We start from the raw sequence: 115343 nt of genomic DNA, 5'->3' as shown, positions 1-115343 counted from the left end.
AGCAGGGGCGCGGTCGTGAGGTGCGCGACGGCCTCGGCGGAGCGGACTCGCGTGTCGAGCAGGCGCACGAGCGCGAGGCCGAGGAGGCCCGCGAGGAGGCCGAGCAGCAGGCCGGCGAGCGTGTTGGTGCGGCCGTTCGGGGCGGACTGGAACTCGGGCTCGGGGGCCTCCTGGATCACCCGGACGGAGACGGTCGGCGAGCCCTCGGCGCCCGTCGGCGCGTACGCCTCGGCCGTGTCGCGGAGGCTCGTGGCGACGGCGTTGGCGATGTCGGCAGCCTGCGCGGGCGACGGCTCGGTGACGCTGATCTCCATGATCACGGTGTTCTGCGGCGTCGTGACGGTGACGGCGCGCGCGAGCTCCTGCGGCGTCTGGTCGAGGCCGAGGCCCGAGATCACGGGCTCCAGCACCGCGGGCGACTCGGCGAGCTCGCCGAACGAGAGCATCTGGCTCTGCGTGTAGGTGGCGCCCTGGTTGAGGTCGCTCGCGCTGGATCCGCTGCTCAGCGAGAAGTAGAGGCGCGACTGGGCGGTGTACACGGGCGTCGCGAGCTGGGACAGGCCGAACGCGACCGCGCCGCCCGCGAGCGTGGCGGCGACCACGACGTACCAGAGTCGGCGGAGCAGGGCGGTGAACTCGTGGAGCGTCATCGTGAGGGGGTTCTTCCGGGTAGGAGCGGCGGGGCGGTGGTGCGGGCGGGATCGGGGTGGTCGGCGGCGTCGGCGACGGCCGGTGCGTCGACGGGGTCGGGCGGCGGCTCGGGCAGGGGCGCGCCGTCGCGGCGGAGGATCTGGCTCGTCGCCGCGACTCCCGCCAGGAACCACACGAGCGTCGCGTACTGCGTGATGAGCGCCACCGACGCGAGCGCGGGGATCTGCGCCACGAGCGCGATGGTCGCCGCGGTCGCGTGACCCCGCAGGACCAGCCAGACGCCGATCGCGAGGGCGACGAGCACCGCGCCCGCGACGAGCAGCCCGAAGGTCAGGCCCGTGAGCACGAGCTGGCTGTCGATGGAGCGGAACGGGCCGTAGAAGACGCGGCCGTCGCTGCCACGGTGGGCCTCGGGGGTCGTGCCGAGGATCCCCATGCCGGGCACGAGGCTGTAGAGGTCGCCGCGGTAGTCGGAGCTGGCGCTCGCCTCCGTGCCGGCGTCGTCGAACACGGACTGGACGAAGGGCGCGACCGCGGCCGCGACGACGACGACGCCCGCGGTGACGGTCGCGCGCACGCGGAGCGAGATCGCGTCGCGGAGGAACACGATGGACAGCGCGAGGCCGAGGACGGCCCCGAGCATGCCGACGCGGCTGAAGGTGAGGACCGCGGCGAGCATCATCAGGGCGGTCATGCCGAGGCGCGCAGGCAGCCCGAAGCGGGATGCGAGCGTGAGCGGGATGGCGATGGCGAGCGCCGAGCCGAGCGCGATCGAGTGGCCGTACGCGCCCTCCGCCCGGACGATGCCGCCGCGCCCCTGCAGGGTCGCCCACGTCTCGCGGAGGCCCGCGTTGCCGGGGAGGAGCACGAACGGGTTCCAGCCGGTGACGAACTCGACGATCGCGAGCGCGGCGACGACCGTGAAGACCACGGCGATGATCGCCTGCAACGACGCCATGCCGATCCGGTGCGCCGCCATGCGCCCGAGCAGGTACCCCGGCAGCGCGTAGGTGAGGAACGTCACGAGCGTGGACATGCCGATGCCCGCGCTCCCGCCGACGACGACGCCGGCGAATCCGGCCGCGGTCATCAGCACCACGAGCACGTCGAGCGGTGAGACGCGGAAGGCCGGCACGGGCACGATCGCGAGGATCACGAGGACGGCGACCACCGTCGACGGCGGCAGGTAGTAGCCGCCGAGCGGCACCCCCGACCAGACCGGGACGAAGGAGAGCACGACGAGCCAGAGGGCGACGGCCGTGCGCGGGAGGCGCCGCAGGACGAGCAGCAGGAGGGCGCCGCCCGCGAGCGCGATGCCGAGGAGGAGCAGGGTCTGGAGGCCGGATCCGGCGAGCAGGGCGCTCATCGAGTCCCCTCCCCCGGGAGCGCGCGCGGGCGTGATTGCGCCATGTCTCCCCCTCTCCATTCCCCCGGCCGCGGAACGGCCCTGTCGATCATCTCAGTGCGACGCCCCGACGGGCGGGTCCGCGTGGGACCCGCCCGCCGGGGCGTCGTCATCCGGCTCCTAGCTCATCGGGCCGTGCCGTCCGTGACCACGAGGTCGTCTAGCGTGAACGCGACGGGCCCGGCGGCCGAGCTCGACAGGTACGTCTGGATCCCGAACGTGCCCGCGGTCTGCAGGGCCGCCAGGGTCCCGGTCGTCGTCGACTGCCACGCGGTCGGCTCGGCCTGGCCGACGGGCCAGACCTTCGCGTTCATCGTGGTGGGCGACGTGCCCGTGACCTGCGCGCGGACCCGCAGCTGCTGCCCGGCCGTGTACGTGACGTTCGGGACGACGACCGACTTCAGGTTGGTGCCGTTCTCGGACTGCACGATCATGACCTGGCCGGTCGACCGCACCCAGACCTGCGTCTGGTAGTACGACGTGCCGACCTGGCGCGAGTTGATCCGCACGTACGCGCCGCCGCCCGTGGGCACCTTGTCGAGCGCGAAGGAGACCTGCGCGTCCGATGCGGTGGTGCTCACGGCGTCGAGGCTCGCGGTGCGGGTCTCGCCGGCGGGGCTGGCGACCTGCGCCTTCCCGTCCGCCACCTTGAGGATCGACGCGTTGCCGGTGATGCGCCAGGCGCCGCCGGTCTCCGCCGTTCCCCAGCCGTTCGCGGCGGTGCGGGTGAAGGTGTCCTGCGCGAGGATCCCGGCGGCGGGCGGCGCGACGACCGGCGCCGTCACCGTGACGGTGCCGTCCTTCTTCGCCGACGCCAGGCCCTTGTCGTCCGTGACCGTGAGCGACACCGTGTAGGTGCCCGCGGCGGCGTAGGCGTGGGTCGCGGTGCGACCGGTGCCCGTCGTGCCGTCCCCGAACGCCCAGGCGTAGGAGGCGACGGTGCCGTCTGCGTCGGTCGACGTGGATGCGTCGAACGAGGCCGTCAGGTCCTTGGCGGTCGACGTGAACGCCGCCGTCGGGGCCTGGTTGGCCGGCGTGACGACCGGCGCGGTCACCTGGACCGTGTCGTCCTTCTTCGCCGAGACGAGGCCCTTGTCGTCCGCCACCGTGAGCGACACCGCGTAGGTGCCGGCCGCGGCGTAGGCGTGGGTCGCGGTCTTCCCTGTGCCCGTCGTGCCGTCCCCGAACGCCCAGGCGTACGAGGCGACCGTGCCGTCGGCGTCGGCGGAGGTGGATCCGTCGAACGACGCCGTCAGGCCATTGGCCGTCGACGTGAACGCCGCCGTCGGGGCCTGGTTGGCCGGGACCGGTGCGGGTGCCTGGCCGTCGCGGGCGACGACCAGGTCGTCGATCCGCGTCGTGACGGGAGCCGTCGCCGACCCCGAGAGGTAGGTCTGGATCCCGACGGTGCCGGCGGCCTGCAGCGCGGCGGTCGAGCTGGTGACGCTCGTCTGCCAGGCGGCGGGCTCGGCCTGGCCGGCGACCCACACCTTGGCCTTGACGGTGGTCGGCGAGGTGCCGGTCGTCAGGACGCGGACGCGGAGCTGCTGGCCGGCCTGGTAGGTAGTGCCGGGGAGGACGTACGACCCGATGGTCGTCGCCCCCTCCGACTGCACCAGCTGGATCTGCCCGGTCGCCTTGATCCAGACCTGCGTCTGGTAGAAGGCCGACCCCACCTGCCGGGAGTTGACCCGGGTGTAGGAGCCGCCGCCCGTGGGGACGGAGTCGAGCGAGAAGGTCGCGCTGACGTCCGACGACGTGGTGGACACCGCGTCGAGGGTCATCGTGCGGGTCTCGCCCTTCGGCGAGACGACCTGGCCCGTGCCGTCCTGCACCTTGACGATGGCCGTTCCGCCCGTGACGCGCCAGGCGCCGCCGAGGTCGGCCGTGCCCCAGCCCGTGGCGACCGCGCGGCCGAACGAGTCCTGCGCGAGCACGTTCGACGCGGGCGCCTGGACGGTCACCTGCGAGGTGGTCGTCGTGGCGAGGCCCTTGTCGTCCGTGACCGTGAGCGACACCGCGAACGTGCCGGCCGCGGCGTAGGCGTGGGTCGTGGTGCGGCCCGTGCCGGTGGTCCCGTCGCCGAAGGCCCAGGCGTAGGACGCCACGGTGCCGTCGGGGTCGCTCGACGTGGAGGCGTCGAGCGAGGCGACGAGGTTCGCCACGGTGCTCGTGAACGCGGCGACGGGCGCCTGGTTCACGGGCGGGGCGGTGACCGTGACGCTCGCGGTCGTCCGACCGGTGGCTCCCTTGTCGTCCGTCACCGTCAGCGCGACCGTGTAGGTGCCGGCCTTCGCGTACGGGTGGGCGATGGACGCCCCGGTGCCGGTCGTGCCGTCGCCGAACTCCCACGCCCAGGACGCGATGGTGCCGTCCGGGTCGCTGGATGCGCGTCCGTCGAGGTTCGCGACGAGGTCCGCGGTGGTCGACGCGATGACCGCGGTGGGCTCCCGGTTGACCGGGGGCGCCACCACCGTCACCTGCGTGGACGCGGTGCCCGTGAGGCCCTTGTCGTCCGTGACCGTCAGCGCCACCGTGTAGGTGCCGCCCGCGGCGTAGGCGTGCGTCGGCGTCGGGCCGGTGCCCGTGCTGCCGTCGCCGAAGTCCCACGCGTAGGAGGCGACGGTGCCGTCGGCGTCCGTGGACGCGGATCCGTCGAGCTTCGCCGTGAGGTCGGTCGCGGTGGCCGTCACGACGGCGGTCGGCGCGATGTTGACGGGAGCCGCCTTCACCGTGACGTCCTGCTGCGTGCGGTTCGTCGCGCCGCGGTCGTCCGTCACCGTGAGCGTCACCGGGTAGCTGCCGGCCGCCGCGAACGTGTGCGACTGCTGCGCGCCGGACGCCTGGACGCCGTCGCCGAAGTCCCAGGCGTAGCCCGTGACCGTGCCGTCGCTGTCGGTGGATCCCGTCGCGTCGAACGAGGCCGTCAGGAAGTCCGCGGTCTGCGTGAACGCGGCCTTCGGGGCCTGGTTCGGCACGCGGCCGGTCGTCCCGAGCGAGAAGTGCGTCGCGATGGTGCTGGCCGCGAGCACGGTCGCGTAGACCGCGACCTCGTCCATCCGGCCCTCGAAGGTGCCGCTGGAGGAGCCCCACGTGTTGTCGCCGCCGATGCGCCAGTAGCCGTCGTAGCCCTGCGCCTGCGTCTGGCCGTTCTGGCCGACGAGGTCGCCGTCCACGTACAGCTTCAGGCCGTCGGATCCCTGCGACGCGACCATGTGGTGCCACTGGCCGTCGTTGTAGGCGCGGGGCGAGCTCGCGAGGTTGGTCTGGCCCGTCCACGTGCCGAACTGCAGGCGTCCGTCGTCCTGCATGTAGACGTGGCGGTCGTAGCTGCCGGAGAAGTTGAACGGATCCGCGTTGTCGCCGAAGCCGATCAGCTTGCCGCCGCGCGTGGTGGTCGTCTGGAACCACATCTCGAGCGAGTAGGAGGTCGGGTTCGAGACCCGCTGCTGGCTCACCGCGATGCTGTCGGAGAACGCCGCCGCCTGGCCGACCGGACCCGTGAGGGCGCCGGCCTGGCCGAAGCGCACGTTGCGTCCGACGTTGGCGCCGACGTCGTTCTGCCCGGCGTCCTTGAGCGTCGTCGAGCCGTCGGCGTCGTCGAGGCGCCAGTAGGACGACGGGTCGGCCGCGTACACGGCCTTGCCATAGGCGTCCGAGGGCGCCGGCGGGATGGGCGAGGTGCGGCCGGACGCGACCAGGTGGTCGACGACGTCGGCGCGCGTGAGGGCGGTCGGGTAGATCGACACCTGGGCGATGTCGCCGGCCAGGTAGTAGCTCCTGGGCTGGTTGGGCCAGCCGCCGAGGTTGTCGCCGCCGACGCGCCAGTAGCCCGTGTAGTCCTGGCCCCGGGTCGTGTCCGCGCGCTGGCCGGCGAGCTTGCCGTCGACGAACAGCTTCATGCCCTCCGCGCCCATGGTGGCGACGATCTGGTGCCACTTCCCGTCGTTGAACCCGGGGGCCGAGCTCAGCGTCTGGGTCGCGCCGGTGTAGACGCCGAAGAGGATCCGGCCGTCGTTGTCGAGGTAGACCATGCGGTCGTAGTTGCCCGACGTGCCCGTGTTGCTGCCGCCGAAGCCGACGACCTTGCCGCCCGAGGTCGAGGTCGTCTTGACCCACGACTCCACGCTGAAGGTGTCCGGCGCCTGCACCGCCTGGGGCGTGACCGCGAAGGACCCGTCCTGGCCGGAGAAGGTGGTGGCGGTGGATCCGTCGATGGGGCCCGCTGCGCCGCGCGCGGCGTTGTCGACCCGGAGGTCCTCGAACGCGACGTGGTCGAGGCCGGCGGTGCCGCCGTTCTCGTCGAGCGGGTAGTACGCGGTCGCGCCGTCGTCCTTCACGCTCGTGGCGTAGGCGTCGCTGCCCGACTGGTCGGTGATGGTGACGGGCGAGGCGCCGTTGCGGTCGGTGGAGTTCCCGGCCGCGTCGGTCACGACCACCTTGTAGGTGTGCGAGCTGCCGGGCACGAGGCCCTTGTCGATGAAGCCCATCGACGGCCGGTTCCAGAAGGTCGAGTCCTGCGTGACCTGGTAGACGGGCGTCGCGGTCTTGCCGTCGCGGATCACCTTGTAGGTGAGGCGCGAGCTGTCGCGGTCGAAGGTGGCCTGCCAGGAGACGCGGGCCTCGCCCTTCGTGTAGGAGATCGACTTGGGGACGAGCTGGTCGTTGCCGTTCGGGCCGACCTTGTTGGGGGCGTCCTTGGCCATCGCGTAGCGGACGAGGCCCTGCTGCGCGGTGGTGTTCACGAACGGGAACTCGCCGCCGACGACGATGTAGTCCTCGTTGCCGTTGACGCTCCAGGCCGCCTGGCCCTGGCCGGTGAAGGATCCCGTGACGTACTTCGGGAACCAGTTGAGCAGCGACGGGGAGGGCGTGCCGGCCCAGTTGTGGTAGCCGTAGGGGTCGGCCGCGGCCGTGCCCGTCGCGGTCTTCGAGAACGCGAGGCTGTGCTGGAACGTCCACGGCTCGGTCTGCGGGAAGCCGCCGATGTTGCCGCAGTAGTGCGGGTGGCCCGCGACGTACGCGACCTTGCTCGTCGCGAAGACCGAGTAGGTGTCGCCGTGGCAGTCCTCGACCCAGGTGACGACGCCCGTGTTCGGGTCGGCCGAGAAGGCGCCCTCGAGGTTGCCGCCGGCGCCGAACGTGTAGCCGGATCCGTAGACCCGGTCGTCGGTCGCGTACAGGCTCGTGATGGAGGACTCCGCGCCGGCGTTCTTGACCTGCTGGTTCGCGGCCCACGGGAGCGAGGCGCCCGTGGCGGGATCCACCGCGCCGAGCCCGTAGGTCGGCGTGCCGCTGAGCTGCGTGAAGCGGCCGCCGACGATGAGCTTGGACGCGTCCTTCGTGAGGGTGAGCGCGTCCACGACGGTGTCCGCATCCGCGACGAAGGCCGTGTTCTGGCCGTTCGTCGCGGACACCGCGGCGAGGTACTTCCGAGCGGCGCCGTTGACGCTCTGGAAGGTGCCGCCGAGGTACACGGTGTCGTTCGAGGCGCTCACCGTGCGGGTCTGGCTGCCCATGATGGGGCGGAAGGCCGGGATGATCTTGCCGGTCGCGGTGCTGAACGCCGCGGCGCGGTAGAAGCCCTGGCCGTCGATGTCGGTGAAGTCACCGACCACGTAGATCCGGGATCCGTCGGGCGAGGCGGTGACCGACAGCGCCTGCGCGTTGAGCTTCGGCGCGAAGGACGTGATGAGCGCGCCCGTGCGGATGTCGTACGCGAGCAGGTTGCTGCGGGGCGTGAGGTTCGTGCCGGCCGCGGCGCCCGCGGGGCGCGCGTTCTGGAACTTGCCGGCCACGTAGACCGTGTTGCCGACGACGACCTGCGACCAGGCGACGCCGTCGATCTGGGTCGTGGGCAGCGGGTCGGCGGTGACCGTGACGGGCGTCTTCGGGTCGGTCGGGTCGACCGGCGCGGAGTCCGCCATCGCGGGCTGCGCGACGACGACCGCGGACAGGATGACCGCGGCGGCCGCGGTCATCGCGGCCAGGCGACGCCCCGCGGAGGAGAGGATGCTCATTTCGTCCTTGCTTCGGGTGGGTGGAGCGGGTGAGGGAGGGGGCCGGTGGTCAGCGGTCGCTGGCCGGTCGGGGGCTGCCGACGCGCGTCGTGGCGCTGAGCATCGTGCCCACCGACCGCGCGATGCGCTGCCGGTAGAGCTCGGGTCCGTGCCGGTGCTCGGCGCGGAAGCGGTCGCGGGCGGCCCGGGCGCGGTACGCGTCCCAGTCCGTCGCGATGGACTGGAGGGCGTCGGCGAGGGCGGCCGGATCCGCGGGCGGCACCAGCTGCGCCGACTCGTATCCGCCCGCGGCCTCGCGGAGGCCGGAGGTGTCGCTGACCACCACGGGCCGCGCGGCCAGCAGCGCCTCGACGGCGGTGTTGCCGAACGGCTCGTCCACCCGGGAGGGGACGACGCACGCGTCGGCGGCGGCCACGAACGGGGTGACGTCGGCGTGGAAGCCGTGCAGCGTGACGCGGTCCTCGAGGTCGAGCACGCGGATCGTCGTGCGCAGCTGCTCCTCGTAGGACTCGTAGCCGGGGAAGACGGCACCCACGATGTCGAGTGACGCATCGGCGCCGCGGTCGCGGAGCTCGACGATCGCGTCGACGGCGACGTCCACGCCCTTGCGGTCGGAGAGCCGGCCGACGTAGAGGACCCGGAGGCCCCCGTCGAGCGCGGCGCGCGCGGGCTGGACCGCGGCGGGGCCGGGCACGCCGTTGTAGACCACCCGGGCGCGGCGCGCGACCCGCGGCAGGGCGCGGGCGAGCACGTCGACGCTGTAGCGGCTGTTCGCGACCACGCTCGTGGCGAGCGCGAGCGGCAGGGCGAGCGCGGTGCCGACGGCGCGCGACGCGGATCCCTCCGCCTCGTGCACGTGGGCGAGGACGGGGCGGCCGGCGAGGCGGCCGACGAGGATCCAGAGCGGGATCGTGACGGTGTTGACGTACACGGCGTCCGGGCGCGTGCGGCGCACGAGGCCGAGACCCGCGGACAGGCCGCGGACGGACTGGCCGACGAGGGCCGCGAAGCCGCGCGGGCGCAGCATGCTCTTGCGGAGCACGGGCGTGGGGGCGCGGTGCACGGTCGCGCCGACGCCCGTGAGCGCGGCGACGAGCGGGCCGTCGGTCGGGAGGGTCACGACGGTGCGGGCGCCGGCGGACACGAGGCCCGCGACGCTCTCGAGCAGCACGCGGTCGGATCCATACAGCTCGGCGCTCGGGTGCGCGACGAGGATCGTGCGGCCGCGGAGGTCGGCGCCGTCGCCGTCGGCCTGCGCGAGCGCGTGCTCGACGCCGGCGAAGGCGGTCACGCGGTCACCCGCGCGGATCCTGCGACGGCCGACGCCGCCGGGTTCGCCGCGGCCTCGGCACGGCGCGCGTCGAGCGCGCCCATGTCGCGGAACCACTTCACCGACGCGAGGGCGAGGTGCCCGGCGTTCGCGAGCATCATCAGCGTGTACACCGCGAGGAACACGACCGGGGCGCCGAGCAGCGCGAACACGATGCAGAGGAAGCCGTAGTCGGTGGGGATCACGAGCAGCGAGCGCAGGAGCGTCGAGCGGCCGGCGTCCGGGGCCGTGGCGCCCGAGACCTGGTGCACGCGCTTGAGCTGGTCGTTGAGGATCATCGCGAAGAAGCTCGCGGCGGCAACGATCGCGTAGACGACGGGGACGAGGAGCCACGCGTCGGAGTCCGTGGCGGGCCAGCGGAACAGCGACACGAGCACCGCGAGGTGCAGCGATGAGATCTTGATGCAGTCGACGACGTGGTCGAGCCACTCGCCCGAGAGCGAGCCGCCGCCGCGGAGGCGCGCGACCTGGCCGTCGGCCGAGTCGAACGCGTAGCCCACCGCGAGCAGCAGCCACACGGCGATGCCGAGCCAGGCCGCGGGCTGCACGAGCGCGATCAGGGCGATCCCGGTGAACGTGAAGGCGGCGCTGATCGCGGTCACCTGGTTCGGGGTCAGCCCCTGGCGGTACGCCCACGCGGCGAGCAGGCGGCCCGCCGGACGGTTGACGCGGATGGAGTACGCGGGCGCGCCCCGGGCCGCCTTCTTCTGGGCGGATGCGAGGCGGCGGACGACGTCGGCGTACGACTCGGCGCGCGCTCCGGTCGCGGCGGTGCCGGCGGTCACCGGCTCTCCTCGAGGAGGAAGGAGGTGCGGCCGGCGTCGCTCGCGCGCAGCTCCGGCTCCCAGCGGGTGGCCGAGCGGATCCCGCGGCTCATGCCGTGCGTCGAGTAGCCGCGGGTCATGCGGGCCGCGAGCTCCTCGTAGCCGTCGGCGATGGCGTCCCAGTCGTACGTCTCCTCGGCGCGCTCCTGCAGGCGGCGGCCGATCGCGACGGCCTCGTCGGCCGCGGCCTCCGCGCCCTCGACGAGCGCGGCGACACCGGCGGCGTCCGACCAGAAGCGGCCGTCCTCGCCGAGCACGTCGCGGTTGAAGACGTTGTCGTTCGCGAGCGTCGCGGTCGCGGCGCCCATGGCGCGCAGCAGCGACGGGTTCGTGCCGCCGACCGAGTGGCCGTGGATGTAGGTGAGCGCGTGGGCGTAGAGCTGGTCGAGCTGCTCCTGGTCCCACACCCCGCCGAGGCGCTGGATGCGCGGGTCGGCGGCGGCGACCTGCTCGATGCGGTCGGTGTACGCGGCGGAGTACGGCGCGGATCCCACGACGACGAGCGGCAGGGTCGCGCCCGACGCGGTGTACCCGTCGACGATGACGTCGACGTGGTTCTCCGGCTCGAAGCGCGCGACGACGAGGTGGTACTGGCCGGGCTCGAGGCCGAGCTCGGCGAGGCGGTCGCTCGCGGGGTCGCGCAGGATGTTGGCGCCGTAGGTGAGCAGCTCCGTCGGGATCCCGAACTCGTGGTCGTAGTAGTCGGCGATGCCCTGGGCGTCCGAGATGAGCGCGTCGGCGTTCTTCACGGCCATCTGCTCGGCCACGCGGTAGTACCTCTTGCCCATGCGGCCCCACTTGCCGCGCTTCCACTCGAGGCCGTCGACGTGCACGGCCGTGGCCGTGCCGCGCGAGCGGATGAGGGGGACGAACGGCGCGTTGGCGGCGTTGAAGACGAAGGCCGCGTCCTGGCGCTTGCCGAGGGCCAGGTGGATCGCGGACAGCGCGGTGTGGCTGAGCGTCTCGATCGACTTGGTCTTGAGCGCGGGCAGGTGCACGAGCGTCATGCCGAGGTGGGTGCGGGGGCGCGCGCGGTTCGCGGAGCGGCAGTAGACGGTGACGTCGTGGCCGCGGGCGGCGAGGCGCTGCCCGATCTCCTCGATGGCGGTCTCGAATCCGCCGTAGGCGGCGGGGACCCCCCGGGTGCCGACCATGGCGATGCGGAGACGACGCGGTTCGATGACAGACATTTCAGTAAGCCCCTACGGGTCGGGTGAGCACCCGGAAGGTGCGCCACATGATCATGACGTCGCCGGTCAGGGACCAGTTCTCGACGTAGTACAGGTCGAGCCGGACGCTCTCGTCCCAGCTCAGGTCGCTCCGGCCGTTCACCTGCCACATGCCCGTGAGGCCGGGCTTGATGAACAGACGGCGGTGCACGTGGCTCTCGTAGCCCTGCACCTCGCGGCGCAGCGGCGGGCGCGGGCCCACCAGGCTCATGTCGCCGACGAGGATGTTCCACAGCTGCGGCAGCTCGTCGAGCGAGTAGCGGCGGAGCACGGTCCCCACGCGGGTCACGCGCGGGTCGCTGCGCATCTTGAACAGCGGCCCGGATCCCTCGTTCGCCTCCGCCAGCGCCGCGAGCTCGGCCTCGGCGGTGACCCGCATCGACCGGAACTTCAGCATGTGGAACTCCTGGCCGGACTTCCCCACGCGCTCCTGGCGGAAGATGGCGCCGCCGGGGCTGTCGATGCGGACGACGACGGCGATGAGGAGCATCACGGGCGCGAGCACCACGAGCGCGAGGCCGGCCACGGCGATGTCGAGGGCACGCTTCATCACGTGCTTGCCGCCCTCGAACTGCGGGATCTCCACGTGGATGAGAGGGAGGCCCTCGACCGGGCGGAAGTGGATCCGCGGGCCGGCGACGTCGGTGAGGCGCGACGCGAGCACCAGCTCGATCGACGAGCCCTCGAGCTCCCAGCCGAGCGTGCGGACGGCGTTGCTGCCGGCGCGCGGCTGGCTGGCGACGATGACGGCGTCGGCGGCGGTGCGGGCAGCGGCCGCGGCGACGGATCCGAGGTCGGAGACGACGGGGATCGTGCGCCCGGCGACCTCGAGGCCGTCGAGGTGGTCGTCGATCGCGACGCCCACGACCGCGTAGCCGGAGGCGGGACGCAGCAGGATCTGCGCGGCCACGTCCTCCACGTCGGCCCGGGCGCCCACGACCACCACGCGGGAGAGGTGCGCGCCCTGGTCGCGGCGGCGGATGAGCCACTGGCGCCAGGTCCACCGGCTCACCAGCAGCGCCACGACGCCGAGCGGGAACGCGAGCACGACGTAGCCGCGGGCGATGTCGACCTTGAGGAGCAGGAAGCCCACCGCGAGCGCGCCGAACGTGATGGCCGACGCGTTGACGACCCGCTTGTACTCGGAGACGCCGACGCCCACGATGCGGGCGTCGCGGGTGCGGAAGGCGCCGAGCACGGCGATCCACGCGGCCACCACGATCACCGAGACGATGCCGTAGTCGAGCTGCATCGAGCCGGCGTCGACGGCCGCGTCCCCCGTGCCGAAGCGCGTGAACTGGGCGACGAGGACGGTGGCGACGATGATCGCCCAGTCGCTCGCCATGAGGCGGGTGCGGTAGTCGCGGGCCCAGCGACGGCCCGACGGGACGGCGGGCGCGACGGGTGCCACGCCGGATCCGATGATCGGGCGGTGCGCCGAGCGGCGCTCGGTGCGCAGGCGGGTGCGCTCGCCCCGGGTCGCGGGGCGGTTCCTCGTGGTGCTCATCGCGTGCCGGGCAGCGCGTCGAGCGGTCGCGGGGTGTCGGAGGGGCGGGTGGGCGCGTTCGGGCGCGGACGGCGGGTACTGTCCTGCGCCGATGACGGGTTCATCGGGTGTGTGCCTGCGTTTCGGGTTACAGGTGGGTGATGCGGGGTGCGACGCGGTCCGGGAAGACCTCGTCAGGTCCACGGCTCGGGGAAGGACAGGCTGGGTGGGCCTCGTCCGGGAGCGTCCATCGCGGGTACGACGGGTGAACAGCGGGTGGTGACGGTGGCAATGCTAAACGCACCCTGTGCCCCGTCGCCCCTCCCCCTTCGGGGGACGGATGTCCCCCGGACCCCGTCGGGTGGCCTCCGCGGCCGCGCGCGGCGACGGCGGGACGGACCCCGTCCGCCCCGCCGCCCGCTCCCCCGGGACACGGTCCCCGACCGTGTCCCCCGTCGCCGGTCCCGCGGTCCCCCGACCGCGGTCCGGCCGTCCTCAGCCGGCCGTCGCGCCGATCACGCGGGCGCCGGTGGCCACCCCGCGCAGCGTCGCGACCGCGGCGGGCACCGCGACGGCGACCGTGGCCTGCTGCGCCTGCATCTCGCTCGTGAGCCGCCAGCCGGATCCGAGCACCTTCCGCCCCACGACGTCGAGGCTCGTGCGGTCGTTCCCCGTGGCCGCGGTGAACGCCCCGACCGTGTCGTGGACGGCCGGGTCGCCGGGGCCGCGGGCCCACACGATCGCCCACCGCGGGCTCGAGGCGACGTCGCGCTGGTAGACGTTGCCCGCGGTCGTGATCCCCATCTGCGTGGCGGAGCGCTCGTGCGAGTGGTCCTCCACCGCGAGCAGCGCGTTGCCCGTGCTGCCCTGCATCACGTTGTCCGCGACCTGGATGTCGGTGACGATCCACGTGACCGTCGGGTCCGGCAGCTGCTGCCGCGGATCGTGGCCCGCCTCCCCCAGGTTCGCCGCGCGGCGGGTGCCCTGCGCGATGTCGACGTCGCGCCTGTTGCCGGAGAAGGTGTTGGCCCAGACCTGCGCGTGGCCGGAGTCGTCGATCCAGAGGCCGGCGGCTCCGTTGCCCGCCGCGACGTTGTCGACGAACGCGAGCTGCGCGGAGAGCTCGAACACGACGCCGTTGCCCGTGTTCGCCAGCACGTCGTTCCCCGCCACCGTCGCGTCGTAGATCGACTCGTCGAACCAGAGGCCGTTGCCGGCGCTGCGGAGGAACGCGCTGTCGATCACGTCCACGTCGCGGCTACGGGTGATCTTGAACCCGCCCGAGACGGGGGCCCGGTTGAAGCCCTCGGTGTTGTCGTCCGCGACCAGGAGCTGGGAGGCGCGGAGCCGGTCGGCGTAGTTCGCGTGGATCCCGAGCATGCCGTTGCGCGCCGAGGTCACCGCCCGGAGGGTCACGTCCGTGGACTGGACCGAGAGGCCCGTGGTCGCGTTGTCGGTGATCGCGACGTCCGCGAGGGTCACGTTCCGTCCCGTGACGACGACCGCGCCCATGTCCGGCACCGACGGCGCGTAGCGGCGGACGCCGATGCCGCGCACGGTGCTGCCGTCGCCGCGCACGGCGAGGGCGCTCACGCGGTCGCTGGCGCGCACGGTCTGGCTGCCCGGATCCGAGCCGAGGTAGAGGCGGTCGGCGGCGGTGTCGACGAAGAACGTGCCCGCGGTCACCTGGGCGAGCGACGCGACCTGCCGCTGCGCCGCCTGGCCGATCCAGACCTGGTCGGGGTGCGCGGCCATCGGACGTGCCGGGTCCACGAACGCCCAGCCCTCCCGCGTGCCGTCGGGGGCGCCGCGCGTGTAGGTGGGGCTCGCGTCGAAGGTCACGTCCCAGCCGGAGGCGTACCGGATGGATCCCGATGCGGTCCACGAGGTCAGCGTGCGGCTGCCGTCGAGCCACACCGCCTCGCCCGGGTACGACTGCAGCGTGAGCGCCTTGCCGGCGGGCATCACGACGGTCTCGCGGTAGGTGCCGGCGCGGACGACGATCGTGCGCCCCGACGGCGCCGCGTCGACGGCCTTCTGGATGCTCGCGTACGGCGACGCCTTCGTGCCGGCGCCGGTGTTCGAGCCGGTGGGCGACACGTAGACGCCGTCGGCGGGTGCCGGGTAGGTCGTGGTGCCGACCGCGGCGGAGCCGGATCCCGTCCCGGGCCGCGCGTCGCCGCGGGGCACGGTCTGCTCCGGGTCGGACGAGGTCGGCGCGGGGGCGGTGGGGGTCGGCGTCGGAGTCGGCGTCGGCGTCGGGGTCGGGGTCGGGGTCGGGGTCGGGGTCGGGGTCGGGGTCGGCACCGGCGATGCCGCTGTCGTGAGCGGACGGACCGTCACGTCGTCGAACGCGACGGCCTGCGTGGGCGACGACGAGGAGAGGTACGACCAGACGCGGGTCGCGGATCCGGCGGTCAGGCGGGCGGCGCCGGAGTCGACCGCGGCGGCCTGCCACGCGGGCACCGCGGCGCCCAGCGGCCAGACGCGGGCGTCCACCGCGACCGCGGACGAGCCCGACACACGCGACTGAACGTTGAGCACCTTGCCCGGCGCCAGCCCGCGCGCGACGACGACCTCGGCCACCACGGTCGTCTGGGCGGCGGTGGATCCGTTCACGCGCACGACGGACAGCCGGGCGTCCCCCGCCGGGTCGATGCGGACGCTCGTCTGGTAGTACGACGAGCCGGTCACGCGCTGCTGCAGGCCGGCGTAGACGCCGCCTCCCGCGGACGGGATCCTCGGCAGCATCACCTTCATCGTCGCCTCGGCGTCGGCGGAGACCGCGGCGGGCAGCGTCGCGGAGACGGAGGCACCGGAGCGCGGCAGGTCGACGACGCCCTGCGTGCCGTTGACCCGGAACGCCGACGGCAGGTCGTACGCGTAGGCCGCCGATCCGGGGGCCGTGCCCCAGCCGCCGGTCGCGCTGCGCGTGAACGCGTCGGAGAAGACCGGGGTGCCCGCGACCAGGTCCTGGCCGCCCGCGGCGGACGCGGGACCGGCGGCGACGAGCGCGGCGGGCAGGACGAGCCCGGCGGCGACCGCGAGCGCGATCGCGTGCCGGGGGCGGACGGAGCGGGTCGAGGAGGTGGAGCGGAGGGAGCGGGGCGTGCCGTTCATGGGACGGTCCTTGCGTGGGCGCGGCGGCGGATGGCGGTGGATGCCCGTCCGGGGACGGGCTCGTGGGTGCTCGTCCCAGGTTCCGTCGCGGCCGCCCGCCGGTCGCGGCGCAGGGGCCAGTAGTCGTACTCATCCCGCCGGATGCCGCACTGGTCGCCGCCCTGACGCCGCCTCCCGGCCTACCGGCGCCCCTACCGGCGGCCACCGCGTCGGGCGCGGTGACGCGAGGAGGCGCGCGCGCACGACAGGACGGGCCGACCCCCGAGGGGATCGGCCCGTCCTGTCGTGCGCGCGCGGGATCAGCCCACGTCGGCCCCGAGCTCGCGCGCCCCGGTCAGCCAGCCGATGAGGCCCGCCACGGCGCCGATGAGCGGCACGGCAACCTGGGTCTCGACGCGGCGCACCTCGTCGGTCAGCCGGAAGCCGGAGCCGACGACCGGCCGCCCGTCGACCGCGAGGGCGGTGCGGTCGTTGCCGGTCGCCGCGCTGAACGCCTGCACGGATCCGTACACGGCCGGGTCGCCGGCGCCGCGGGACCAGATCACGGCCCAGCCGGGGCGGTTCCCGGCGTCGCGCTGGTACACGTTGCCGGAGGTCGTGATGCCCATCTGGCCGGCCGAGCGCTGGTGCGAGTGGTCCTCGACGGCCAGCAGGGCGTTCCCGGTGGATCCCTGCATCACGTTGTTCGCGATGTCGATGTCGGTCACCACCCACGTCACGGTGGGGTCCGGCAGCTTCTGGCGCGGGTCGTGGCCGGGCGTGGAGAGGTTCGACGCGCGGCGCGTGCCCTGCGAGATGTCGATGTTCCGGTCGTTCGCGACGAACGTGTTGTTCCAGATGTCCACGTGTCCGGTGTCGTCGATCCAGACGCCCTCCGCGCCGTTGCGGGCCACCACGTTGTCGACGATCGCGATGGTCGCCGAGAGCTCGAAGGCGACGCCCGATCCCGAGTTGTCCATCACGTCGTTCCCCGTGACGTTCGCGTCGTGGACCGACTCGTCGAACCAGAGGCCGTTGCCGGCGTTGCGGAGGATCGCGCTGTCCTCCACGTCCACGTCGCGGCTGCGGGTGATCTTGAACCCGCCGGAGACGGGTGCCCGGTTGAATCGCTCGGTGTTGTTGTCGGCGACGAGCAGCTGCGAGGCGCGCAGCCCGTCGGCGTAGTTCGCGTGCATCCCGAGCATGCCGTTGCGCGCCACGGTGAGCGCGGTCGCCTTCGCGCCGGTCGCCGTGATGGAGATGCCCGTGGTGGCGTTGTCCGTGATCACGAGGTTCTCGACCGTGACGTTCCTGGCCTGCACGACGACCGCGCCGAGGTCGGGCACCGAGGGCGCGTAGCGGCGGATCCCGATGCCGCGCACCGTGCTGCCGTCGCCGCGCACGCTCAGCGCCTGCACGAGGTCGCTCGAGCGCACGGTCTGGCTGCCCGGGTCGGATCCGAGGTGGAGGCGGTCCGCCGCGGTGTCGACGAAGAACGTGCCGGCGGCGAGCTTGTCGCGTGACGCGACCTGCTTCTGCGCGGTCTGCCCGATCCACACCTGGTCGGGGTGCGCGGCCATGGGGTACGCCGGGTCCACGAACCGCCAGCCGACCGCCGTGCCATCGGGCTTGCCGCGCGTGTAGGTGGGGCTGGCGTCGAACGCGACGGTCCAGCCGCTGGCGTAGCGGGTGGATCCGGAGGCCGTCCAAGAGGAGACCTGGCGGCTGCCGTCGAGCCACACCTTCTCGCCCGGGTACGACTGCAGCGTGAGCGCCTTGCCCTGCGGCATCACGACCGACTCGTGGTAGCTGCCCGCGCGGACGACGATGGTGCGCCCGGCGGGGGCGGCGTCGACGGCCCTCTGGATCGTGGCGTACGGCGACGACTTCGAGCCGGATCCGCCGTTCGAGCCGGTCGGCGCGACGAACACCGCGTCGGAGGGCACGCCGTACGCGGTGGATCCGACGGGCGCGGAGCCCGCGCCCGTGCGGGCGTCGCCGAGGGAGACGCCCTGCTCGGCGTCGGACGAGCCGGAGCCGGAGCCGGCACCGGGAGCGGGCGCGGGGGCGGGCGTCGTCGGAGCGGGTGCCGGCGTCGGCGCGGGTGCCGCGACCGGCGCCGTCAGCGGTCGGACCGCCACGTCGTCGAACGCGATCGCCTGCGGCCCGGACGACTTCGAGAGGTACGACCACAGGCGCGTGCCCGTGCCCGAGGCGAGGCGGGAGGCGCTCGTGTCGACGGCGGCGGCCTGCCAGCCGGGGACGGCCTGGCCGTCCACCCACGCGCGGGCGTCGATCGCGACCGCGCCGGATCCGGAGACGCGCGACTGGATGGTCACCACGCGGCCGGGCGTGACGCCACGGGCGACGACGGTGTCGCCGACCACGGTGGACTGCGCCGCGGTGGATCCGGTCACGCGCACGACCGAGAGCCGCGCGTCGCCCGCGCTGTCGACCCGCACGCTCGACTGGTAGTAGGAGGAGCCCGTCACGCGCTGCTGGACTCCCGCGTAGACGCCGTTGCCCTGGGCGGGGACGCGCGGGATCAGCACGCGCACGGTGGTCTCGCTGTCGACGGGGGCCGCCACGGGCAGGGCGGCGGACGCGGCGGTGCCCGCCCGCGTGAGGTCGATGACGCCCTGGGCGCCGTTCGCGCGGAACGCGGAGACGCCGTCGTAGGAGTACGCCCCGGTGCCCGAGGCGGCGCCCCATCCCCCGGTCGCGCTGCGGGCGAAGGAGTCGGAGAAGACGGGGGTGCCCGCGGCGAGGTCCTGCCCGGTCGCGGCGCCCGCGGTCTGCGGGGCGACGAGCGCGGCCGGGACGGCGAGGCCGACGGCGACGGCGAGCGCGATCAGGTGGCGGGCGGGGCGGGGGCGTGATGCGGGTGCGGCGTGCGCCGCGGTCCGGGTGGGGATCGATCGGGTGTGTGGGGTGCGGTGGCGCATGCGGGCGGGTCCTCGCTCGGATCGATCCGTCAGACAGGCTGATGAAAACCCACCAGACGGGTGGGGTTGGTTGAATGTAACCCAGCAACAGCCTGTTGTGTCCCCCGAACGGAGGTCACGGCCGCCGCGACGGGGGCGCGCCCCCGGGATCAGCGGGATGCCCCCCGTTCGGGTATCCCGCTTCCGCGGTCGGCCAGGTCGCCCGTAAGATCGCCGGAGGTACACCCGCTCCCCGTCGCCCCCACCCAGGGCGGCCGACGTACCCGCGTCGTGAGGAGCAGGAGGACCCCGCCCGGCGTACCCGCACCGGGCTGCACCCGATCCCGCATCCGCGCGTACCCGCGCCCGGAACGCGGACGACCCGAGACACGTGTGCCATGACCCGAATCGGCTACGCCGCCGGTGCCTTCGACCTCTTCCACGTCGGACACCTCAACATCCTCAAGCACGCCAAGAGCCGGTGCGACTTCCTCATCGCGGGCGTCGTCTCCGACGAGATGCTCGAGCTCAACAAGGGCATCACGCCCGTGGTGCCGCTCGCCGAGCGCCTCGAGATCGTCAGCCACATCAGCTACGTCGACCAGGCCCGCGCGGAGACGCTGCCGGACAAGGTCGACACCTGGCGCGAGGTCGGCTTCGACGTCTTCTTCAAGGGCGACGACTGGCGCGGCACCCCGAAGGGCGAGCGCCTCGAGGCCGAGTTCGCGGCCGTCGGCGTGGAGGTCGTGTACTTCCCGTACACGATGCACACCTCCAGCACCCGGCTGCGGCGCGCGCTCGACATCCTCAGCGGCGTGGGCGCGCCCGCGGCGGCACCCGCGGCGACGCTGGCCCAGCCCGCCGCGCACAGCTCCCCCGCGCTCGTCGGCCGCTAGGCCGCGCTACGTGGCGGCGCCCGCTGACTATTCCAGCCCCCTCATACCGAACCGCATCGTCATGTCGACGCTTTAAGCATTAAAATACAGCTCGCGTAGCGGCCACAATTCAGACTGAAGTACTGACCTGGAGTCTACTCATTTTCGTGCAAGATATCAGTAATTAGAGATGGTGGTTACGAATGCCTCGAGTCGATCCCCTACAAAATGCGGTCGCCGCATATGCATCCGAACACTGGACGGATTCCGAATGGCGCACGCTTGGGCGCGAGACCGGAACTACAGACATCCTGAACGCGCACTCTCGACTGTATAGGTCGCTGGGGTTTGGTGACGACGACTACCCAGATGCGGCTCTGTCTGTTCTTGGACAGGTACTATCGGAAGCCGTAGACGAGGAGTCAGGAGAAGCTGGACGAATGGAACTCTTCGCCGATTCCATGCCTGACTTGCCGCAGTGGATTGCCTCCAGCGCACCTCCCCGCACAAAGCGACTCTTCAAAGAATATCTAGAGGCACGAGACGCATCAGAAATACCTGCAGCATGGCGAGGCGATGACGCCGACGGGGAACCGGTTGATGCTACGAGCGAAGTACCCGCGTGGGCAAGAAAAACTCCGCCGCTCATCTTTCCCGAGTTTACGGACTCGGAGATCGGATTTGTCTCAGGAGAGATAGAGTCGAATGCCGCTCGATCGCTTTTTATTGTACATGGCCACGACGAAGCAGCGCTAAACTCAATTCGCATTTACGTACATAAGCTGACAGGGATCATGCCTGTATCGCTGGCAGAAGAGGCCGGCCGCGGGCAGACTATCATCGAGAAATTTGAAGCCGTAGGTGATGATGCCTCCTATGTAATCGTCTTACTGACGCCGGATGACGTGGGGCAGACATTAGGCTCGCACCAGGCCGGCATCAAGCCGGATCCTAGGGCGCGTCAAAACGTAGTCTTGGAACTCGGATATTTTATTGGCAAACTGGGTCGCAGGAACGTTGTCGTCGTGGACGCGGATGTGGAACGCCCATCAGACCTTGCTGGGCTGAGCTATGTGCAGTATCCAGGATCCAACTGGAAGGACGCACTCCGAACTGAATTACAGGCCGCGTCCCTTTGACGCATTGAACCGCGGAACTTCGACTGACAAAACATTGCCCGATGTTTTGCCTCACCAAGAGACAAACGTTTCCAAAAATCCGCGCCAGCCAAAGTGGGTAACGCGCCGAACCGATCCTTATCATGTGGGGGTTGCCTGCTAGAAGGCGCGATGGCTTAATCGCACGGGCAGAGCGCCTTCTCTAGCGCTATGCCGCCAGCCGGTCCGCCGCGCGCTCGGTCGCCGCGATGAGCGCGTCGAGGATCCCCGGCTCGTCGAACGCGTGCCCGGCGTCCGGCACCATCGTGAAGCGCGCCTCGGGCAGCGCCCGGTGGAGGTCCCACGCGGTGACGGCCGGGGTGCACATGTCGTAGCGGCCCTGCACGATCTCGGTCGGGATGCCCCGCAGCAGGTGCGCGTCGCGGATCAGCTGCCCGTCCTCCATCCAGCCGCCGTGCATGAAGTAGTGGTTCTCGATGCGCGCGAACGCGAGCGCGTACGTCGGCTCGGCGAACCGCGCGACCACGTCGGGCTTCGGCAGCAGCGTGATGCCCGACGCCTCCCAGGTGGACCACGCGACCGCGGCCGGCCCGTGAACCGCAGGGTCGGGATCCGCGAGGAGCCGCGCGTACGCCGCGATGATCCCGCCGCGCTCCACCCCGGGCACGGGCGCCGTGAACGCCTCCCAGCCGTCGGGGTAGACCATGCCGGCCGGCCCCTCGTAGAACCAGTCGAGCTCGGTCGCGCGGAGGGTGAAGATGCCGCGGAGGATGAGGCCGGTCACGCGGGCCGGGTGCGTCTCGGCGTAGGCGAGCGCGAGGGTCGAGCCCCAGGATCCGCCGAACACCAGCCAGCGCTCCACGCCCAGGTGCTCCCGCAGCCGCTCGAGGTCGGCGACGAGGTGCCACGTGGTGTTGACGGAGAGGTCCGCCTCCGGCGTGGAGACGTGCGGCGTGCTCCGGCCGCAGCCCCGCTGGTCGACGAGCACGATGCGGTACCTGGCCGGGTCGAAGAGGCGGCGGTGGGTCGGGCTCGTGCCGCCGCCGGGACCGCCGTGCAGGAAGACGACGGGGATCCCGTCCGGGTTCCCCGAGACCTCCCAGTGGAGGAGCTGCCCGTCCCCCACGTCGAGCATGCCGGTGTCGTGCGGGTCGATCTCGGGGAAGAGGCTCTGCATGCGACGAGCCTACGGGCGGGCGATGCGGGTCCAGCCGGGCGATGCGGGTCCAGCCGGGCGACGCTGTCCGGGCACCGCCGACCACCCCGTCGATCCGCGGGTCGGGTGGGCGCTGCGGCCCGCTCCGCGTACCCTGCGAGGGAACCCACCGCATCCCCGCCCGGAGACGAGGACCCATTGCCCGCCCTGCCCGTGAGGCGTCCCTCCCCGCGGACCGTCGCCCGCGCCGCGCTGACGCCGCTGGCCCTCGGCGCCGTGGCCGTCGTGGCGCGGCCCACCCTGCGCCTGCACCTCCTCCTCTACATGCGCGAGATGGAGGCCGGCATCTTCCCGCAGCACGACGACGTCTCCACGGCCCCGGGCCCGGATCCCGAGCGAATCCTGTTCATCGGCGACATCGGCGTCGCCGGGTACGGCGTGCTCCTCGCCGGGATGGCCATGCCCGCGCAGATCGCCGCCCGGCGCGCGGCGCAGACGGGCCGTGGCGTGGAGTGGGAGAGCATCGCGGCGTACGACATGACCGCGCGCAAGGCCGCCGTGGCCGTCGCCGGCCGCACCTCGGCGCCCCTGGACCTCGCGGTGGTGGCCCTCGGCATCCCGGACGTGCTCGTCGCCACGTCGGTCGAGGAGTGGGTCGACCGGCTGACCGGCATCGTCGGCAGCATCCGCGCCCAGGCGGGCGACGGGTGCCGCATCGTCGTCACGGGCATCCCGCCCATGGACCGCTTCCAGCCGATCCCGATGGTCGCCCGGAAGCTCCTGCAGGCCCAGGTCTCCCGGCTGAACGGGGCGACGGCGCTCCTCGACGACCCGGAGCGCGGCGTCATCCACGCGCCCTATCCCGACATCTCGGGCACGCGCCTGCACGTCCGCGACCGCTTCTCCTACCGCGTGATGCACGCGCACTGGGCCGAGGCGGTCATGCCGTTCCTCGGCGACCCGCGGCCCGTCGACCGCTGACGGGGACGCGAGCTCCGAGCACGGCCGACGGCGAGCCGGACGAGCGGGGTATGACCGGTTATACTCACGGTCATGAAGACCGCCATCTCCGTCCCGGACGTCGACTTCGAGAGATTCGATCGTGTCGCCAAGCGCTTCGGGATGACCCGCTCCGAGTTCTACCGCGTCGCCGGACAGAAGCTCGCCGATGAGCTGGAGGGAGCCGGCAAGGCGGAGCTGACGCGCCTCGCGGACGCTGCCATCGCCGAGGTCGGACAGCCCACCGCCGGCGGGGACTTCCTTCGCGAGTCGGAGCGCATCGCGCGGACCGGTTCGGAGTGGTGATCGCGCGCGGGGATGTCGTGTGGGTCGACTTCGGGGCTCCGAGAGGGTCGGAGCCGGCGAAGATCCGGCCGTCCCTCGTCATCCAGGACGACTGGCTCAACGAGAGCGGCGTCGCCACGATCGTGCTGATCCCGTTCACCTCGCAGGTGCGACTCCAGGCCTTCCCGGGGAACGTGTTCATCCCTGCGGCCGCGTCCGGGCTGGACAAGGACTCGGTGGCGGTGGTCCCTCAGATCGGGCCGGTCAGTCGCGAGTTCATCGAGCCCCACCCCGTGGGCCACCTCCCCGGCTACCTCATGGCGGAGGTGTCGGCCGCGGTGCGGCTCCTCCTCGCCGTGTGACCACCGCCTGCCGCGCACGGTCGTCGTGAGCGACGCGGAGGCGGCGCTGCACGAGTAGGCGCGCCCCGCGCTACCCCTTCTTCTTCTCGCTCTTCTCCATGCGCGGCGCCGTGCCGTCGGCGATCCGGGCGTCGCGGTAGGCGCGCGCCTCGTCCTGGCGGTCCTTCTCCTCGCCGGATGCGACGGGCGCGCGGACATGGGCCTGCGTGTAGCCGAAGGAGTCGACGAGGTCCTGCGCGTGCGGGCGGAGGCGGGCGACGAGCCGGTCGACGTACGCCGTGACGGCGCGGGCGCGCGCGGAGCTGATGCGGCCGTGGATCAGGTACCAGGCCAGGTCGTCCTCGATGAGGCGGAGGCCGAACAGGTCGCGGGTCCAGGTGAGGATGCGGCGCGTGCCGTCGTCCATCGCCCGGCCGGTCTCCGACGCCGGGTCGAGCGCCTCGGTGAACGCCTCCCACTGCAGCAGCTGCGCGTGCGCGCGGGCCGCCTCGATGAGCGCGTCCTGGTGCCGGTTGAACAGCGCCGCGGCCTCGGCCGGCGGCATCTTCCGGGTGGCGCGGAGCGCGGTCGCGATCTCGCCGACCATGGTCTCGACCCGGCCCGTGAGGAGCGCGCGCTGGGTGTCCGGCTCGCGGAGCTGGCCGACGGAGCGGGCGGTGGATCCGCGGTCAGCGAGCGCCTGCCCGAGCGTCCGGAGGCCGGTCGAGCGGAGCGTGCGATCCGCGGCCTGCTCGACGGCGTAGCGCGCGAGCACCCCGAAGTCGGCCTTCGCGAACCGGCGGTTCACGTCGGTGAGCAGGCGCTTCGCGACGAGCTGCAGGAGCACGGTGTTGTCGCCCTCGAAGGTCGCGTAGACGTCGAGGTCGGCGCGGAGCCCGACGAGCCGGTTCTCCGCGAGGAAGCCCTGGCCGCCGCACGCCTCGCGCGCCTCCTGGATCGTGTCGAGCGCGTGCCACGTGCTGAGGGGCTTGAACGCGGCGGCGAGGGTCTCGAGGTCCTGTCGGTCCTGGTCGGTGTCGGTCTTCCCGGAGAACACCGAGTCGAACTGGCCGAGGAGCTCCTCGTGCGCGAAGGACGCGGCGTAGGTGGTGGCGATCCGCGGGATCAGCCGGCGCTGGTGGCGCTGGTAGTCGAGCAGCACCTCCTCGTCGGTGCCGCCCGCGACGAACTGGCGGCGCTGGTTGCCGTAGGTGATCGCGATCTGCAGCGCGATCTTCGCGGCGCTGGTCGCCGCGCCGTCGAGCGAGACGCGGCCCTGCACGAGCGTGCCGAGCATCGTGAAGAAGCGGCGGCCGGGGCTCGCGATCTCCGACGTGTACGTGCCGTCCTCGGCGACGTCGCCGTAGCGGTTGAGGAGGTTCGCGCGCGGCACGCGCACGTGGTCGAAGTGGAGCCGGCCGTTGTCGATCCCGTTGAGGCCGCCCTTGAGGCCATCGTCCTCGCCGCCGACGCCGGGCAGGAACGCGCCGGTCTCGTCGCGGAGCGGCACGAAGAAGCAGTGCACGCCGTGGTTCACGCCCTGGGTCACGAGCTGCGCGAACACGGTGGCCGCGCGGCCGTCGACCGCGGCGTTGCCGAGGTAGTCCTTCCACGCCGCGCGGAACGGGGTGTGCAGGTCGAACTCGCCCGTCTCCGGGTCGTAGGTCGCGGAGGTGCCGATGCTGGCGACGTCGGATCCGTGGCCGGTCTCGGTCATCGCGAACGCGCCGGGCGTCTCGAGCGTCATGATCCCCGGCAGCAGCTCGCGATGGTGGCGTTCGGTGCCGAGGTGCATCACCGCGGAGCCGAACAGGCCCCACTGCACGCCCGCCTTGATCTGGAGCGACGGATCCGCCGCCACGAGCTCCTCGAAGCCCGCGATGTTGCCGCCGTGGTCCTCGAGCCCGCCGACGGACACGGGGTAGGCGCGGTGCACCCCGCCGTGCTCGACGAGGATCCTCAGCTGCTCGCTCACGCGCGCCCGGTGCTGGTGCATGTCGAGGCCCTCGACGCGGTGCAGCTCGGGGCGGCTGGTCAGCTCGCGCGACGAGCGGCGGACGTCGGCCCAGCGCCCGAGGAGCACGCGGCCGAGGCCCTCGACGTCGATCCGCGGCCCGGCGCCCGGCGCGTCCTGGCGGCCGTCGGTGCGGTCGAGGTCCTGCGCGACCTCGGCGTCGACCTCGCCCGCGACCGGCACGGGCGTCCCCCGGAGCGCACCCGCCGCGGGGCCTCGTCCCCTCGTGCCGCGGGTGGTGCTTCGTGCCGCCGTGTCGACCATGGATCCTCCGCCAGTTCGCCTGCGCCGGCGTCCCCGTCGGCACCGGCCACGCTATGCACGGATCCTCCACCTGCCGAAAAACACGTGCCGGGCCTCCAACGCCCTCCCGCGCGGGGCCCCCGCGGCTTGTGGGAACCCTCAGCCGCGGGCGTCGGCGGGGCCCCGACGGGCGCCCCGCGCTCCCCTAGGCGCGATGCCCGCGGGCGCTGACGCGCTGCGGCACGCCCCACGGGTTCGCGGTGCGCAGCGGCTCCGGCAGCAGCGCGTCGGGCACGCCCTGGAAGGCGACGCCGCGGAGCAGCCGGTCGAGCGATGCCGTGCCGACGCTTGTGCCGCGGTCGAGCGTGGTCGCGGGCCAGGGTCCGCCGTGCTGCTGCGCGTCGGTGACCGAGACGCCCGTGGGCCAGGCGTCGACGAGCACGCGGCCGGCGCGGGCGGCGAGCACGCGGATCAGGTCGGCGGTCGCCGCCCCGCCCGCCTCGGCCTCGTCGGCGCCGAGGTGCACGCTCGCGGTCAGCTCGCCGGTGAAGGTGCGGGCGGCGAGGGCCGCGAGGTCGGTGCCGGCCGGGTACTCGACGAGGAGCGCGAAGGGGCCGAAGACCTCGTGCCGGAGGGCGTCGCCCGCGGCCTCGAAGTCGGCGAGGGAGACGGCGGCGATGGTGGGGGTCACGGATCCGTCGTCGCCGGCGGGCGCGCGGCCCTCCGCGACGAGCCGGACGCCGTCGACCGCGATGGCGGCGGCGCGGCCGCCCGCGTAGCCCTCGGCGATCCTCGCGTTGAGCATCCCGTGCGGCGCGACGGCACCGGCCTCCTCCGCGAGCACGGCGTCGAGGCCGTGGCCGGCGGGGATCAGGACGATGCCGGGCGCGGTGCAGAGCTGCCCGGCGGATCCGGCTGCGCTCGCCACGAGGGCCGCCGCGATGTCCTCGCCGCGCTCGGCGGCGGCGCGCTCGGTGACGACGACCGGGTTGACGCTGCCCAGCTCGCCGAAGAACGGGATCGGGTCGGGGCGGGCGGCCGCGACGTCGGCGAGGAAGCGGCCGGCGCGGAGCGATCCCGTGAACATGGCGGCGCGGATCCGCGGGTCGCGCAGCATGGCGAGCCCCGCCTCCTCGCCCTCGACGAGCTGGAGCGTGCCCTCGGGCAGCCCCGCGGCGACGAGCGCGGCGGACGCGGCCTCGGCGACCAGGCGCGACAGCTCCGGGTGGCCCGGGTGCGCCTTCACGACCACCGGGCAGCCGACCGCGAGCGCCGACGCGGTGTCGCCGCCCGCGACGGAGAACGCGAACGGGAAGTTCGACGCCGCGAAGTTCAGGACCGGGCCGACGGGCACGAGGTAGCGGCGGATGTCGGGGCGCGGGGCGGGTGCCGCGTCGGCGTCCGCGTGGTCGATGCGGGCGTCGAGGTAGCGGCCGTCGCGCACGGCTGCCGCGAGGATCCGCAGCTGCACGGTCGTGCGCGTCAGCTCGCCGGCGAGGCGGCCGGGCGCGAGCGCGGTCTCCCGCTCGGCGACGGGCAGCAGCTCGGGGCGGATCCGCTCGAGCGCGTCGGCGACGGCGTCGAGCGCGCGGGCCCGGGCGGCCGGCGCCAGGGCGGCGAGCGGCGCGGCGGCCGCTGCGGCGCGCGCGGCGACGGCGTCGACGGTCGCGGCGACGGAGGGATCCACGGTCGGGTCGGTGGTCGTGTCGGTCTCGTGCGGGGTCATGTCTCTCCTCGGTGGGGGCTTGCGGCTCAGAACCGGAAGCCGCTCGGGAACGGGTCGCTGGGGTCCAGCAGGTACTGTCCCATGCCGGTGATCCAGGCGCGCCCGGTGATGGCGGGGACGATGGCGGGCCGGCCGGCGACGGTCGTCTCCCGGAGGATCCGGCCGGTGAAGCGGCTGCCGATGAACGACTCGTTGACGAACTCGTCGCCGACCGCCAGCTCGCCGCGCGCCCACAGCTCGGCCATGCGCGCGGACGTGCCGGTGCCGCACGGCGAGCGGTCGAACCAGCCGGGGTGGATCGCCATGGCGTGCCGCGAGAGCCTGGCGTCCGATCCGGGCGCGAGAAACTCGACGTGGTGGCAGTGGTCGACCCCGGAGATCTCCGGGTGCGACGGCGCGTCCTGGTCGTTGATCGCGCCCATGATCGCGAGCCCGGCCTGGAGGATCTCCTGCTGCCGCTCCCGGTCGAACGGCAGCCCCAGCGCGTCGAGCTCGACGACCGCGTAGAAGTTGCCGCCGAACGCGAGGCTGTACGGCACGGTGCCGTACCCCGGCACCTCGATGGAGGCATCGAGCCGCTCCACGTACGACGGCACGTTCTCGATCGTGACGGACGCGGCCCGACCGTCCTCCACGTCGACGCGCGCGATCACGAGGCCCGCCGGGGTGTCGAGCCGGATCGTGGTGACCGGCTCCTGCACCTCGACGAGCCCCGTCTCCACCAGCACGGTCGCGACGCCGATGGTGCCGTGGCCGCACATCGGGAGGCAGCCGGACACCTCGATGTACAGGACGCCCCAGTCGCAGTCGTCGCGCGTGGGCGGCTGCAGGATCGCGCCGCTCATCGCCGCGTGCCCGCGCGGCTCCGTCATGAGCAGGAGCCGTAGGTGGTCGAGGTGCTCGATGAGGTGCAGGCGGCGCTCGTTCATGGTGGAGCCGGGGATCACGCCGAAGCCGCTCGTGACGACGCGGGTCGGCATGCCCTCCGTGTGCGAGTCGACGGCGTGGAAGACGCGGGAGGACCTCATGCCTCGATCATCGCCCGGCGAGGTGGTCGAGCGCGCGGCGCGTGTCGCGCGTGACCTGCTCCGCGATGGCGGCGGGCAGCGGCGCGCGCGGCGGACGCGTGGGGCCGCCCGTGCTCTCGCCGGCCACGTCGATCGACAGCTTGATGGCCTGCACGAACTCGGTGCGTGAGTCCCAGCGGAAGACGGGCACGAGGTGCTTGTACAGCTCCTTCGCCTCCTCGATGCGGCCGCTCGTCGCGAGCCCGTACAGCTCGACGGCCTCGCGCGGGAACGCGTTCGGGTAGCCGGCGAACCAGCCGACGGCGCCCATGATGAGCGACTCGAGCAGCAGGTCGTCGGCGCCCGCGATGACGTCGAGGCCCGTGAGGTCCTGGATCTCCGTCACGCGGCGGATGTCGCCGGAGAACTCCTTGATCGCCACGACGTTCTCGAGCGCGTCGAGGCGCTGGAGGAGCTGCGGCGTGAGGTCGACCTTGGTGTCGAACGGGTTGTTGTAGGCCATGATCGGCAGGCCCACCTCGTCGACGCGCGCGTAGTGCTCGACGACCTCGTCGTCGCTCGCCCGGTAGATGGTGGGCGGGAGGAGCAGCACGCCGTCGGCGCCGTCCTCGGCCGCGATCTCGGCCCACTTCTTGGCCTGGTGCCAGCCGACGCCGTGCACGCCGGCCACGACGATCCCGCGGTCGCCGACGGTCTCGACCGCGACCTGCACGACCTTGCGGCGCTCCTCGTCCGTGAGCGAGGAGTACTCGCCGAGCGATCCGTTCGGGCCGACGCCGCGGCAGCCGTTCGACATGAGCCAGTCGCAGTGTGCGGCGTACGCGTCGTAGTCGACGGCGAGGCCGGCGGGGGCCGACGCGTCCTCGCGGAACGGCAGCGTGGTGGCGACGACGACGCCTCCGAGGTCCAGGGCGGGTGCGGTCAAGGGGTGTCCTTCCGGTCGGTGGTGCGGGGAGGTGCTGGGGTGGTCGGGGGCGCGGGGTCGCGCGGCGGGTCGCTGCCCGCGGGCGGGTCGTCGGCGGGCGGCGGGTCCGCGACGCCGGCGGGCGGCGGGTCCGCGACGCCGGCGGGCGGCGGGTCGTCGACGCCGGGCGCGGCCGCGGCGAGGGACGGGGGTCCGGTGTCGCGGCGCTCGTAGGCGGCGGCGAGCTCGCCGAGGCGCACGGGCGAGGCGATGGGGCGGCGGTCGGATCCGGGGCCGGGCGCGGCGGCGGGAGACGCGGCGGGCGCGGATCCGCACGCCGGAGCCTCCGCCGCGAGCAGCTGCTCGACGGTCCGCCCGCAGACGCGGCCCTGGCAGATGCCGAGGCCGGCGCGCGTCGCGAGCTTCATGGAGCGGAGGTCGGTGGACGACGCGGCGCGGGCGGTCGCGCGGATCCGGCCGACGGGCACCTCCTCGCAGCGGCACGCGAGCGTGTCGTCGCGGAGCCAGCCGGTCCAGCCGGGGCGGATCCCGTGCGCGGCCTCGATGCGGCCGGCCACGTCGTGCGCGACGGCCCGGCGGCGGACCGCGGGGGCGACGGCGGCGTCGGACGGGGATCCGCCCGCGGCGCAGTGCCCCGCGACCTCGCCCTCCGCGAGCGCCTGGTCCACTCCCCCGATGCCGGTGATCTCGCCCGCCGCGAAGACGCCAGCCGGCCCGGCGCCCTGGGAGGCGTCGACCTCGACGAAGCGGTCGGCGCCGATGCGGCAGCCCGCGGCGATCGGCAGCTCGAGCCGGGGCGTGAACCCGTGGCCCACGCACACGGCGTCCACGGCGATCCGCCGCTCGGTGCCGGGGATCGGTGCCCACGAGGCGTCGAGGCGCTGCACGGTGACGGCGTCGACGCGGTCGGTGCCGTGCGCCGCGACCACCGCGCTGCCGGTGGAGTAGCCGATCCGCTCCCGCGCCAGCACGGAGACGTACCCGGCGAGCTCGGCGGCCTTGTGCGGGGCGCGGGCGAGGCCGAGCGGACTGCGCAGCCACCCGCGGGCGAGTCCGGGCACGCGCGCGGCCTCGTGGATCCCGACCACGCGCGCCCCCGCCTGCACGAGCGACACGGCGACGGGCAGGAGGAAGGGCCCGGCGCCCGCGACGATCACGCGGTCGCCGATCGCGACCCGCTCGCCCTTCGCGAGCGCCTGCGCGGCGCCCGCGGTGAAGACGCCCGGCAGGTCCCAGCCGGGGAAGGGCAGCGTGCGGTCGTGCGCGCCGGTCGCGAGCACGAGCGCGTCCGGGCGGAGGGCCAGCGGCTCGCGGCGGGATCCGTCGACCTGGCCGACGAGGACGTGCACGACGGCGGCGGGCGGCGCGGACGAGTCGGCGACGGCGGGCGCGTCCGGTGCCGGCCGCTCGATCGCCCACACCTGCGCGCCCGTCACGATCTCGCAGCCGTCGTCGGCCGCGAGCCGTCCGCGGAGCGCGGTGAACGCGTCCCAGCCGTGGTGCAGGATCCGCTCGCGCGCGGCGGGCCGCGTCGCCGGCAGGTGCCGCCAGTACTGGCCGCCGAGCTCGTCGGACGCGTCGAGCAGCGTGACGCGCGCCCCGCGACCGCGGGCGGCGACCGCGGCCGCGAGCCCTGCCGGTCCCGCGCCGATCACGACGACGTGCCGCCGGTCGTCCGCGCCGCTCACGACGCCTCCCCCGCGCGCGCGTCGGGCACGGTCGCGCCCGGCCCGGTCTCGACCACGTCGCCCTCGACCGCGCGGCGCTGGCAGGCGCGGACGTCCGGCAGCCCGTTCACGGTGACGGTGCAGTCGAAGCACACGCCGATCCCGCAGAAGACGCCGCGGGGCCGGCCGGCGCTCGCGGTCGTGCGCCAGGCGAGCGTGCCGGAGGCGAGCAGCGCGCCCGCGATGGTCTGGCCGCCGACGCCCTCGACGGGATCCCCGTCCATGGTGAAGCGCACCGCCTCGGCGGGTCCCGGGCGGATCGGGTCGCGCGCCGGATCCACGCGCCGCGGCGTCATGCGCGCGCTCCGGCCGCGTCGGTGGGCAGCGCGAGGCCGGGCGCGGCGGCTCCGGGCGCAGCGCCCCCGGGCATCGGCAGCCCGAGCGAGGCGCGCGCGACGGAGAAGGGCCGCACGTCGAGCGGGGTCGCCTCGCCCGTCATCTGCGCCACGATGAGGTCCGCGGTCGCGACCGACAGGCCGATGCCGGCGCCCTCGTGCCCGCTCGCGTGCCAGAGGCCGGGCAGTCGCGGATCCGGCCCGACGACCGGCAGGTGGTCGGGCAGGTACGGGCGGAAGCCGCCGTAGGAGCGCATCGCGTTCGCCTCGACGAGGAAGGGGAAGAGCCGCACGGCCTTCGCGGCGAGCTCCTCGAGCACGGCCACGCGCAGCGACGCGTCGAAGCCCACGCGCTCGCGGCTGGATCCGATGAGCACCGTGCCCGACGGCGTCGACTCCACGACGCCCGAGGTCTGCAGCGCCCCGTCGCCGGATCCGACCGCGCCCACGTAGTCGCCGTCGTAGACCTTGTGCCGGATGCGGTGCGGCATGCGCGTGGTGACGAGCACGACGCCCCGCCGCGGCAGCACGGGCAGCTCGACGCCGAGGGTCCGCGCCACCTCGCCCGACCACGGTCCCGCCGCGATCAGCACGTCGTCCGCGGCGATGTCGCCCGCGCTCGTCCGCACGCCGCGGAGCGCGCCGTCCGCGTCGAGCAGCGGCCCGATGACCTCGACCCCGGTGCGCACGACCGCGCCCGCCCGCCTGGCCGAGGCGGCGAGCGCCTCGGTCGCGATGGCGGGCTGCACCTGCGCGTCCTCGGGGTAGTGCACGGCCGCGGTGATCGCGGGGTTCAGCCACGGCTCGAGCTCGAGCGCCCGACGCCGGTCGACGGGCACGGCGTCGACGCCCGCGGAGCGCTGGGTGGCGGCGAAGGCGAGGAGCGGATCCGCGCCCTCGTCGGTGGTCGTGACGACGAGCCCGCCCTTGGGCTCGTACTCGATGGAGGGCAGCGCGTCGCCCAGCTCGTCCGCGAGCTCGGCGGCCACCTCGGGCCAACGGCGGGCGGCCAGCTGCGCGAGCTCGAGCTCGGCGCCCGGCCCCTTGTCGGACACGAGGATGTTGCCCTCGCCCTGGGCGCTCGTGCCGGACGCGACGGCGGCGCGCTCGACGACCGTGACGCGCATCCCCGCACGGGCGAGCGACCGGGCGCACGCGGCCCCGACGATGCCGCCGCCCACGACGACCACGTGACGCGTCATGGTGTCCCTGCTCTCACGGGTGGATGCGCCTCGGGGAGGCGGGTGGCGTACGGCGGTGACAGTAATATGTCACACATCGCCGCGTAGGGGAAGCGGGGCGGTGCCGAGCGGATCAGGCGTCGTGGTCGACCCGGGACGCGCCTGCATCCGCCGCGGGCTCGTCCTCGCCGCGCCCCGCCCACCAGCCGGTGGCGTGCCGGATGTGCCGCACCATCAGCTCGTGCGCCCCGGATCCGTCGCCGGCGACCAACGCCCGCAGCAGCTCATGGTGCTCGGCCGCCGAGGCGTCGAGGAGGCTGCTCTCCTTCATCGACGCGAGGCCGACGAGGCGCGTGCGCGAGCGGAGGTCGGCGATGGCCGCCGTGAGCACGGGGTTGCCGAGCATGCGCGTGAGGGAGAGGTGCAGCTCCTGGTCGGCCTCGAGGTACGCGCGGAGGTCCCCCTCGCGCGCGCCCTGCTCGATGCGGTCGGCGAGCGCCTCGAGGCCGGGCAGCGCGCCCTCGGGCAGGTGCCCGGCGAGCCGCGCCATGGCCGGCGCCTCGAGGAGCTGCCGCACCTGCACCAGGTGGCCGAGCTCCTCGTCGCTCACGGCGGTGACGCGGAAGCCCTTGTTGCGGACCGTCTCCACGAAGCCGCGCTTCTCGAGCTCGAGCACCGCCTCGCGGACGGGCGTGGCCGAGACGTCGAAGCGCACGGCGAGCGTGGGCACGGTGATGAGCGTGCCGGGTTCCAGCTCGCCCGAGACGATGGCCGCGGACAGGGCCTGGTGCACGTGCTCGCGCAGGCTCTCGCGCGGGGGTGCGGGACGCAGTGCGGAGAGGCTCACGCGGGTCCTCCTCTGTGTCAGGACGGGGACCGCTGCTCCCGCATCCAGGACTCCAGGCCCTGGGCGTCGATCGGCAGCGCGTCCGACAGCACGTCGGACCCCGTCTGCGTCACCACGATATCGTCTTCGATCCGCACCCCGATGCCCCGCAGCTCGGGCGGTACCATCCCGTCGTCCGGCGCGAAGTAGAGGCCGGGCTCCACGGTCAGCACCATGCCCGGCTCGACCGCGCGGTCGTAGCCGGCGACCCCGGCGCCCGAGCAGTCGTGCACGTCGAGCCCGAGGTGGTGCCCGATGCCGCACACCAGCCAGCGCCTGTGGTGCTGCCCGGCGGGCGAGAGCGCCTCGTCGACCGAGACCGGCAGGATCCCCAGGTCGTGCAGCCCCTGGGCGATGACCTCCATGGACGCGTGGTGGAAGTCGACGAGCGGCCGACCGGGCGCGACGGCCTCGAGGCCCGCGCGGTGGCTGCGCTCCACGATGTCGTGCACGAGCCGCTGCTCGGGGGTGAAGGTGCCGTCCACGGGGATCGTGCGGGTGACGTCCGCCGTGTAGAGGCTGCGCGCCTCCACGCCCATGTCGAGCAGCACGAGCTCGCCGTCGCGGAGCGGGCCGTCGCAGCGCACCCAGTGCAGCGTCGTCGCGTGCCCGCCGCCACCCACGATGGTGGCGTAGCCGGGGCCGTTGCCGACCGTCCGCGCGTGCCGGTCGAACGTGCCCTGCAGCCAGCGCTCCCCGCCGTGCGCGCGCGCACGCGGCATCGCGCGCACGACCTCGGCGAAGCCCTCGACGGTGTCGTCGACCGCGCGCCGCAGCTCCTCGATCTCCCACGCGTCCTTGATGACGCGCAGCTCGCCGAGCGCCGCCACGAGCGCAGCGTCGCGCGGGACGTCGGCGAGCGCGGACGGCACGCCGGTGACGGCGCCCGCGCGGCGGACGTCGCGGACGCCGGCGAGGTCGGGCGCCAAGCGGCCTGGGTCGCGCACGGGGATCCGGAGCACCCGGTGCCAGTCGGCGTGCGCGGGCGCGGGGCCGACCCAGAGCTCGCCGTGGTCGGCGTCGGAGTAGAAGCGCGGATCCCCCGGGTGCGCGGGCGCGGGCACGTGCAGCACGGCGTCGTGGCCGCCCGGCACCGCGTGCATCACGAGCACCGCGCCCTCGATCTGCACGCCGGTGAGCCACACGAAGTCGCTGTCGGCGCGGAACGCGTAGCGGCAGTCGTCGTTGCGCGTGGGCGCGTACCCGCTCACCACCGCGAGGGTGACGCCGGGCATCGCGGCGCTCAGGCGGTCGCGGTGCGCGGCCGCGGCCTCGACCGCGCCGGGCACGGTGGTCGGCGTGCGGTCCGGCGTGATCCAGCCGCCGGCCATGAGGTCCTGGAACGCGGGCAGCTCCGCGAGGCGCGGCGGGCGGCGGTCCTCGGGGGTGAAGGGGGCGCGCGGCGCCCCGGGGTCCGTGGCGGGCGCCGTGTCGTGGGTCGTGTCGGTCATCGGGGCAGGCCTCCTCCATCGCGGGCGATCGTGTCCATCAGCCGCCCGAGCACGCCGGGCGCTCCGAGGCCGTCGTGCTCGTGCTCGTTCGTTATCCACGCGCGGGCGTTCCCCACGCGCGCGACCGTGTCCTGCTGCAGGCCCGCGTCCACGTACATGTCGTCGTGGTAGATCGCGGCGGCCAGCGGCACCTCGTTGGCGGCGAGGCGGGCCGGGTCGTAGAGCTCCGGCCAGTCGTCGCGGCGGGCCATCTCCTCCACGGCGCCGCGGAACGGGCGCAGCAGGCGGATCTCCTCGAACATCCAGGGGTACATCATCTCGCCGGTGAGCAGCAGCGGCCGGGCGGTCGGCGCGAACGCCGGGTGCCTGCCGCGCTCCCGCTCGGCGGCCCACGCGGTGGCGGGCCGGGTGCCCGACGCGTAGATGCTCTCCTGCATCGCCGCGAACAGCGGGTTCGCCGCGTACGAGGTGAGGCGCATCACCTCGGCGAGCAGCACGTCGGTCGGCTCGCCGCGGTCGTCGAGCGCCTCGTCGAGGAGCGCGTGGATCCGCTCGCGCCCGGGCGCCATGCCGAGGTCGATGCCGATCGTCTGCAGGCGCTCCACGGTGAGCACGTCGCCGTCGGGCAGCGTCACGTCGCCGACCTGGAGCCGGTCCGCGAGGCGGGACAGGATCCCCACGTCGGCCGGGTAGCGCGCGTGGTAGCCGACGTTCTTCCGGACCGTGCGCGGGTAGGTCCGGCGGTAGACCTCCTCGGCGTCGGGGTCGAGCGACGCGAGGCCGCCCGTCACGTAGCAGGCCGACAGGGCCTCCGGCGCGAGCGACAGGTACGTGAGCGTGAGGAACCCGCCGTAGCTCTGGCCGAGCGTCGACCAGCGGCGCCCGCCCTCGAGGTGCTGCCGCAGCGCCTCGGCGTCCTGCACGATCGCGTCGGCGCGGAACAGCGCGAGGTACCGGGCGGCGGACGCGTGGTCGTCGCCGAACCGCATCATCGTGCGCGCCGTCACGGGCGTGCTCCGCCCGGTGCCGCGCTGGTCGAGGAGCACGACGCGGTGCGTGCGGAGGGCGTGGCCGATCCACCCGCCGTCGTCGAGCACGCGCGGCGACTTCCCGCCCGGGCCGCCCTGGAGGTAGAGGAGCGCGGGCAGGTCGTCGCCGCGGCGGTCGGGCGCGACGAGCTCGCGGGCGAACACCGTGATCGTCGCGGTGGGCTCGCCGGCGCGCGCCGCGGCCCAGTCGAGCGGGACCTCGATCTCGTGGTCGGTGACGTGGACGCCGGGGACGGTCGCGGATCCGACGATCACGCCGCCGACCCGCCCGCCGTCTCGATGGCGGTGGTGTCGAGACCGGCCGCGGCGCGCGCGGCCTGCCGCTTGCGGTCCCACTCGGGGTCGATGCGCGGCACGGCGTCGAGCAGGGCGCGCGTGTACGGGTGCTGCGGGCGCTCGAACACGTCGTCGCGCGTCCCCTCCTCCACGACCCTGCCCGAGCTCATCACGGCGACGCGGTCGGAGAGCTGCCGCACGACGGCGAGGTCGTGCGCGATGAAGACGTAGCTGAGCCCGCGCTCGCGCTGGAGGTCCCGGAGCAGCGCGATGACGCGCGCCTGCACCGTCACGTCGAGCGCGGAGACCGCCTCGTCGCACACGATGAGGCCCGGGCTCACGGCGAGCGCCCGGGCGATCCCGATGCGCTGGCACTGCCCGCCCGAGAACTGCGCGGGGTAGCGCTGCGCGTGATCCGGGTTCAACCCCACGCGGTCGAGCAGGTCGCGCACGAGCTGCCCGTGGCCGCCGGGCGTCGTGATGCCCTGGTACCGCAGCGGCGCGCTGATGATCTGCTCCACCGTGTGCCGCGGGTTGAGCGACGACGCAGGATCCTGGAAGACCACCTGCACCTGCCGCCGGAACTCGCGGAGGGCCGCGCCCTTCGCGTGCGTCATGTCCTCGCCCTTGAGCGCGAACGTGCCGGAGGTCGGGTCGAGGAGGTGCGCGATGATCCGCGCGGTCGTCGACTTGCCGGATCCGGACTCCCCCACGATCGAGAGCGTCTGCCCGGTCGGCACGTCGAGGCTCACGCCGTCGACCGCGAGGAAGCGGCGCACCGGCGGTCGGAGCCCGCGGCCGCCGCGCGTCACGTACTCCTTCGTGAGGTCGCGCGCGGAGAGGAACGGCTCGGGCGTCGCCGCGGCGGGCGCGGTCGAGGTGGATGCGGGCGCGGAGGCGTCGTGGCGGCTCATGATGCGGGTCCCGTCGTCTGGCGGTCGTATGCGGCGTCGATGCGGGGGATCGCCTCGAGCAGGGCGTGCGTGTACGGATCCTCCGGCGCGGTGAACACGCGCTCGGTGGTGCCGCTCTCGACGCGGTGCCCGCCCTGCATGACGAGCACCTCGTCGGCGAGGGAGGACACGACGGCGAGGTCGTGGGTGATGACGAGCATCCCCATCCCCGTCTCCGCGCGGATGGAGCGCATGAGGTCGAGGATCTGCGCCTGCACCGTCACGTCGAGCGCGGTGGTCGGCTCGTCGGCGATGAGCAGCTCGGGCTCGAGGCACAGCGCCATCGCGATCATGATGCGCTGCCGCATGCCGCCCGAGAACTGGTGCGGGTAGTGGTCGACGCGCGTCGCGGCCTCCTTGATCCCCACCCGGTCGAGCGCCGCGACCACGGTCGACCGCACGGACTTCCGGGAGCCGGAGCGATGCGACCGGTAGGCCTCCTCGATCTGCAGCCCCACCGTGTAGTAGGGGTTGAGCGAGGAGAGCGGATCCTGGAACACCATCGCCATGCGGTCGCCGCGCATGGCCCGCAGCTCCTTGTCGCTCCGGCCGACGAGCTCCTCGCCCGCCAGCTTGATGGATCCGGTGACCTTCCCGCCGCGCGGCACGAGGCCCATCACCGCGAGCGAGGTCATCGACTTGCCGGACCCGGACTCGCCCACGATGCCGAGGGTGCTGTCCGGCTCAACCCGGAAGGAGAGGTCCTTCACCACCTCGACCGGCCCCCGCGAGGTGGGGAACGCGATGGTGAGGTGCTCGACCTCGAGGAGCGGGGTCCCGGGGACGGCGCGGGCGGGCTGGTGGTGCGGTGCGGTGGCGGTCACGAGGTGATCCTCACTCGGGGGTCGAGCACGGTGTACAGCACGTCGACGACCACGTTCCCGACTACCACGAAGGCCGCGGCGAGGAGCGTGACGCCCATGATGACGGGCTGGTCGTTCTTGGCGATGGAGTCGGCGGCGAGCTTGCCGACGCCGTTGAGGCCGAAGACGCTCTCGGTGATCACGGCCCCGCCGAGCAGCCCGGCGAAGTCCATGCCGAACAGCGTCACCACGGGCGTGAGCGACGGCCGGAGCGCGTGCCGGCGGATCACGAGCGCCGCGGACAGGCCCTTGGCGCGCGCCGTCCGCAGGTAGTCCTCCTGCAGGGTGTCGATCACGTTGGCCCGCACGATCCGCGCGTAGATGGCCGCGTAGCCGAGCGCGAGCACCAGCCACGGCATGAGATACGAGTCGAACCACGCGACGGGGTCGTCGCCGAACGCCACGGACTGCGGGAACGGCAGCACCTGCAGCTGCACGACGAGCACGTACTGCAGGAGCAGCGCCGCGAACGTGATCGGCACGCTGATCCCGGTGAGCGCCGCCGCCATGGCGGTCCGGTCCCACACGCTGCCCTGCTTGATCGCGCTGACGAGGCCGCCGGCCACGCCGAAGACGACCCAGAGGACCGCCGCGCCGACCGCGATGGTGACGCTCACGGGGAGGCGGGACAGCATCAGGTCGAGCACGGGCTGCTGCGTCTGGAAGCTGAAGCCGAGGCACGGCGCGGAGCACTGGATCGCGGTGGGGCCGTCGCCGTAGGTGCGTCCGGTGAAGATGCCCGTGATGAAGTCGCCGTACTGCGCCCAGAACGGCCGGTCGAGGCCGAGGAGCTGGCGGATGGAGTCGATCTTGTCCGGCGTGCAGGTCTTGCCGCAGATGGTGACGGCGGGGTCCGGCTGGAGCAGGAAGAAGATCATGTAGGTGAACAGGCTGATGAGCGCGAGCACGATCAGCGCGGATCCGGCGCGGCGGACGAGGTAGCCGATCATGCCGCCTCCCCCTGCTCCAGCGCCGTGCGGAGGTGGTCGCCGAAGACCGTGAACGACAGCACCGTGAGGAAGAGGAACGAGCCCGGCACGATGAAGTACGCGGGGTCCACCGTGTACCAGGTCACCGAGTCGGCGATCATCTGGCCCCACGACGGCGTCGGCGGCAGCACGCCCACGCCGAGGAACGACAGGCTCGCCTCGGTGCCGATGTAGCTCGGCACCGCGAGCGTGGCCAGCACGATGACGGTGCCGCGCAGGTTCGGCAGCACCTCCCGGAAGATGACGCCCATGGAGGACGCGCCGGACGCCCGGGCCGCCTCCACGAAGTCGCGCGTGCGGATCGTCATGGTCTGGCCGCGCACGATGCGCGCCGTGTACGGCCAGCCGAAGACGCTGAGCACCAGGACGAGCAGCGCCGGGCGGTTGCCCGCGGGCAGGGCCGACAGGATCGCGATCATGAAGATGAGCGCCGGGAAGGCCATGAGGAAGTCCATGATCCGTGAGACGACCTGGTCGACGATCCCGCCGAAGTAGCCGGCGACCATGCCCGCGAACACGCCGATCGTCGTGGTGACGACCGTGGCGGAGACCGCGATGAGCAGGGACACCCGGGCGCCGTACGCGATCCGGGCGAACAGGTCGCGGCCGTTCTGCGGCTCGACGCCGAACCAGTGCGAGGCGCTGACGCCGCCGAACGGGCCGAGGGGGAGGCCGCCGAGGACGGGATCCACGGCGTCGGGGTCGAAGGTCGTGGGGCCCCAGCCGGTGATCCCGGACAGGAGCGGAGCGAACACCGCGAGGACCAGGACGATCACCACGAACGCGGTGCTGAGGATCACGGACGGCTTCGACCGGAGGGCGGCGACCACGCGCTTGGCCGGCGTGACGGCCGGCGGCCGTCCCGTCGGGTAGGCGGGGGCCGAGTCGGGCGCGGACGCGCCCTGGAGGGTGGCGGTCACCGCCTACTTCCCCGTGTGGAGGCCGATGGTGGCGTAGTCGATCCCGCCTGCGTAGAGGGGGCTGGAGTAGGCGTTCCGCACGTTCTCCCCCACCACGAGCACCGACTGCGCGAACAGGAGCGGCACGGTCGGGGCGAGCTGCTGGATCTGCTCGTCCAGGTCGCCCCACGCGGTCTTCGCGGCGTCGAGGTCGGTCATGGCCGAGACCTCGTCGATCTTCGCGTTCACGGCCGAGTCGTTCAGCTGCGAGATGTCGTTGTTGCCCTTCGGGCTGATCTGGCGGCCGTCGAACAGGGTCGGGAGGACCGTGCTCGCCGACAGCCAGTCAGGGCACCAGCCCGTGACCGCGGCGTCGTGCTGCTGGGAGGTCGTGCCGATGGTCTCGTAGTAGGTCGAGGTGTCGAGGATGTTGAACTCGACGGTGATGCCCACCTTGGCGAGCGACTGCTGGAGCGCCTCGGCCTGCTTCTGGGAGGAGGGCAGGTTGCGCACGTCGAGGGTCATCGTGAAGCCATCGGGCACGCCCGCCTCGGCGAGCAGCGCCTTCGCCTTGTCGACGTCGCCCGCGCTGTCGGTGCTCGGGTAGAGGTCGAAGTCCTTGTGGCCGGGGATGGAAGGGGTGAGCATCGTGGACGCGGGCTCCGCGATGGAGGGGCCGCCGGCGACGTCCGCGAGGGACTTCTTGTCGATCGCGTAGGAGATCGCCTGCCGGACGCGCACGTCGCTGAGATGGGGCTTGGTCGTGTTGAGCCCCAGGTAGGTGGTGCACGCCTGGTCGCCCGTCACGGTGCGGGCCTTGATCTGCGGCGTCTGGATGCGCGAGACGCTGGCGGCCGTGATCGTGTAGGCGATCGCGTTCTTGTCGTCGCCCTGGCCGGCGAGCATGCGCTCGTCGATGGTCGCCTGGTCGAGGCCGATCGTGAACTGCCACTTGTCGGGCTTGGCGGTGCGCACGTCGTCGGTCGCCTGGTCCCACTCGGGGTTGCGCTCGAGGGTGAGGGAGGATCCCGCGGTGCGGGCGGTGACCCGGTACGGTCCGGACGCGATGGGCTGCTGGTCGATGCTCGTGACCGTCACCCTGTCCTTGTCGGCCGGGAACGGCGTGAACGTGCTCTGCGCGGCGACGCTCGCGAACTCGGGCACGGAGCGGTTGAGGTGGAAGACGATGGTCTTCGCGTCCGGCGTCTCGATGGAGGAGAGGTCGCCCGACTCGTACGGGCCCTTGTAGGAGTCGCCACCCGCGAGGTAGAGGCGCGTGTAGGGGGTGCCGATGGCGAGCGCCGGGTCGAACGAGCGCTCGACGCCGAACTTGACCGATTCGCTCGTGATGGGCGACCCGTCCTCGAACTTCAGGCCGTCCTTGAGCGTGAAAGTCCACACCGTCGCGTCGGCGTTGGGCGTGCCGGTGTCGGTCGCGAGGTCGGGTGCGATCGTCGCGCCGTCCTCGCCGGACGCCGTGGTGAGCGTGCGGTAGATGAGCCGGTACAGGTCGGCGACGCCGGTGTCGTAGCCCATCTCCGGATCCAGGTGCGAGAAGTCGGTGCTGGCGAGCACCTGCATGGTGCCGCCTGTGTCGGCGGGGCCGGTGACGCCGCCTGCGGCGGCGCCGCCGCCGGCGCCGGCGCAGGACGTGAGGGCGAGGCTGGCGGCGACGGCCAGCCCTACTGCGGTGATTCGTCGGTTCATCGGACTCTCGTTTCGTGGATGGCGGCCGTGGCGCGCCGGGTGGGGAGTGACGGACGGGGTCGTGCGATGGGAGGGATGGGGAGGAAGTGGAGGTGCGCGCGACCGCCCCGGATCGGGTGGGAACGGGTGGCGTGCGCGCGCGGGACGGCTCAGCCGGTGTCGGCGGCGCGGATCCAGACCCGCATGGCGGCGGGCGACCGGTTGCCCCAGAGGGCGTACGGCACGAGCACGGCGTCGACGGGGTCGGCCGACGCGGCGGGTGCGGTGGTGCCGGGGACGACCTCGGGGTAGAGCTCGTCCGGAGCGGGCAACGCGCGGCGGAGCCGCACGGCGAGCGCGACGCCCGAGGCGGGATCGGCGGCGTCCGACGCCGGGCCCCACGGCGCGGCGAGCGGGAGCGGCACGATCCGTGCCGCCGCCAGGTCGCGCGGGTCGAGGAGCAGGTCGTCGACGGGTGCGCCGGCGTCCTCCTGCTCGAGGGCGAACACGATCGGTCCGCGCGCCACCGCGAGGGTCCCGCGGGTGGCGTCGAGGTGCGGGTGGGATCCGAGGGCGCGCACGGGCATGTCCAGCTCGACCACGAGCGCGTCGCCGGCGGCCCAGGTGCGGGTGGCGCGGATCCATCGGTCGCCGGCCTCCGCGTCGACCTCGGCGGTGGACCCGTCGGCGCCCTGCACGACCGCGGTCGCGGAGCGGCACCAGCCCGGGCGGCGGATCACGATGCCGCTCTCGGCGCCGGATGCGCGCAGCACCTCGACGCGCACGGTGCCGTCCCACGGGTAGTCGGTCGTCACGCGCACGTCGAGCGCGTCGGTGCGGATCACGCAGTCGGCCGGGTGGGCGATCACGAGGTCGTCGCCGTCCTGGACGGCCACGTGGTCCTGCAGCTCGCTCATCCAGCGGACGATGTTCGGCGGGCAGCACGGGCAGGTGAACCACGGGCGGCGCATCAGCTCGCCCTCGGTCTCCGCGCCGGACTGCGCGTGGTGGTCGGGCCGGCGCTGGAGCGGGTTGTCGTAGAAGAAGCCCGTGCCGTCGGCGGAGAGCCCCACGGCGTAGGCGTTGACGAGCACGGTCTCGAACGTGTCGAGGAAGCGGGGCTCGCCGGTGGCGAGGAAGAGGCGCCAGGCCCACTGCATCACGGCGATGGCCGCGCAGGTCTCGCTGTAGGAGCGCTCGCTCGGCAGCTCGTACGCGTCGCCGATGGCCTCGTCCGAGTGGCGGCTGCCGAGCCCGCCCGTCACGTAGAGGCGGGTGCGCACGGCGTCGTCGAACAGGCGGACGGAGGCGGCGAGGAGATCCGCGTCGCCGGTCTCCGTCGCCACGTCCGTCGCGCCCGCGGCGAGGTACGCCATGCGGACGGCGTGGCCGGTGACGGCCGGCATCTCGCGGAAGGGATGCGCGTCCTGGAAGTACTCGGCCGGGAAGATCCGCGTCGCCACCGTGCCGTGGCCGCGCCGGTCGACGAACGCGGAGGCGAGGTCGAGGTAGGCGCGCTCCCCCGTCTCGCGGTGCAGCTCGACGAGCGCCATCTCGACCTCGGGATGGCCGCAGACCTCGGCGCGAGCGCCCGGTCCGAACTCGCGGACGGCGGCGTCGGCGAAGCGGCGGGCCACGGCGAGGAGGCGGCCGTCGCCGCCCTGGCGGGAGTCGGCGACCGCGGCCTGGATCAGGTGCCCGAGGTTGTAGAGCTCGTGGCCCCACGCGAGATCGGACCAGGGCTCGCGGTCGGATCCGGGCCGCTGCACGTACGAGCCGATGTAGCCGTCGGCCGCCTGCACCCGCTCGAGCACATCCGTCGCCTCGTGGAGGAACGCGCGCATCTCCGCTGTCGCGGCGCCCCGGCCGACCTCGTAGGCCACGCCCTCGAGGGTCTTGTAGACGTCGGTGTCGAGGAACGGGTACCGCGGGACGGGCCGCTCGCCCGGCCCGTCGACCGCCGCGCGGAGGTCGTCGAGGTTGCCGGCGGTCGTCATCGAGGCGATGGCGTGGGGGATGGTGCGGGACCGGTTGCGCTCCTGCCAGGCGGCGAGCAGGCCACCTTCGAGGGTGACGGCTTCGGTGCCCAGCGGGCGCCGGGATCCGACGCTGGGGAGGACGGCGGCGCGACGTGCGCCCACACGCATAGCATCCGCATCTGCTCCGGTCACTGCCATGGCGCTCCCTCGTCCGGCCTCGGGCAGCCGGTGGTAGGTGACATATTACAAATACGCCATACGGTGTTGGCAATCCCGATGAAGCGTTTGCGGCCTCCCGTTACACGCTGTTTACATGCGGCCCCGCTGGCACGGCCGTCGCCGGGCCCGACGGATACCACGCCCCGGCCGCTCCCCACAGCCCGCAGAGGGCGCTCGGCCGGACCAGTACGATCGTGGGCAACGGCGACAGCTCTTCGGGTGAGCTATCCCGCCAGCGCCGGGCCGGTCTTCGGGTAAAAGTCGGCCGTGTGCGCGGCTCGGTCCCGCAGCCCTCGAGGCTCGGGACCGGGTCCCTCTCCCCCGCCGCCGCTCCGGCCGGCCGGCGCTCCAGGCCGCGGACGCCCTGCTCGGCGGGCGCTCTAGTCGACCGCGGCGGATCCGGCGACGACCGCGAGCAGCCCCTCGCCGTACGTGTCGAGCTTCTTCTGCCCGACGCCCGTGATGCCTGCGAGCTGCCCGAGATCCTGCGGGCGCACGGTCGCGACCTCGCGCAGGGTGACATCGGCGAACACGACGTACGCGGGCACGCCCTGCTCCTTCGCCTGCTCCGAGCGCCACGCCCGGAGCGCCTCGAACAGGCCCTGCGCCTCCTCCGGGAGGTCGACCACCTGGCCGCCCTTCGCCCGGGTGGTGCGGGTGCCGCGACCGCGCACGATGCGCTCGGGCTCCTGCCGCATGGGCACCTGCCGGGATCCGGTGAGCACGTCGCCGCTGCCCGGGGTGATGACGAGCGTGCCGTAGCCGTCGTCGCTCACGCCGAGGAGGCCCTGCGCGAGGAGCTGGCGCACGACGCCGCGCCACTGCACGTCGGTGAGCTCGCCGCCGATGCCGAACGTGGCCAGCTGGTCGTGGCCCTGCTGGCGGACGCGGTCGGTCTCGTTGCCGAGCAGGATGTCGATGAGGTGCGCGGCCCCGAAGCGCTGGTTCCGCTCGCGCTGCAGCCGGACGATCGTCGACAGCAGCTTCTGCGACGGCACCGTGGCGTCCCACGTCTCGACGGGCTCGAGGCACGTGTCGCAGTTCCCACAGGGACCCGTCTCCTCGCCGAAGTAGCGGAGGAGCTGCACGCGGCGGCAGCCGACCGTCTCGCACAGCGCGAGCATCGCGTCGAGGTGCTGCGACAGCCGGCGGCGGTGCTGCGCGTCGCCCTCGGACTGGTCGATCATGCGGCGCTGCTGCACGACGTCCTGCAGGCCGTACGCGAGCCATGCGGTGGAGGGCAGGCCGTCGCGGCCCGCGCGCCCTGTCTCCTGGTAGTAGCCCTCGATGGACTTGGGCAGGTCGACGTGGGCGACGAAGCGCACGTCGGGCTTGTCGATGCCCATGCCGAAGGCGATGGTGGCGCACATCACGATGCCGTCCTCGCGGAGGAAGCGCGCCTGGTTGCGCTGGCGCACCGCGGCGTCGAGGCCCGCGTGGTATGGCAGCGCGGCGATGCCCTGCTTGTTCAGCGCCTCCGCCGTCTGCTCGACGGTCTTCCGCGACAGGCAGTAGACGATGCCCGCGTCGCCCGCGTGCTCGTTCTTGATCAGATCCACCAGCTGCTTCCGCGGCTCGGCCTTGGGCACGATGCGGTAGCGGATGTTCGGGCGGTCGAATGAGGAGACGAAGTGGCGCGCGTCCTGCAGGCCCAGGCGCGCCGTGATGTCGGCGTGCGTGGCCTCGTTGGCCGTCGCGGTGAGCGCGATGCGTGGCACCTCCGGCCAGCGCTCCTGCAGCATCGACAGCGCGAGGTAGTCCTTGCGGAAGTCGTGGCCCCACTGGGAGACGCAGTGCGCCTCGTCGATGGCGAACAGCGCGATGCGCGCCTCGTCGAGGAGGCGCCCCATGCGGTCGAGGATGAGGCGCTCGGGCGCGAGGTAGAGCAGGTCGAGGTCGCCGTCGAGCAGGGCGCGCTCGACCTCGCGGCTGGTCTCCAGGTCCTGCGTGGAGTTGAGGAACGCGGCCCGGACGCCGACGGCGCGCAGCGCGTCGACCTGGTCCTGCATGAGCGCGATGAGCGGCGAGATGACGACGCCCGTGCCCTCGCGGACGAGGCTCGGGATCTGGTAGCAGAGCGACTTGCCGCCGCCCGTGGGCATGAGGACCAGCGCGTCGCCGCCGCCGATGACGTGCTCGACGATCTCCTGCTGGTCGCCGCGGAAGGCGTCGTACCCGAACACCGTGCCGAGGCGCTCGAGGGCGGGGGCCAGGGCGGTGCCGGACGCGGCGGATCCGGCGGGAGCGGGAGGGGTGGAGGTCATCGGGGCAATCGTATCCGGGGGCCGGTCGGCGGATGCCGGGGAGGAGAGGGGTGGGGACGCGGACGGCCCCTCCCGGGTGGGGAGGGGCCGCACGGCGCGGATCAGGCGCGGGTCAGATCGCGGTGGGGTCGGCGCTCGCGCCGGGCGTGGCCTGCGCGGCCTCGGCGGCGGCCTGCTCCTTGAGGGCGGCGACGTCGACGGCGCGCACCTCCTCGATGAGCGACTCGAGCGCCGGGGCGGGCAGCGCGCCCGCCTGGCTGAAGATCAGCGTCTGGTCCTTGAAGATCATCAGCGTCGGGATGGCGGAGATGTTCGCCTGCTGCGCGAGGAACTGCTGCGCCTCGGTGTCGACCTTGCCGTGGACGATGTCGGCGTGCTTCTCGCTCGACTTGTCGAAGACGGGCGCGAACTGCTTGCAGGGGCCGCACCAGTCGGCCCAGAAGTCGACGACGACGATGCCGTTGGAGTCGACGATGCTCTCGAAGTTCTCGGCGGTCAGCTCGGTGGTGGCCATGGTGCGTCCTCTTCTCGTGCTCGGTTCGTGCGGTCTCGGGGTGCAACCGGGCCCGCGGCCCGCGCATTCCGCGTGCGGGAGACGGCTACCAGACGAGGACGATCGACGGCCAGACGGTGCTCGACCCCTTCGCCTGGTCGTCGCCCGCGTAGCTCGCGGCGAGCAGGTGGATCCCGCGGGACAGGCGCGGCAGCGTCACGGTCGCGCGGCCGGCGTCGGCCGCCGTGACGTCGACGGAGGCGATCGCGCGGCCCCGGTCGAGGATCTGCACGCGGCCGGTCGGAGCCGTCGCGCCGGCGGCGAGCTTCACCGTGTACCGCACCGGCTGCCCGCTGCGGACGAGCAGGCGGTCGGCGTACCCGACGAGGGTCGACGCGTCGCGGATCGTGTCGAGGCCGACCTTCACGGGGTCGTGGTCGCTCGAGCGGAAGGCGCTGGATCCGTCCGTCGCGGCCCCGCCGTACTCGCGCGCGGCCCACTCCGGTGCGTTGATGTCCCAGACGCCGACGCCCGTGACCGCGGCGGCGCCCGCGCGGGTGGCGAGCACGTGGTCGAGCGATCCGACCTCGCCGTCGAACGAGTACGTGCGCTCGCCGGGCGCCTTCGCGGCCACGAGGTCGACGAAGCCGGCGTCACGGAGGACCTGGATCGGGTCCTCCTCCGAGTAGGCGTTGAAGTCACCGAGGAGGTAGACGAGGTCGGATCCGCTCGACGCCTCGAGCTCGCCCGCGAAGCGCGCGACGGCCTTCGCCTGCGCGACGCGGTCGGCGTTGAAGAACCCCTGGCCGTCGGCCGGCTGCGTTCCGGACCCGGACTTCGACTTGAGGTGGTTCGCGACCACCGTGAAGGTCCGGTCGCCGCCACGGAAGGACTGCGCGACGGGCTCGCGCGCGTTGCCCCAGACCGTCTCGTCGATCTGCGTGGCCGCCTGGCCCACGGGCGTCACGGCGTCCGTGCGGTAGATGATCGCGTTCTGGATCTCGTCGGTCGGCGTCAACTGCAGCTCGGCGGGCGTGCGCACGTAGTCCCAGACCGGCTTCCCCGCGGCGTCGTTCAGGCCGCGCACGAGGTCGGCCGTCGCGGTGTCCGCCGGCTCGCCGAAGCGCGTCGAGTTCTCGATCTCCATCAGCGTCACGACCTGCGCGTCGAGGCCGGTGATGGCCGTGACGATCTTGGCGCGCTGCTTCCGGAACTCCTCCGCGGTGGCGGCGCCGCGCTCCCCGAGCGTCGTGAAGTAGTTGAGGACGTTGAACCCGGCGATGCGGACGTCGCCGCCCACCTCGGGCGAGGACGCCGGACGCGGGTTGCCGCTCGTGAAGGTCGGCACGCGGCCGGCCGCGTCGAGCGACGTGAGCGGCGTCGTGGGCTGGAGGCGCCAGTCGTCGAAGCCGTAGGCGAGCACGTACGGGGTGGCCGGGAAGACCGGGACGTCGCCGTTGCGGACCACGCGGTCGGCCGTGTAGTAGGGCTGCGTCGCGCCCGCGGGATAGGCCGCGTTCGTGAGCTGGATGTTGTAGCCGTCGTCGAGCAGGAGCCGGCGCGCGCGGTTGTCGGCGGCGATCCGGTCGGCCTCGGCGCCCGGCCGCACGACGTCGGTGGCCTTGACGGGCAGATCCGCGCCGGCGCTCAGCCAGAGCGTGCCGAAGGTGTCGAGCTGGTGCGCGGATCCGACGCGGTAGTCGCCCGTGGGCGTCACGAGCATGCTCTCGAGCGACTCGCGGTCGGCGCCGCGGAGCGTGTCGGGCAGCGGGGTGGCGGCGGGCACGCCGACGCCGGCCCGCACGAGGTCCGTCGCGGTCGCGGCGAGCTGGGTCTGGCCCTGGCGCTCGGACGCGGTGCCCGTGACGCGGACGAGGTCGCCGATCGCGACGGCCGGGTCGGCGCTCGCGAGGTAGACGAAGATCCCGTCGGAGGCGCCGGGCGTCTGGTCGGTCGCGCCGCCGGAGCCCGGGGTCTGGATCACGATGCCGGCATACCCGCTCGCCCCGCGGTAGTCGGCGGTGACGACGCCCTCGACCGTGACGACGCGACCGGCGAACGGGGTCGCGCTGCCGGTGCCCTGCACGTCGGCGATGGCGACGGTCGCGGCCTCGGCGGGCGACGCGACGAGCGCGGACAGGCCGAGCGCCAGGGCGGTCGCGACGGCGAGCGGGCGGGCGATGCGGCGCCCCGGGCCGGATCGGCGCTCTCGGGATGCGGGTGCGGTGTCGGTCTCGGTCATGGCGTCGTCCCCCTCGGCGTCGCGGTTCCCCCGCGTGGGGGATCACCCGTCGAGCGTAGGCCGGGCGCGACCCCGGGCGGAGGGCCGCCACCGGATCGTCACCGGCTCGTCACGCGATCGTCGCGGCACGCAGGAGCAGGGCGACCGGCACGATGGCGCGGGACCGCCGCCACGTACTATCGTCAGGACAAACATCCGCCCTACGGCCCGAGGAGCAGTGCGACGCCGCATGGTCCAGACCCGCACCACCCCCGCATCCCGCGCCGCCTCGACGGCCCGCCCGAGCCGACCCGCGGGATCCGCCGCGTGAGGGCCACCGTCGCCGGCGCGCCCGTGAGCTTCGGCGTGTTCGAGCTGACGCCCGAGGGGGCGGAGGTCGTGACCCCCGACGACATGGTGGAGGCGCTGGCCGAGACCGGGTACGCGGGGATCGACCTCGGGCCCGTCGGCTACCTCGGCCGCGGCCGCGAGCTGCGCGACCGGCTCGCCGGCGCGGGCCTCGAGCTCGCGGGCGGGTGGATCCAGCTCCCCCTCTCCGACGACGACGCGTTCCAGGCGTCGCTGCCCGAGCTCGCCGCGTCGCTGCGCGTGTTCCAGGAGGCGGCCGAGTCGGGGCCCACGCGGCTGCCGCTGCCGACGCTGGCCGACGCCGGATCCGCGACCCGCGCCGCCGCCCCCGGCCGCGGCGCCGAGGCCGACCCGCTCGACGACGCCGCGTGGTCGCGCCTCGTCCGCAACACCGCGCGCGCCGCGGAGATCACGCGCGCCGCGGGCTTCGAGCCGACCTTCCACCACCACGCGGGCACGTTCGTGGAGTCGCCCGAGGAGATCGACCGGTTCCTCGACCAGGTCGACGTGGGGCTCACGCTCGACACCGGCCACCTCGTGATCGCGGGCGGCGACCCGATCGCGGCGATCTCCCGCTGGGGCGCGCGGATCACCCACCTGCACCTCAAGGACGTCGACGCCGCCGAGCTCGGACGGGTGCTCGCGGCCGGCGGCGGCATGCGCGAGGTCTGGTCCTCCGGGGCGTTCGTGGCGTTCGGCCTCGGCGACGTCGACCTCGCGAGCGTGATGACCGCGATCGAGGCGCAGGGCTACGACGGTTGGGTGGTCGTGGAGCAGGACGTGCTCAACGCGCCCGACGCCGACATCCGCGGCTTCCGCGCCGAGCGCACGGAGGACCAGCGCGTCAATCGCGAGGCCCTCCGCACCTGGGCCTGATCCGGCGCGCCACCCCGAGCGCACCGGCACCACCACCACGACGAACGAGGACCCACGACATGACCACGACCCCCCTGCGCTTCGGCCTGATCGGCACCGGCCGCATCGGCCAGGTCCACGCCGCGAACATCGCCGCGGATCCGGACGCCGAGCTCGCGTGGATCTGCGACCCCTTCGTCGACGGCGCCCACGCCCTCTCCACCCGCCTCGGCGGCCGCGTCACCGAGGACGCGGCCGAGATGATGGCGTCGGGCGGTGTCGACGCGGTCCTCATCGCCTCGCCCACGCCGACGCACGTCGACCTCATCGCGGCCGCCATCGACCACGGCCTGCCCGTGCTCTGCGAGAAGCCCATCGACCTCGACATCGCGCGCGTCGACGCGCTCCTCCCCCGCGTGCAGTCGTCCGGCGTGCCCGTGGCGCTCGGCTTCAACCGCCGCTTCGACCCGGCGTTCGCGGAGGCGCGCGCCCGCGTGGCCGCGGGCGAGATCGGCGCGCTCGAGCAGCTGTCGATCATCAGCCGCGACCCGGCCGCGCCGCCCGCCGCGTACGTCGCGGTCTCGGGCGGGATCTTCCGCGACATGACCATCCACGACCTCGACATGGCGCGCGCGTTCCTGCCGGACATCGTGGAGGTGCAGGCGACCGGGTCCACGACGTTCGACCCCGGCGCGCGTGAGCACGGCGACTACGACACCGCGGTCGTGACGCTCCGGGCCTCAACCGGCGCGCTCGTGGTCATCACCAACTCGCGGCACAGCGCCGTCGGCTACGACCAGCGGATCGAGGCGTTCGGCTCGCACGGATCCCTGCAGGTCTCGAACGCCCTCACGAGCCTCGTCAGCGTCTCGACCGCCACGAGCGTCGAGGGCAAGCCGCCGTACCAGGACTTCTTCCTCGAGCGCTACGCCGCCGCGTACGTCGCGGAGCTGCGCGCCTTCATCCGCCTGGCCCGCGGCGAGGCATCCGACAGCCCGACCTTCGCGGACGGCCGCGCGGCGCTCGTGCTCGCGGACGCGGCGCAGCGCTCGGCCGTGGAGCGCGTGGCGGTACCCGTCTCGCTCTGAGCCCGGCGCACGCACGCGCCCACCCGCCCGACCGCGCCCGACGCGGTCGGGCCTCGTCGCGCGCGCGGGAGGGCCCGAGCAGGCGGCACACTGGAGGGTCGGATCGTTCGGCTCCGCCGGCAGGACGACGGCGGGTCACGACATGGATCCGTCTTGTCAGCATGTGTTGACAAACAACGTCGGGCGGGACGAAGATCGCCCCGACGACGACGTCCAGGACCCCCGCGCGGGCGTCCGCCCGACAAGGAGCATTCGATGAAGAACAGATTCCTCGCCCCCCTCGGCCTCACGGTCGCCGCCGCGTTCCTCCTCACCTCGTGCGCGGGCACCGGCCAGGAGGCCGCGCCCACCGCGGGCGGAGCGAACGGCGGCGGCGACCTCACGTTCGCGGTGGTCACGCACTCCAGCACGGGCGACGCCTTCTGGGATCGCGTGAAGTCGGGCGCCGAGACGGCAGGCGGCCAGTACGGCGCAACGGTCACGTACAACTCCGACCCGGATCCCGCCAAGCAGTCCCAGCTCATCGACAACGCCGTCGCGCAGGAGGTCGACGGGATCGTCGTCTCGATGGCGAACCCGGACGGCGTGAAGGACAGCGTCGAGAAGGCCGTGGCCGCGGGCATCCCCGTCGTCACCATCAACTCCGGGATCGAGCGGTCGGCCGAGTTCGGCGCCCTCACCCACATCGGCCAGAGCGAGACGGTCGCGGGCGAGGCCGTCGGCAAGCGCCTCGGCGAGGCGGGCCTGAAGAACGCGCTCTGCGTGATCCAGGAGGCCGGCAACGTCGGCCTCGAGGAGCGCTGCTCCTCCGCGGCGAGCGCGTTCTCCGGCCAGATGGCGAACCTCCAGGTGGACGGCACCAACGACGCCGACGTGAAGGCGACGATCAAGTCGAAGCTGCAGGCGGATCCCTCCATCGACGGCGTGCTCACGCTCGGCGGCCAGTACGCGCTCGACGCGGTCGGCGCTGTCGAGGAGTCGGGGAGCTCGGCGAAGATCGGCACGTTCGACCTCTCGGAGGACGTCGTCAGCGCGGTCGAGGCCGACAAGATCCTGTTCGCGGTCGACCAGCAGCCGTACGTGCAGGGCTTCCTCGGGATCACCGCGCTCGACCTCTACGCCACCAACGGCAACGTCATCGGCGGCGGCCAGCCCGTCTACTCCGGACCCGCGTTCGTGACCAAGGACAACGCGGCCCAGGTCGCCGAGTTCGCGAAGAACGGCACCCGCTAGGCGGTCGGGCCGGGCGCGCCCGAAGCGCCCGGCCCGGCGTCTCCCCTCTCCCCCATCCGCACCGCACCCATCGCCCCGCCCGACGCCCACCGAAGGAGCCCGCGTTGACCACGACGGACATCGTGACGATCGCCACGAGGCCGCGCCTCGAGAACAGGCCGATCCGCAAGATCCTCGCCCGGCCGGAGATCGGCGCCCTCGTGGCCGCCCTCGCCGTGCTGGTGTTCTTCTCCCTCTACACGCCGCAGTTCCTCACCCTCGCCGGCGCGGGAGTGTGGCTCGAGTCGGCCTCGACCTTCGGGATCATGGCGGTCGCCGTCGCGATGCTCATGATCGGCGGCGAGTTCGATCTCTCCGCCGGCGTCATGACGGGCTTCTCGGCCCTCGTGGTCGGCATCCTCACGTCGCACTACGGCCTCAGCATCTGGGTCGCGGTGCTCGTCTCGCTCGCGGCGGCCCTCGCGGTCGGCGCTCTCAACGGCTTCCTCGTGATGAAGACGGGACTGCCGAGCTTCATCGTCACGCTCGGCACGTTCTTCGCGCTCGCGGGCGTCGACCTCGCGGTCACGAAGCTCATCACCGGCCAGGTGGCGATCCAGGGCATGACGAAGGTGCCGTCGTACGACGCCATCCAGCCGATCTTCGGCTCGTCGCTCCAGATCGGCGGCGGCAACTTCTACGTCTCGGTGCTGTGGTGGTTCCTCGTCGCCGCCGTCGCGACCTGGATCCTCCTGCGCACCCGCGCGGGCAACTGGATCTTCGCGGTCGGCGGCGCCAAGGAGTCCGCCCGCCAGGTGGGCGTCCCGGTCTTCACGACGAAGGTCGGCCTCTTCATGGGCACGGCGGGCGCCGCGTGGCTCGTCGGCATGATCTCGCTGTTCCGCACCTCCACGGTGCAGGCGAACACGGGCGTCGGCCAGGAGTTCATCTACATCATCTGCGCGGTCGTCGGCGGGTGCCTGCTCACGGGCGGCTTCGGCTCCGCCATCGGCGCGGCGCTCGGCGCGCTGATCTACGGCATGGTCTTCCAGGGCATCACGTTCGCCCAGTGGGACACGAACTGGCTGCGCACGATCCTCGGCGTGATGCTCCTCGCGGCGGTGCTCCTCAACAACCTGGTGCGGACGCGGGCGGGAGGCGGACGATGACGACCGGGACGAGCGCGAGCGCCGCCTCCGAGCCTCTCGCGGGCGCCGTCCCCGGCGCGGCCGAGGAGGCCGGCGGACGCCCCACTCCCCCGCTGCCGACCGCCGGCACGACCATCCTCGAGGTCCGCGACATCGGCAAGAGCTACGGCGCCGTCAACGCGCTCACGGGCGTCTCGACCGTGGTCGCCGCGGGCGAGGTCACGTGCGTGCTCGGCGACAACGGCGCAGGCAAGTCGACCTTCATCAAGATGCTCGCGGGCGTGCACGCGCCGAGCGAGGGCACGATGCTGCTCGACGGCGAGCCCGTGACGCTCGGATCCCCGCGCGCCGCGCTCCAGGCCGGCATCGCGACCGTCTACCAGGACCTCGCGGTCGTGCCGCTCATGCCCGTGTGGCGGAACTTCTTCCTCGGCTCCGAGATCACCACGGGGAAGGGGCCGTTCCGCCGGCTCGACGTGGCCGCCATGAAGGCCATCACGCACGAGCAGCTCGCGCAGATGGGCATCGACCTCCGCGACGTCGACCAGCCCATCGGCACGCTGTCCGGCGGCGAGCGCCAGTGCGTCGCCATCGCCCGGGCCGTGCACTTCGGCGCCCGCGTGCTGATCCTCGACGAGCCGACCGCCGCGCTCGGCGTCAAGCAGTCGGGCGTCGTGCTGCGCTACATCGCGCGCTCGCGCGACCGGGGGCTCGGCGTGGTCTTCATCACGCACAACCCGCACCACGCGTTCCCGGTGGGCGACCGGTTCCTGCTGCTCAACCGCGGATCCAGCCTCGGCACGTTCGAGAAGGACGAGATCACGCTCGGCGAGCTGACGAGCCTCATGGCCGGCGGCGCGGAGCTGGACTCGCTGGCGCACGAGCTCGCGCGCGATCCGGGCGCGGACCCAGGCCCGGAGGGAGCCGCGCCGGCGTCCGGCCGCTGAACCCCCGCATGCCAGGATGAGGCGTTGACCTGACCTACGAGGGAGCGATCGACGTGAGCCAACCGGAGCAGATCCTGCCCCCCGACCTGTTCCTCGCGCTGGACCGCTCGGGCCCGGTCCCCCTCTACTACCAGGTGGCGAACCTGCTGGAGACGGCGATCCACGACGGCACGCTCCCCGCGGGCGCCCGGCTCGAGAACGAGATCGCGCTCGGCACCCGGCTCGGCCTCTCGCGCCCGACCATCCGCCGGGCGATCCAGGACCTCGTCGACAAGGGCCTGCTGGTGCGCCGTCGCGGCATCGGCACGCAGGTCGTGCACGGCCGGGTCACCCGCAACGTCGAGCTCACGAGCCTCTACGAGGACCTCGAGCGGCAGGGCCAGACGCCGCGCACGGAGATGCTGTCGTCGTCGCGCGGCGAGGCCGACGAGAAGGTCGCCGAGGCGCTGGGCGTCGAGGTCGGCAGCCCGGTGCTGCACCTCACCCGGCTGCGCACCGCGGACGGCATGCCGCTCGCGGTCCTCGACAACGTGCTCCCGGAGCCGTTCGTCGACCTGGATCCGGACGACCTCGCCACCCACGGGCTCTACCAGCTGCTGCGCGGCCGCGGCGTGATCATGCGGGTCGCGAAGCAGCGCATCGGCGCGCGCGCGGCCACGGCGTCCGAGGCGCGCCTGCTCGACCTGCCGCGCGGCGGCGCCGTGCTCACGATGTCGCGCACGGCGTTCGACAGCTCGGGCCGCGCCGTCGAGTACGGGCAGCACTGCTACCGACCCGACCTGTACTCGTTCGAGATCACGCTCGTCGACCGGTAGCTCTGCCCGCCCGGACCCTGCCGATCGGATCCAATATCCTATAGGATCTCCTCACGTGCTCGATGAGGAGGACTCCACGGATGACCCGGCTCTGGAACGACCCCGCTGACTTCGCGGACGACATGACGGACGGCTTCGTCCGCGCCAATGGGCGATGGGTCCGGCGCGTGCACGGCGGCGTCTCCCGCTCGACCCGCTCGGCGGAGGCCGAGGTGGCGGTCGTCATCGGCGGCGGCTCGGGCCACTACCCCGCGTTCGGCGGGCTCGTCGGCCCCGGCCTCGCGCATGGCGCCGCGATGGGCAACCTCTTCGCGTCGCCCTCCGCGCACCAGGTCGAGTCGGTGATCCGCTCGAGCGAGCAGGGCCGCGGCGCTCTCCTCCTCTACGGCAACTACGCGGGCGACGTGCTGCATTTCGACGACGCGCAGGAGCGCGTGCGCGGCGACGGCATCGACTGCCGCACCGTCGTCGTGACGGACGACATCTTCAGCGCCTCGCCCGACGAGCAGGCGAAGCGCCGCGGCATCGCGGGCGACCTCACCGTCTTCAAGGTCGCGGGCGGCGCGTCCGCCGCGGGCTACGACCTCGACGGCACCGAGCGCGTCGCCCGGCTCGCGAACGCGCGCACGCGCTCGATGGGCGTCGCCTTCACGGGCTGCACGCTGCCGGGCGCCGACGAGCCGCTGTTCTCCGTGCCGGAGGGGCGCATGGCGATCGGGCTCGGGATCCACGGCGAGCCCGGCATCGACGAGACCGACATCCCGTCCGCCGACGGCCTGGCCGAGCTCTTCGTGCGGCAGCTGCTCGCCGACGCCGAGATCCCGGACGGCGTGACGGTGCGCGGCGCCCGCGTCGTGCCCGTGCTCAACGGCCTCGGCTCGGTGAAGAGCGAGGAGCTCTTCGTCGTGTTCACGCGCGTCGCGGACCTGCTCGAGGAGGCCGGGATCACGCTCGTGGATCCGCAGGTCGGCGAGTTCTGCACCAGCTTCGACATGGCGGGCGCGTCGCTCACGCTGCTCTGGCTCGACGAGGAGCTGGAGCGGCTGTGGACCGCGCCGGCCGACACCCCGGCGTTCCGCAGCGGCGCGTTCGACGGATCCGCGCTCCAGCCGGTCGACGCGCGCGAGGACGACGAGGTCGACGCCGCGATCCCGGACGCGAGCGACGCGTCGCGGGAGGCCGCCGGGCGCATCGCCGCCGCGCTCGACGCCGTGCACGCGGTCGTCGCGGAGCACGCCGACGAGCTCGGCCGCCTCGACGCGGTCGCGGGCGACGGCGACCACGGCATCGGCATGCTGCGCGGATCCCGCGCCGCCTCCGAGCGCGCGACCTCCGCGGTGGAGCAGGGCGCCGGCGCGCGCACGGTCCTCCGGCTCGCGGGCGACGCGTGGTCGGACAAGGGCGGCGGCACCTCGGGCGCGCTCTGGGGGCTCATACTCCAGGCGGTCGGCGACGCGCTCGACGACGAGGGAGCGGATCCCGTCACCGCCGAGTCCGTCGCCGCGGGCGTGGGCGCCGCGCGGGACGCGGTCATGGGCCACGGCAAGGCCACGCTCGGCGACAAGACCATGGTGGATGCGCTCGTGCCGTTCGCCGACGCGCTCGCCGAGCGGGTCGGATCCGGCGCCCCGCTCGCCGACGCGTGGGCCGCCGCGAGCGACGCCGCGCAGGAGGCCGCCGACGCCACCGCGGCCATGAAGCCCGGCATCGGACGCGCGAGGTCGCACGGCGAGCGCTCCGTCGGCACCGCCGACCCGGGCGCGATCTCGCTCGCGCTCATCGCCGCGGCCGTGGGCCGCGCGCTCGCCGACCGGTGAGACCCGGCGACGCCATCAGCACGATCAGCACCACCATGAGGAGGACCGGATGACCAGGACCTGGCGCATCGTCGTCGGCGCGGACGACGCGGGATACGACCACAAGGAGGCGATCAAAGCCGACCTCGAGGCGAGCGGCCTCGTCGTCTCGGTGGTGGACGTGGGCGTCGACGCCGACGGGCACACCGCCTACCCGACCGTCGCGACCACGGCGGCCGAGATGGTCGCGCGCGGCGAGGCCGACCGGGCCGTGCTGATCTGCGGCACGGGGCTCGGCATGGCCATCGCGGCGAACAAGGTGGCCGGGATCCGCGCCGTCACCGCGCACGACGGCTTCTCGGTGGAGCGGAGCGTGCTGTCCAACGACGCGCAGGTGCTCTGCATGGGGCAGCGCGTGGTCGGCCTGGAGCTGGCGCGGCGGAACGTGCGCGAGTGGCTGACGTACGAGTTCGACACGTCGAGCCCGTCGAACGACAAGGTGGACGAGATCCGCGCGTACGAGGCGAAGTAGGCGCGTGACCGCGCGGCCGGCGATGATCGGCGTGAGCCTGAAGATGTACCTCGGGCACGCGGAGACGGTCGCGTGGTGCGAGGCCGTCGCGGCGATCGCGCGCACGCATCCGGCGACGACGGGCGGCGAGGCGGAGCTCGTGGCGCTGCCGTCGTACCTGTCGGTGCCGGCCGCCGTCCGCATCCTCGACGGGCTCGCCGCCGTGGGCGCGCAGGACCTCGCGGCGGAGGACGCCGGCGCGTTCACGGGCGAGGTGTCCGGCGGGCAGATCCGGGAGCTCGGCGGCGCGTTCGTCGAGGTGGGGCACGCCGAGCGGCGGCGCCTGTTCGGCGAGACGGACCAGGTCGTGCGGCGGAAGGCGGACGCGGCGCTGCGGGCCGGGCTCGTGCCGATCCTCTGCGTCGGCGAGGAGACCAGGCAGGATCCGGCCGACGCCGCACGCGAGTGCATCCGCCAGCTCGACGACGCGCTCGCGGCGGCCCGCGCGGCCGGGCACGGCGGGCGCATCGTCGTCGCGTACGAGCCGCAGTGGGCGATCGGCGCGGCGGAGCCCGCCTCCGACGCGCACATCCGCGCGGTCTGCCGGGAGCTGCGCGCGCACGTGCGGGCGCTTGACGCGCACCCGGGATCCGCGGTCATCTACGGCGGCAGCGCGGGGCCCGGCCTCCTCACCCGCATCGGCGACGACGTCGACGGTCTCTTCCTCGGCCGGTTCGCGCACGACCCGCGCGCGGTCGCCTCGATCCTCGACGAGGTGCACGCGCGCGCCGCGGCCCGCCCGGCGTCCGACGCCGCCCGCTGACGGCAGACTGTCCTGGTGACCACCGGCCTCCCGCTCGACGCGACCTCGATGCCCGCCCGGCAGGGCCTCCGCGACCGCGTCTACGACCTCGTGCTCGACATGCTCATGGGATCCGCGATGGAGCCGGGCTCCCGGCTCGCCATCGACCAGATCGCGCGCGACCTCCACGTCTCCCCCACGCCCGTGCGCGAGGCGCTCGTGCAGCTGGAGCGCACCGGCCTCGTCGCCCGCGAGGCGCACAAGGGCTACCGGGTGGCGCCGCCCATCGCGGGAGAGCAGCTGGAGGCGCTGTTCGACGCGCGGCTCGTGCTCGAGGGCGGGGCCACGGCGCTGGCCGCCGCGGATCCGACGCGCCTGGTCCCCGCGCTCGAGGAGGCGCTCGCCGCGCACGAGGAGACGACCCGGCGCGTGCGCGCGGCGACCGGCGACAGCGAGATGCCCGTCGGCCTCATCCGCGAGTACTTCGTCGTCGACTGGGACTTCCACCACCGGATCTTCGAGGCCACCGGCAACCCGTTCCTCCTCGACATGTCCGAGGCGATCTCCACGCGCGTCCACCGCATGCGCCAGACGATGCGCACGGGTGTGCACGACGCGGACGACGCCGTGCACGAGCACCGCGCGATCATCGCCGCGATCGGCGAGGGGCCGGAGGCCGCCGCTGCCGCGATGCGGGCGCACATCGAGCGCGTGCGCGAGCGGTCGCGCCGGGACGCGGACGACGCGACGTCGGCGTGACGCACCCTCATCGAGCGCCGGTCGCCTCCTCCCCGTCGTGCGCGGACGAGGATCCGACGCGGAGCTCGTGCTCCTCGCCGGCGATCGAGAACGTGACCACCACGTCATCGCCGTCACGCCGCACGCGGTAGCCACCCCCACTCGACGGCGGCGGCCCGCCGTCCACGCTCATCGAGGAAGGCGATCGGTCGGGAGCGGAGGACGGCGCGGGGACGAAGGACCAGCCCTCCCTACGGCCCACGGAGACCGACACCCCCGCGAGCGACGACCCCTCGGCCACGGCCACCATCTGGCCGTCGACGGTGCCGACATCGAGGTACCGGACGGCGCCGAGCATCGAGAACAGGACATAGAGGCACAGCAGGAGCGACACCCCGACGGCCGTCACCACTGCGATCGACATCGCGCCGATGCGGATCACCCGGTGCGCACGCGCGGTGACCGCTGAGGTCCCGACGACGAAGGCGACGACGAGGGCGAGGCCGCCGCCGATCCACGTGACCTCCCACAGGGCACCGGGCCCGAGCTCTCCCACGACGAGCACCCGCTCCGGGTCCCTGTGCGCGGCGAGGACGGAAGCAGCCAGGGCGGCCAGCGCGAGCACCGATCCCGACACGGCGAGGAGGACGGCGGTGACACGACGGGGCATGCATCCGAGCGTGACACCGCGCACGCGCCGCGTCGTCGTCGGGGAGCAGCACGTCCCTCATCCGAGGAGCGGACTTCCCGCCGGCCGACGCGACGACAGGCTAGGACCGCTCGAACCGCTGCTCCCCCACGACGCCGAGCAGCGCGAGCGCCTCCGCGGCCCCGGATCCCGGCACCGGGGTCAGCACGAGCAGCACCTGCGACTGGTCCTCCGTGAAGAGGGCCTGGCAGTGCACCTCGATCTCGCCCACCTCCGGATGCACCAGGGTCTTCCGCTCGTCGAACCGGTTGCCGACCTCCTGCAGGTCCCAGTAGCGGCGGAACTCCGCGCTCGTGGCGAGCAGGCTCGCGAGCACCTCGGCGGCGAGCGGATCCGGGTCCGCCTGCGACGCCGCCACCCGCAGCTGGGCGACCTGGAGCCGCCCCTGCCGCTCGTGGTCGCGCTCCGGGTAGTGCCCGCGCTCCTCGGGGTGCGCGAACCAGCGGTGCACGCCGCTGCGGTCGAGGCCGGTGCGGGTCACGTCGTCGCCGAAGAGGGCGGAGGCGAGGCGGTTCTGCGCGAGCGTCTCGCCGAGCTCGGTGATGACGAGGGCGGGGGTGTCGTCGAGGCGGTCGAGCACGCGCATGAGGCCCGGGCTGACGTGCGGCGACAGCCGTGCCCGCCGCGGCGTCCCGTGCCCGGCCAGGCGGAAGAGGTGGTCGCGCTCGTCGAGGCCGAGGCGGAGCCCGCGGGCGATGGCCGTGAGCATCTGGTCGGAGGGCTGCGGGCCCCGGCGCTGCTCGAGCCGCGCCCAGTAGTCGGCCGACATGCCGACGACGGCCGCGATCTCCTCGCGGCGGAGGCCCGCGGTGCGGCGACGGGCGCCCGGGGGCAGGCCCACGTCGGAGGGCCGCAGCGCCTCCCGGCGCGCGCGGAGGAAGTCGGCGAGTCCGGGACGGTCCATGGCCCCATCCTCGCCCCCGGTGAGCCGCGCATCCAGGGACCGCCGCTCCCCCGATGCGCGCTCCCTTCCCGGCCGGTCGCGTCCGACGCAGGCTGGACGGCGACGGGGCGCACGGCCCCGCGGAGGAGGCACCATGAAGACCACCGGCAGCACCGTCCTGATCACCGGAGCGACGTCGGGCATCGGCCTCGGCCTCGCCGAGCGCCTGCAGGATCGCGGCGACATCGTCATCGTCGCCGGCCGCCGCCGGGCGCTGCTCGACGAGATCGTCCGTTCGCACCCCGGCATGCACGCCGTCGAGCTCGACGTCACGGATCCCGCGTCCATCGCCGCCGCCGCCGAGCGGGTCACCCAGGAGCACCCAGGCCTCGACGTCGTCGTCACGATGGCCGGCGTCATGCTCCCCGAGGACCTGCGCGACCCGGCGCACCTCGAGGTCGCGGAGTCGACCATCACGACGAACCTGCTCGGCACGATCCGCACGGCAGCGGCCTTCGGGCCATGGCTCGCGGCGCAGCCCGACGGCGTGCTCATGACCGTGTCCTCGGGGCTCGCGTCCGTGCCGCTGCCGGCGACGCCGACCTACTCGGCGACGAAGGCCGCCGTGCACTCGTTCACGCAGAGCCTGCGCGTGCAGTGGTCCGGCACGCCCCTCCAGGTGATCGAGCTGGTGCCGCCGGCGGTGCGGACGACCCTCATGGGACAGCAGGACGAGGAGTCGGCGATGCCGCTCGACGAGTTCCTCGACGAGGTGATGCGGATCCTCGAGCGGCAGCCCGACGTGGAGGAGGTGCTGGTCGAGCGCGTGCGGTTCCTCCGCGACGCCGAGGCCGAGGGGCGCCACGCGGACGTGCTCGCGATGCTCGCGCAGCGGACGCACTGAGGCACGGGCGCGCGGGCCGGTAACGCGCGGCAGCTAGCCGATCGGCGCCGGCCCCAGCTCGTCCATCAGCTCCTTGATCGCCACGTACGCCTTGTTGCGGTACGCGACGAGCGCCTCGGTGCGCTCGGCGGGCACGTCGAGGTAGCCGGATCCGGTCTTCGTGCCGTACTCGCCCGCGTCGACGTGCTCCTGGAGCGACGCCGGCGTCGCGAACCGCTCGGGCCAGCGGGTCTGGAGCGACGCGTAGCAGAAAGCGTAGACGTCGAGGCCGGCCATGTCGGCGATCGCGAACGGACCGAACACCGGCAGGCGGAAGCCGAAGGTCGTGCGGACGATCGTGTCGATGTCCTCGGGGGTCGCGATGCCCTCCTCCACGATCTGCGTCGCCTCGTGGAAGAGCGCGTACTGCAGGCGGTTGAGCACGAAGCCCGTGGAGTCGGTGACGCGCGCGGTCTCCTTGCCGGTCGAGGCGACCAGCGCCTCCGCCGCCTGGATCGCGGACTCGTCGGTGCCCGCGTGCGGGATCAGCTCGACGCCCGGGATGAACGGCGCCGGGTTCGAGAAGTGCACGCCGAGGAACCGCTCGGGGTTCGTGACGGCCTCCGCGAGCGAGCCGATGAGGATCGTCGAGGTGTTGGATCCGATGACCGCGTCGGGCCGGGCCGCCGCCGAGATCCGCCGCAGGGTCGCGTGCTTGATCTCGAGCTTCTCCGGCACGGCCTCCTCGATGAAGTCGGCGTCGGCGACGGCCTCCTCGATGGACGCGGCGGGCGTGACGGCCGCGCGGATCCGCTCCACGGCGTCGGCGGGGAACAGCCCGTCGGCGACGAACCTCGCCGCCTCCTCCAGCAGTCGCGCGTGGTTCGCGACGGCGATCTCCTCGGAGATGTCGGCGATGCGCACCTCGGCGCCCGCGAGCGCGAGCACCTGCGCGATTCCGCCGCCCATGTACCCGGATCCGACGATGGCGATGCGGCGTGCGGTGCTGTGCTGGTCGGTCATGGTGCCTCTCCCTCTGCGTCGCGCGTCTGCGGCAGCAGCGTGCGGATGTAGTCGCGGTTCTCCGCGCAGACGCCGAGGCTGTCGCCGCCGTACTGCTCGGTGAGGATGATCCCGTCGAAGCCGAGCTCGACCGCGTCGCGGATCACCTGCCGGTAGTCGATGAGGCCGGCCTTCATGGTGGTGGGCACGCTGGTCGCCCAGCTGCCGTCGGCGGCTTCATCGCGCATGTAGTTCTTCACGTGCCAGTAGTTGGCGTACGGCAGCGTCTTCGCGTACAGCTCGCGCCAGCTCTCGACCGGGCGGTGCAGGCGGATGAGGTTCGCGACGTCCGGGTTGAGCCCCACGTTGTCGAGGCCGATCTCCTCCACGAGCCGCACCGCGCTGTCCGCCGTGCCGAGGTAGGTGTCCTCGTACATCTCGAGCGCCATCCGGAGTCCCAGCTGCGCCGCGTGCCGGCCGAGCTCGCGGAGGCGCGTGACGGCGGCGTCCCACACCTCGGGGTCGTCGGGGTCTCTGGGTCCCTCGGCGGTCCAGAACCACAGCGCCTTCCGCTGCGCCTCGCTGAACGGCTGGTGCAGCCCGGTCGAGAAGACCTCCATTCCCATCTCGGCGATCGCGTCGATGGTGCGGTGCGCATAGGCGAGGTTCTCCTCCTCGTGGCCCGGCATGATCACGCTCTGCCGCTGCAGGTGCACCGAGGGGATCCCGACGCCGTGCGCCCGCGCGATGGCGACGAGCTCGTCGCGGCGGGAGGACTCGAGGTCGGCCGGACGGACGTGGCTGTCGGCGAGCTCGGCGAGGGTGAAGCCCTCGCGCGCGATGTCGGCGAACATGCGGTCCCAGACGGCCGGATCCGCGTCGTGGAGGGCGGTGCCGTCACGACCGACGGTGGCGAAGGAGTGGAGGCAGGTGGCGATGGGCCAGTCCGCGGCGGTGAACGCGGGGGCGGGGTGGGTCGCGGGGGTGTCCGGCATGCTGCTCCATCGCGGTCGTCGGGTCCCGGGTGCCCGGGGTCAAGATCCTATAGGAAATAGCATCCGCGCGACCAGGGGGGACGGCGACCCGGTCCGCCTGCTCGCCGAGGTCGGCCTAGACGACTGTCTGTGGAGGCGCGTCCACGGGGGATGGACGGGCTCCTTAGTCTCGAGCTCCACCCGAGAACGGAGCACCATCACCAGGCCATCGACCACGCCCTCCACCCCATCCTCGCGTCGCCTCCGTCGAGCGGGGACACTCGCCGCCGCCGCCACCATCGCGCTCTCCGCCACCTTCGGCCTCGGCATCGCGCCGGCCTCCGCGGCGCCGGCATCGGCGTCCACCTCCACCGACGCGTCCCAGATCACCGTCCCGGGAGCCAAGCCCGGCCCGGCGCCCAAGTGGCCCGGCCCGCTGTTCCGGTTCGTGTTCCAGACGCACTGGATCCCGGTCGCCCACGGGGGGCAGAACATCCGGTCCTTCCGCGTCCAGGGCCACTCGGTCAGGCCGGGTGGGACTCTGGCCTACAACGACGTCAACGAGTGCGTGTCGTACACCGGCTACAGCGACAAGATCGACGACGTCCGGTACGCGGGCGTCGTCCTGCCGCAGATCTACGACACCACCGTCACCAGCTTCTCCGGCCCCCACTGCACCGGCTACGACTACGACTACGGGAGGGTCGGCGGACGCGGTCCGATCGACAGGCAGTACCTCGACTGGACGATCTTCACGCACCACGCGCCGGCTCCTCGCTAGCCGGATCCGCCCGCATCGACGGCCGACGCCTCCCCCGCGGAGACGTCGGCCGTCGTCCGTCAGCACGACTCACCGCCGCCATCCGGTGCGTCACGGCGACCCCGCGTCAGCCGAGCAGCGGCCGCTGCGCCCTCTTGCGCTCCACGTACTCCGCGTGCGCCGCCTGCGTCGACGGCATCTCGGAGACGCCGGGGACGGGCACGTCCCACCAGCCCTCGCCGTCGGGGCCGTAGACGAGCGGGTCGGACTCGACGTGGATCACGGTGGTGCGGTCGGAGGCCTTCGCCTGCCGCACCGCGTCGCAGAGCGCGGTCGTGGCGTCGGGGCCGGGGGCGACCTCGATCACGTCGACGCCGTAGCTGCGCGCGTTCGCCGCGAGGTCGACGGGCAGCGGCTCGCGGCCCTCGAAGTTGCGCGTCGCGGGATCCAGCTGCCGGTACCGGGTGCCGAAGCGCTCGGTGCCGACCGTCTCGGAGAGGTGGCCGATGGACGCGTAGCCGTGGTTCTGGATCACGACGACGATGATCTTGATGCCCTCGGCCACCGCGGTCACGAGCTCGGTGTGCAGCATGAGGTAGGAGCCGTCGCCGACCATGACGATCACGTCGCGGTCGTCGCCGTACGCCTCCGCTCCGCGCTTCACGCCGAGGCCGCCGGGGATCTCGTAGCCCATGCACGAGAACGCGTACTCCACGTGGTAGCCGAGCGCGTCGCGCACGCGCCAGAGCTTGTGGAGGTCGCCGGGCAGGGATCCGGCCGCCTGCACGACGACGTCGCGCGGGTCGCTGGCGGCCTGCACGGCGCCGATGATCTCGGGCTGGCCGGGCAGCGCGCCGCCGGTGGGGGCGAGCGCGCGGTCGACGGCGGCGTCCCACTCGCGCTTCTCACGGGCGATGCGGTCGGCGTACGCGGCGTCGACGCGCGTGCCGGCGAGCGCCGCGATGAGCGCCTCCAGGGTCTCCCGCGCGTCGGCCACGACCGGCAGCTGCGTGCCGTGCTTGTACGCGTCGAACGCGGCGACGTTGACGTTCACGAAGGTCACGTCCGGACGCTGGAACGCCGTGCGGCTCGCCGTGGTGAAGTCGGAGTAGCGCGTGCCGATGCCGATGACCACGTCGGCCTCAGCGGCGAGGCGGTTCGCGGCGGTGGATCCGGTGGCGCCGACGCCGCCCAGGTACTGCGGGTGGTCCCAGGCGAGGGATCCGCCGCCGGCCTGCGTGGTGCCGACCGGGATGCCGGTCTGCTCGGCGAAGCGGAGGAGCGCCTGCTCGGCCGCGGAGTAGATGACGCCGCCGCCCGCGATGATGAGGGGCGTGCGCGCCTCGCGGATCGCCTGGACGGCGCGCGCCAACGGCCCGCGCTCCGGGAGCGGCCGGCGCAGGTGCCACTCGCGCGGCGCGAGGAACGCGAGCGGCACGTCGAGCGCCTCCGCCTGCACGTCCTCGGGCAGCGCGATGGTCACGGCGCCCGTCTCGGCCGGGTCGGTGAGCACGCGCATGGCCGCGAGCGCGATCGAGTACAGCTGCTCGGGCCGCTGCACGCGGTCGAAGAAGCGCGAGAGCGGGCGGAACGCGTCGTTCACGCTCACGCTCGTGTCGTGCGGGTGCTCGAGCTGCTGCAGCACCGGATCCGCGACCCGCGTCGCGAAGGTGTCGCTCGGCAGGAGCAGCGCCGGCAGCCGGTTGGCCGTCGCGAGGGCCGCGCCCGTGAGCATGTTCGCGGCGCCCGGCCCGACGGACGCGGCGCTCGCGTAGGTGGCGAGGCGGCGGTGCATGCGCGCGAAGCCGACGGACTGGTGCACCATCGCCTGCTCGTTGCGGGCCTGGTGGTACGGCATGAGGTCGGGATCCTGCGCGTTCGCCTGCATGAGCGCCTGGCCGATCCCGGCGACGTTGCCGTGGCCGAAGATCCCGAAGACGCCGGGGATGGTGCGCTCGCGGTGGTCGCCGTCGACCGTCCACTGGTTCGCGAGGAACGCGACGAGCGCCTGGCTGACGGTCATGCGGGTGGTGGGCTCGGTCATGGGGTCGGGGCTTCCTGGTCGGGGGCGAACGGCAGGCGCGGGTCGATCTCCTGCCCGGCCCAGGTGCCGCGGATCCAGCCGTGCGCGGGGTGGTCGCTGATGAGCCAGGCGCGGTCGGCGCCCGGACCGGCCATCACGTTGAGGTAGTAGAGGTCGTAGCCGGGCGCCGCGACGGCGGGCCCGTGGTAGCCGTAGGGCACGAGCGCGACGTCGCCCGTGCGCACGACGGCGTCGATGGCGATCTCGCCCGCGGGCGACGACGAGGTGTGGAACAGGCCGAAGGGATCCGCGTCCGCGGGCGCGTCCAGCCCGCGACCGACGGCGGTCTCGAAATAGTAGATCTCCTCCAGCCGCGACTCCTCCCCCGGCTTGTCCTCGTCGTGCTTGTGCGCCGGGTAGCTCGACCAGTTCTCGGCGGGCGTCAGCACCTCGCAGACGATGAGGCGCTCGGCGTCGAGGGATCCGGGCGTGCCGGGGGTCCCGAAGTTGTGCACCTGGCGGCTCGAGCGGCCGGCACCGCGCAGCTCGACGGGCACGTCCTCGCGGGCGATCCGGTGGCTCGGCACGGGCCGCGTCGCCGGCGACTCGGCGACGGCCACGCGGCCGGATCCGGTGAGCACCGCGCTCGCGTCGCACGACAGGTAGAGCACGTCGGTCGGCCCGGCGAAGACCGACGCGCGGCCCTCGAGGTCGGTCACGCGCTCGTCGCCGTCGGCCTCCCGGTGCCGCACGGCGAAGGATCCCGCGAGCGGCACCACCATGCGCTCGACGCCCGATGCGGCCAGCTCGAGCGCGTCGCCCTCGGCGAGCACCGCGACCCGGAGGCCCGTGTGCTCCCAGTCGGGGAGGGATCCGTCGACCACGGTCTCCCAGCCGTCCCGACCGAGGCTCCCGCGGGGGTGCAGCCACTCGTCCGTCGTCATGCGCGTCTCCTTCGTCGTGGTCGGATGCCCGGCCGTACGGTGGGTGGTGCGGATCAGTTCTGCGGGAAGCCGAGGTCGACGCCGCCGTGCGACGGGTCGAGCCAGCGGCTGGTGATCGCCTTCTGCTGGGTGAAGAACCGCACGCCCTCCGCGCCGTGGGCCTTGGTGTCGCCGAAGAGGCTGGACCGCCAGCCGCCGAACGAGAACGTGGCGACGGGAACGGGGATGGGGACGTTGATCCCGATCATGCCGACCTGGACCTCGTTCTGGAAGCGCCGCGCGGCCCCGCCGTCGTTGGTGAAGATCGCGGTGCCGTTGCCGAACGCGCCCTGGTTGATGAGCGCGACGCCCTCCTCGTACGAGCGGACGCGGACGACGCCGAGCACGGGTCCGAAGATCTCCTCCGTGTACGCGCGCGAGCTCGTGGGCAGCTCGTCGATGAGCGTGGGGCCGAGCCAGAAGCCGTCGGCCTCGCCGTCGACCTCGATGCCGCGGCCGTCGACGACGACGCGCGCGCCGTCCTCCTCCGCGATCGCGATGTAGGAGGCGACCTTGTCGCGGTGCGCCTCGGTCACCAGCGGCCCCATGTCGCAGCCGCGACGGCCGTCGCCGACGCGGAGGCCGGACATGCGCGACGTGATCCGCTCGATGAGCGCGTCGGCCACGGGCTCGACCGCGACGACCACGGAGATCGCCATGCAGCGCTCGCCCGCCGAGCCGAAGCCCGCGTTGACGGCCGAGTCGGCGACGAGGTCGAGGTCGGCGTCCGGCAGCACGAGCATGTGGTTCTTCGCGCCGCCGAGGGCCTGCACGCGCTTGCCGTGCTTCGTGCCCGTCTCGTACACGTACTGCGCGATGGGCGTGGATCCCACGAACGAGATCGCCCGCACGTCCGGGTGCGTGAGCAGCCCGTCCACCGCCTCCTTGTCGCCGTTCAGCACGGTGAAGACGCCGTCGGGGAGGCCCGCGCGCTTCCACAGCTCGGCGATCCAGATGGCCGCGCTCGGGTCCTTCTCGCTCGGCTTCAGGATCACCGTGTTGCCGGCCGCGATCGCGATGGGGAAGAACCACATCGGCACCATCGCGGGGAAGTTGAACGGCGAGATGATCCCGACGACGCCGAGCGGCTGCTTCGTGGAGTACACGTCGACGCCCGTGGACACCTGCTCCGAGTACTCGCCCTTGAGGTGGTGCGCGAGGCCGGTCGCGAACTCCACGACCTCCTGGCCGCGCGTGATCTCGCCGAGCGCGTCGCTCACGACCTTGCCGTGCTCCGACGTGATGATCTCCGCCAGCTCGCCCTTCTCCGCCTCGAGCAGCTCGCGGAAGCGGAAGAGGATCGCCTGCCGCTTGGCGAGCGACAGGTCGCGCCAGGCGGGGAACGCGGCGTTCGCCGACGCGATGGCGCGCTGGATCTCGTCGCCGTCCGCGAGCGCGACCTCCTTCGTGACGACGCCGCGGCCCGGGTCGTAGACGGGGGCGGTGCGGCCGGAGGTCGAGGGCGAGCGGGCGCCGTCGATCCAGTGCGGGACGACGGGGAGCGGGGCGGTGTCGGTCATGGTGTCCTCAGGCGGTCAGCGGTGGCGGATCGGGGTCGGGTCGGTCTTCGGGGTCAGGGGCGGGCGCGGCCGTGCACGAGGTCGACGGCCTGGTCGACCGCGCGCGCGACGTCGCCGTCGGCGGGGTGGATCAGCGTGCGGCCGACGACCAGGCCACGGACGCCGGGGAGGTCGAGCGCGTGCTCCCAGCCGGCCCAGGTGTCCTCGCTCGCGCCCTGCGGATCCCCGCCGAGCAGCAGCGTGGGCAGGGTGGTCGCTGCCATGACGCGGGCCATGTCGTCGACGACGGGCAGCTTCATCCACGTGCGCGCGGACGACGAGCCGAGCCCCGACGCGACGGCGATCGAGGTGATGACGGCGTCGGGCGTGAGGTCGTTGACGATCCGGCCGTCCTGCCACGCGCTCATGAACGGCTCGAGCATGATCGGCAACCCGGCGCGCACCGCGTCGTCGACCGCGCGCGCGTTGGCCTCGAGGGTCGCGGCCGTGCCGGCGTCGCCCAGGGCGATCCGCACGAGCGTCTTCGCGAAGTCGAGGCCGTCGCGCACGATCCCGGCGACGTCGTAGGCCGTGAAGCGGTCGTCCATCTCGAAGACGGCGCCGCGCAGGCCGCCGCGGTTCATGGATCCGACCACGACCTTGTCGTCGAGGAGGCCGAGGAGCGCGAGGTCGTCGACGATGTCCGGGGTGCCGAGCACGCCGTCGACGCCGTCGCGCGTGAGGGCGGTGGCGAGGCCGGCGAGCAGCTCGTCGCGGTCGGCGAGGGCCATGGGGTCGTCGCCGACGCCGAGCGCGCCGCGGGCGGGGTGGTCGGCGGCGACGATGAGCAGGCGGCCGTCGTCGCGGATCAGCGGGCGGCGGACGCGGCCGGCGAGCGCGCGGGCGACGGCATCGGGATCCGTGGCGCGCAGGTCGCGGAGGCGCTGGAGCGCGCCCGGGAGGTCGCCCGCGCGGAGCGCCTCGGCGGGCGCCTGGGTCGCGTCGACCGCGGTCATCGGATGCGCTCCAGCACGGCGTCGACCTCGGCGGTCGTCGGCATGGCGGTGGAGCACTCGCGGCGGGACGCGACGATGGCGCCCGCGACGTTGGCGAAGCGCAGGATCCGCTCGAGGTCCCATCCGGCGAGCAGCCCGTGCACGAGCGCGCCGCCGAATCCGTCACCCGCGCCGAGCCCGTTGACCACCTCGACCGCGTACGGCGGCACCTCCACGGTCTCGTCGCGCGTCTTCGCGAGAACGCCCTTCGGGCCCTGCTTGACGATGGCGAGCTCGATGCCGCGGTCGAGCAGCGCGTCGGCGGCCCGCAACGGATCCGTCTCCCCGACCGCGACCTCGCACTCCTCGCGGTTGCCCACCGCGACCGTCACGTGCTCGAGCGCCCGGCCGACCTCGCGCGTCGCGTCCTCGGGCGACGACCAGAACATCGGCCGGTAGTCGAGGTCGAGCACCGTGAGCGGCCGACGTGCCCGGGCGGCCCACGCGGCGTGGTGCGCGGATCGGCTCGGCTCCTCGCTGAGGCCCGTGACGGTGGACCAGTAGACGCGGGCGTCCTGGATCGCCGCCCGGTCGAGGGTCTCGGCCTCGATGCAGAGGTCGGGCGCCTTCGGCCGGCGGTAGAAGTAGAGGGGGAAGTCGTCGGGCGGGAAGATCTCGCAGAAGGTGACGGGCGTCGGCAGGTCGTCGACGGGCGTCACGAACTCCGCGGAGACGCCGAGGCGCTCGAGCTCGCGCGTGACGTAGCGACCGAACGGGTCGTCGCCCGTGCGCGAGATGAGGGCGGCGGATCTGCCGTGCCGGGCCGCCGCGACAGCGACGTTCGCCGCGCTCCCGCCGAGGTACTTGCCGAACGTCTCGACGTCCTCGAGGCCCACGCCGTCCTGGAGCGGGTAGAGGTCGACGCCGACGCGGCCGATGGTGATCACGTCGTGGATCGGGGTCGAGGCGATGCTCATGGCGGCGCTGCTTCCTCTCCGTGGCTGGAGGGCGATGGGCGGGTGCTGCGGTCCCTCCAACGTAGCGCATGTTCTGACATAGGCACATGGTTTCGCGCGCCCGATCGCGCGTCAGGGCGCCGCCGACCGCGACCCGGGTCACCGGCCGCGCGTCATCCCGACCCCGAAGCCCGCGCCGAGCGCGAGGCCGACGACCACCAGGAGGCCAGGTACGGGGATCACGCCGGAGGCGAGGCCGCCGAGGAACGAGCAGCACAGCGCGGGGATCAGCTGGCCGAGACCGCGGGAGATGGCGCCGCGGGGGCCGCGGAAGGCCTCATCGACGCCTGCGAGCACGACGAGCAGCGCGACGAGGAGCAGGGGGACCAGGATGGCGACCGGGACGGACTGCGTCAGCGGCGTCACGAGGGCGGTCACGACCACGGCGGCGGCGTATGCGGCGGTGGACGCCATGGTCGCGGCGACGTGGATCCGGAAGCGGCGGTCGGCCGGAGCGCGTGCCGGCAGTTCGCGCAACACGGGGCGGGAGCCGCCGTGGCGGGCATCGAGGTCGCCGCCGATGCCACCGTCGCCGCCGCCCGCGGGGAGGTCATCGCGGCGGTCGTCGGTCATGGTGCGACTGTAGCCCGGCCGGCATGCGGCCCTGACCTCGGAGCACGACCCCTCAGCGGACGACGCCGTCGAGCGGCAGGTGCATCACGTGCAGGCCGACGAGCCCCTGGTCCGCGTGGTCGAACGCCGCGGGCACCGTGCCGATGATCCGGAACCCCAGCGACTCCCACAGGTGCACGGCCGCGTGGTTCGTCTCCACGACGGCGTTGAACTGGATCGCCCGGTACCCCTCGGCGCGCGCCCACGCGATCACGTGCTCGCCGAGCGCGCGACCGACGCCGCGACCGCCATGCGCGGGATCGACGAGGAACGAGCCCGTCGCCACGTGCGCGCCGCGCCCCGGGCGGTTGGGTCCGGCCTTGGCGGATCCGAGCACGGTGCCGTCGTCGACCGCCACGAAGGTGCGGGCCGGCGCCTCCGCCATCCAGTTCGGCCGCGCCTCCTCGAGCGACTGCCCGGCCGGGAGCGCGTAGGTGCGGCCGGCGTCGACGATCGCGCGGTAGAAGGGGTGGATCAGGGGCCAGTCGGCGTCCGTGGCGGGGCGGATGCGCATGCGGTCGAGGCTATCCGGCATGACGCGCCGGGCTCAGACGGGCGGGTCGTCCGCCAGCCGCTGGAACAGCACGTGGTCCTGCCACACGCCCGCGATGCGGAGGTAGCGCGGCGCGAGCCCGTACCGCGTGAAGCCCGTGCGCGCGAGCACGGCCTGCGACGCGGCGTTGTGCAGGAGCGTCCCGGCCTCGACCCGGTGCAGCCCGAGCTCGCCGAACGCGAGGGCGACCGCGGCATCGACGGCGGAGGTCGCGAGCCCGCGGCCGGTGCCATCCGCCGCGAGCCAGTACCCCATCGCGCACGACTCGAAGGCGCCGCGGACGATGCCGTTCAGGTTGATGCGCCCGGCCACGGATCCGTCGTCGTCGAGGATGGCGAGCGGCACGCCCTGGCCGCGCGCGTGCTGCGCGAGCGCCGCCTCGACGTCGGCGCGCTGACCGGCGGGGGTGTCGTGGTCCGGATGCCGGATCGGCTCCCACGGCGCGAGGTGGGCTCGGCTCGCGAGGCGCAGCGCGGACAGGGCGGGGGCGTCGTCGAGCGTCAGCAGGCGGATCCGGTCGGGCACGGCATCGAGGATGCCAGACCGCCCCCGGTCTCCCATCAAGGCATTGACACGTCAGCACAACAGGGCCAAGTGAGCATCTACCCCCTCCCCAGCCACCTATCGGCGAAGCGGCAGGTACGTTCTCTATGTGAGAAGGAACAGCCATCGCATCGCGGGCGAAGTACAAACGAAAAGCACTTACGCCTGGACAGTTGGGCTTATAGCTTATGTAGTCATATCGACGGCCGCCATCTATGCTTTACCGGACTGGCTCATCAAACAGCCCTTAAGCGCAAATGAAATCAACGCGCTCACCGCGACCGAGAAAACGGCCGCAATCACCGCAGCTCGTCAAGTCATCCTTCTTTCTGCCGGCGGACTTCTTGCCGCTTTTACGCTGGCCTTGACCCAGCGGCGCGATGCGATTGCTAGGGCGAGGCACGAAATTGACCGCGATGCCAACTGGACGAACAGATACACAGAAGCCGTGAAGCAGCTAGGTGACGACAAGGCGGCCGTACGTTACGGGGGGATATATGCCCTCGAGCGAATCGCTGAAGATTCTGAAAGAGATCGCGCTACAATAACCGAAGTCTTGACAGCCTACATCCGCGAAGAGTCTCCGCGTCGCGAATCAGATGCAAGCGTATTAGCCGAGTTCCCAGTTTCAACCTCGATTGCCGCCTTGAGGACCATTAGCCGACTCAGCAACATTAAGGGATCTATACAAACGCAAGTGTTGCTAAGCATTACGAACTTGCGAGGCGCTTCTATGACCGATGCGAACCTGGGTAACGCCAACTTCTCTAATTCTCGGCTTGATGGGGCCGACCTGACCAATGCAGGCCTCGAAGGCGCAAGTTTTGAAGAAGCGATAATTACAGTTGGTACATTCACTCGCGCGCGGCTTACAAAGGCCACGTTTCGATCGTCGGTTGTAAAATATGCAGACTTTGTCGGCGCAAATATAGACTACGTAAATTTCATAAATGCGGACGCCAGTCACGCGCGTTTCGAAAGCGCAAGGGCCATGTCTGCAAACTTCAGTGGCGCAAACTTGAGTCAAGCCGCGCTTTCCGGCGCCGACCTGACAGGGGCAAAGTTCATCAAATGCAACCTAGAAGCGAGCGATGCGCAGAATGCTCGCATCATTAGGGGAGACTTCCGCGGGGCGAACCTTCGCGGTGCGCAATTCCAAGGAGCGATACTACGTGATTGCGACCTGCGGGACGTCGCTACTGAAGGAACCGACTTCTCTGGCGCCGATTTCCGCGGCGCACGGTTCAACTGCACACGAGCCGAACTCGGCTACGCTCCCGGAGCCAAATTCGATGACGATTTTATCTAAATACACCGGATGACCCGCCCGGTTGCTTTTTGACCTCAAGCGACGTGGACAGCGGAGAAGCGTGCTGTCCGGGCCGCAAAGTAACGACGGCCGCCCCACCCGCGAGGGATGGGACGGCCGTCGTGGTCGTGCGTGGTCGCTAGACGCGCGCGAGGTCCGCGATGACGCGGTCCCCGGCGGCGGCCATGACCGTGGTCGCCTTGATCTCGGCGCGACCCAGGAGGTCGTCCATGCGACGGCGGCGGGCCTTCGTGATCAGCGTCACGACGGTGCCCTGCTTGCCCGCGCGGCCCGTGCGGCCGGCGCGGTGGAGGTAGCTCTTGTACTCGTCGGGCGCGTCGGCCTGGATGACCAGCCCGATGTCGTCGACGTGGATGCCGCGGGCGGCCACGTCGGTCGCCACGAGCACGCGGACCTTGCCGCTCGTGAGGAGCTGCAGGTTGCGCGTGCGGCGCGCCTGGTTGAGGTCGCCGTGCAGCGACGTGGCCGGGATGCCGGCGTCCTCGAGCTGGTCGGCGAGCTGCTCGGCGAACGCGCGGGTGCGGGCGAAGATCAGCGTCTTGCCCTCGCCCGAGCTGAGCTGCTCGATGATCGCGGCCTTGTCGCGCTGCTCGATGAGGAGCACGCGGTGGTCGATGGTCGACGATGCCTGGTCCTCGCCCGCGACCTCGTGGACGCTGGGCGACGGCAGGAACTCGTTGACGAGCGTCGCGACGCCCTTGTCGAGCGTGGCGGAGAAGAGCAGGCGCTGGCCGTCCTTCTTCACCTGGCGGAGGATCCGCTGCACGGGCTCGAGGAAGCCGAGGTCGCACATGTGGTCGGCCTCGTCGAGGACCGTGACGACGATCTCGGAGAGGTCGAGGCGGCCCTGGTCGATGAGGTCCTCGAGGCGGCCGGGGGTCGCGATGAGGATGTCGACGCCGCGCTGCAGCGCACCGACCTGCTTGAACTGCGGCACGCCGCCGAAGATCGTGGTGGTGAACAGGCCCACCGAGCGGGCGATGGGCTGCACCGTGCGGTCGATCTGCATGGCGAGCTCGCGCGTCGGGGCGAGGATCAGCGCGCGGGGCTTGCGGCCCATCTTGCGGTTCTTCGCGCCGTCGTTCTCGAGCAGACGCTCCACGAGGGGCGCGCCGAACGCGATGGTCTTGCCGGATCCGGTGCGGCCGCGGCCGAGCACGTCGCGACCCGCGAGCACGTCGGGGATCGTGGCGGCCTGGATCGGGAACGGGCTCGCCGCGCCCAGCTCCTCGAGCACGCGGACGATGTTCTGGCCGAGGCCGAGCGCGGCGAAGGTCACGCCGTCGACGTCCTTGGCCGTGGTGGCCTGGGCCTCGAGGCGCTCGAGCACGACGTCCTCGGCGGGAGCGTGGCGCGGGGCGCCCTCCTTGCTCGGGTAGAAGTCGCTGTCGCGCTTGGGGCGGGCGTCGTCGTAGGACGGGCGCTCGCTGCGCTGGGGGCGGTCGCCGTAGGAGGGGCGCTCGGACCGCTGCGGGCGGTCGTTGTAGGAGGGGCGCTCCGTGCGAGCCGGGCGATCGTTGTAGGACGGACGCTCGGATCGCTCGGCGCGGTCACCGTACGACGGACGCTCGGTGCGGGCAGGGCGCGAGTCGTTGTACGACGGACGCTCCGTGCGAGCCGGACGCGAGTCGTTGTACGACGGACGCTCCGTGCGAGCCGGACGCGAGTCGTTGTACGACGGACGCTCGCCGCGAGCCGGACGGTCGTTGTACGCGGGGCGCTCCGTGCGTGCGTTCCGGTCGTTGTACGACGGACGCTCGGCGCGGTCGTTGTAGGAGGGGCGCTCCGAACGGGCGGGACGGTCGTTGTACGCGGGACGCTCCGACCGCTGCGGACGGTCGTTCCCGTAGGACGGACGGTCGTTGCGCGGCGCGCGGTCGTTGTAGGACGGACGCTCGGAGCGCTCGCCGCCACGGTCGGGACGCGAGTTCCCGTACGACGGACGCTCGGAGCGCTGTCCGCGCTCGGCGCCGTACGAGGGACGCTCGCTGCGCTGGCCGCGGTCGTTGCCGCCGCCGTAGGAGGGGCGCTCGCCGCGCTGCGGGCGGGCGTCGCCGCGCTCGGGGCGCGCGTTGGCGCGGTTGGGGCGGTCGCCGTACGCGGGACGCTCGCCGCGACCGGCCGGGCGCTCGGCGCGGGGCTCCCAGTTGGGGCGGTCGCCGCCGCGCGCGGGGCGGGCCGCGCCGCCGCGCTGGGGGCGGTCGTCCTGGCCGGAGCGCTGGGCGCGCTCGTCGGCGTTCCAGCGCTGCTTCTTGGGCGCGGGATCGGAGTTGTAGCCGCGGTGGTTCGGGCTGCGGGATCCGGCGGGGGCGCGCTTGGCGCCGCGCGGGGAGTCGTTGTTGTAGGGCATGAGGGATTCCTCGTTCTGCTCGAGTGCATGACAATGCTCATTCGAAGCAGCGCGCTACAGGATCAGGGTGCGCAGAGCTGCTCTCAACCCGGGCAGTCGTCGACCGGGGGCCGTGTCATCGCGTGACGTACCCCTCTGCGGAACGAGAGGGGGAAACCGGCCCACCTGACTGACAAATCCATCCGCCCGGATGGATGGTCCGGTAGCGGTGTCAAGAGCCGACTGGAGCACACTACCGGACGCGCGTCCCGGGCACCAGGGCGCCGCTCCGCCCGGGCGCGCCACGCGGCGCCCCCGGGCGGGGTCATGATGCGCGGATCAGCCCGCGGTGCCGCACTCGGTCGGCGCCGCGGATCCCCCGGCCGGCAGCCCGAGCTCGGCCCGCTTCCGCTCACTGCGCGCCCGGATCCGCAGCGCCGCGCGCTCCACGAGCGAGTACAGCGACGGCAGCACGAGCAGCGTCAGCACGGTCGACGACAGCAGGCCGCCGATCACGACGATCGCGAGCGGCTGCGAGATGAACCCGCCGTGTCCGGTCAGGCCGACCGCGAGCGGCAGCAGCGCGAAGATCGTCGCGAGCGCCGTCATGAGGATGGGCCGGAGCCGTCGACCGGCGCCCTGCAGGATCGCCTCCCGCAAGCCCATGCCGCGCGTCCGGTACTGGTTCACGAGGTCGATGAGCACGATCGCGTTGGTCACCACGATGCCCACGAGCATCAGCAGGCCGATGATCGACGCGACGCCCAGCGGGATCCCCGTCACCACCTGCAGCAGCACCGCGCCGGTCGCCGCGAACGGCACCGAGACGAGCAGCACGAGCGGCTGGATGAGGCTCCGGAACGTCGCCACCATGATGATGTAGACGATCAGGATCGCCGCCAGCACCGCGAGCCCCAGCTGCCCGAACGCGTCGGACTGCTGCGACGCGACGCCGCCGAGCGACGCCTGCGCGCCGGCCGGCAGCTGCACGCCCGCGACGGCCTGCGACACCTCGGACGAGGCGAAGCCCACGTCGTCGCTGCCGGGCGTCGCGCTCACGGTGGCGCTGCGGAAGCCGCCCGTGGTCGTGACGGTCGCGGGTCCGTCCACGACCTCGACGGTCGCGAGGTCGCTGAGCGGCACGAATCCGCGCGCGGTGGGAATCCGGAAGTCGCGCAGCCCCTGCAGGCTCTGCGCGGCGTCCGGGTCCTGGATGTAGATGGACAGCGTCTTCTCGTCGATCACGACCTGCCCGACCGCCGCCGGCAGCCGGCTGGCCGTGACGATGCCGCCCACGGCCTGCTCGCTGAGCCCGGCGGCCGCGGCCTTCGCCCGGTCGACGGTCACGGCGATGTACGGCTGCGTCTCGGAGAGGTTGCTCGTGGCCTGCTCGATCGACGGGATGTCCTTGACGGCCGCGAGGATCGCGTCGGCCGAGGTCTTCAGGTCGTCGGCGTCGTTCGCCGTGATCTGCACCTCGATGTCGCTCGAGGAGAACCCGCCCGAGGCCGCCGCCAGCGACACGTCGCCCACGTCGGTGAGGCCGTCGACCGCGGTCCGCACGCGCTCGCGGATGGCGTCCTGGTCGGCGTCGGCGTCGGTCGTCAGCGCGAACGTGATCCCGCCGCCGCCCCCGAAGGCCGACGTGAGCGAGGTGCTGTCCGAGCCGATCGAGGTCTGCACGGTCTCGACGCCCTGGACGCCGATGAGCGCCTGCTCGACCTTCGTGGCCGCGGTGTCCTGCGCCTCGAGGCTGGTGTCGCTCGGCAGCTCCTGCGAGACGGTGAGCGTGTTCTGCCCGCTGTCGCCGAGGAAGTTGGTCTTCATGCTCGGGATGAGCGCGACCGTGCCGCCGAGCACGAGGATCGCGAGCACGAGCGTGACGGCCGAGTGCTTGAGCGTCCACGCGAGGATCGGCCGGTAGCCGCGCTGGAGGCGCGTCGGCGCGCCGATGCCCTCGCCGCCGCTCTGGCCCTCGCCCTGGCCGTCGGCGGCGTGCGATCCGCGAGCCCGCCGGCCCGATCGTCCGCGGTCGTCGACGGACCCGCGGACGGCGGCGTGCGCGCCCGTGCGGGTGGTCGCCGCAGCCTCCGCGGCGGCGGCCGCCTTCCTCCGCGACCGCCGCGACTCCCCCTCCGGCCGCAGGAACCAGTACGCGAGCACCGGCACGATCGTCAGCGAGACGAACAGCGACGCGGCGAGCGCGATCGTCACGGTCAGCGCGAACGGCCGGAACAGCTCGCCCGTGATGTCGCCCACGAGCGCGATCGGCAGGAACACCGCGACGGTCGTGGCGGTCGACGCCGTGACCGCGCCCGCGACCTCGCGCACGGCAGCGCGGATCGCGTCGAGCCGGTCGGGCGTGAAGGAGAGGTGCCGCTTGATGTTCTCGATCACCACGATCGAGTCGTCCACCACGCGCCCGACCGCGATCGTGAGCGCGCCGAGCGTGATGATGTTGAGCGTGTAGCCCGAGGCGAGCATCGCGATGAAGGTGATGAGCACGGACGCCGGGATCGAGATCGCGGTCACGATGGTCGACCGGATCGACATGAGGAACACGAGGATCACGAGCACCGCGAACACGAGGCCGAGCAGGCCCTCCGTGGTCAGGCTCGAGATCGACTGCTCGATGAAGGGCGCCTGGTCGAACACGACCGTGAACTTCGTGTCGCTGCCCAGATCCTCCGACAGCTGCGGCAGGAGCTGGGTGACGAGGTGCGAGACGTCGACCGTGTTGCCCGCTGGCGTCTTCGTGACGGCGATGGTGAGCGACGGCTGGCCGTCGACGCGCGAGATGCCGGTGGTCGGATCCTGGCCGAGCTCCACGGTGGCGACGTCGCCGATCGTGAGCGCGCGACCGCCCGCCGCGCCCAGCAGCGGGAGCGAGGCGAGGTCCTGGGTGGATCCGAGGCGCGTCCCCGACTGCACAGACAGCGTGGTGCCGTCCTCCGTCACGGATCCCGCGGGCAGGAGCGAGCCGTTCGCGTCGAGCGCGTCGCGGATCGCCTGGTTCGTGAGGCCGGCGGCCTGCACCTCGGCGGGATCCGGCGTGATGACCACGCGCTGCCCCACCGTCCCCAGCAGGCTCGCGTCGCGCACGCCCGCGAGCTTGCGGATGTCCGCGAGCGTCGAGCGCTCGAGCGCGGCCGTGAGGTCCTGCGGGCTGAGGTCGCTCGTGACGGCGATCTGGATCACCGGCAGGTCGTCGATGCTGCCCGCGATCACGACGGGGTCGATCCCGTCGGGCAGCGTGGTGCGGATCCGGTTGATGGCCTGGTCGATCTTCTGCTCGGCCGTCGCGAGGTCCGTGCCGTACGTGAACGACGCGGAGATGACGGAGGAGTCGGTGCGCGAGGTCGCCGTGGAGGACTCGAGGCCCGGCACCGCCTGGATCGCGCGCTCGATGGGCGTCGACACGTCCGTGTCCACGACCGCGGGCGACGCACCCGGGTACGCCGTGACGACCGCGAGCTGCGGGAACGACACCGACGGGATGAGCTCCTGCTTGAGCGTCGTGAGCGCGATGCCGCCGAACACCCCGATGACGATCGTGATGAGCGCGATCAGTGCCCGGTTGCGGAGGCTGAAGACGGAGAGGAGATGCAGGGGGTGCTCCTTGTGGGACGCGGGCCGCGGGTGCGGCGGTCGCTCGGACCGCTGATCGCCCGCACCGGGAACCCGCCCCGTGGGGGAAGTATCGCACCCGGCGTCGGGAAATCCCCGCTCGCGCGGGGTTTTCAGTAGCGCATCACCGCATCCAGCCGACGCCCCTCTCCGCGGAGCATGCTGGAGGGATGGCGCACCGGGCATCGAGCACGAGGGAGCGCCTCCCCGAGCCCAAGACCTGCGCCTCGTGCGGCCGCACCATCGAGTGGCGGAAGAAGTGGGAGCGCGACTGGGACCAGGTCCGCTACTGCAGCGACGCGTGCCGGCGCCGCGGCGTCTCCGACGTCGACGAGCGGCTCGAGCAGTGGATCCTCGACCTCCTCGCGCACCGCGCCGGCGGCGCCACCATCTGCCCGTCGGAGGCCGCGCGCGCGGAGTCGCCCGACGACTGGCGCGAGCTCATGGAGCCGACCCGGCGCGCCGCCCGGAGGCTCGTCGACGCGGGCGAGGTGGAGATCACCCAGAAGGGCTCGGTCGTCGATCCCTCCACGGCCAAGGGGCCCATCCGGATCCGCCGCCGCCGCTGACGAGGCACACTAGGGGGATGCATCGACCGACCCTCACCGTCCTGGCCGCCGTCGCGAGCGCGGCGCTCCTGTCCGGATGCGGGGCCAGCGCGCAGTTCACGTCGCCCACCACGGAGATCTACGCGACCACGGCGGACGCCCAGACCGCGCTCGGCTCGGCGATGCCGACGTGGATCCCGGCGGACGGCGCGCTCATCCGCACCAAGTCCGAGGCGAAGGCCGGCAGCATCGTCGCCGTCCAGACCGCGACGCCCGCGCCCGCCCCCGGCGGCTGCACCGACCTGCAGATGACCACCATCCAGGACACCTGGTGGCCGCCGGAGATCGACCCCGCGACGGTCACCTGCGCCGACGGCTGGAACCTCTTCGGCGCGAACGGCCGCATCTACGGCTGGAGCACCACGGTCCTGCCCTAGGCCCGTCGCGCCATGGCCGCCACATCCGCCCGCCCGGGTCGCTCCCGCGACAGGCTGCTGGTCGCGGGCGCCGTCCTCTGCTTCGCGATCCTCGTGTCCGCCGCGCTGCTGGCCGCCGTCGCGCTGGCCCAGAGCGCCATCCTCATCGACGAGCTGCCCCCGCCCGACTTCGGCACCGCGACCTCTCCCGAGCACGAGGCGCTCGGCCGGCGGGCCCTCCTCGCCGGCGCGGTCGCGGCGCTGGCGCTGACCGGCGGCATCCTCTGCGTCGTCCGCCGCTACGCCGTCGCCGCTGCCACCCGCCGCTGACGCCGCGCCGCCAGCGTCCGCAGCACGAGGATCACGACCACGCCCACCGCGGCGCCGACGACCGTGTCGACCACCCGGTCCGCCACGAGCGGCAGCACGGGCAGCTTCCGACCGAGGCCGCCCATCACGAGCGCGAGCGGCGTGATGAAGACGAGCGCCAGCCCGTAGTGCTTCCCCACCGCGAGCTCGGCTGCGAACTGGCACGCGACGGCCACGGCGATCACGGCCGGCGCCGGCAGGTGCAGCGCGAGGATCCCCGCGGCCACGACCGACCCGGCGAGCGTCCCGAGCACCCGGTGCGCCACGCGCGTGAACGACAGCGGGCCGCGCACGACGGGGAGCACCGCGACGAGCGTCACGACCGCCCAGTAGTGGTGCCCGAGCCCGAGCGCCACGGCGATCGCGCCCGCCACCAGCGCGCCGACGACGTTCGCGACCACGGCGGTCCACGCGGCGGGGTCGCGGTGCACGGCGGCGTCGCGCACGGGGATCCGCGGCAGCGCGCGGAACCGGTGCGCCTGCGCGTCGGGGGCCCAGCGGCGGAGCAGCCAGCCGGACATGCAGACGCCCGCGGAGAAGAGGATCGCCGCGACAGCCGTCACGAGCGCGTCGCGCGCCTGGGCGCCGTCCACCGGCACGGCCGCGCACACGACCAGCCCGAACACCGGGAACAGCGGATGCGGCGGCACCAGGCTCATCGCCGTCGACACGAGCGATGCCCCGCCCAGCACGATCGCGAGGCCCACCGCCTCGAGCCCGAGCGGCGCGTCGGCGAGCGAGAGCAGCACGCCCGTCGAGATCGCGACGAGCATCATGGCGGCCCCGGCGCCGACGCTCGCGAGCCGCAGCCGGTAGCGCTCGTTCCGCCCGTAGAGGCCGGTGAAGGCCCCGAACGACGCGTAGAGCGCGAGGTCGAGGCGGTCGATCGCGAGCAGCACCACCAGCGGCACGAGGAGGCCGACGCTCGCGCGCATCGCGGCCTCGAGGTCGAGCGTCCGGGTCGACGGCGGCCGCGGGGCGGGCGATGAGGTCACACGGGATCCGATCTCCCCGGGAGCGGAAACGGGGCGCCCCCACGGTACGCCCGCCCGGCGCCGACCCCGGACGCGACGACGCGCCCCCGGTCTCCCGGGGGCGCGTCGGCCGATCTCGCGGTGCGTCTAGGAGCGCGCGGCCCGCAGCACGGTGAACGAGCGGTCGCGCACGAGGATGCTCGTCGCGTCCTCGTCCGTGTTCTGCTCGGAGTCCGAGGAGATGGCCAGGTGCCACGAGACGCCCAGGCCCTCGGGGAGCTGGAACTCGACCGGACCCTCGGCCGCGTTGAACGCGACGAAGAACGCGTCGCTGTCCTTGCCCTTCATGATCACGCCGATGCTGAAGGCGTTCGGGTCCGTCCAGTCCTCCGGCTCCAGCGTGGCGCCGTCGGCCCGGATGAAGCGCACGGCCTCCTCGGCACCCTCGACGTCGTCGCCGCGGAACCAGATGGGACGCAGCGCCCGGTTCCCGCGACGCAGTCGGATCAGCTTGCGCGTGAAGTCCTGCAGGTCGCGGTCCGCGTTCGCCCAGTCGAACCAGGAGATCTCGTCGTCCTGGCAGTACGCGTTGTTGTTGCCGCCCTGCGTGCGCGCGATCTCGTCGCCGCCCAGCACCATCGGGACACCCGACGACAGCAGCAGCGTGCCGAGCATGTTGCGGCGCTGGCGGTCGCGGATCGCGTTGACCTCGGGGTCGTCGGTCGGGCCCTCGACGCCGGCGTTGGAGGAGCGGTTGTCGCTCTCGCCGTCGTTGTTGTCCTCGCCGTTGGCCTCGTTGTGCTTCTCGTCGTAGGAGGTGAGGTCGGCGAGGGTGAAGCCGTCGTGCGCCGTGATGAAGTTCACGCTGCACAGCGGCGAGCGGCGGTCGGACTCGTACACGTCCGGGCTGCCGGTGATCCGCTGGGCGAGCGCGCCGAGCACGTTCTGCCCGCTGTGCCAGAAGTCGCGCACGTCGTCGCGGAACTTCCCGTTCCACTCCGACCAGTCCGCGGGGAAGCCGCCGACCTGGTATCCGGCGGTGTCCCACGGCTCGGCGATCATCTTCACGGGCGCGAGCACCGGGTCCTGGTGGATCAGGGTGAGGAACGCGCTGTGGATCTCCGCGTCGCCGTCCTGGCGCGTGAGCGTGGTGGCGAGGTCGAAGCGGAAGCCGTCGACGTGCATCTCCTCGACCCAGTAGCGGAGCGAGTCCATGATCAGCGCGAGCGCGGCCGGGTGGCCGACGTTGAGGCTGTTGCCGGTGCCGGTGGTGTCGAAGTACGACGCCTCGTCGCCCTCCACGAGCCGGTAGTAGGACGCGTTGTCGATGCCCTTGAGCGACAGCGACGGGCCCATGTGGTTGCCCTCGGCGGTGTGGTTGTAGACCACGTCGAGGATGACCTCGAGGCCGGCGGCGTGCAGCGCCTTCACCATCTCCTTGAACTCGGCGACCTGCTGGCCGCCGTCGCCCGCGGAGCTGTAGTCGGAGTACGGCGCGAGGAAGCCGATGGAGTTGTAGCCCCAGTAGTTGCGGAGGCCCTTCTCCTCGAGGTGCGAGTCCTGCATGAAGTGGTGCACGGGCAGGAGCTCGACGCTCGTGACGCCGAGGTCGGTGAGGTACTCGATGGCGCTGGGGTGCGCGAGGCCGGCGTAGGTGCCGCGGATCTCCTCGGGCACCGACTCGAGCTGCTGCGTGAAGCCCTTCACGTGGACCTCGTAGACGACTGTCTCGTCGAGCGGGGTGCGCGGGGCCTCGTCGTCCTCCCAGTCGAAGCGGCGGTCGGCCACGACGGAGCGGGGCATCGAGGCGGCGGAGTCGGCGTCGTTGATGGCGTTCGGGTCGTCGAAGGTGTGCGCGAAGACGTCCTCGCCCCAGGTGGGGTGGCCCTCGATCGCGATGGCGTAGGGGTCGAGCAGGAGCTTGGCGGGGTTGTGGCGGAGGCCGCGGGCGGGGTCCCACTCGCCGTGGACGCGGAGGCCGTAGCGGGTGCCGATGCCGGCGCCCTCGACGAGGCCGTGGAACACGTGGCCGGTGCGCTCGGAGAGGCGGGTGCGGGACTCGGTGCCGTCGTGGTCGAAGACGCACACCTCCACCGCCTCGGCGGTCTCGGAGTACACGGCGACGTTCAGGCCGCTGGGCAGCCCTCCGTCGCGGGCGACGACGGTCGCGCCGAGCGGGTAGGGGCGGCTGATGTAGGAACGGCTGACGGGAGGCAGGTCGATGGTCACCGGTTCAGTATGCTCGCGCCCGCCCAACTCCTTCGTGCACGAAGGGCGATCCCCAGGCGGCGGTCCGGTGTCCGGCGCTCGGCGGACACCGGACCGCGGCCCGGGGCGATGGCTACCGCCCGTGCAGCGAGGTCAGCGCCCGCTCGGCGTCGGCGCCCCACGAGGCGAGGAGCACGCCGCGCCCCGCGGAGGGACGCGCGACGACGGCGCGCTGCTCACCCGCGGCCGTGAGCACCGGCGATCCGGCCGCTCCCGTGCCGAGCGTGCACGGCAGGGAGGTCTGGCCGCCTGTGTCGTGCTGCGGGCGGCCCGCGCAGGCCTCGAGCGCGGCGGTGGCGGATCCCGCGGTGGGGTAGCCGAGGACCGCCAGCCGCGGCGCGACTCCGGACGCCGGCACCAGCGCGGATCCGAACACGGGCTCGGCGGCGCCCACGGAGGCCGCGAGCACCTCGCCGGCGGGGCCGCTCACGCGCGCGAACCCGGCGTCGTCCGAGGCCCGGCCGGTCGCGGTCCACGCGGAGGAGACCGCCGCGACGCGCACCGGCCAGATGCCGTGCGGGGCGGCGGCGCCCTGGGCTCCGGGGATGAAGGTGGCCAGGGTGGTCGCGGCGCCCGTGCGACGGTCGACGAGGCAGTGGGCCGCCGTCGCGATCGTGTCGCCGCTCGGGGTGTCGACGACGCTGGCGGTGCACGCGTGGTTCCGGCCGCCCGAGACGTAGAAGAGGACGCCGACGAACGGCTGGTCCGGGTGCGGGACCGGCGCGCCGGATGCAGCGCTCGCGGCGTCCGATGAGGAGAGGGTCGCGGACTGCGTGGACCCCGACGCGGATGCCGACCCGGCGACCGACGGCGCATCGGCGGCCAGGGCAGCCGCGCGGGCCGCGGGCGTCCAGTGCGCGGCGGACGCGGCGTGGTCGGCGGACGCGGACGCGACGACGACGGACGCGTCCTGCGCGGAGGCCGCGACCGGCACGGCGAGGACGGCGGCCGAGGCCAGGCCGCCGGCGAGCGCCAGCGCGGCGACCGCGCGACGGGAGCGTGGACGGGGGGCGGGTGATACCGCCGGGGTGGGTGCGGTGGTGGATCGGATGCGCATGTCGTTCCTCCGGATCGATCGGCTCGCGACCCGGCGGGGACGTCGCTCGCCGACGCGGAGGTCGAGACGGACAGCCCTCGGGGGACGCGCGGACCCCTGGACGGTAGCGGGATGCGCCGCCTGGCCGTCGGCCGCGTCCCCAAGGCCGGGCCGCGTCCCTCAGACCAGGACCGACCGGTCCACGACGTCGTGCGCGCGGCCGACGTCCGGCCGTCCGCCCTCGGGCGCGATGCCGCGCCAGGCGTCCTCGAGGATGTCCAGCGCACGGTCGGTGGCCGCCGGCGTCGCCGTGATGGGGATCCGCAGGAACCGCTCGAACGCGCCGTCGTGCCCGAACCGGCTCCCGCCCGTGATCGCCAGCCCGCGCGACCGGGCGGCCAGCGCGAGCTCGGTGCTCACGGGGGCGCCGATCCCGACCCACACCGCGAGCCCGCCGTCGACGTGCGGGACCTCCCACCCGGGGAACCGCCGCGCGAGCTCCGCCTCGACGTGGTCGCGCGTCTCGCGCAGGCGCGCGCCGCGCTCGGCGAGGATCCCGTCCATCCCGCCCAGCACCTCGGCCACGACCAGCTGCTCGAGCACGGGCGTGCCGAGGTCGCGGGCCGAGCGCGCCCGAGCCAGGTCTCGGAGGAGCGGACGGCCGGCGCGGATCCACCCGACGCGGAGCCCGCCCCACACCGTCTTGCCGACCGACCCGACGAGCACGACCGCGCCGGGCGACCCGTGCACGGCGAGCGGCGGATGCGCGGTCGCCCTGTCGATGGCGAGCTCGGCCGTCGTCTCGTCGGCGATCACGGTGACGCCGTGCGCCTCGGCGAGCGCCACGATCCGCGCCCGCTGGTCCTCGGGCATCGTCCGGCCCGTCGGGTTGTGGAAGTCGGGCATGAGGTAGGCGAGCGCGGGCCGGGTGCGGCGGATCGTCTGCTCGAGCACGTCCTCGTCCCAGCCGCCGGCGCCGACGCCCGCCCCGACGAGCCGCGCGCCGGCGTCGCGCAGCGCCTGGATCGCGTGCGGGTAGCTCGGCTGCTCGACGAGCGCGCGGTCGCCGCGGTGCACGAGGACGGAGGCGAGGAGGCCGATCGCGTGCTGCGCGCCGACCGTCACCATGACGTCGTCGGCCTCGGTCGGCAGGCCGCGCGCGCGGTAGCGGGCCGCGATGGCCTCGCGCAGCTCCGGCAGCCCGTCGACGTCGTAGCCGTGGCCCTCGAGGTGCGCGGGCAGCCGGGCGGCGGCGCGCATCGCGGCCTCGGCGAGCGCGGGCGCCGCGGGCACGGCCGCGCGGCTCATGTCCGCGACCTCGCGGCCGCCGCCCTCCGCGTGGGGCGCGCTCCGGGGGATCCGCGTCACGCTGCCCGAGCCGCGGCGGCTCGCGAGGTGGCCGGTCCCCCGCAGCGCCGCGTAGGCCGCCGCGACCGTGGTGCGGCTCAGCCCGAGCGCGACGGCGAGCTCCCGCTCGGCGGGCAGCCGCGCCCCCACGGGCACGCGCCCGTCGAGCACGAGGTGCCGGATCCCGTCGGCGAGCGCCTGGTACGCCGGGCTCCCGGGTCTCGCCCACTCCCCCAGCAGCGCCGTGAGGGCGGTCGGGCCGAGCACGGCGGAGGGAGCGGATCCAGCGAGGGTCATGAGGCCACAGCCTGTCGATTGGCATCTTGTCCCGCAACCCCCGGCGCGATTGGATCTCCCACATGCTCCGTCGCTCAGTCCAGTTCGCCATCGGCATCTTCCTCTACGGCTTCGCCATCGGGATGATGCTCCAGGCAGCCATCGGCGTCTCCCCGTGGGACGTCCTCGGCCAGGGCCTCGCCATCCAGACCGGCCTGCCGTTCGGCGTCGTCACCAACATCATCGGCGCGCTCGTGCTGCTGCTCTGGATCCCCATCCGCCAGCGTCCCGGCTGGGGCACCGTGCTCAACGTGCTCTTCGTCGGCTACAGCGCGCAGGTCGGGCTGGCCGTCATCCCCGCGGTCGACAGCCTCTGGATCCGCGTCCCCCTCTTCGCCGCCGGCCTGGTGCTCCTGGGCGTCGCGACGGGCCTCTACATCGGCGCGCACTTCGGCCCGGGCCCGCGCGACGGCCTCATGACCGGGATCCACCGCCGCACGGGCTGGCCGGTGTGGCGCGTCCGCGTCGGCATCGAGCTGGTCGTGCTCGCGATCGGCTGGGCGCTCGGCGGGAACGTGGGGCTCGGGACGCTCGCGTTCGCGCTGCTGATCGGCCCCGTCGTCCAGCGCACGCTCCCCCTCTTCGACCTCCCCGTCCCCGCCCGCGCACCGCGCCGCCGCACGCGCGGCGCTGCCCCGGACGACCCCGCCGGCACCCTCCCCACAGGCCCGGTCGCGACGGTCGGGTAGTCCGCGGGGCGACGGGGATCCAGCGGGGTCACGGGCCGCGCCCAGCGCCGTCGCGTCCCGGGCGCGTCGCGGGGTATCGTTGCCGCTCGTGACTCCGGACCCCCAGGCTCCCGAGAGCAGTCCCGCCAAGCGGCTGCTCATCGGCGAGAAGCTCGCCAGCGACAAGCTCGAGGGCCAGCTGCTCCCCAAGCACCTCGCGCTCCCCATCTTCGCGAGCGACCCGCTCAGCTCGGTCGCCTACGCGCCGCAGGAGCTGCTCCTCATCCTCACGCTCGGCGGCCTCGCCTTCCTGAGCTTCGCGCCGTGGGTCGCGGCCTGCGTCGTGATCCTGCTGGTCGTCGTGGTGCTCAGCTACCGCCAGCTCATCAAGGCGTACCCGTCCGGCGGCGGCGACTACGAGGTCGCCCACAAGAACCTCGGCGAGAAGGCCGGCCTCGTCGTCGCGTCCGCGCTCCTCGTCGACTACATCCTCACGGTGGCGGTGTCGGTGGCCTCGGGCGTCGACAACATCATCAGCGCGATCCCGGAGATCGCCCCGTTCCGCGTGGAGATCGCGGTCTTCTTCGTGGCGGTCCTCGCGGCCGTGAACCTCCGCGGCGTGCGCGAGTCGAGCAAGGCCTTCGCGGTGCCCACCTACCTCTTCATCGCGAGCGTCGGCCTCATGATCGTCGTCGGCCTCGTCCGCACGGCCCTCGGCGACCCGCCCGTCGCGGAGTCCGCCGCGTACACGGTCGAGACGCCGAGCCTGTCGCAGGTCGCCTTCATCCTCCTGCTGCTGCGGGCGTTCTCGAGCGGCTGCTCCGCGCTCACGGGCGTCGAGGCCATCTCCAACGGCGTGCCCGCGTTCCGCACGCCCAAGGTCAAGAACGCGCAGGCCACCCTCGTCATCATGGGCGGCACCGCCATCGTGCTGTTCGTCGGCCTCACGACCCTCGCGCTCATCGCGCAGGTGCACTACGGCGAGAAGCCGTGCGACCTCATCGGCTGGGCCGGCTGCGCCACCGAGCCGCAGAAGAGCCTCATGGCGCAGGTCGCGGGGGCCACCTTCGGGAACGGCAGCGTGATGTTCTACCTGCTGCAGGCGACCACCGCCGCGGTCCTCCTCCTCGCGGCCAACACCGCGTTCAACGGGTTCCCGCTGCTCGGCTCCGTGCTCGCGAAGGACGCATACGCGCCCAAGTCGCTGCTCACGCGGGGCGACCGCCTCGTCTACAGCAACGGCATGCTGCTCCTGGCGCTCGGCGCGACGCTCATCCTCGTCGTCTACCAGGCCAACCTCACGCAGCTCATCCAGCTCTACATCATCGGCGTCTTCGTGTCGTTCACCCTCGGGCAGACCGGCATGGTCGTGCACTGGACCCGCATGCTCCGCGAGGGCTGCGCGAACCGCGGCGAGGTGATCCGCGGGCTCGCCATCAACGCGTTCGGCGCGCTGCTCACCGCGCTCGTCCTCATCGTCGTCACCATCACCAAGTTCACGCACGGCGCCTGGTTGGTCTTCGCGATCATGCCGGTGCTGTTCCTCCTCATGCTCGGGGTGAACCGCTACTACCGCGACGTGGAGAAGGAGATCGAGGTCGACCCCGTCACCGTCTTCGGCTCCACGGGCGACCACGCGGTCGTGCTCGTCGGCCGGATGCAGAAGCCCGTCCTCAAGGCCCTCGACTACGCCATCGCGGCGAACCACGACAGCATCGAGGCGGTGCACGTCTCCGTGGACGACGAGGCGACGAAGCTCCTCGAGCGGCAGTGGGTCGAGATGGAGATCGAGATGCCGCTGCGCATCGTCGCCTCGCCGTACCGCGACATCAGCTTCCCGCTCATCAAGTACCTGAAGTCCCGTCGCGCGGAGCACGGCAGCGAGATCATCACGGTCTACACGCCCGTCTACATCGTCGGCCACTGGTGGGAGACGCTGCTGCACAACCACAAGGCCAGGCGGATCCGCCAGAAGCTGCTCCTCGTGCACGGCGTCACGCTCGCGCTCGTGCCGTGGCTGCTCGACTCGTCGGAGCTCATCTACGGCCGGCGGTCCCGGCCGGTGCCCGGGCAGGATCGCCGCGGCGAGCCGGTGCGCCCCGCCGTCCGCCGGTCCGGCCCGCCGCCGACCACCCCCGTCAAGCACACCAGCGGACGCCGGACGCCGTAGGTCCCGCGCGTCCGCGCGGCCCCGCGCGCCGGCCCCGCGCGCCGGACCCGCGCCAGGCGACGTCCGACGGGCGGCCGCGTCCCGTGTCCTCGAAAAGGAGGACACGGCTGTAGACTCGTTGGTGCACGAACTCTTCCCCCGAGAGCTCGTGCAGGTCGACCGGATCGCGGGGTGCCCCAGCGTCGGCGCACCTCGTGCCGGTCGGATCACGTCCGGACCGACCCGTGGGATCCGGACGGACGTGGGGGCCTCGCCGCGAGTTCCCGCGGACGGCGCCGGCCCCCACGACCCCTCTTCGGCGGATCCCCTCCGCGCGACGACGCCGGGGCTCAGCCGAGGGCCGCGACTACCTGCCTGGCCACGCGTCGACCCGCGCGGTTCGCGCCGATGGTCGACGCCTGCGGTCCGTAGCCCGCGAGGAACACCCGCGGATCCCGTGCGGAGACCCCGGACTCGACGCGCACGCCGCCCTCCTTCTCCCGGAGGCCGAGCGGCGCCAGGTGCCGGATCTCGGGCCGGAAGCCCGTCGCCCAGATCACGGCGTCCACCTGGTCGCGCTCGCCGTCCGCCCAGACGACTGCGTCCTCCTCGAAGCGCGCGATGGGCCCCCGGCTGTCGAGCAGACCGCGACGGATCCCCGCGACGATGCGCCGCGTGCGCGGCACCCCCGTGCCGCTGACGATGCTCGGAAGAGCCTCCCCGGCCCGCGCGGCCCGGTCCTGGAGGTCCACCGCGCGCACCGCGGCCTCGACGTCGAGCTCGCCCGCCTCGAGGAAGTCGACGGGACGCCGGGTCGACCACATGGTGCGCGCGGCCACCCCCTCCAGCTCGAGGAGGAAGCCGATGGCGGATGTGCCGCCGCCCACGACGAGCACGCGGAGCCCCCGCAGGTCGGCGGCCGCCCGGTAGCCGGACGTGTGCAGCTGCCGCCCGCGGAACGCCGCGAGCCCCGGATAGGAGGGGATGAACGGCGCGCCCCACGTGCCCGTGGCGTTGACGACGAACCGCGCGACGCGGTCGCCGTCCGTGGCGCGCACGAGGAGCGGGCGGGCGGAGTCGGAGGGATGGGCGGCGCGGCGGCGCGACGCGACGGGCGGCGGCACGTCCGCGTCGAGCACCGCCCGCACCTCCACCGGGCGTTCGACCCGCAGGTCGAAGTGCTGCTCGTAGCGGGCGTAGTGGTCGCGCACGACGTCGCGCGCGGGCAGGCGCCGATCGGCCGTGGCGAACGAGATGCCGAGCTCGGACATGCCGGGGAGGTCGGCCACGCGGTGCGCGGATCCCAGGCGGAGGGCCGCCCACCGGTGCTGCCAGGCGCCGCCGGTCGTGGGCCCGCGATCGAGGACGACGGCGTCTGCGCCCATGCGGAGGCCGAGCCGCTGCAGGTGGTACGCGACGGAGAGCCCGGCCTGTCCGGCACCGATGACCACGACCTGGGTCTCTGCCGGCTGGGAGGTCATGGGACGACCAGGCTAGCGCCCGCTCCCCGGCGCAGGGCGATCACGGGACGAGGTCGTACGATGCCCGTGCACGCTCTCCGGACGGGGAGGACACGCCCGGGACGACGAGGGCCACATGTTAGGGTAGCCCCTAGGTTTTCTCCAATCCCTGTCCGCTGTTTCCAGCGTTGTCACCGCCCGTCGGGGCCTGAGTCGTGAGGGGGTCTCGCATGGGGCGCGGCCGTCAAAAAGCTAAGCACACCAAGATCGCGCGAGAGCTGAAGTCGTTCAGTCCCAATGTGGACTACACGCAGCTGGAGCGCGAGCTGACCACCCACGGGGCGGTCGACGAGCAGTACGCGGCCGAGGCCGCGAAGTGGGACGAGTACGCGGACGAGCCGGACGCCTACGTCCCGGGCGACGAGCAGAAGCGCGCCTGATCCGTCGCCGGCCCCGGCCGGATGGGCATCTGACCCGCCTCCTCGTGAGGCGGGTCTCCTCTTGTGCGCCCGCACGCCGCGCATCGACGCGGTCACGGCACCGAGCGTCGGCCGGTCGCGCCTGGCGTGACGCGGGTCAGTCGCGGTAGCGGCCGGTGAGGCGCACGGCCCCGCCGTCGACGCCCTTGGCGCCCTGCTCGAATCCGGCGCCCGCGGGAGCGTCGCCGATCGTGACGCGACCGGCCTCCCACGTCGGGATGCCCGCGGCGGTGAGCGCGCGCGCGATCCCGTCGGCCGCGGCCGCATCCACGACCGCGATCATGCCGATGCCGAGGTTCCAGGTACCCTCCGCGCTCTCGAGCGTCGAGCCGGCGATGCCGGCGAGCGCGCGGAAGACCGCGGGCGGCGACCACGTGGAGCGCTCGAGCTCGCTGAACGACCCGCGGGGCAGGACGCGCGCGAGGTTCGCCGCGATGCCGCCGCCCGTGACGTGGCTGATCGAGTGGACGGCCGGGCCGAGCTCCGGCTGCGCGAGCACGTCGAGCAGCGGCGTCGTGTAGAGGCGCGTCGGCTCGAGGAGGACCTCGCCGACCACGCCGCCGAGCTCGGCCGACGTGTCGCCGAACCCGATGCCGGCGGTGGCGAGGATGTGGCGCACGAGCGAGAAGCCGTTGCTGTGCAGGCCGCTCGACGCGAGCGCCAGCACCACGTCGCCGTCGCGCACCCGCTCGGATCCGAGCACCGAGTCGGCCTCGACCGCACCGACCGCGGCGCCCGCCACGTCGTAGTCGTCCGGGCCGAGGAGCCCCGGGTGCTCGGCCGTCTCGCCGCCGACGAGGGCGGTGCCGGTGTCGGAGCAGGCGCGGGCGATGCCGGCGACGATGTCGGCGATGCGCGCGGGCACGACCTTGCCGCAGGCGATGTAGTCGGTCATGAAGAGGGGGCGCGCGCCGACCACGACGATGTCGTCGACGACCATGCCCACGAGGTCCTGGCCGATGGTGTCGTGCTTGTCGATGGCCTGCGCGATGGCGACCTTGGTGCCGACGCCGTCCGTGGAGGTGGCGAGGAGCGGGTGGCGGAAGCGGGTGAGGGCGCTCGCGTCGAACAGGCCCGCGAATCCGCCGAACCCGCCGATGACCTCGGGGCCGTGCGTGCGGGACACGGCCTCCTTCATCAGCTGGACCGCCAGATCGCCGGCCTCCGTGTCGACGCCGGCCTCTGCATACGAGCTCTTTGTGGTCACGCGTACAGGGTAGCGGCCGGGCGCGTCGCTCCCGTGTGGGAGACTGGCCGCTCCCCCACCTCTTCTACTCTTCAGGAGTCAGCCGAAGCATGTGCGGCATCGTCGGCGTCGTATCGTCCGAACCCGTCAACCAACTCGTCTACGACAGCCTCCTGCTCCTGCAGCACCGCGGTCAGGACTCCACCGGCATCGCCACGGCGGAGGGCAACACCTTCCACGTGAAGAAGCTCAGCGGCCAGGTGCGCGAGGCGTTCCGCACGCGTGACATGCGCTCGCTGCTCGGCACGATGGGCCTCGGCCACGTGCGGTACGCGACCCGCGGCAGTGCCGCCGACGAGGACGAGGCGCAGCCGTTCTACGTGAACGCGCCCTACGGAATCGTGCTGGTGCACAACGGCAACCTCACCAACACGCGGGAGCTGGCGCAGGAGCTCTTCCACGTGGATCGACGCCACACCAACACGAGCTCGGACACCGAGCTGCTGGTCAACGTCCTCGCGCACGAGCTGCAGTCGCAGGTCTCGGGGCTGGCGCTGGATCCCGAGCAGGTGTTCACCGCCGTCGAGCGCGTGCACGAGCGCGTGCAGGGCTCGTACGCGTCCATCGCGATGATCGCCGGGCACGGGATGCTCGCGTTCCGCGACCCGTTCGGGATCCGCCCGCTCACCCTCGGCCGTCGCGAGCTCGAGGGCGGCAGGATGGAGTGGGTCGTGGCGAGCGAGTCGCTCGTCATGGAGTCGCTCGGCTACGAGATCGTGCGCGACGTGGCGCCCGGCGAGGCCGTCTTCATCACCATGGACGGCGAGATGCACGCGCGCCAGTGCCACCCGGCGCCGCGCCTCATCCCCTGCGCCTTCGAGTTCGTGTACCTCGCGCGACCCGACTCGGTCATGTCCGGCATCGGCGTGTACGACGCGCGCCTGCGCATGGGCAACCGGCTCGCGGCGACCATCGCGGAGCACAGCCCGGCGGGCGACATCGACGTGGTCATGCCCATCCCCGACTCGTCCCGGCCGTCGGCCATGCAGGTCGCGCAGACGCTCGGCATCGAGTACCGCGAGGGCTTCTACAAGAACCGCTACGTCGGGCGGACGTTCATCATGCCGGGGCAGGCGCAGCGCAAGAAGTCGGTGCGACAGAAGCTCAACGCGATGAGCTCGGAGTTCCAGGGCAAGAACATCCTCATCGTCGACGACTCCATCGTGCGCGGCACGACGAGCCGCGAGATCGTCACCATGGCCCGCCAGGCCGGCGCCAACAAGGTGACGTTCACCTCCGCCGCCCCGCCGGTGCGCTACCCGCACGTGTACGGGATCAACATGCCGTCGCGGCAGGAGCTCATCGCCCACGGGCGGAAGATCCCCGAGATCGCGACCGAGCTGGGCGCGGACCACCTCATCTACCAGGAGGTCGCGGACATGCGCGACGCGATCCTCGAGGGATCCACCGGCGTGGAGGACCTCGAGATGAGCTGCTTCACGGGCGAGTACATCACCGGCAATGTGACGCCGGAGTACCTGTCCTGGCTGGAGCGCACGCAGCTCAGCTGATCGCGGCGCGAGCGCGACCGGCGGATGGCCGCCCGGCGGGCGGGTGCCGGATCAGGCGCCCGGCTCGCCCCGCTCGCGCTCGGCCGTGAGGACGCGGGATCGGCGCGAGGCCGCGCGGTCCAGCGCGAGCGCGATGAGCGCGGCCAGCCCGCCGAAGAGGACGACCGCGAACAGCGCCAGGAACGCGAGCACCTGGGCCTCGGAGAACTCCGGGTTCGGCGGGAACGTGAGCGTGAGGACCATCGCCACGATGATCCCGAGCACCGCGCCGACGCCCATGAAGCGGAAGTAGCGGGGGGACCGCCGCACGAGGACCTCGGTACGGCGCTCGTCGTCGGGCTGGGGTCGGGCGTCGGTCATGCGTCCATCATCCCCCGCGCCGCCGACGCGCGACGAACCGCGGACGCGCCGGCGGGCGCTCAGCGGTCGGCCGGGAGCTCCCACGGCACGGGGAGGAGGCCGCGGAGGTCGGCGCGGAGCCCGGACGCGCGCACGGCACCCGCCTCGACGCCCGCGTCCCAGGTCGTGCCGCCCGTCGCGAGCGCGATCCACGTGGCGGGGTCGGTCTCGATGACGTTCGGGGGCGTGCCGCGCGTGTGGCCCGGGCCCTCGATGCACTGGACGGCGCCGAACGGCGGGACGCGCACCTCGACGGTGCCGCCGGGTGCGAGATCCGCGAGCGACTGCAGCAGGAAGCGGACCGCGGTGGCCCGCGTCTCCCGGTCGGCGTCGGCGCCCTTGGCGAGCGCGGCCCGCACGGCGGGCTGTCCGACGGTGGGGTGGATGCGCGCCTTGGCCATCGTCCCAGGATGCCAGAGCGGCGGGGTCGGCCAGCCCGTCCGGCGTCGCCGCGCCCCTCCTAATGGGGCGTCGCCCCGCGTCCGCGCTTTGGGGGACATCCATTACCGTGTATGGAAGTGCCCCGCGGTGACACGACCCGCCCGGCACGGCAGGACGTCCTCCCTCCCGCGGCCTCCCCCGGCCTCGGGAGGGCAGGGACGATGTGCCCGCCGGCGGACCCGAAGAACGCCGGAGAGGGCAGGGAGCCGACCCGCGCCGTACCCGCGGCGGGTCGGCCTCCCACCCTCCGCCCGGCCTCCGCCCGCCGTCCCGGGACGCGGATGCGCCGCGCCCGCCGGCGCCCCCAGGGGCCCGGACCGGCGGGGTCGGCGTCGATAGGGTGGGGGCGTGAAGATCCTGGTACTCGGTTCCGGTGCGCGCGAGCACGCCATCGTCACGGCCCTGCTCCGGGAGGACGCGGGCCACGAGCTCGTCGCGGCGCCCGGCAACGCAGGGATAGCACGCGTCGTGCCCGTCGTGAAGATGGACATCGACGACCCGGTCGTCGTCGCGGAGCACGCGCTCGCGGAGGGCTTCGAGCTGGTCGTCGTGGGGCCCGAGGCGCCGCTCGTCGCCGGGGTCGCGGACGCGCTGCGCACGCGGGGCATCCCGGTCTTCGGGCCGGGCCGCGCCGCCGCCGCGCTGGAGGGATCCAAGACCTTCGCCAAGCGCATCATGGAGGAGGCGGGCGTCCCCACGGGCCGAGCCGCCCAGGCCGGCACCGTCGACGAGGTCGAGGCGGCGCTCGACGAGTACGGCGCCCCCTACGTCATCAAGGCGGACGGCCTCGCGGCCGGCAAGGGCGTGCTGGTCACCGCCGACCGCACGCTCGCCCTCGAGCACGCGCGGCACTACCTCGGCCAGGGCACCGTGCTCGTCGAGGAGTTCCTCGCCGGGCAGGAGGTGTCGCTCTTCCTCCTCTCCGACGGGCACGACGTGGTCCCGCTCTCCCCCGCGCAGGACTACAAGCGCCTGGGCGACGGCGACGCCGGACCGAACACGGGCGGCATGGGCGCGTACTCGCCGCTGCCGTGGCTGCCGGCCGGCTTCGTCGACGAGGTCATCGACACCATCGCGCTGCCCACCGTGCGGAAGCTCGCGGAGGAGCAGACGCCGTTCATCGGGCTGCTCTACTGCGGGCTCATCCTCACCGCGGACGGCATCCGGGTCATCGAGTTCAACGCGCGCTTCGGGGATCCGGAGACGCAGGTCGTGCTGCCCCGCCTCGTCACGCCGCTCTCGCAGCTGCTGCTCGCGGCCGCGTCCGGCGAGCTCGGCGGCGTCGCGCGGCCGGAGTTCTCCGACGACGTCGCCGTCACCGTGGTGGTCGCGAGCGAGGGCTACCCGGAGGCGCCCCGGACGGGACGCGTCATCTCGGGCGTGGACGAGGCGGAGAGCGTCGAGGGCGTGAGCATCGCGCACGCCGCCACCGCGGAGTCGGAGGCGGGGCTCGTCGCCACGGGCGGGCGGGTGCTCAGCGTCGTCGCGACGGGGGCCTCGTTCGTGGAGGCGCGGTCGCGCGTCTACGAGGCCGTCGGGCGGTTGTCGCTCGACGGGTCGCAGCACCGCACGGACATCGCGGCGCAGGTCATCCGATGAGCGCCGGGACGCCCGCGGGCCACGCCGCCGATTGGGACCTCCCGGGCTGGGAGCACGCGTACTCGGGCAAGGTCCGCGAGCTGTTCAGCCCCGCGATCGACGACACGGAGGACCGGGCGCTCGAGGGCGAGCCGCACGTGCTGGTCGTCGCGACCGACCGCGTGAGCGCCTACGACTTCGCGCTCGAGCCCGGGGTCCCCGGCAAGGGCGAGCTCCTCACCCAGCTCAGCCTGTGGTGGTTCGACCGGCTCGACGTGCCGAACCACCTCGTCGACGGCGAGACGCTCGACCGCATCGGCATCCCGGAGCAGGTGCGCGGGCGCGCCATGCTCTGCCGGGTGCTCGAGATGCTGCCCATCGAGTGCGTCGTGCGCGGCTACCTCGCGGGATCCGGCTGGGAGGAGTACCGGCAGCACGGCACGGTGTGCGGGATCCCGCTGCCGGCCGGCCTCGCGCAGGGCGATCGCCTCCCCGAGCCGATCTACACGCCCGCGTGGAAGGCGCCGCAGGGCGAGCACGACGAGAACATCACCTTCGCGCGCACCGAGGAGCTCGTGGGGCACGAGGAGGCGGCGCGTCTCCGCGACCTGTCGCTCGACGTGTACCGCCGCGCGTCGGCCATCGCCGAGGAGCGCGGCGTGATCCTCGCGGACACCAAGTTCGAGTTCGGCATCGACCCGCGCACGGGCATCACCACGCTCGCGGACGAGGTGCTCACGAGCGACTCGTCGAGGTACTGGGACGCGGAGGCGTACGCGACGGGCAACCGCACGGACAGCTTCGACAAGCAGATCGTGCGCGACTGGCTGGCGGCGAACTGGGATCGCACGGGCACCCCGCCCGTGCTGCCGCAGGAGATCGTGGAGCGCACTGCGGAGCGCTACCGGGAGCTCATCGCGCGGCTCACCGGACGCTAGGGGCGCCGGCTCCGCCTGCTGCCGGGCCGTGCCGTGCCGCGTCCCGCCGCAGTGCGTCGGCGGTGCGCGGGCCCCGTGCGGATCCGGCTACAGGTGCTCGTATCCGCGGACGACGCGGTCGATGGCGACCTCCGCGACCTCGCGGGCGTCCGCGTCGGGCAGCTCGTCGAGGGCTCCCTCGATGTCCTGGCCGCCCATCTTGAGGACGGCGAGGCGCTCGAACTCCTCGACCGCCTCGGGCGTGGGCTGGTCGGCCTGCCCCGCGGTCGCGTGCTCGTCGGCGTGCGGGTCGGTGTGCTGGTCCATGGTGGATCCCCTCTGTCGTGCGTGGGCGGTGCGGATCGCGCCCCAGCCCTGTCGTCAGGGTCCCACACCCGCGTGGCCGGGGGATCCGAGGCGGCCAGGATGCCACACGTGCGCGGTGTCGCGCCGCACGCGGGCAGCCGGTCTCGGACGCTTGTAGGTTCGAAGGACGACCGGGCCACGCCCGGCTCATCCCTCGACGATTCGGTGCCCCACCCCGTGACATCCGGCCCCCAGCCCGCCCAGCCCCTCGACGCGGACGCCCCCGCGCGCGTCCGCCTCGCATCCGGCGCGGTGCCGCCGGGCGATGACAGGCCGGGACCCGCTGTCGCGCTCGTGCGCGCGGCGCTCGCGGAGACGCCCCCGGGGCCGGAGTGGACGACGCAGCGGGCGCTGGCGCTCGCGGTCGCGCTCGGCGACGGCGGCGCACGGCCGGGTGCGGGCGGCACGGCGGACCTCTGGGAGGCGCTCGCGACGCTCGCCGCGGCCGACCTCGGCATCGCGCGCACGGTGGAGCCGCACCTGGACGCGCTCGCGATCCTCGAGCAGGAGCGAGGCGCCGCGGGCGACGACGGCGCGAGGGGCGTCGACACGCACGCGGGCGGTGCCGCGGCGCGCACGTGGGGCGTGTTCGCGGCCGAGGGCGGCGGCGATCCGCTGACGGCCGTGGCGGATGCCGACGGGCCGGACGCGGTGCGGCTGTCCGGCACGAAGCCGTGGTGCTCGCTCGCCGGATCGCTGACGCACGCGCTCATCACCGCCGCGGACGACGACGGCTCGCGCGGCCTCTTCGCCGTCGACCTCCGACAGCCCGGCGTCGAGGTCGTGCCCGGCGCGTGGGCCGCCCGCGGGCTCGTGGAGGTCCCGAGCGGGCCGCTGCGCATGCGCGACGTGCCGGCCCGCCGCGTGGGCGCGCCCGGCTGGTACCTCGAGCGGCCCGGGTTCCACTGGGGCGGGATCCAGGTCGCGGCCTGCTGGTACGGCGGCGCGGTCGGGCTGGCGCGCACGCTGCTCCGGGCCGCGTCCCGAGATGGCGCCGACCGACTGCTGCTCATGCACCTGGGCGCGGTCGACGCGGGGCTCGACGGAGCGCGCGCATCCCTCGCCGAGGCGGCCCTGCTGGTCGACCGCGGGCGAGCCGAGGGCGAGGCGGGGCGGCTGCTCGCGAAGCGGGTGCGCGCCGTCGTCGCCCGCGCGGTGGACGACACGCTGACCCACGTCGCGCACGCGCTCGGCCCGGCGCCGCTCGCGCAGGACGCGGACCATGCCAAGCGCGTGGCCGACCTCGGGCTGTACGTGCGGCAGCATCACGCCGAGCGCGACGACGCCTCGCTCGGCGGGGCGCTCGCGGAGGCGGTGCGGCGGCGCGCGGCGGAGGCGGACGCGACGGACACGAGGGACACGGGGACGAGCGATCCCACGATCGCGGCCGGCCCTGCGCCGGTCGCCGCGGCGGGCGTCGCCTTCGATGCGCGCGAGCCCGGCACCGATGCCGACGTCTGGGACGCGGATCCGCGCTGGGACGCGCTCGACGCGCCCGACCTCGCGGGGATGGCGGCGCTCCTCGTGGTGTCCGCGCACGCCGACGACGAGTCGATCGGGGCCGCGGGCCTCATGGCGACCGCGGCCGCGCGGGGCGTGCCGGTGACCCTCGCGATCGTGACCGACGGCGCCGCCTCGCACCCCGGATCCCCCACTCGCACGCCCGACGAGCTCGTGGCCGTCCGCCGCGACGAGGCCCGCGCCGCCCTCGACGCGGTCGCGCCCGACGCCCGGCTCGTGCTCCTGGGGCACCCGGACGGCGGGATCCGCGAGCGCCGCGAGGCCGTGCGCGACGACCTCGCCGTGCTCCTCTCCGACGCCGCGCCGGGCACCGCGGTCGCGGCTCCCTGGCGCGGCGACGGGCACCGGGACCACCGCGTCACGGGCGAGGTCGTCGCCGAGCTGGTGGGCGCTCTGCCCGCCGCGCGTGGGATCCGGCTCGTCGAGTACCCGGTGTGGATGTGGCACTGGGCGACGCCCGACGACCCGCGCGTGCCGTGGGCCGCGATGCGGGCCCTGCCGCTCGACGCGCGCACACGGGAGGCCAAGCGGGCCGCGATCCGCGCGCACGCCAGCCAGGTGGATCCGCTGTCCGACGCCCCCGAGGACGCCGCCGTCCTGCAGCCCGGGTTCCTCCGGCACGCCGACCGCGACCGCGAGGTGCTGATCGTGTCCGACGACGCCACCGCGACGCCCACCGCCGCCGAGCGCTTCGACGCCGCGTACGCCCGCGCCGAGGATCCGTGGCGCGTCCAGACCCGCTGGTACGAGCGCCGCAAGCGCCTCGCCACCCTCGCGGCCCTGCCCGACGAGCGGTACGGCCGGGCGCTGGAGATCGGCTGCTCCATCGGTGTGACGACGGCGGGCCTCGCCGAGCGCGTGGACGAGCTGCTGGCCGTGGACGTCGCGCCGACCGCGGTCGAGCGGGCCCGCGTCCGCCTCGCCGACGCGCCGCAGGTGCGCCTCGAGGTGCGCGACGTGGGCGCCGACTGGCCGGCCGGCGCGTTCGACCTCGTGGTGATGAGCGAGGTCGGCTACTACCTCGACGACGCCGCGTTCGACCGCGTGCTCGCCGCCCTGCCGGGGGCACTCGGCGCCGGTGGCGCGCTGGTCGCCTGCCACTGGCGGCACCCGGAGGGCGACTTCCGGCGGACGGGCGACGAGGTGCACGCGCGGCTCGCCGCCGTACCCGGGCTGCACGTGCTGATGCGGCACGAGGAGGACGACTTCCTGCTCGAGGTGCTGTCGGCGGATCCGCGCTCGGTCGCCGTGCGCACGGGGCTGCGGTGACGGGGACGGCGGCAGCGGCCGCCGAGGTCGAGCCAGCACCCCGGATCCGCGCGGTCACGGTCGTCATCCCGGCGCGCGACGAGGAGGAGCTGGTCGGCCGCTGCCTCGCGTCCGTCGAGGTCGCCGCGGCCCGTGCACGTGCGGACGGGGTGCGCGTGCGCGTGATCCTCGTGGCCGACGACTGCCGGGACCGCACCGCGGAGGTGGCGCGCGCCGCGGGCGTCGAGGTCATCGAGAGCGCCGCCGGGCGCGTGGGCGCCGCGCGCGCCCAGGGGGTCGACGCGGCCCGCGCGGGCTGGGACGGCGACGACGCCGAGCACTGGATCGCGTGCACCGACGCCGACTCCGCGGTGCCGCCGGCGTGGATCACGAGCCAGCTCGAGCTCGCGGACGGCGGGGCCGACGTGGTCGTCGGCACCGTCCGCCCGGAGCTCGACGACCTCAGCCCGGCTCAGGTCGCGGCCTGGCGCGCGACCCGCGTGCCCGGCCACGCCAACGGGCACGTGCACGGCGCGAACCTCGGCGTGCGCGCCGACGCCTACGTCGCGGCCGGCGGGTTCCCTGCCGTCGCGGAGCACGAGGACGTCGACCTCGTGACACGGCTCCGCGGACTCGACGCGCGGATCACGGCGTCCGCAGCCGGCGAGGTGCTCACGTCGAGCCGCCGCGAGGGCCGCACGCCGGGCGGCTACGCGGGGTACCTCCACGTGTCGCTGCTGGAGCGGGCGCGCGAGCGGGAGATCGGACGCCAGCGCGCCGTGGGCTGCGACAGCCCCTGCGTGCCGGCGGGCTGACCGGACGGCCGTCCCCGCTCAGCTCCGCGCCGCGCCGTCGCCCGTCATCCCGCGGGTCCCCGCCGCGGTCCCCTCCGCGACCGCCCGCACGACGGCGGCCGCCGTGCGCAGCTGCTCGGCGGTGAACCCGTCGAGCGCCCGGTCGACCTCGGCCTGCGCGCCCCGCAGCACGTCCATCACGCGCGCCCGGGACGCGGCGGTCGGCCGCAGCGTGACCACCCGCCGGTCGGCGCTCTCGCGGCTCCGCCCGATGTGCCCGCGGCCCTCGAGCCGGTTGATGAGCGCGGTCGTGGCCCCCGACGTCAGGTGGAGGCGCTCCGACAGGCGGGCCGGCGACAGCGCCCGGCCGGCGGTCTCCGCCCAGATGATCTCGGCCAGCGCCGTCGTGTCCGTCGTCGGCAGCCCGACGGCCACGGCCAGCTGCCGCACCGACTCGTCGAACGCGGTCGTGTGGTCCCTGAGCTGCTCGAGCACCTCGGAGCGATCTCCGGGGACGGCGATGGTGTCGGACATGTCGTGCTCCTCTGAGTCGATGGGATTGCTTTACCGTGAAGCATCTACGCCATAGAGTCTACTCGCGCCCGGGATCCCGGGCCAGCTCGACGACACGAGGAGATCATCCATGGCCGACACCGCCCACCACCGCCCGAGGGTCCTCGTGACCGGAGCCAGCATCGCCGGACCGGCGCTCGCCTGGGGGCTGACGCGCGAGGGCTTCGACGTGACCCTGCTCGAGCGCTCGGCCGAGCAGCGCCAGGCCGGGCAGAACATCGACGTGCGCGGCCTCGGCCGCGACGTCCTCCGGCGCATGGGGATCGAGGACGCCGTCATGGCGAACCTCACGGGCGAGGACGGGACGCGCTTCGTCGACGAGGACGGCCGCGTCGTCGCCACGTTCCCCCGCGCCGCCGGAAAGGACGGGCCGACGGCGGAGGTGGAGATCCTGCGCGGCCGGTTCGCGGGGATCCTCGTCGACCTCGTGCGGGACGACGTCGAGCTCCGCTACGGCGACTTCGTGACGGGGGTGCGCCAGGACGCGACGGGGGTCGACGTCGAGCTCGCGAGCGGATCCCGCGAGCGCTACGACCTCCTGCTCGTCGCCGAGGGCCGCAGCTCCCGCACGCGTCGGCTGGCGTTCGCCGAGGAGACCACCCTCCGCGACCACGGCGTCAGCATCGCCTACGGGACGATCGACCGGATCCCCGGCGACACGGGCTACTGGGACTTCCTCACGGGGCGCGGCGCGCGCAACGCCACCATCCGGCCCGACGACGAGGGCACGATCCGCGCGAGCCTGTCGTTCGAGTCGGAGCCGTCCGGCTTCGAGCAGCTGCCGTTCGACGCCCAGATGACCGTGCTCCGCGCGCGCTTCCGCGGCGCGGGCTGGCAGGTCGAGCGGATCCTCGACGGCTTCCAGGCGCGACCGGACGAGTTCTACACGCAGCGCATGGAGCAGGTGATCGTCTCGACGTGGTCGAAGGGACGCATCGCGCTCCTCGGCGACGCGGCCTGGGGATCCGGCCCCACCGGCATGGGCACGACCCTCTCGCTGGTCGCCGCCCACGTGCTCGCGGGCGAGCTGGGACGCGCGCTCGCCGATCCCGCCGACACCTTCCCGGCCGCGTTCGCGCGCTACGAGGCGCAGCTGCGCCGCTACGCCGACAGCGCACAGGGGCTGCCGCCGGGCGGGGCGCGGATCACGCACCCGTCGTCGGCTGTCGGGCAGCGGGTGCTCCGCGGCGCCGTGCGGGTGGCCGCGTCGCGGCCCGTGCGCGGGTTCGGCGACCGCTTCCTCCTCACGAGCGCGCGCCATGCGCCGACGCTCGCCGCCTACCCGCGGCTGCGCGGCTGACGGACGGAGCCGGGCGCCGCTCTTGGCCGGCTCATCGGATCGCCATGGCCGGCGCATCGGACCGCCCGGCACGGTGGTCACGTCCCGACCGCCGGGACCCCGACCAGGAGGCACCGACGTGACCCGCATCCCCGAACCCGACCGCACGCCCGACGGCCCCGCCTACGAGGGCCGGCTCCTCGCCCGCGCCGACGAGGAGGTGGTCGACCAGGGCGCGGGCTTCGACCTCCGCACGCTGCTCAGCCGCCGGGCCGTGCTCGCGTACCTCGGGGCCGGCATCGGATCCGTCGCGCTCGCCGCATGCACGGCCGGTGCCGCGGGCTCCGGCGGCACGGCGAGCGCCGCCGCGTCGACGGGCGAGATCCCCGACGAGACCGCGGGGCCGTACCCGGGCGACGGATCCAACGGGCCGGACGTCTTGGAGCGGTCCGGCATCGTCCGCAGCGACATCCGCTCGAGCCTCGACGGCGGCACCACCGCCGCGGGGGTGCCCATGGCACTCACCCTCACGATCCTCGACATGGCCGGCGGCGACGTGCCGTTCGCGGGCGCCGCCGTCTACGTCTGGCACTGCGACGCCGCGGGCGGCTACTCGATGTATTCCGACGGGATCACCGAGGAGACGTACCTGCGCGGCGTGCAGGTCGCGGGCGACGACGGCACGGTGTCCTTCACGTCCGTGTTCCCCGCCTGCTACTCGGGCCGCTGGCCGCACATCCACTTCGAGGTCTACCCGACCGTGGACGACATCACCGACGCGACGAAGGCCGTCGCGACCTCGCAGGTCGCCCTGCCCGAGGACGCGTGCACGGCCGTCTACGCTCTCCCCGAGTACGCCGGATCCACGGCGAACCTCGCGCAGGTCGCGCTCGACTCGGACAACGTGTTCGGCGACGACGGCGGCGAGCTGCAGCTCGGCACGGTGACGGGCGACGCTACCGCGGGCTATCGCGTCGCGCTGACGGCGCGCGTCGACACCGCGACGACGCCGACGGCCGGTTCTGCGCCATCGGGCGGCGGGGGCGGCGGCATGGGCGGACCGGCTGGCACCCCGCCGGGCGGCGACCGCTAGGGCCGTTCCGCACCGCCCCCTACGCTCGCGGGATGGACGCGCTCGAGCTCACCCGGCACGTGCGGGCGATGCGCGTGGCGACCGACCGTCCGCTGGTGGTGGGCGTCTCCGGCTACGGCGGATCCGGGAAGTCCACGCTCGCCCGGGTGCTCACCGCGGCGCTGCCCGGCTCGGTCCGCCTGCGCGGCGACGACTTCCTCGACCCGTCCCGCTCGCACCGCCGCTCCCCCGACTGGGACGGCGTCGACCGGCTCCGGCTCGTGGAGGAGGTGCTGGATCCGCTGCGCTCCGGCCGCGGGGGCGCGTTCCGCCGCTATGACTGGGGCCGACGCGCGCTGGGCGGCCCCGAGCGGCTGCCGGAGACGGACCTCCTGGTGGTCGACCTCATCGGGTTGCTGCACCCCGAGACGCGACCGTGGATCGACCTCGCGGTCTGGTGCGACGTGGACCTCGAGACGGCGTCGGCCCGCGGGATGGCGCGCGATGCGCGGCTCGGCCGCGACCACGACGCGCTGTGGCGCGACGTCTGGATCCCCAACGAGCGCGACTTCGACGCAGGCTTCGCTCCCCGGGCCTCCGCCGACGTTCTACTCCCGGACGCTCCGGGCTCGACGAACACCTGAGCGGTCGACTGCGAGGGCGGCGCCGGCTCAGGCCCCGGGAGCCTGCTTCCGTCCCGCCTGCAGCGCCGCCCAGCGCCGGTGCGCGAGCACGTGGAGGACGAGGGAGCCCGCCCCGGCGACGGCGAGCGCGGCCGCGAGGATCCACAGGCCGGTGTCGCCGCCGATCCCCGCGACCACCGCGCTCACGACGGCCAGGGCCGCGAGCCCGATCCCCACGGCGAGGAGCCCGTTCGTCGGCGCCTCGAGCGGGCGCGGAGAGGAGCCGGGCGCGGGCACGCGCTCCCACGTCACGATGAAGAACGTCGCGATCGGCCCGAGCACGATCGAGACGAGGAACCAGTTCCACCGGGATCGGCCCTTCTGCTCCGCGAGCCCCGCGTTCACGAGGGCGAGCGTGACCCACCCGGAGCTGCCGAGCCACGACCCGTCGAGCACTGTCTGATCCATGCCCCGACCGTAGGGCACGACCGCCGCCGGGCGATGGCGCGGGCTATTTCCCCACCTGCTCCACTACCCTCGATCCATGCACAGAACCGCGCGGGAGCCCGCTCCCGACAGCCACAGTCCCGGCGCCCGGACGACCCCGGGCACGCCCCGCACCCTCCGCGCCATCCGCCTCACGGCCGCCCGCCTCACGGGCACCCGCTCGACCGGCACCCGCTCGTGAACGGCGACCTCCTCCTCAACATCGTCCTGGTCGTGGTGTTCGTCCTCGTCGGCGGCGTGTTCGCCGCCACCGAGATGGCGCTCGTCACCCTCCGCGAGGGCCAGCTCAACGCCCTCGCCGCCCGCGGCCGCCGCGGCGAGAAGGTCGCCGCGCTCGCCCGCAACCCCAACACCTTCCTCGCGGCGGTGCAGATCGGCGTGACCGTCGCCGGCTTCGCGTCGGCCGCGTACGGCGCCTCGTCGATCGCGCCGTCGGTCGTCCCGCTGCTCGAGTCGTGGGGCCTGGAGTCCGGCCTCGCGTCCACGGTCGCGACGCTCCTGCTCACGCTGATGATCGCCTACCTTTCGCTCGTGCTCGGCGAGCTCGCGCCCAAGCGGCTCGCTATCCAGCGGAACGCCGGCTTCGCGTACGGCGTCGCGCCCGTGCTCAACGGCTTCGCGAACCTCATGCGGCCGGTGATCTGGCTGCTCTCCGCCTCGACGAACGTGGTCGTGCGCCTCCTCGGCGGCGACCCGCACAAGACCGGCGAGGAGATGAGCGAGGAGGAGCTCCGCGACATCGTCTCCAGCCATGAGGGCCTCCCGGACGACGAGCGCCGGATCCTCGACGACGTGCTCTCCCTCCGCCACCGCCAGCTCAGCGAGGTGATGAAGCCGCGGCCCGAGATCGCCGCGCTCGACGGCACGGGCACGGTCCGCGAGGCGGGGATCGACGTGCAGGACCGGCCGTACTCGCGCTACCCGGTGGTCGACAAGACCATCGACGACGTCATCGGGTTCGTGCACGTGCGCGACCTGTACCAGGCGATCGCGGCGGATCCCACGCGGCCCGTCTCCGAGATCCTCCGCCCGATCCCCTACCTCCCGGCGACCGCGCGCGTGCTGCCGACGCTCACGATGATGCGCGCCGAGGGCCACCAGATCGCCGTGATCGTGGACGAGTACGGCGGCACCGACGGCATCGTCACGCTCGAGGACCTCGTGGAGGAGGTCGTCGGCGAGATCTTCGACGAGTACGACACCGACTCCGCCGCGCGCGACCTCGCGGAGGACGGCGGCACGATCGACGGCCGCCTCAACTTCCAGGACTTCGAGGAGGCGACGGGCGTGAAGCTCCCCGACTCCGCGTCGGACACGGTCGCGGGCTTCGTCATCGAGAACCTCGGCCGGCTCGCGCAGGTCGGCGACACGGTCGAGGTCGACGGCGTGACCCTGCAGGTGACGGCGCTCGACCGACGGCGGATCTCCGAGATCCTCGTCGTGCCGCGCGAGGAGCCGGCGGCGGAGGACGCAGAGGACGCGACCGCGTAGCGCGGGAGGGCGGCGGCCGCGGCGCGGGTCAGGGCAGCGGGATCACGCGGTCCGGCACCGTGCGGCCCCCGACCTCGGCGCGGCCGTCGTCGTGGAGGCGCGTCACGAGAACGCTGCCACGGCCCTGCGTGATGCGGAGGTCGCGGCCGAGGCGCGCGGTGAGCCGGAGGGCCGCGGATCCCGTCGCCTCGTCCTCGACGACGCCGAGCGCGGGCGCGAACATGCGCGCCCGCACCTCTCCCGCGGCCTCGTCCGTCCAGGTCCAGGCGTAGAGGTGGTCGAACGCGGGGTCCACGGCGTCGGCGTCGAGGCCGCGGAGCGCGTCGGCCGTCGGGTGCTGCTGCCACGTGAAATCCGGGCCCCAATCGGGATCCGCGGTCACGCGCACCTCGTCGCCGGCGCGGGTGACGCGCACGGTCCCGGCGGGCACGCGGAGGTGGTTGACCGGCACGCCGCGCGACGCCAGCCACCAGGCGGTGCCGACGGTCGGGTGCCCGGCGAAGGGCAGCTCGCGCGCGGGGGTGAGGATGCGGATCGACGCGCCCCGCGGATCCGCGCCCGGCGCATCGACCGCGTCGACGAACACGGTCTCGCTGAAGCCGAGCGCCTGTGCGATCGCGAGCTCCCGGCCGTCGGTGCGCGCCGACGCGAGCACGATCCCGAGCTCGTTGCCGTGGCGCCCGTGCGCGTCCGCGAAGACCCGCACCACGTGGACCTCGTCCGGCCGCACGCCGTCGAGCGCGACCGCCTGGCGGGTCGTCACAGCTTCGCGTAGCGCGCGCGGGCGCCGCAGTACAGGCCGTACGCGATGAGGCCGAGCCCCGTGATCGCGAGCACGGCGACGCCCGCGGGCAGTCCCGCGAGCGACTGGAGCGCGCCGTCGAGACCCGTCGCGCGGCTCGGGTCGGCCGTCACCGCTCCGACGACGAACAGCACGCCGACCGCGACGAGCGCGACGCCCTTGGCGACGTAGCCCGCGACGCCGAGCGCCGTGATCCCGCGCCCGATCGACCCCGCAGGGACGGCCAGGTCGTCGCGGAAGCGCTTGGTCGCGCCCTTGAAGCCGAAGTAGACGCCGACCGCGACGACCGCGAGGCCGAGGACCACGAGGAGCACGACGCCGCCGGGAGCCTCGAGCAGGCGCGCGCTGAGCGACTGGGTCTGCTCGGAGGAGTCGCTGGATCCGCCCATCGCGAAGCGCAGCGCGGTGGCCGCGATCGCGAGGTAGGCGACGGCCTTGCCGAGCTCCTTCGCGCGCGCCGCCCAAGTGCGCTTCGCGTCCTCGCCGCGCGCGAGCACGGTCTCGACGAGCTGCCAGAGGCCGAGCCCGAGGAGGCCGACCACGACAACCCACAGCAGCACCCGGCCGCCGGGCGATCCCGCGATGGAGCCGAGCGCGCCGGACTGGTCGGCCTCGCCGCCCCCGCCGCCGGTCGCGAGGCGGAACGCGATCACGCCGATGAGGAGGTGCAGCAGGCCGTTCACCGCGTGCCCGAGGCGAGCGGCGACGGCGAAGCCGGGCTTGCGCTGGAGGCCCGCCGCGGCGCCTGTCGCGCTCACCGCTCGGCGCGGGTGGCGGTGGCGGGGCGGCCCGTGAGCCGCGCGGTGAGGCCTCGCGCCACCTTCTTCACGGGTTCGAGGGGCGCGGGTGCCGGCGGCTCCGGCTCCTCCTCGTCGGGCTCCATGATGATCTTCCACGCGGTCCAGGCGACGGCCGTGAGCGGCACCGAGAGGATCGCGCCGATGATGCCGCCGAGGATCGTCCCGGCGGTCAGGGCCAGCAGCACGACGAGGCCGTGGAGCTTGAGCGCGTTGCCGAGCACCACCGGCTGCAGCAGGTTGCCCTCGAGCTGGTTCACGGCGACCACGATGATGATCACGATGATCGCGGTGGTGAGGTCGTTGGTGACGAGCGCGACGAGCGCCGCGAGGATGCCCGCGACCGTCGCGCCGACGATCGGCACGAACGCGCCGATGAACACCACGAGCGACAGCGGCAGCGCGAGCGGCACCCCGAGGATGAAGAGGCCGGCGCCGATGAACACGGTGTCGACGAGCGCGACCGTCGCCGTGCCGCGGATGTACCCGCCGAGCACCTTCGAGCCCTCGTGGCCCACGCGCACGGCGCGCTTGCGGCCGCGACCGCGGAACGGACGGATGAAGAACGACCAGATCTGCGGTCCGTCCTTGACGAAGAAGAAGAACACGACGAGCCCGAGCACGGCACCCGTGACGACCTCGGCGGCGGCGGAGACGCCCGCGATGGCACCGGATCCGAACTGGCTGCTGGTGAGGAAGTCGACGGCCTGCTGGCGGAAGGAGTCGACCTGCGCCGAGTCGATCGGCAGCCCACCCTCCTCGATGAACGCCTGCAGCTGGTCGACGCCCTCGCTGGTGGCCTTCACGAGCGTCGGCCACTGGCTCTGCACGCCGAAGACGACGGCCGTGATGGCGCCGCCGAAGAGCACCAGCCCGGTGAGGAGCGCGATGACCGCGGCAAGGGCGTCGGGGAGGCCCCGGCGCTCCATCCAGAGCACCATCGGGCGCACGGCGCACGCGAGGATCAGCGCGATGATCACCGGGATCACGACGAGCTTGAGCGAGATGGCGGCGTACACGATCGCGATGGCGACCACGAGGACCGCCAGGATCTGCACGCAGCGGATGGAGAGGCGGCCGAGCTTGTCCTGCCAGACGGACTGCGGGGTGGTCATGCGCTCCACCCTACGGGCGGGCGGGCCGCGCGACCGGGCCGCGCGACCGGGCCGCGGGCCGGGCCCGGACACCGGCGTGACCGGCCGATACCCTCGACCCATGGGACCCCGCCTCACCGTCGTCCGCGAGGGCGCGCTCGACGTCGCCGACCACGAGGGGATCGCGGCGCTCCTCACGCTGGCCTTCCCCGACTTCGCCGCGGGCTACGCGGGCGCGCGGAGCTGGGCGGGTGCGCAACCGGAGCTGCGGATCCTCGTGCACGACGGCGACGAGCTCGTGGCGCACGCGGGGATCCGCCGCATGTTCGTGAGCACCGGCGACGGCCAGGGCGACCCGGCCGACGACCTGCTCATGGGATCCACCGGCATGGTCGCCGTGCACCCGGAGCGGCAGGGGCAGGGCCTCGGCACGCTGCTCGCCGACGGGATCCGCGGCGCGCTCGCTCGCCTCGCCGTCCCGTTCGGCCTCCTCGAGACGGGCGAGTCGACGTCCGGCTACTACGCGCGCCACGGCTGGCTGCCGCTCGACGGCCGCACCGGTCACTACAACGGCTTCACCCTCCTCGGCGCCGCCGGCGTCGTGCACCAGGACCACGGCTGGATGATCCTGCCGGTCACCGCGCCCGCCGACGCGTTCCCCGCGGGCGACCTGCACGTCAACGGGCAGCTGGTCTGACCGCGATGGACGCCGTGATCCACCGCCTCCGCGCCGAGGACTGGCGCGAGTACCGCGCCCTCCGCCTCGAGATGCTCGAGGACACCCCGCTCGCCTACCTCGAGACCCTCGAGAGCGCGCTCGGCCGGCCCGACTCCGACTGGCAGGCGCGGACGCGGCGCGCGAACCAGCCCGGGAGCACCGCGTACGTCGCCGTGGAGCGCGCGACCGGCCGCTGGCTCGGCGCCATGAACGCGTTCGTCGCCGCGGATCCCACGCGCGTGATGCTCGTGAGCGTCTACATCACCCCGGACGCCCGCGGTCGCGCGGCCGGGGTCGCCGACATGCTCCTCGACGCCGTCATCGCCTGGGCCCGCGACCGCCCGAACGCGCAGGCCCTCCGCCTCGAGGTGCACGAGGACAACCCGCGCGCCCGCGCCTACTACGAGCGCCGCGGCTTCGTCCTCACGGGTCGCAGCGTGCCGTACGCGCTCGACCGCTCGCAGAAGGACCTGGAGATGGAGCTGCCGCTGGCGTGAGTGCGCCGAGCTGGCGGCAGACGAACGCATGCCCCTCGGACTGGGTGCGCGTCCGATTTCGAAATCGCTCCGGCCGGAAGACCTCATCCCTAACCTCAGGGCATGGCTGACACGAAGCAGACCAAGACCATCGGCGAACACTACGTCGCCGCGGAACTGGCACGGAGAGGGTGGGCGCCTGCCTTCACCCGCGACGGGTTGGCACGTACGGACATCCTCGCGGTCAAGGTCGACAGCGACGCTCGACGCATGATCGAGATCCAGGTCAAGGGTGCCCGTGGGCCGCGCTTCGAGCGCATCACGTGGCCGTTGGGCCTGAAGTCCCAGAAGCCCGCCCTCCAGGAGGACGAGTACTTCGTCCTCGTCGCGATCCCGACCAGCGTCGACGACCGTCCGCGCTTCTTCGTCGTGCCGCGCGACCATGTCGCGGCCGCGGCGTACATCGGCCATCAGGACTGGCTTCACGACCCCGACGTCGCACCCGGCACGCGGCGGGCGACTCTCGACCAGTCGCGCGTGTCCATCCCCGTGTTCGCCCGGTACGAGGACCGCTGGGACCTCCTCGACGGTGACCAGTCGGCCGCCCCGGTCCTCCTGCCGAAGCGCTTCCACGCGCTCGCGACAGAGGAGAGGGTGGGCCTCCCGCCCGGTCACCCCTGGCACCGCTCGCTGCCGTCCTGGACCTGACGCCCCGCACACGACGACGCCGCACACGACGACGCCCGCCCCCTCACCGAGGGGACGGGCGTCATGTCGTGCGATCAGCGGATCACCGCCGCGGCTCAGTGAGCGGCGACACCGACCTCCTCGGCGTCGCGCGTCGGGCCGGGGGTGGCCTCGGCGACGGGCGCGTCACCGGCGAGCGGCGGCAGGCCGGCGGCGACCGCGGCACCGAGCCAGCCGTCCACGTTCGTCCAGTACTGGATGACGCGGGCGCGGAGCTCGGCCGTGGTGACCTTGCTCACGTGGCCGACGATGTTGCCGACCAGGCGCTCGCGCTGGGCGTCGTCCATCGACTCGTTGACGAGCATCCGGGCCTGGACGAAGTCGTCGTCCTCCGCGTGCAGCGTGGCAGCGGCTCGGACGAGCTCGCCGTCCTGCTCCCAACCGGCGCTCTCCGCGGCGCGAGCCGGGTCGGCGTGCGCGCCGCCGTGCGAGTTCGGCGCGTAGACGGGCGTGCCCGCATCCTGGAACGTGTAGCGCCCCTGGCCGTCCTTCGAGTAGCTGTGCACGGGCGACTTCGGCGCGTTCACCGGCAGCTGCGCGTGGTTGGTGCCCACGCGGTAGCGGTGGGCGTCGGCGTAGCTGAAGATGCGCGCGAGGAGCATCTTGTCGGGGCTGGTCTGGATCCCGGGGACGAAGTTCGAGGGCGCGAACGCGGCCTGCTCGATCTGCGCGAAGTAGTTCTCCGGGTTGCGGTTCAGGGTCATGGTGCCGACCTCGATGCGCGGGTAGTCCTTCTGCGACCAGACCTTGGTGAGGTCGAACGGGTTGAACCGGTACGACTTGGCGTCCTCGTAGGGCATGATCTGCACCTCGAGCTTCCACTCCGGGTAGTCGCCGCGGTCGATGGCCTCGGTGAGGTCGCGGATGTGGAAGTCGGCGTCCTCGCCGGCGATCTGGTCGGCCTGCTCCTGCTTCAGGATCTCGATGCCCTGCTGCGTCTTGAAGTGGTACTTCACCCAGAAGCGCTCGCCGGCCGCGTTGATCCACTGGTAGGTGTGCGAGCCGAAGCCGTCCATGTGGCGCCACGAGCTCGGCAGGCCGCGGTCGCCCATGAGCCACGTGACCTGGTGGGCCGACTCGGGAGAGAGCGTCCAGAAGTCCCACTGCATGTCGTGGTCGCGGAGGTGCGAGCCCGGCAGGCGCTTCTGCGAGCGGATGAAGTCGGGGAACTTGATCCCGTCGCGGATGAAGAAGACGGGGGTGTTGTTGCCGACGAGGTCGTAGTTGCCCTCGTCCGTGTAGAACTTCAGCGCGAATCCGCGGGGGTCGCGCCACGTGTCGGGGCTGCCCTGCTCGCCGGCGACGGTGGAGAAGCGCGCGAGCATCTCGACCTCGGCGCCGGGCTGGAAGAGGGAGGCGCGGGTGTACGCGCTCACGTCGCCCGTGACGCGGAAGGTGCCGAACGCCCCGCCGCCCTTGGCGTGGACGACGCGCTCCGGGATGCGCTCGCGGTTGAACTGCGCGAGCTTCTCGACGAGGTAGTGGTCGTGCAGCGGGATGGCGCCGTCGGGGCCGACGGAGAGCGAGTGCTCGTCGCTGGCGACCGGGGCGCCGGAGTCGGTGGTCGTGAACTTCTGGTCGGTCATGGTGTTTCTCCTGTCAGCGGTGGAACGGGGAGTGCTGGCTCGGGTCATCCGGCCGAGGGGCGGGCCGGTGGCGACGGCTAGGCCGCGACGGTGGGACCGGGATCCGCGGATGCGGTCCGGCAGGCGGGGCACAGGCCCCAGTACGTCACCTCGGCGCTGGCCACGAGGAACCCCGCCGAGTCGGACGGCGTGAGGCAGGGGGACTCCCCCACCGCGCAGTCCACGTCGACGATCGTCCTGCAACCTGTGCACACGAGGTGATGGTGATTGTCGCCGGTCCGGCGCTCGTAGCGCGCGGATGATCCCGCGGGCTCGATGCGGCGCACGAGCCCCGCGGTCCGCAGCGCGCCGAGCACGCCGTAGACCGCCTGGATGCTCGTGCCGGGCAGCTCGCCCTTCACCGCACGCAGCACCTCGTCGGCGTCCGAGTGCGGTGCCGCGTCGACGGCCGTGAGGACGGCCACGCGCGGCCGGGTCACGCGCAGGCCGGCCTCCCGCAGCGCGACGCGCAGGGCGTCGGCGTCGAGGGGCGGCGCGTGGTGGTGCGCGTGGTCGGTGGGCATGCGCCCGAGTCAAGCACAGTTCCCTTGATCCATTCAAAACAACGCATGAACGCGGCGCGTCGCGGACAGGAGCGTGCCTAGGCTCGGAAGGCGGCCCATCCGGCCGCAGGAGAACGGAGCACCGCATGAAGCACATCCACACCGGCACGGGCCTCGACGTCGGCCGCATCGGCCTCGGCTGCATGGGCATGAGCGCGTTCTACGACGGACACGGCCAGGACGAGGCGGAGTCGATCCGCACCCTCCACCGCGCCGTCGACCAGGGCGTCACGCTCTTCGACACCGCCGAGGCGTACGGGCCGTTCACCAACGAGCGCCTCGTGGGATCCGCGCTGGCAGGCCGCCGCGACGACGTCGTGATCGCCACGAAGTTCGGCCTGCTCAAGCACGCGCCGGGCAAGGACGCCGAGGACTACGAGCGCGGCATGGACAGCTCGCCCACGAGCATCCGCATCGCCGTCGAGGCCTCGCTGCAGCGCCTCGGGACCGATCGCATCGACGTGCTCTACCAGCACCGCGTCGACCCGGCCGTGCCGATCGAGGAGACCGTCGGCGCGATGAAGGAGCTCGTCGAGGAGGGCAAGGTCCTGCACCTGGGGCTCTCCGAGGCCGGGCCCGACACCATCCGCCGCGCACACGCCGTGCACCCGATCTCGGTGCTGCAGAGCGAGTACTCCATCTGGACGCGCGACCCCGAGGGCCCCGTGCTCGACGTGCTGCGCGAGCTCGGCATCGGGCTGGTGGCGTACTCGCCGCTCGGCCGCGGCTTCCTCACCGGCGCGATCTCGAGCGC

General features: G+C 73.4%; 97 protein-coding genes and 1 pseudogene (2 of these 98 cut by a window edge). 39 read left to right on the top strand and 59 right to left on the bottom strand.

What is annotated here, in order from left to right; genetic code table 11:
• From K0V08_RS15275 to K0V08_RS15235, 9 genes are all read right to left on the bottom strand, one after another.
• Window positions 1-650: the 5' portion of a tyrosine-protein kinase domain-containing protein gene (locus K0V08_RS15275; protein WP_079532031.1), read on the bottom strand. The gene continues 739 nt to the left of window position 1, outside the view; 650 of the gene's 1389 nt are visible here — the first part of the coding sequence; its start codon is at window positions 648-650; its stop codon lies beyond the left edge, outside the window.
• Window positions 647-2017: a hypothetical protein gene (locus K0V08_RS15270; RefSeq protein ID WP_079532029.1), complete on the bottom strand. Its 1371-nt coding sequence runs from the start codon at window positions 2015-2017 to the stop codon at window positions 647-649. Before K0V08_RS15270 ends, K0V08_RS15275 begins: the two co-directional genes overlap by 4 nt.
• 164 nt (window positions 2018-2181) lie before the next feature.
• A complete protein-coding gene (locus K0V08_RS15265; protein ID WP_079532026.1) occupies window positions 2182-8076 on the bottom strand; it encodes a PKD domain-containing protein in 5895 nt (1964 codons plus the stop codon).
• Between the two features lie 49 nt (window positions 8077-8125).
• A complete protein-coding gene (locus K0V08_RS15260; RefSeq protein ID WP_012037509.1) occupies window positions 8126-9367 on the bottom strand; it encodes a glycosyltransferase in 1242 nt (413 codons plus the stop codon).
• Window positions 9364-10191 (bottom strand): CDP-alcohol phosphatidyltransferase family protein, encoded by an 828-nt coding sequence (locus K0V08_RS15255; RefSeq protein ID WP_128516951.1) that lies wholly within the window; start codon window positions 10189-10191, stop codon window positions 9364-9366. The genes K0V08_RS15260 and K0V08_RS15255 overlap by 4 nt, the downstream gene beginning before the upstream one ends.
• A complete protein-coding gene (locus K0V08_RS15250) occupies window positions 10188-11420 on the bottom strand; it encodes a DUF1972 domain-containing protein (RefSeq protein WP_079532023.1) in 1233 nt (410 codons plus the stop codon). Before K0V08_RS15250 ends, K0V08_RS15255 begins: the two co-directional genes overlap by 4 nt.
• A 1-nt stretch (window position 11421) precedes the next feature.
• Window positions 11422-12966: a sugar transferase gene (locus tag K0V08_RS15245; RefSeq protein ID WP_079532021.1), complete on the bottom strand. Its 1545-nt coding sequence runs from the start codon at window positions 12964-12966 to the stop codon at window positions 11422-11424.
• A 474-nt stretch (window positions 12967-13440) separates the two neighbouring features.
• Window positions 13441-16065: a right-handed parallel beta-helix repeat-containing protein gene (locus K0V08_RS15240; RefSeq protein WP_079532018.1), complete on the bottom strand. Its 2625-nt coding sequence runs from the start codon at window positions 16063-16065 to the stop codon at window positions 13441-13443.
• A gap of 299 nt (window positions 16066-16364) precedes the next feature.
• Window positions 16365-18989: a right-handed parallel beta-helix repeat-containing protein gene (locus K0V08_RS15235; protein WP_079532016.1), complete on the bottom strand. Its 2625-nt coding sequence runs from the start codon at window positions 18987-18989 to the stop codon at window positions 16365-16367.
• 377 nt (window positions 18990-19366) lie between these two features.
• Between K0V08_RS15235 and K0V08_RS15230 the strand changes: the two genes are divergently transcribed.
• The 3 genes and pseudogenes from K0V08_RS15230 to K0V08_RS15225 all read left to right on the top strand — a co-directional run bounded on the left by K0V08_RS15230 (window position 19367) and on the right by K0V08_RS15225 (window position 20982).
• Window positions 19367-19864, top strand: coding sequence for an FAD synthase family protein (locus K0V08_RS15230; RefSeq protein ID WP_079532013.1), 498 nt, complete (start codon window positions 19367-19369; stop codon window positions 19862-19864).
• Between the two features lie 182 nt (window positions 19865-20046).
• Window positions 20047-20193, top strand: a pseudogene (locus K0V08_RS16200) (hypothetical protein); the annotation flags it as partial.
• A gap of 90 nt (window positions 20194-20283) precedes the next feature.
• Window positions 20284-20982 carry a TIR domain-containing protein gene (locus K0V08_RS15225; protein WP_227267277.1) on the top strand — a complete coding sequence of 233 codons (699 nt, stop codon included), beginning with the start codon at window positions 20284-20286 and terminating at the stop codon, window positions 20980-20982.
• A gap of 187 nt (window positions 20983-21169) precedes the next feature.
• On the opposite strand, the gene pip is transcribed toward K0V08_RS15225, so the two are convergent.
• The gene (gene pip / locus K0V08_RS15220) at window positions 21170-22138 is read right to left on the bottom strand and encodes a prolyl aminopeptidase (RefSeq protein ID WP_079532008.1); all 969 of its coding nucleotides are present in this window, start codon (window positions 22136-22138) and stop codon (window positions 21170-21172) included.
• Window positions 22139-22315: 177 nt separating this feature from the next.
• Between pip and K0V08_RS15215 the strand changes: the two genes are divergently transcribed.
• The 3 genes from K0V08_RS15215 to K0V08_RS15205 all read left to right on the top strand — a co-directional run bounded on the left by K0V08_RS15215 (window position 22316) and on the right by K0V08_RS15205 (window position 23763).
• Window positions 22316-23098, top strand: a complete 783-nt coding sequence (locus K0V08_RS15215; RefSeq protein ID WP_079532006.1) for an SGNH/GDSL hydrolase family protein — start codon at window positions 22316-22318, stop codon at window positions 23096-23098.
• Window positions 23099-23170: 72 nt separating this feature from the next.
• Window positions 23171-23422, top strand: coding sequence for a CopG family transcriptional regulator (locus K0V08_RS15210; RefSeq protein ID WP_012037500.1), 252 nt, complete (start codon window positions 23171-23173; stop codon window positions 23420-23422).
• The gene (locus tag K0V08_RS15205) at window positions 23416-23763 is read left to right on the top strand and encodes a type II toxin-antitoxin system PemK/MazF family toxin (RefSeq protein ID WP_104293752.1); all 348 of its coding nucleotides are present in this window, start codon (window positions 23416-23418) and stop codon (window positions 23761-23763) included. The genes K0V08_RS15210 and K0V08_RS15205 overlap by 7 nt, the downstream gene beginning before the upstream one ends.
• 70 nt (window positions 23764-23833) lie before the next feature.
• Here the strand turns inward: K0V08_RS15205 and K0V08_RS15200 are convergent, their stop codons facing one another.
• The 19 genes from K0V08_RS15200 to K0V08_RS15110 form a co-directional block, all read right to left on the bottom strand.
• The gene (locus K0V08_RS15200; RefSeq protein ID WP_043560603.1) at window positions 23834-26020 is read right to left on the bottom strand and encodes an acyl-CoA dehydrogenase family protein; all 2187 of its coding nucleotides are present in this window, start codon (window positions 26018-26020) and stop codon (window positions 23834-23836) included.
• A gap of 184 nt (window positions 26021-26204) precedes the next feature.
• Complete coding sequence (locus tag K0V08_RS15195; protein ID WP_079532003.1) at window positions 26205-27725, bottom strand: aldehyde dehydrogenase family protein; 1521 nt, start codon at window positions 27723-27725, stop codon at window positions 26205-26207.
• Between the two features lie 26 nt (window positions 27726-27751).
• A complete protein-coding gene (locus tag K0V08_RS15190) occupies window positions 27752-28753 on the bottom strand; it encodes a proline racemase family protein (protein WP_079532001.1) in 1002 nt (333 codons plus the stop codon).
• Between the two features lie 7 nt (window positions 28754-28760).
• Entirely contained in the window at window positions 28761-29678 is a 918-nt protein-coding gene (locus K0V08_RS15185) for a dihydrodipicolinate synthase family protein (RefSeq protein WP_079531998.1), read from the bottom strand.
• On the bottom strand, window positions 29675-31366 hold the full coding sequence (locus K0V08_RS15180) for an NAD(P)/FAD-dependent oxidoreductase (protein ID WP_012037494.1): 1692 nt from the start codon (window positions 31364-31366) through the stop codon (window positions 29675-29677). The genes K0V08_RS15185 and K0V08_RS15180 overlap by 4 nt, the downstream gene beginning before the upstream one ends.
• Window positions 31363-31701, bottom strand: a complete 339-nt coding sequence (locus tag K0V08_RS15175; RefSeq protein WP_079531995.1) for a (2Fe-2S)-binding protein — start codon at window positions 31699-31701, stop codon at window positions 31363-31365. The genes K0V08_RS15180 and K0V08_RS15175 overlap by 4 nt, the downstream gene beginning before the upstream one ends.
• Window positions 31698-32942, bottom strand: a complete 1245-nt coding sequence (locus K0V08_RS15170) for an NAD(P)/FAD-dependent oxidoreductase (RefSeq protein ID WP_079531992.1) — start codon at window positions 32940-32942, stop codon at window positions 31698-31700. The genes K0V08_RS15175 and K0V08_RS15170 overlap by 4 nt, the downstream gene beginning before the upstream one ends.
• A 112-nt stretch (window positions 32943-33054) precedes the next feature.
• Window positions 33055-33768, bottom strand: a complete 714-nt coding sequence (locus tag K0V08_RS15165; RefSeq protein ID WP_079531990.1) for a GntR family transcriptional regulator — start codon at window positions 33766-33768, stop codon at window positions 33055-33057.
• 17 nt (window positions 33769-33785) lie between these two features.
• On the bottom strand, window positions 33786-35258 hold the full coding sequence (locus K0V08_RS15160; RefSeq protein WP_079531987.1) for an aminopeptidase P family protein: 1473 nt from the start codon (window positions 35256-35258) through the stop codon (window positions 33786-33788).
• Entirely contained in the window at window positions 35255-36562 is a 1308-nt protein-coding gene (locus K0V08_RS15155; RefSeq protein ID WP_079531985.1) for an alpha/beta fold hydrolase, read from the bottom strand. The genes K0V08_RS15160 and K0V08_RS15155 overlap by 4 nt, the downstream gene beginning before the upstream one ends.
• Entirely contained in the window at window positions 36559-37497 is a 939-nt protein-coding gene (locus K0V08_RS15150) for an ATP-binding cassette domain-containing protein (RefSeq protein ID WP_079531983.1), read from the bottom strand. The genes K0V08_RS15155 and K0V08_RS15150 overlap by 4 nt, the downstream gene beginning before the upstream one ends.
• Window positions 37494-38360 carry an ABC transporter ATP-binding protein gene (locus tag K0V08_RS15145; RefSeq protein WP_012037487.1) on the bottom strand — a complete coding sequence of 289 codons (867 nt, stop codon included), beginning with the start codon at window positions 38358-38360 and terminating at the stop codon, window positions 37494-37496. Before K0V08_RS15145 ends, K0V08_RS15150 begins: the two co-directional genes overlap by 4 nt.
• Window positions 38357-39349: an ABC transporter permease gene (locus K0V08_RS15140; RefSeq protein ID WP_012037486.1), complete on the bottom strand. Its 993-nt coding sequence runs from the start codon at window positions 39347-39349 to the stop codon at window positions 38357-38359. The genes K0V08_RS15145 and K0V08_RS15140 overlap by 4 nt, the downstream gene beginning before the upstream one ends.
• Window positions 39346-40308, bottom strand: coding sequence for an ABC transporter permease (locus K0V08_RS15135; RefSeq protein ID WP_012037485.1), 963 nt, complete (start codon window positions 40306-40308; stop codon window positions 39346-39348). Before K0V08_RS15135 ends, K0V08_RS15140 begins: the two co-directional genes overlap by 4 nt.
• A 3-nt stretch (window positions 40309-40311) precedes the next feature.
• A complete protein-coding gene (locus K0V08_RS15130) occupies window positions 40312-41994 on the bottom strand; it encodes an ABC transporter substrate-binding protein (protein ID WP_012037484.1) in 1683 nt (560 codons plus the stop codon).
• A gap of 149 nt (window positions 41995-42143) precedes the next feature.
• A complete protein-coding gene (locus tag K0V08_RS15125) occupies window positions 42144-44120 on the bottom strand; it encodes a glycoside hydrolase family 127 protein (RefSeq protein WP_228510775.1) in 1977 nt (658 codons plus the stop codon).
• Between the two features lie 431 nt (window positions 44121-44551).
• Window positions 44552-46435: a DNA helicase RecQ gene (gene recQ, locus K0V08_RS15120; protein ID WP_079531978.1), complete on the bottom strand. Its 1884-nt coding sequence runs from the start codon at window positions 46433-46435 to the stop codon at window positions 44552-44554.
• A gap of 112 nt (window positions 46436-46547) precedes the next feature.
• Window positions 46548-46949, bottom strand: a complete 402-nt coding sequence (trxA, locus tag K0V08_RS15115) for a thioredoxin (protein ID WP_012037481.1) — start codon at window positions 46947-46949, stop codon at window positions 46548-46550.
• An 85-nt stretch (window positions 46950-47034) separates the two neighbouring features.
• Complete coding sequence (locus K0V08_RS15110; RefSeq protein WP_079531975.1) at window positions 47035-49170, bottom strand: ExeM/NucH family extracellular endonuclease; 2136 nt, start codon at window positions 49168-49170, stop codon at window positions 47035-47037.
• 306 nt (window positions 49171-49476) lie between these two features.
• On the opposite strand from K0V08_RS15110, the gene K0V08_RS15105 reads away from it, so the two are divergent.
• The 10 genes from K0V08_RS15105 to K0V08_RS15060 all read left to right on the top strand — a co-directional run bounded on the left by K0V08_RS15105 (window position 49477) and on the right by K0V08_RS15060 (window position 59451).
• Window positions 49477-50394 (top strand): sugar phosphate isomerase/epimerase family protein, encoded by a 918-nt coding sequence (locus tag K0V08_RS15105; protein ID WP_079531973.1) that lies wholly within the window; start codon window positions 49477-49479, stop codon window positions 50392-50394.
• A 59-nt stretch (window positions 50395-50453) separates the two neighbouring features.
• Entirely contained in the window at window positions 50454-51461 is a 1008-nt protein-coding gene (gene iolG, locus K0V08_RS15100) for an inositol 2-dehydrogenase (protein WP_079531970.1), read from the top strand.
• A gap of 255 nt (window positions 51462-51716) precedes the next feature.
• Window positions 51717-52694, top strand: a complete 978-nt coding sequence (locus tag K0V08_RS15095; protein ID WP_012037477.1) for a sugar ABC transporter substrate-binding protein — start codon at window positions 51717-51719, stop codon at window positions 52692-52694.
• 104 nt (window positions 52695-52798) lie between these two features.
• Window positions 52799-53842: an ABC transporter permease gene (locus K0V08_RS15090; protein WP_012037476.1), complete on the top strand. Its 1044-nt coding sequence runs from the start codon at window positions 52799-52801 to the stop codon at window positions 53840-53842.
• A complete protein-coding gene (locus K0V08_RS15085) occupies window positions 53839-54768 on the top strand; it encodes an ATP-binding cassette domain-containing protein (protein WP_012037475.1) in 930 nt (309 codons plus the stop codon). Before K0V08_RS15090 ends, K0V08_RS15085 begins: the two co-directional genes overlap by 4 nt.
• A gap of 53 nt (window positions 54769-54821) precedes the next feature.
• Complete coding sequence (locus K0V08_RS15080) at window positions 54822-55583, top strand: GntR family transcriptional regulator (protein WP_012037474.1); 762 nt, start codon at window positions 54822-54824, stop codon at window positions 55581-55583.
• A gap of 80 nt (window positions 55584-55663) precedes the next feature.
• Entirely contained in the window at window positions 55664-57400 is a 1737-nt protein-coding gene (locus K0V08_RS15075; RefSeq protein WP_079531968.1) for a dihydroxyacetone kinase family protein, read from the top strand.
• 49 nt (window positions 57401-57449) lie between these two features.
• The gene (locus K0V08_RS15070) at window positions 57450-57911 is read left to right on the top strand and encodes a ribose-5-phosphate isomerase (protein WP_079531966.1); all 462 of its coding nucleotides are present in this window, start codon (window positions 57450-57452) and stop codon (window positions 57909-57911) included.
• 22 nt (window positions 57912-57933) lie between these two features.
• A complete protein-coding gene (locus K0V08_RS15065; RefSeq protein WP_079533678.1) occupies window positions 57934-58713 on the top strand; it encodes a triose-phosphate isomerase family protein in 780 nt (259 codons plus the stop codon).
• A 15-nt stretch (window positions 58714-58728) separates the two neighbouring features.
• Complete coding sequence (locus K0V08_RS15060) at window positions 58729-59451, top strand: GntR family transcriptional regulator (protein WP_231689088.1); 723 nt, start codon at window positions 58729-58731, stop codon at window positions 59449-59451.
• Window positions 59452-59458: 7 nt separating this feature from the next.
• Here the strand turns inward: K0V08_RS15060 and K0V08_RS15055 are convergent, their stop codons facing one another.
• Window positions 59459-60100 (bottom strand): hypothetical protein, encoded by a 642-nt coding sequence (locus tag K0V08_RS15055; RefSeq protein WP_086503684.1) that lies wholly within the window; start codon window positions 60098-60100, stop codon window positions 59459-59461.
• A gap of 100 nt (window positions 60101-60200) precedes the next feature.
• Window positions 60201-61043, bottom strand: a complete 843-nt coding sequence (locus K0V08_RS15050; RefSeq protein ID WP_012037468.1) for a helix-turn-helix transcriptional regulator — start codon at window positions 61041-61043, stop codon at window positions 60201-60203.
• A 133-nt stretch (window positions 61044-61176) separates the two neighbouring features.
• Here K0V08_RS15050 and K0V08_RS15045 point away from each other — a divergent pair, with 133 nt between their 5' ends.
• Window positions 61177-61926 carry an SDR family oxidoreductase gene (locus tag K0V08_RS15045; protein ID WP_079531960.1) on the top strand — a complete coding sequence of 250 codons (750 nt, stop codon included), beginning with the start codon at window positions 61177-61179 and terminating at the stop codon, window positions 61924-61926.
• Between the two features lie 33 nt (window positions 61927-61959).
• On the opposite strand, the gene K0V08_RS15040 is transcribed toward K0V08_RS15045, so the two are convergent.
• Both K0V08_RS15040 and K0V08_RS15035 read right to left on the bottom strand, forming a co-directional pair.
• Window positions 61960-62928 (bottom strand): 3-hydroxyacyl-CoA dehydrogenase family protein, encoded by a 969-nt coding sequence (locus K0V08_RS15040; protein ID WP_079531959.1) that lies wholly within the window; start codon window positions 62926-62928, stop codon window positions 61960-61962.
• Window positions 62925-63902: a sugar phosphate isomerase/epimerase family protein gene (locus K0V08_RS15035; protein WP_079531956.1), complete on the bottom strand. Its 978-nt coding sequence runs from the start codon at window positions 63900-63902 to the stop codon at window positions 62925-62927. The genes K0V08_RS15040 and K0V08_RS15035 overlap by 4 nt, the downstream gene beginning before the upstream one ends.
• Before the next feature lie 427 nt (window positions 63903-64329).
• Here K0V08_RS15035 and K0V08_RS15030 point away from each other — a divergent pair, with 427 nt between their 5' ends.
• Window positions 64330-64662, top strand: a complete 333-nt coding sequence (locus tag K0V08_RS15030) for a hypothetical protein (protein WP_128516952.1) — start codon at window positions 64330-64332, stop codon at window positions 64660-64662.
• A gap of 106 nt (window positions 64663-64768) precedes the next feature.
• Here K0V08_RS15030 and iolD read toward each other — a convergent pair whose 3' ends face one another.
• The 8 genes from iolD to K0V08_RS14990 all read right to left on the bottom strand — a co-directional run bounded on the left by iolD (window position 64769) and on the right by K0V08_RS14990 (window position 72883).
• On the bottom strand, window positions 64769-66685 hold the full coding sequence (iolD, locus tag K0V08_RS15025) for a 3D-(3,5/4)-trihydroxycyclohexane-1,2-dione acylhydrolase (decyclizing) (RefSeq protein WP_079531942.1): 1917 nt from the start codon (window positions 66683-66685) through the stop codon (window positions 64769-64771).
• Window positions 66682-67608, bottom strand: a complete 927-nt coding sequence (iolB, locus tag K0V08_RS15020; RefSeq protein WP_079531940.1) for a 5-deoxy-glucuronate isomerase — start codon at window positions 67606-67608, stop codon at window positions 66682-66684. The genes iolD and iolB overlap by 4 nt, the downstream gene beginning before the upstream one ends.
• Window positions 67609-67661: 53 nt before the next feature.
• Complete coding sequence (locus tag K0V08_RS15015) at window positions 67662-69167, bottom strand: CoA-acylating methylmalonate-semialdehyde dehydrogenase (RefSeq protein WP_079531937.1); 1506 nt, start codon at window positions 69165-69167, stop codon at window positions 67662-67664.
• A gap of 53 nt (window positions 69168-69220) precedes the next feature.
• On the bottom strand, window positions 69221-70162 hold the full coding sequence (locus K0V08_RS15010) for a class I fructose-bisphosphate aldolase (protein ID WP_079531935.1): 942 nt from the start codon (window positions 70160-70162) through the stop codon (window positions 69221-69223).
• The gene (gene iolC / locus K0V08_RS15005; protein ID WP_079531932.1) at window positions 70159-71118 is read right to left on the bottom strand and encodes a 5-dehydro-2-deoxygluconokinase; all 960 of its coding nucleotides are present in this window, start codon (window positions 71116-71118) and stop codon (window positions 70159-70161) included. The genes K0V08_RS15010 and iolC overlap by 4 nt, the downstream gene beginning before the upstream one ends.
• Window positions 71119-71256: 138 nt before the next feature.
• A complete protein-coding gene (locus K0V08_RS15000) occupies window positions 71257-71730 on the bottom strand; it encodes a hypothetical protein (RefSeq protein ID WP_079531928.1) in 474 nt (157 codons plus the stop codon).
• Between the two features lie 52 nt (window positions 71731-71782).
• A complete protein-coding gene (locus K0V08_RS14995; RefSeq protein ID WP_079531926.1) occupies window positions 71783-72283 on the bottom strand; it encodes a GNAT family N-acetyltransferase in 501 nt (166 codons plus the stop codon).
• 33 nt (window positions 72284-72316) lie between these two features.
• Window positions 72317-72883 (bottom strand): GNAT family N-acetyltransferase, encoded by a 567-nt coding sequence (locus K0V08_RS14990; protein WP_079531923.1) that lies wholly within the window; start codon window positions 72881-72883, stop codon window positions 72317-72319.
• Window positions 72884-72974: 91 nt separating this feature from the next.
• On the opposite strand from K0V08_RS14990, the gene K0V08_RS14985 reads away from it, so the two are divergent.
• The gene (locus K0V08_RS14985; RefSeq protein WP_128516953.1) at window positions 72975-74174 is read left to right on the top strand and encodes a pentapeptide repeat-containing protein; all 1200 of its coding nucleotides are present in this window, start codon (window positions 72975-72977) and stop codon (window positions 74172-74174) included.
• Window positions 74175-74313: 139 nt separating this feature from the next.
• Here the strand turns inward: K0V08_RS14985 and K0V08_RS14980 are convergent, their stop codons facing one another.
• Both K0V08_RS14980 and K0V08_RS14975 read right to left on the bottom strand, forming a co-directional pair.
• Window positions 74314-76545, bottom strand: coding sequence for a DEAD/DEAH box helicase (locus K0V08_RS14980; protein ID WP_079531918.1), 2232 nt, complete (start codon window positions 76543-76545; stop codon window positions 74314-74316).
• 318 nt (window positions 76546-76863) lie between these two features.
• On the bottom strand, window positions 76864-80133 hold the full coding sequence (locus K0V08_RS14975; protein ID WP_079533674.1) for an efflux RND transporter permease subunit: 3270 nt from the start codon (window positions 80131-80133) through the stop codon (window positions 76864-76866).
• 188 nt (window positions 80134-80321) lie between these two features.
• Between K0V08_RS14975 and K0V08_RS14970 the strand changes: the two genes are divergently transcribed.
• Genes K0V08_RS14970 through K0V08_RS14960 form a run of 3 tightly spaced genes read left to right on the top strand, consistent with a single transcriptional unit; the run spans window position 80322 to window position 81445 of the window.
• Window positions 80322-80720 carry a DUF2256 and DUF3253 domain-containing protein gene (locus K0V08_RS14970; protein ID WP_079531915.1) on the top strand — a complete coding sequence of 133 codons (399 nt, stop codon included), beginning with the start codon at window positions 80322-80324 and terminating at the stop codon, window positions 80718-80720.
• A gap of 17 nt (window positions 80721-80737) precedes the next feature.
• Window positions 80738-81136 carry a hypothetical protein gene (locus tag K0V08_RS14965; protein ID WP_012037452.1) on the top strand — a complete coding sequence of 133 codons (399 nt, stop codon included), beginning with the start codon at window positions 80738-80740 and terminating at the stop codon, window positions 81134-81136.
• Window positions 81137-81148: 12 nt separating this feature from the next.
• Window positions 81149-81445, top strand: coding sequence for a hypothetical protein (locus K0V08_RS14960; protein WP_079531912.1), 297 nt, complete (start codon window positions 81149-81151; stop codon window positions 81443-81445).
• On the opposite strand, the gene K0V08_RS14955 is transcribed toward K0V08_RS14960, so the two are convergent.
• The 4 genes from K0V08_RS14955 to yczR form a co-directional block, all read right to left on the bottom strand.
• Entirely contained in the window at window positions 81415-82479 is a 1065-nt protein-coding gene (locus tag K0V08_RS14955; protein ID WP_079531910.1) for an FUSC family protein, read from the bottom strand. The two genes, K0V08_RS14960 and K0V08_RS14955, sit on opposite strands and share 31 nt — an antisense overlap.
• Window positions 82480-82605: 126 nt before the next feature.
• A complete protein-coding gene (gene glgX, locus K0V08_RS14950; RefSeq protein WP_079531907.1) occupies window positions 82606-84687 on the bottom strand; it encodes a glycogen debranching protein GlgX in 2082 nt (693 codons plus the stop codon).
• A gap of 112 nt (window positions 84688-84799) precedes the next feature.
• The gene (locus K0V08_RS14945) at window positions 84800-85783 is read right to left on the bottom strand and encodes a trypsin-like serine peptidase (RefSeq protein ID WP_079531904.1); all 984 of its coding nucleotides are present in this window, start codon (window positions 85781-85783) and stop codon (window positions 84800-84802) included.
• A 159-nt stretch (window positions 85784-85942) separates the two neighbouring features.
• Window positions 85943-87406: a MocR-like transcription factor YczR gene (gene yczR / locus K0V08_RS14940; protein ID WP_079531902.1), complete on the bottom strand. Its 1464-nt coding sequence runs from the start codon at window positions 87404-87406 to the stop codon at window positions 85943-85945.
• Window positions 87407-87468: 62 nt separating this feature from the next.
• Here yczR and yczE point away from each other — a divergent pair, with 62 nt between their 5' ends.
• Complete coding sequence (gene yczE, locus K0V08_RS14935) at window positions 87469-88134, top strand: membrane protein YczE (protein ID WP_079531899.1); 666 nt, start codon at window positions 87469-87471, stop codon at window positions 88132-88134.
• 88 nt (window positions 88135-88222) lie between these two features.
• Window positions 88223-90283, top strand: coding sequence for an APC family permease (locus K0V08_RS14930; protein ID WP_079533672.1), 2061 nt, complete (start codon window positions 88223-88225; stop codon window positions 90281-90283).
• Window positions 90284-90612: 329 nt separating this feature from the next.
• On the opposite strand, the gene K0V08_RS14925 is transcribed toward K0V08_RS14930, so the two are convergent.
• Window positions 90613-91743 (bottom strand): FAD-dependent oxidoreductase, encoded by a 1131-nt coding sequence (locus tag K0V08_RS14925; protein ID WP_079531896.1) that lies wholly within the window; start codon window positions 91741-91743, stop codon window positions 90613-90615.
• A 209-nt stretch (window positions 91744-91952) separates the two neighbouring features.
• On the opposite strand from K0V08_RS14925, the gene K0V08_RS14920 reads away from it, so the two are divergent.
• A complete protein-coding gene (locus tag K0V08_RS14920; protein WP_012037444.1) occupies window positions 91953-92162 on the top strand; it encodes a DUF3073 domain-containing protein in 210 nt (69 codons plus the stop codon).
• 136 nt (window positions 92163-92298) lie between these two features.
• Here K0V08_RS14920 and purM read toward each other — a convergent pair whose 3' ends face one another.
• On the bottom strand, window positions 92299-93408 hold the full coding sequence (gene purM / locus K0V08_RS14915) for a phosphoribosylformylglycinamidine cyclo-ligase (protein ID WP_079531894.1): 1110 nt from the start codon (window positions 93406-93408) through the stop codon (window positions 92299-92301).
• 89 nt (window positions 93409-93497) lie between these two features.
• On the opposite strand from purM, the gene purF reads away from it, so the two are divergent.
• Window positions 93498-94958 (top strand): amidophosphoribosyltransferase, encoded by a 1461-nt coding sequence (purF, locus tag K0V08_RS14910; protein ID WP_012037442.1) that lies wholly within the window; start codon window positions 93498-93500, stop codon window positions 94956-94958.
• Window positions 94959-95009: 51 nt separating this feature from the next.
• On the opposite strand, the gene K0V08_RS14905 is transcribed toward purF, so the two are convergent.
• Both K0V08_RS14905 and K0V08_RS14900 read right to left on the bottom strand, forming a co-directional pair.
• Entirely contained in the window at window positions 95010-95318 is a 309-nt protein-coding gene (locus K0V08_RS14905; RefSeq protein ID WP_012037441.1) for a hypothetical protein, read from the bottom strand.
• A 59-nt stretch (window positions 95319-95377) separates the two neighbouring features.
• Window positions 95378-95758 carry a sterol carrier family protein gene (locus K0V08_RS14900; RefSeq protein ID WP_079531891.1) on the bottom strand — a complete coding sequence of 127 codons (381 nt, stop codon included), beginning with the start codon at window positions 95756-95758 and terminating at the stop codon, window positions 95378-95380.
• Window positions 95759-96146: 388 nt separating this feature from the next.
• Between K0V08_RS14900 and purD the strand changes: the two genes are divergently transcribed.
• Together purD and K0V08_RS14890 are read left to right on the top strand one after the other, a co-directional pair.
• The gene (purD, locus tag K0V08_RS14895; RefSeq protein ID WP_079531888.1) at window positions 96147-97397 is read left to right on the top strand and encodes a phosphoribosylamine--glycine ligase; all 1251 of its coding nucleotides are present in this window, start codon (window positions 96147-96149) and stop codon (window positions 97395-97397) included.
• Complete coding sequence (locus K0V08_RS14890) at window positions 97394-98314, top strand: phosphoribosylaminoimidazolesuccinocarboxamide synthase (RefSeq protein WP_079531886.1); 921 nt, start codon at window positions 97394-97396, stop codon at window positions 98312-98314. The genes purD and K0V08_RS14890 overlap by 4 nt, the downstream gene beginning before the upstream one ends.
• 87 nt (window positions 98315-98401) lie before the next feature.
• Here the strand turns inward: K0V08_RS14890 and K0V08_RS14885 are convergent, their stop codons facing one another.
• On the bottom strand, window positions 98402-98620 hold the full coding sequence (locus K0V08_RS14885; RefSeq protein WP_012037437.1) for a hypothetical protein: 219 nt from the start codon (window positions 98618-98620) through the stop codon (window positions 98402-98404).
• Between the two features lie 216 nt (window positions 98621-98836).
• Here K0V08_RS14885 and K0V08_RS14880 point away from each other — a divergent pair, with 216 nt between their 5' ends.
• Both K0V08_RS14880 and K0V08_RS14875 read left to right on the top strand, forming a co-directional pair.
• Window positions 98837-101449 (top strand): PIG-L family deacetylase, encoded by a 2613-nt coding sequence (locus K0V08_RS14880; protein ID WP_231689087.1) that lies wholly within the window; start codon window positions 98837-98839, stop codon window positions 101447-101449.
• On the top strand, window positions 101446-102243 hold the full coding sequence (locus K0V08_RS14875) for a glycosyltransferase family 2 protein (RefSeq protein ID WP_079531881.1): 798 nt from the start codon (window positions 101446-101448) through the stop codon (window positions 102241-102243). The genes K0V08_RS14880 and K0V08_RS14875 overlap by 4 nt, the downstream gene beginning before the upstream one ends.
• An 18-nt stretch (window positions 102244-102261) precedes the next feature.
• Here K0V08_RS14875 and K0V08_RS14870 read toward each other — a convergent pair whose 3' ends face one another.
• Entirely contained in the window at window positions 102262-102756 is a 495-nt protein-coding gene (locus K0V08_RS14870) for a MarR family winged helix-turn-helix transcriptional regulator (protein ID WP_079531879.1), read from the bottom strand.
• Window positions 102757-102865: 109 nt separating this feature from the next.
• Here K0V08_RS14870 and K0V08_RS14865 point away from each other — a divergent pair, with 109 nt between their 5' ends.
• The 3 genes from K0V08_RS14865 (at window position 102866) to K0V08_RS14855 (ending at window position 105790) form a co-directional block, all read left to right on the top strand.
• Window positions 102866-104095, top strand: a complete 1230-nt coding sequence (locus K0V08_RS14865; protein WP_012037433.1) for an FAD-dependent monooxygenase — start codon at window positions 102866-102868, stop codon at window positions 104093-104095.
• A 118-nt stretch (window positions 104096-104213) separates the two neighbouring features.
• A complete protein-coding gene (locus K0V08_RS14860) occupies window positions 104214-105167 on the top strand; it encodes an intradiol ring-cleavage dioxygenase (RefSeq protein WP_079531876.1) in 954 nt (317 codons plus the stop codon).
• A 32-nt stretch (window positions 105168-105199) separates the two neighbouring features.
• Window positions 105200-105790, top strand: a complete 591-nt coding sequence (locus K0V08_RS14855; protein WP_227267028.1) for a uridine kinase family protein — start codon at window positions 105200-105202, stop codon at window positions 105788-105790.
• Window positions 105791-105817: 27 nt separating this feature from the next.
• Here the strand turns inward: K0V08_RS14855 and K0V08_RS14850 are convergent, their stop codons facing one another.
• Window positions 105818-106237 (bottom strand): hypothetical protein, encoded by a 420-nt coding sequence (locus K0V08_RS14850; RefSeq protein ID WP_050976288.1) that lies wholly within the window; start codon window positions 106235-106237, stop codon window positions 105818-105820.
• Window positions 106238-106313: 76 nt separating this feature from the next.
• Between K0V08_RS14850 and K0V08_RS14845 the strand changes: the two genes are divergently transcribed.
• A complete protein-coding gene (locus K0V08_RS14845) occupies window positions 106314-106457 on the top strand; it encodes a hypothetical protein (protein ID WP_153259815.1) in 144 nt (47 codons plus the stop codon).
• The gene (locus tag K0V08_RS14840; protein WP_079531873.1) at window positions 106454-107767 is read left to right on the top strand and encodes a hemolysin family protein; all 1314 of its coding nucleotides are present in this window, start codon (window positions 106454-106456) and stop codon (window positions 107765-107767) included. Before K0V08_RS14845 ends, K0V08_RS14840 begins: the two co-directional genes overlap by 4 nt.
• A gap of 28 nt (window positions 107768-107795) precedes the next feature.
• Here K0V08_RS14840 and K0V08_RS14835 read toward each other — a convergent pair whose 3' ends face one another.
• Genes K0V08_RS14835 through K0V08_RS14825 form a run of 3 tightly spaced genes read right to left on the bottom strand, consistent with a single transcriptional unit; the run spans window position 107796 to window position 110481 of the window.
• Complete coding sequence (locus tag K0V08_RS14835) at window positions 107796-108530, bottom strand: PhzF family phenazine biosynthesis protein (protein ID WP_079531870.1); 735 nt, start codon at window positions 108528-108530, stop codon at window positions 107796-107798.
• A complete protein-coding gene (locus K0V08_RS14830) occupies window positions 108527-109327 on the bottom strand; it encodes a DUF1206 domain-containing protein (protein ID WP_079531867.1) in 801 nt (266 codons plus the stop codon). Before K0V08_RS14830 ends, K0V08_RS14835 begins: the two co-directional genes overlap by 4 nt.
• Complete coding sequence (locus tag K0V08_RS14825) at window positions 109324-110481, bottom strand: AI-2E family transporter (RefSeq protein WP_079531865.1); 1158 nt, start codon at window positions 110479-110481, stop codon at window positions 109324-109326. The genes K0V08_RS14830 and K0V08_RS14825 overlap by 4 nt, the downstream gene beginning before the upstream one ends.
• Window positions 110482-110581: 100 nt before the next feature.
• Here K0V08_RS14825 and K0V08_RS14820 point away from each other — a divergent pair, with 100 nt between their 5' ends.
• The 3 genes from K0V08_RS14820 to K0V08_RS14810 all read left to right on the top strand — a co-directional run bounded on the left by K0V08_RS14820 (window position 110582) and on the right by K0V08_RS14810 (window position 112362).
• Entirely contained in the window at window positions 110582-111157 is a 576-nt protein-coding gene (locus tag K0V08_RS14820; protein WP_174240250.1) for a GNAT family N-acetyltransferase, read from the top strand.
• A gap of 5 nt (window positions 111158-111162) precedes the next feature.
• A complete protein-coding gene (locus K0V08_RS14815; protein WP_174240249.1) occupies window positions 111163-111675 on the top strand; it encodes a GNAT family N-acetyltransferase in 513 nt (170 codons plus the stop codon).
• A 102-nt stretch (window positions 111676-111777) separates the two neighbouring features.
• Window positions 111778-112362: a hypothetical protein gene (locus tag K0V08_RS14810; protein WP_079531859.1), complete on the top strand. Its 585-nt coding sequence runs from the start codon at window positions 111778-111780 to the stop codon at window positions 112360-112362.
• A gap of 95 nt (window positions 112363-112457) precedes the next feature.
• On the opposite strand, the gene K0V08_RS14805 is transcribed toward K0V08_RS14810, so the two are convergent.
• Window positions 112458-113987 (bottom strand): catalase, encoded by a 1530-nt coding sequence (locus K0V08_RS14805; protein WP_079531856.1) that lies wholly within the window; start codon window positions 113985-113987, stop codon window positions 112458-112460.
• 77 nt (window positions 113988-114064) lie between these two features.
• The gene (locus K0V08_RS14800) at window positions 114065-114550 is read right to left on the bottom strand and encodes a Fur family transcriptional regulator (RefSeq protein ID WP_079531854.1); all 486 of its coding nucleotides are present in this window, start codon (window positions 114548-114550) and stop codon (window positions 114065-114067) included.
• A 125-nt stretch (window positions 114551-114675) separates the two neighbouring features.
• Here K0V08_RS14800 and K0V08_RS14795 point away from each other — a divergent pair, with 125 nt between their 5' ends.
• Window positions 114676-115343, top strand: the 5' portion of a protein-coding gene (locus K0V08_RS14795; RefSeq protein ID WP_079531851.1) for an aldo/keto reductase. The gene runs 322 nt beyond the window's last position; the window shows 668 of its 990 coding nt (coding positions 1-668); it begins with the start codon at window positions 114676-114678; its stop codon lies off the right edge, out of view.

It is taken from the genome of Clavibacter michiganensis, assembly GCF_021216655.1.
GTDB classification, from domain to species: Bacteria; Actinomycetota; Actinomycetes; order Actinomycetales; family Microbacteriaceae; genus Clavibacter; species Clavibacter michiganensis.
Note: the sequence above shows the minus strand (reverse complement) of the source record. Positions and strands in the feature narration are given on the sequence as shown.

Coding starts and splice junctions, on each gene's coding strand:
- K0V08_RS15225 (WP_227267277.1), top strand. CDS start 20,284: ATGGAACTCTTCGCCGATTCCATGCCTGACTTGCCGCAGTGGATTGCC.
- iolB (WP_079531940.1), bottom strand. CDS start 67,608: ATGACGACGGACGAGTGGCTGCACCCCCGCGGGAGCCTCGGTCGGGAC.
- K0V08_RS14920 (WP_012037444.1), top strand. CDS start 91,953: ATGGGGCGCGGCCGTCAAAAAGCTAAGCACACCAAGATCGCGCGAGAG.
- K0V08_RS15000 (WP_079531928.1), bottom strand. CDS start 71,730: ATGACCGACGACCGCCGCGATGACCTCCCCGCGGGCGGCGGCGACGGT.
- iolD (WP_079531942.1), bottom strand. CDS start 66,685: ATGACCGAGCCCACCACCCGCATGACCGTCAGCCAGGCGCTCGTCGCG.
- K0V08_RS15235 (WP_079532016.1), bottom strand. CDS start 18,989: ATGCGCCACCGCACCCCACACACCCGATCGATCCCCACCCGGACCGCG.
- iolC (WP_079531932.1), bottom strand. CDS start 71,118: ATGAGCATCGCCTCGACCCCGATCCACGACGTGATCACCATCGGCCGC.
- K0V08_RS15010 (WP_079531935.1), bottom strand. CDS start 70,162: ATGACCGCGGTCGACGCGACCCAGGCGCCCGCCGAGGCGCTCCGCGCG.
- K0V08_RS15075 (WP_079531968.1), top strand. CDS start 55,664: ATGACCCGGCTCTGGAACGACCCCGCTGACTTCGCGGACGACATGACG.
- K0V08_RS15050 (WP_012037468.1), bottom strand. CDS start 61,043: ATGGACCGTCCCGGACTCGCCGACTTCCTCCGCGCGCGCCGGGAGGCG.
- K0V08_RS15245 (WP_079532021.1), bottom strand. CDS start 12,966: ATGAGCACCACGAGGAACCGCCCCGCGACCCGGGGCGAGCGCACCCGC.
- K0V08_RS15055 (WP_086503684.1), bottom strand. CDS start 60,100: ATGCCCCGTCGTGTCACCGCCGTCCTCCTCGCCGTGTCGGGATCGGTG.
- K0V08_RS14990 (WP_079531923.1), bottom strand. CDS start 72,883: ATGGGAGACCGGGGGCGGTCTGGCATCCTCGATGCCGTGCCCGACCGG.
- K0V08_RS15270 (WP_079532029.1), bottom strand. CDS start 2,017: ATGAGCGCCCTGCTCGCCGGATCCGGCCTCCAGACCCTGCTCCTCCTC.
- K0V08_RS14825 (WP_079531865.1), bottom strand. CDS start 110,481: ATGACCACCCCGCAGTCCGTCTGGCAGGACAAGCTCGGCCGCCTCTCC.
- K0V08_RS14850 (WP_050976288.1), bottom strand. CDS start 106,237: ATGGATCAGACAGTGCTCGACGGGTCGTGGCTCGGCAGCTCCGGGTGG.
- K0V08_RS15015 (WP_079531937.1), bottom strand. CDS start 69,167: ATGACCGACACCGCCCCGCTCCCCGTCGTCCCGCACTGGATCGACGGC.
- K0V08_RS14870 (WP_079531879.1), bottom strand. CDS start 102,756: ATGTCCGACACCATCGCCGTCCCCGGAGATCGCTCCGAGGTGCTCGAG.
- purF (WP_012037442.1), top strand. CDS start 93,498: ATGTGCGGCATCGTCGGCGTCGTATCGTCCGAACCCGTCAACCAACTC.
- K0V08_RS15140 (WP_012037486.1), bottom strand. CDS start 39,349: ATGATCGGCTACCTCGTCCGCCGCGCCGGATCCGCGCTGATCGTGCTC.
- K0V08_RS15045 (WP_079531960.1), top strand. CDS start 61,177: ATGAAGACCACCGGCAGCACCGTCCTGATCACCGGAGCGACGTCGGGC.
- K0V08_RS14800 (WP_079531854.1), bottom strand. CDS start 114,550: ATGCCCACCGACCACGCGCACCACCACGCGCCGCCCCTCGACGCCGAC.
- K0V08_RS15175 (WP_079531995.1), bottom strand. CDS start 31,701: ATGACGCCGCGGCGCGTGGATCCGGCGCGCGACCCGATCCGCCCGGGA.
- K0V08_RS14960 (WP_079531912.1), top strand. CDS start 81,149: ATGGCCGCCACATCCGCCCGCCCGGGTCGCTCCCGCGACAGGCTGCTG.
- K0V08_RS15110 (WP_079531975.1), bottom strand. CDS start 49,170: ATGACCGAGACCGACACCGCACCCGCATCCCGAGAGCGCCGATCCGGC.
- K0V08_RS15070 (WP_079531966.1), top strand. CDS start 57,450: ATGACCAGGACCTGGCGCATCGTCGTCGGCGCGGACGACGCGGGATAC.
- K0V08_RS15210 (WP_012037500.1), top strand. CDS start 23,171: ATGAAGACCGCCATCTCCGTCCCGGACGTCGACTTCGAGAGATTCGAT.
- K0V08_RS15035 (WP_079531956.1), bottom strand. CDS start 63,902: ATGCCGGACACCCCCGCGACCCACCCCGCCCCCGCGTTCACCGCCGCG.
- K0V08_RS15250 (WP_079532023.1), bottom strand. CDS start 11,420: ATGTCTGTCATCGAACCGCGTCGTCTCCGCATCGCCATGGTCGGCACC.
- K0V08_RS14855 (WP_227267028.1), top strand. CDS start 105,200: ATGGACGCGCTCGAGCTCACCCGGCACGTGCGGGCGATGCGCGTGGCG.
- K0V08_RS14820 (WP_174240250.1), top strand. CDS start 110,582: ATGGGACCCCGCCTCACCGTCGTCCGCGAGGGCGCGCTCGACGTCGCC.
- K0V08_RS15265 (WP_079532026.1), bottom strand. CDS start 8,076: ATGAGCATCCTCTCCTCCGCGGGGCGTCGCCTGGCCGCGATGACCGCG.
- K0V08_RS15130 (WP_012037484.1), bottom strand. CDS start 41,994: ATGAACCGACGAATCACCGCAGTAGGGCTGGCCGTCGCCGCCAGCCTC.
- yczR (WP_079531902.1), bottom strand. CDS start 87,406: ATGACCCTCGCTGGATCCGCTCCCTCCGCCGTGCTCGGCCCGACCGCC.
- K0V08_RS15095 (WP_012037477.1), top strand. CDS start 51,717: ATGAAGAACAGATTCCTCGCCCCCCTCGGCCTCACGGTCGCCGCCGCG.
- K0V08_RS15230 (WP_079532013.1), top strand. CDS start 19,367: ATGACCCGAATCGGCTACGCCGCCGGTGCCTTCGACCTCTTCCACGTC.
- K0V08_RS15190 (WP_079532001.1), bottom strand. CDS start 28,753: ATGAGGTCCTCCCGCGTCTTCCACGCCGTCGACTCGCACACGGAGGGC.
- trxA (WP_012037481.1), bottom strand. CDS start 46,949: ATGGCCACCACCGAGCTGACCGCCGAGAACTTCGAGAGCATCGTCGAC.
- K0V08_RS14905 (WP_012037441.1), bottom strand. CDS start 95,318: ATGACCGACGCCCGACCCCAGCCCGACGACGAGCGCCGTACCGAGGTC.
- K0V08_RS14865 (WP_012037433.1), top strand. CDS start 102,866: ATGGCCGACACCGCCCACCACCGCCCGAGGGTCCTCGTGACCGGAGCC.
- K0V08_RS14890 (WP_079531886.1), top strand. CDS start 97,394: ATGAGCGCCGGGACGCCCGCGGGCCACGCCGCCGATTGGGACCTCCCG.
- K0V08_RS14945 (WP_079531904.1), bottom strand. CDS start 85,783: ATGCGCATCCGATCCACCACCGCACCCACCCCGGCGGTATCACCCGCC.
- K0V08_RS15170 (WP_079531992.1), bottom strand. CDS start 32,942: ATGACGCGTCACGTGGTCGTCGTGGGCGGCGGCATCGTCGGGGCCGCG.
- K0V08_RS14970 (WP_079531915.1), top strand. CDS start 80,322: ATGGCGCACCGGGCATCGAGCACGAGGGAGCGCCTCCCCGAGCCCAAG.
- K0V08_RS14925 (WP_079531896.1), bottom strand. CDS start 91,743: ATGACCTCCCAGCCGGCAGAGACCCAGGTCGTGGTCATCGGTGCCGGA.
- K0V08_RS15065 (WP_079533678.1), top strand. CDS start 57,934: ATGATCGGCGTGAGCCTGAAGATGTACCTCGGGCACGCGGAGACGGTC.
- K0V08_RS15160 (WP_079531987.1), bottom strand. CDS start 35,258: ATGACCGACACGACCCACGACACGGCGCCCGCCACGGACCCCGGGGCG.
- K0V08_RS15195 (WP_079532003.1), bottom strand. CDS start 27,725: ATGACCCCGCACGAGACCGACACGACCACCGACCCGACCGTGGATCCC.
- K0V08_RS15150 (WP_079531983.1), bottom strand. CDS start 37,497: ATGAGCCGCCACGACGCCTCCGCGCCCGCATCCACCTCGACCGCGCCC.
- K0V08_RS14980 (WP_079531918.1), bottom strand. CDS start 76,545: ATGCCCTACAACAACGACTCCCCGCGCGGCGCCAAGCGCGCCCCCGCC.
- K0V08_RS14810 (WP_079531859.1), top strand. CDS start 111,778: ATGGCTGACACGAAGCAGACCAAGACCATCGGCGAACACTACGTCGCC.
- K0V08_RS14900 (WP_079531891.1), bottom strand. CDS start 95,758: ATGGCCAAGGCGCGCATCCACCCCACCGTCGGACAGCCCGCCGTGCGG.
- K0V08_RS14805 (WP_079531856.1), bottom strand. CDS start 113,987: ATGACCGACCAGAAGTTCACGACCACCGACTCCGGCGCCCCGGTCGCC.
- K0V08_RS15125 (WP_228510775.1), bottom strand. CDS start 44,120: ATGCGTGTGGGCGCACGTCGCGCCGCCGTCCTCCCCAGCGTCGGATCC.
- K0V08_RS14965 (WP_012037452.1), top strand. CDS start 80,738: ATGCATCGACCGACCCTCACCGTCCTGGCCGCCGTCGCGAGCGCGGCG.
- K0V08_RS14845 (WP_153259815.1), top strand. CDS start 106,314: ATGCACAGAACCGCGCGGGAGCCCGCTCCCGACAGCCACAGTCCCGGC.
- K0V08_RS14815 (WP_174240249.1), top strand. CDS start 111,163: ATGGACGCCGTGATCCACCGCCTCCGCGCCGAGGACTGGCGCGAGTAC.
- recQ (WP_079531978.1), bottom strand. CDS start 46,435: ATGACCTCCACCCCTCCCGCTCCCGCCGGATCCGCCGCGTCCGGCACC.
- K0V08_RS15085 (WP_012037475.1), top strand. CDS start 53,839: ATGACGACCGGGACGAGCGCGAGCGCCGCCTCCGAGCCTCTCGCGGGC.
- iolG (WP_079531970.1), top strand. CDS start 50,454: ATGACCACGACCCCCCTGCGCTTCGGCCTGATCGGCACCGGCCGCATC.
- K0V08_RS15240 (WP_079532018.1), bottom strand. CDS start 16,065: ATGAACGGCACGCCCCGCTCCCTCCGCTCCACCTCCTCGACCCGCTCC.
- K0V08_RS15200 (WP_043560603.1), bottom strand. CDS start 26,020: ATGGTCGACACGGCGGCACGAAGCACCACCCGCGGCACGAGGGGACGA.
- K0V08_RS14885 (WP_012037437.1), bottom strand. CDS start 98,620: ATGGACCAGCACACCGACCCGCACGCCGACGAGCACGCGACCGCGGGG.
- K0V08_RS15040 (WP_079531959.1), bottom strand. CDS start 62,928: ATGACCGACCAGCACAGCACCGCACGCCGCATCGCCATCGTCGGATCC.
- K0V08_RS14995 (WP_079531926.1), bottom strand. CDS start 72,283: ATGCGCATCCGCCCCGCCACGGACGCCGACTGGCCCCTGATCCACCCC.
- pip (WP_079532008.1), bottom strand. CDS start 22,138: ATGCAGAGCCTCTTCCCCGAGATCGACCCGCACGACACCGGCATGCTC.
- yczE (WP_079531899.1), top strand. CDS start 87,469: ATGCTCCGTCGCTCAGTCCAGTTCGCCATCGGCATCTTCCTCTACGGC.